We start from the raw sequence: 115,343 nt of genomic DNA on the forward strand, positions 1-115,343 counted from the left end.
GGCAGTTTCACTGCCGGTCGCGCCACAGTCGGCTTGTTAACACCAGAAGGACGCGCCGGAGAATTCTTCGGACTCTGGGGACTTGCTTGCAAAACCGCAGCCATAATTGGACCAATTAGCTATGGCTTAATGGCATATGCAACTGGCGGAAATCACCGCCTGGCAATTTTCTGCACTTGCATATTCTTCGGTGTTGCTTTAGCACTGGCCACAACCATCAATATGAAGCGCGGACAAGAAGCAGCCCGTCAGTCGTAACTTACTTTCGTCAGGGCACAACGCCTGCACCCGCTGAATTTCGTAGAGACGCATTACATACACACCAACCGTAGCAGGATCTCGTAGGGGCGCATTGCATGCGCCCGCCCACCAAAGGAGCACTAATGTCACTAGCCACTCAACTGTGCGATCCACTGAATCCCATGACGGATGAATTTATTCAAGATCCATATCCTTGGTACAAACGGCTTCGCGAAGAAGATCCTGTATTCTGGAGCGACAACAGCAACCAGTGGATACTGACCCGCTGGGACGACATTAACGCATGCATTCGCGACATCAAATTTGGCAAGAAGTTTCAACCAGCGCAACGTTTCTGGTTGACTCGCATGTTAAACCCTAAGTTTTTCCCGCTCTTGTCGGCATCAGCTCTCTTTATGCTGAGGCAAGATCCTCCAGATCACACACGATTGAGAGGGTTAGTCAATAAAGCGTTTACCCCGAAGATGATCGAGCAACTGCGTCCGCACATCGAGATCATCTCAAACAAACTCATTGACCAAATTGTGAAGGGCAGCGAAGTGGAGCTAATGTCTCAATTTTCATTCCCTCTTCCTGTTACCGTTATTTCCGAAATGTTGGGAGTACCTCCCGAAGATCTGCACAAGATCAAAAAGTGGTCCACTCCAATTACTTTTGCATTTGACTTAGGCGGCGGATTTGATCTTGGCAAATTGCTGGCTGCCAACAAAGCAATCGGCGAATTTATCAATTACCTCCGCCCGATTGCCGAAGATCGCCGCAAGAATCCAAAAGACGATTTGATTTCCGCGCTTGTTCAAGCTGAAGAAGAAGGCAATAAGCTTACACAAGATGAATTGCTGGCAAACTGTGTTCTATTGCTTCTTGCCGGACACGAGACAACTGTAAATCTAATTGGTAATGGCGTACACGCTTTTCTCACGCATCCTGATCAGCTGTCAATCCTCAAGGCAAATCCTGAGCTTATGCCTCAGGCAGTCGATGAAGTTCTCCGCTGGAATTCTTCAGTTCAACTAGTTCGTCGTATGGTGTTAGAAGACACGGAAATACGCGGCAAGAAGCTCAAGAAGAATGACTTGATGGTCATGTTCGTCGGGGCAGCTAATCGCGATCCAGAAATGTTTGCCGATCCGGACAAATTTGATATCACGCGCAAGGACAGCAAATACCTTTCCTTTGGCGCAGGAATTCACCACTGCCTCGGTTGGTCGCTGGCTAAGACTGAAGCAGAAATCGCTTTTGCCACGCTGTTTAAACGCCTACCGAATCTCCAAATAAAGCCCGGCAAAGAAGTACGCTTCCGCAGACACCCGGCATTACGCGGGCTGCAAGAGCTTTGGCTGACGTTCTAGCGCACCCAATCTACCTTACACGGGCAACAATTAACATAGCGAAGTTGAGCATGGGTATATTATGGATAGTGGAGCCCCAGCACGGTAGTAGATTATGTCGACTGAGTCTTATAACCGAATCCTACATCTTTTGCAGCAGCTACCGGAACCGCAACAAGCGCAACTCCTTAAGGTAATGGAGTGCCAAATCGCCAATTCTAAGCAGAAGGACGCTAGCATTTCATCCCTCCGCGGATTGGGAAAGGAAATCTGGCATGATTTCGATGCCCAGGATTACGTCAACAAGGAGCGTGACTCTTGGAGTGGATAAGCTCGCTCTCTGGAAAAACGATCGGAATAGACACTGCGCCATTCATCTATTACATAGAAGAAAATGCTACTTACTTTCCACTAATAGAACCACTGTTTCAAGCAATTGCAGATTCCAAGCTTGAGGCAGTCACTTCAGTCATAACACTGCTTGAAGTATTGGTGAAACCATTAAGAGAGCAAAGATTTGACTTGGCAGGACAATACCGACACATTTTGCTTAATTCGCGTGGCTTAACAATCGCAGAATCAAATACAACAATTGCTGATCGCGCCGCTCATATACGAGCAGAATACAACATTCGCACTCCCGATGCGATACAAATTGCTACAGCAATACTTAACAACGCATCCGTGTTTTTAACGAATGATTCGCAGCTTCCAAAGATTGAAGGTATTGAGATCGTAAAACTAGACGAATTGGTCTCTACTTCGAAGTAACCGGTTTTGTGGATACGCGATTCTGTAGTTTTTCTACAAACGCTTGTACTTCCTGCAAGCGGCCTTTAACACGTTGCTTCGTTGTGATATCAATGATAAAACGCGGGATGGGAACACCGGCATCAGTGTAAGAGGTTAACTCCACCATGGTGTGTTTGCCGTTGTCTGCAGGCGTTAGTATCCAACTACCTTCCATTGCTTTGAATTTGTCCGAGCGAACTAATTCAAAATCAATGCGCTTGTATGGATCTTCTGTTTGTTTGATGACAGCTACTGCATCGCCAATAATCGGTAACTTGACGTATTTCTCTTCGATAATCGCGACGTTACCCTTGCGCTCTAGCTGTTTGCTGTACGCCATGTCGTCGGAATCAGGCACATCTAAAATGGCATCCCAGACAACTTCCGGTGGTGCTTTGATAAGCATGCTGGCTCTTGCATGATGAGCCTTATGAGATTGTTTTGTCGCTGAAGCAATCTTTTGCGTTTCTCCTGCAAATGATGCGCTGCAAACGCCACTTGCGAGTGTTGCCGCCAAAGCTAAAGTCAAAACGAATTTATTCACAGTAACCTCCAAACTAACGAACTTCGCCCATTAGCTCACGCACCTTAGGCGTAAGCAGGGCGAGAATTCCTGTAGCAACCATAGCTGCCACAGCCATAGAACCAAACAAATAAACCATATGAGTAGGATCGGTATCGAAATAGCTGGCAATGATTCCTGAAACGAAATCTCCCAGTGCCGATGCTAAAAACCAAATCCCCATGAACATCCCAACGAATCGTAACGGTGCAAGTTTAGTTACAGTACTTAGACCAACAGGAGACAAACAAAGTTCCCCGATACACTCAACAAGATACACAGCTACAAGCCATAGCGGGCTCACCAAGCCGTGCGCTGTAAGCATTGCAGCAGGCACCATTAGCCCGATACCTAAAGCTAAAATGAGCAATCCCCAGGTGAACTTGGCGGGACTGGATGGCTCCTTATCGCCCAATTTAACCCAGAAGAGCGAGAACACCGGCGCCAGAATCATCACGAACACCGGATTCAATGACTGGAACCAGCTTGATGGGAATTCAAAACCAAATATTTCGTGACGAGTTAATTTGTCGGCAAATAACGTCAACGATGAACCAGCTTGTTCATAAATTGCCCAGAACAACACGGTGAAGAAAAACAATACGCCAATCGCTCCCAAACGTTTCCACTCACCAACGGTCATGATCTGTCGGGCTGCTGGAGCAGCCTGACCATTTTCACCCGCAGATTTCATACTAACAGTTGTTGCTGGTGGATTGCCAACCGTAGCTAGGCGCTTGCGCTGAGCAAGATATTGCATGAGTCCAAAGATCATGCCAACTCCGGCTGCAGCAAAGCCAAAGTGCCACGACGACTCTGGATGGAATCCCCAGGTAGTAATTGTTTTCTTGAAGCCTAAGTCTTGCGCTAAGTAACCGCAGACTAATGGAGCCATCGCTGCGCCAATGTTGATGCCCATATAGAAGATGGAAAATCCACCATCACGTCTGTGGTCACCAGGTGCATAAAGCGATCCCAACATTGCGCTGATGTTCGGCTTTAACAAACCAGTACCACTAACGATAAGTATCAAGCCCAAGAAAAATGTTTGAATTGATGGGAATGCCAAAGTGAAGTGACCGAGCGCAATAATAATGCCGCCGATCAACACTGCTTTTCTTGCGCCAATTAAACGATCGGCAAGAATGCCACCCGGCAAAGAAAGCATGTAGCAAGACATTTGGTAAAAGCCGTAAATCATCGCGGCTGTTTTAATATCAAATCCAAGTCCACCATCGGCAACTGCTGCCACCATATAAAGAACAAGAATGGCGCGCATGCCGTAGAAGCTGAAGCGCTCCCACAGCTCGGTGAAGAACAACGTGGTCAATCCGCGTGGATGTCCGAAGAGTCCACCGGTATCGAGCGTTTCATGTGTCATTGTGTTGTTGCTCGCTTGCGCCACCGTTGCCTGCACTTTCGTACCTCTCAGAATAAGTCACAGATAAACCATAAATTGTATAAGAAATACGTGTTGCCAACTAATGGAGAAGTTGCCAATATCTCTAATGTCAAGCAGTATCAAAGCGGAAATAGCTTGACCATTCGACTTGTCAATAACCAATACTAGAAAGAAATCATCTTCGATTATTGAGGTTTACCGATGACCAAGTCACTTACTGCCGCTCTTGCTCTGTCTCTTCTTCTTGGAACATTTGCCTACGCAGAAGGTGAAACGCCTGACCCAACAGCAGAAGAAGCAACGACACCTGTTCAACAAACAGATGACATACGCAAGGGTGTCAACCCAAGTGACGCGCCGGACATCAAAGTCGGGGTCAACGTCTATGTCGTTTCGCTCGAGAATTTAAAAGAAATCGGCATGGCCATTCAAGAAGTCCGTGAAGCAGCAAGCGATCTCTGCGAGGAAGTTAGCAGACGCGAAGTAACCCTCACATCGACTCCCAACGTAGTCGGCTACACAGTACTGAGCATGCCATCGGGATTTACCCAAGGCGCATATTTGCCACCACGCAAGAAGTGGGTCGATGCATACATGCAAGACATGAGCAGAATCGTTAAACTTATGAAAGACGAATGTGACGACGTGCTGGCAGGTAAGGCACCACTAGTAGTGCCGGCACCTCAACAGGAAGAAGTGAAAGCCATGTTTGCGCAATGGGTAGGACTGGTAAATGACACTTTCAACAAAGTGGCCGAGCTGGAAAAAACCACTAGTCAACCAATGCTAAACAACGCATCCATAGCCAATGCCGCTCTAGCTATCAACAAGGACATGAAAAACCTCGAAGCCTTGCGCAAGAAGGTCTATAAGATCTACCAAAAAGCCGGGCAACGAGCAGAAGAAACAGCAAGTCTAACCGGAGATCAAGTGAAGTAATGGAAAAAGCAACATTTGGAGCCGGCTGCTTCTGGGGAGTCGAAGAAACCTTTCGCCAAGTCACTGGTGTTAGTGAAACGGCTGTCGGCTACATGGGCGGCACTCTCAATAGTCCCACGTATGAAGATGTCTGCACCGACGAGACAGGTCATGCTGAAGTCGTGCAATTGACTTATGACCCCAGCAAAGTATCTTACGAACAACTGCTCAAGATATTTTGGGGATTGCATGATCCGACAACACTAAATAGACAAGGCCCTGATATTGGATCGCAGTACCGCTCCGGTGTGTACTTCCATACTAAAGAACAAGAACAGGCAGCACGAAATCTCAAATCAAAACTAGATACAAGCGGTCACTTCAAACGTCCAATCGTCACTGAAATTGAACCCGCCCAAACATTCTGGCGCGCTGAGGAATACCACCAGAAGTATTTCCAGCGCCGCGGATTACCCAGCTGCCACGTGCCGCAGCCTATAGAATAGGCACCAAAGCTCTTGGCTTGCGTGACATTGGTGTCATACACTATGTATGACACCAATAGGTATAGTCAATGCGGATCACGTTCAATTATCGTGACCTCAAGATTACTGAAGACGAATGTCTTCAAATACTCGATATCGCCAATGAATCCACAGAAGAATTTGATATGAAAACTGCAACGAGCAAGCAACCAAAACGACCAGCACACATAAATAAAGCAATGAAAGACCTTCGCTCCTATGCGAGATCGGAAATGTCTAAAACTGAAATTGTACAATTCAGAGTCGACAAGTCGGATTTTGAAACATTAGTTGAAGCCGCCTCAAAGCTGCAAATGCCAATGGGAGCAATGGTGAGACATTGGGTTTTGGAAAAACTAGGGTCCTCTGCTGGGAAACAAGCCAAAAAAGAGGATTACCTATTTGTAGCCGAACGAACTTCTGAGTTATGGCAATCCTCAAAGCCGAAACAAAGTACCGGTGAACTCGCTGGAGATCTTTTGCGAGAGTTAGCCTCGCTGAAGAAGCGAATAGACAAACTTGAATCGAAAGCGCAAGACAAATCAAAATAGAGAAGCAACGCCCTCAGTCGAGATTCAGTGGTTTTCACAGTAATTCTGGTATAGATAGCAAATTTAAGCTACGATTGTAAGTTGTGAACAAAGAAGACACGACTCCACTTTCGTGGGCGCACCCACTTGTCAGAGACTGGTTTGTCTCTAAATTTGGCACGGCGTCGGAGCCTCAGACTGAGGGGTGGCCGCATATTCTTGCCGGCAGACCGACGCTTATTTCGGCGCCTACCGGGTCGGGCAAGACATTGGCGGCGTTTTTGGCTTGTATCGATAGATTGGTCAGACGAGCGGTTGATGGGAAGCTCGAAGACCACACTTATGTAGTTTATGTTTCACCGCTTAAAGCTTTGAGCAATGACATTCATAAAAATCTCGAGCAGCCTCTGGCGGAAATTGTTGAGTTAGCCAAAGAGCGCGGTATTGAAATGCAGCCTATTCGGGTTGCTGTGCGCACGGGCGATACACAGGCGCATGAGCGAAGGGCTATGCTCAAGCGTCCGCCACATATTTTGGTTACGACGCCGGAGTCACTTTACATTCTCATTACGGCCGAGAAGAGTAGGGCGACTCTGAAACTTGTTGAGACTCTGATTGTTGATGAAATTCACGCAGTTGCCGATGATAAGCGTGGCGCTCATCTTTGCCTTTCGCTGGAGAGACTACAGGCACTAACTCTCAAGCCGCCTTTACGTATTGGTCTTTCTGCCACCCAAAAGCCGATTGAGCAAATTGCTCAGTATTTGGTCGGCAATGGACGGGCTCAGCCTGTAATTGTGAATGCCGGACACAAAAGAAAAATAGATTTGGCGATTGAAGTGCCGGGAGCACCTTTGGCTCCGGTGGCATCTGCCGAATTGTGGGAAGAGATTTATGATCGCATCGCGTCACTAGTCGAGAGCCATCAGTCGACTCTAGTATTTGTAAATACTCGCAAGTTAGCTGAGCGAATTGCCTTTCGTTTATCTGAAAGACTCGGCGAAGATGCAGTAGCCAGCCATCACGGAAGTTTGTCGCGCAAAATCAGATTGGTTGCCGAGCACAAGCTTAAAACAGGACAATTGAAGGTTCTTGTAGCCACTGCTTCGCTGGAACTTGGTATTGATGTCGGTGCTATTGATTTGGTCTGCCAAATAGGATCGCCTAGATCCATTGCAGTGGCTCTGCAAAGGATTGGTCGTTCAGGTCACTTTAAAGGAGCAACACCTAAAGGTCGTGTGTTTGCAACAACACGGGACCAATTGGTTGAATGTGCGGCGCTCTGCCGGGCCATTAGTCATGGCGATCTGGACAAGATTATTATTCCGGAAGCACCCTTGGATATTTTGGCGCAACAAATAGTGGCTTCTTGCGCAACTAACGACTGGCAAGAAGATGAGCTGTTTGAGATGGTCAGCCGTGCTTATCCATATCAGTCGTTAACTAGAGACCAGTTTGATGAGATTCTGGACATGCTCACAGAAGGCTTCTCCGGCAGGACAATTGCCAGAGGGTCTTACTTGTTGCGCGATCGCGTGAATAAAACAGTTCACGCCCGTCGCGGTAGTCGCATGTTAGCTATTACAAACGGTGGCGCAATTCCGGAGACCGGCTTATTTAACATGGTCGTCGAGCCGGAAGAAACAATTGTCGGCACGCTTGATGAAGACTTTGCCGTTGAAAGCAATCGCGGCGATGTTATTTTGCTTGGCACAACGTCGTGGCAAGTTATACGAGTAGAGCAACGTACAGGTCGCGTCTTAGTCAAAGATGCTCACGGCTCTCCTCCGTCGGTTCCATTCTGGCGAGGAGAAGCTCCCGCTCGCACGGAAGAATTATCAGATCACATTGGCAGACTACGTCAAGAAATAAGCGACAAACTTTCCGACGCCTCCCGTAGGGGCGCATTGCATGCGCCCGACAACAGCGATATTGTCGAATGGTTAATGAACGAATGCCACCTAGACAAATCCGGCGCCGAGCAACTGGTTGAATACATCGTCGAGGGACAAACAGTCCTGGGTCAAGTGCCGACGCAAAAGAGAATCATTGCTGAAAGATTCTTCGATGAAGGCGGCGGCATGCAGCTTGTTATTCACGCTCCTTTCGGTGGGCGAATAAATAAGGCCTGGGGACTAGCATTGCGCAAGCGCTTCTGCCGCAGTTTCAATTTCGAATTACAGGCAGCAGCTACAGATGACGGTCTGAATATTTCACTTTTGGAACAACATAGTTTTCCATTGGCTGATGTCTTTCGCTTTCTAAGCAAAGAAACTCTGGCCGAAGTACTTACACAAGCAGCCTTACAAACGCCGATTTTCAATACTCGTTTTCGTTGGGATGCAAATCGCGCACTATCCTTGCTACGCTATCAAGGTGGCAAGAAAGTACCGCCACAGATTCAACGCATGCGCGCTGAGGATTTGTTAGCCACAGTGTTTCCCCAAGCAGCTGCTTGCCAGGACAACATCGACGGCGACATTGTTGTACCGGAACATCCTCTTATCAATGAAGTGATGAAGGATGTATTGACTGAAGCAATGGACCTTGAAGGACTGACAAAACTAATTTCAGAAATTACCGCCGGCGAAATTGAATGTATTGCCATTGATACACCAACACCGTCTGCTTTTGCCGCCGAAATAGTCAATGCCAATCCATACGCATACTTAGATGATGCTCCACTGGAAGAAAGACGCGCCCGAGCGGTCGAAATGCGACGAGTCTTGCCGCAGTCCATTGTAGAAGAAGTCGGTCGATTAGATCCGGAAACCATCCAGCGCGTGCAGCAAGAAGCATGGCCGGATATTCGTGACGCGCATGAGCTTTATGACTTAACGCAGACACTTATCATCATGCCGGAGTTGGCGGAGATTGACGATCAACTGTCTACAGTTCCTGACAGACATATTGAAAGATGGTCCGATCTATTTGCAGAACTTCTAAACAGCAAGAGAGTCGGCAAAGCAAAAGTCGGCAGTCGAAATTATTGGGTGACGGCCGAAAATGTCGAGACCTTCAAGTCAATTTTCCCTGATGCGGAATTTGTCGTTTTACCTGCGCAAATCCCTCAAGAATCAGCAGGCGGGGGCGATGGTATTCGCGCAGCGATAAAAGGATGGATGTTCCACTTAGGTCCAACTAATGCGCAAGAGCTTTCAGCAATTACAGGTCTTGCGCCGGCAGATGTTGAACAAGCACTGCTCTTTATCGAGTCGCAAGGATTAGTTTTGCGCGGTCGCTTTACCAGTGCTAACACCGAAGAATGGTCCGAGCGTCGCTTGCTCTCACGCATTCACAATTTGACAGTCGGTACTTTACGCAAGCAGATCGAACCTGTAACTGCCGCACAATTCATGCAATGGCTTCTACGCTGGCAACATGTAACACCGGGCAGCCAGCTGACAGGTGAGCGCGGTACGCTTGAAGTGCTGAGCCAACTGCAAGGGTTTGAAATTCCAGCAAATGCTTGGGAGTCGTCAATTCTTACCAAGCGAATTAGGAAATACGATCCTGATGTAGTTGACCACTTGTGTCTAACAGGAGCAATTGGCTGGGGACGATTGTCACCCCACCCAGCTAGTTTGGAAGGTATTGTTTTGCCTGATGAGAGTTCCGGTATTAAGCGTGTTGTTCCAACAAGCATTGCACCTGTGACATTTTTTGTTCGTCACGAGTCTGACTGGATGGCATCCAAGCATATCAAAGGCGATGAAGTGAAGTTTCTCTCGCAAGCGGCAGCCGATGTCTTTGAATTTTTGAAATTACATGGAGCGTCTTTCTTCAGCGATATAAGTCGTGGAGTCGGTCGACTAAAGGCTGAGGTGGAAACAGCGCTTTGGGAATTGGTTACGGCAGGCTTAGTGACAGCTGATGGTTTCGATAATTTACGGGCGTTAATTGATCCAAAGAGACGTGCCGGCGAAGGACGCGGGCGTTACTCTCGTCCACGCCACAGCACCGGACGCTGGTCACTTCTATATTCAGCGCACAGCCCGGCACGAACTGAAATTGCCAATGATCGCAATGAAATTGTTGAAGCAACCTGTTGGATGCTGCTTCGACGCTATGGTGTTGTCTTCCGAGATCTTCTTGCGCGCGAAAATGTAGTTCCAAAATGGCGCGAGCTATTAATGGCCTTCAGGCGTTTGGAAGACAGGGGAGAAGTGAGAGCGGGAAGATTCATAAGTGGATTTTTGGGCGAGCAGTTTGGCCTGCCAATAGCTGTTGAATCACTTAGAGCACTGCGCAAGCAACCGCCTAATGGTGAAACGGTAACAATTTCAGCGGCCGATCCTCTCAATCTGGTGGGCATCTTGGTGCCAGGTCAAAAAATTGCCAGTCACTTTAGCCAAATGATCACATATAAAGATGGCGTTCCAGTCGAACCACAGGTAAAATTTACTGGTTATCAGCATTAATGCACCGTTGTCATGAAGCGATAATCCTGTCAGTGATATTTACTTTAGGTTGGGAGAAGCCGTTATGAGAAGAGTTCTAGCATCTGTCCTGTGTGGTCTGGCAGCATCCAGTCTTGCACCGGTACTTGCTGAAGGCACGCTAGACAGCTCGCCTAACCCAATTTTCCTGGCAATGCCGGCACCGGCATCGATGCCGACAATCATTGACTCGACTCAACCGGCTCCAGCTGAAGCAACTCCAGTTGCAGACACTCCTGTTGAAACCAAAAAGAAGAAGGAAAAGTCGAGTGTCAAAGTCCATTCAGTAAAACAACCAAAAGTAAAAGCGATTGCCCAAAACACCACGGGCGGCGATGCATCAACATCTACACCGGCACCGCAACCAACTGGCTCCTTTCCAAAGACAGGCATAGCCGGTCAATTTGAAAAAATCGGCAATTTCGGTAAATCATTACCAAAACGCCTGCCACCAACATTGATTTGCGCAGTAGGCGGCACACCAGTTGCTTTCGTTAAGCACACGATAATGGCCACCAAAGATGGCGTGAAGGACATTGTCGGCGAAAGCAAGTTTCCTTTGTTTGTAGCTCCGGCAGTTTGCGTATCTTTCCCCTATGGACTATGCGCCGGCGTCCTGTCCGGACCAGTAGTAGGACTAGCTAACGGCTGGAAGTACAGTGACGACAAACCATTCAGCAAAGAGTCGTTTAGTCTCGGAAGTGACAAGTAACTTCACAATCGTTACGGTATCATTCGGCAAACCATAGATATCCAGTCACTATCGATTGGATTGTTATTTCGATAATTGGATATTTGTATTGCACAGTCAGTGCTCTACAAGTCCACATATTCGCTTGATCAGAGCCCGACTCAACCTTAAATTTTTCCAGGGACAACTATCAACTCAATTTTCATAATTAGCAGACTTATTAAACCTAGAAAGACATTTTGATGAGTCCACAATTAACAGCAGTTCGCGGAATAGAAGAAAGAGAAGTTGTCGCACCTTCGGTAGTCGACGAGTTCAACATGGCCAATTCGCGTTTGTCCCGTTCGCTTGAAATACGCGCTTCGTTTTACCAAACCTTTCTCTCCTACATTCAACAATTCACTCGTCCTGAGTTGAATGTAGAAGTTTCCCGCGCCTTCAAAGCAGAACTGGCATCATTATTTGAAAGTTTCGCCAAAGTTCTGCGCAATGAAGTATCTTCCAATTTGCAAGAGGATTCAGAACAAGATGATTTGCGCAAGCAATTGGTAGACGCAAAAGATCAAATCATTTCTCTTTTGACAGAACGCGCTTCCGATCAAGCACGAATAACCCAACTGGAAACAGAATTGAAATTCTTGCCGGACTTGCAAGCACAAGCAGATAGAGCAATGAAATTGGCAGATTCTGCAAGCAAGGTTCAAGACTCACTTCAAGATTTGCGTTTGCAACTGAATGACGCTCACCTATCCCGCATGCGTCACAAATTGCATCGCAAGCCACGTTCATGGTGGGGCAAGATTACTTCTCAATTTGCGCAGCACGCAGACTAAACAAAGTTGACATAAGGTAAGAAAGGGCCTCTGCAGATGCGGTAGGGGTCCACATCTGCAATGGTCCGTTCTGGCGTTCGGGCAGTAATTTGGTTATTGGCAAGAAGGTGCAACACGCATCGGCAGGAAAGACTCACCAATACCACAGGTGGTGCGCGTTTCAACTTCATCTATATTCCACGTTAAATCCACCAACCTCAAATGTCAAGAAAACGCAACTCATCTTGCCATTAGAAGTTTCCCACCAGCTCTTGCCTTACTGGAGCTAGGCATTTACAGATCAAGAAAAACATACCGCATAAGGGGCAGAATTATTGGCAAATATGGCTCAAATTAGGCTTCCGAAGGAACAATAGATAGGGTGGAAAGTTGTTGTTTTTGCGTACCTAATTTTAGATAAGCAGCAGTCCCTGGGCGTTAACAGCAGGTCTTGCGACTATGGGGCAACGGCGCAGTACTCTCTTTATTGCTCATTGCCGTTCACACCGCCGGCAGCTGAATCGGTAGCTGCAGTACCATCTAGTACGCAATAACTACTGCATTTCTATGTTCATGGACTGCTCGGTTGAACCTAGATGAAACATGGCTTTATCATATCCAGCCGGTCCAAATTTCCCATGAGCGTTATTGGAAAAACCATACTGCACTTTCGGGATACCAAATATGCCGGTTTCAAACTTGCCGCTATTGTCCTCATTATGAAACAACTTAATTGCATAATCACCGTACGGCAAATTAGTGAAAGCACATTCGGCAGCATTGTTCTTAATCGGCAAAATCTCCTTGCGAAAAGCCGTCTCACCGGTAAATTTATCATTCGTATACGATGCATCAGAGTTGAACAGTGCAACACGTACAGAACCGTTGCTGTTTTTCAAACCACTGACGTGAATAATAAGAGTACCCTGGTCGGCTGCGTGCACAAAGCACCCGGCACTAAAAATCATTGCGCTAACAAGAGATAACCATATTCGCTTTTTAAGCATTTACTTACTCCATTAATTTCGAAAGAATTGACCATGGAAACCAAAAGGTACTAACAAAGGCAACTCCATACGTGCCATCTCATCCATTGAAGCAGCATCCAAAACAATCAAGAAAGATTTTTTTCGTGCGGCGTCCAATACCACGGACAAGACAACCCCATCATCCTCATTGACTGCATCCGGTCGCGCTACAAACACCGGTTCGCCGGGATAACACTCATCTTGCCGCCAATCTTTCAGCTCATTTGTTTTCACATTGAACTTTACCAGTCTATTTAAAAACTTCCCATCATCCTGACCGGGCGCATAGACGTAGTTATATGCCTTGCCATTCACCCGTTCATAGTAAATGCGCGGTAATTCCAGTCCGGCTTCGCAGATATTTTCAGAAGACATCTTTTTTGACGCTAATGACAAACGCAACCTGCGCAACTTCGGTAGTGGCAAACTACAGTCCTCATTTCTCAGGTTGGCCAAATAAGTACTCTGCACAATCTGAGCATCCGGATATGCAAGCAAGTCAATGACGACGTCGCCATTTTCTTCAAATGCATTGACATGATGGAAACAGAAAAATGCATCTGTTTCAGCAAAGGCAACAAGCTCTCCGTGCTCCTTGCTGTAAACACTCACGCGAGTTGCATTGTTACCCTTCCATGAATAACTCTCAACATATGTCTTGTTTCCCAGGATTACGTCCAAAGGATTTACAACGAATGGGCACTCAACCAAAATAATGTAATTAGCACTGACGGCAAAGCTGTGAAAATAGCACGGCGCTTTAGTTTTGATGACAGCGATTTCTTTTCTAGCAGTTGTTCCATGACCTACTTTATAAATGACATATGCACTTGTCGGACCAAGTTTAATCAATAAATTGTATAGTTCGCGTCGTTCAAAATCGTAATGCGGGTGAGCTGTAGTGACTTGACCGGCGAGCTTGTCGTCGTAGGTAAACTTGCCGATTGTAGTCAGGTCACGACAATCAAATTCCACGGTATTGACTGTTTCAGTCAAGCCCAAATAATGCTCATTGAGATTAACCAAATTGACGTTGGCATTATCGGTGAGCATGGGATTGAAGGGATTGGCAAGTTTTTCAATGAAGGAGCGACTGGGGTTGGTACCAAATTCAGCTAGTCCAATACGGTTATCTGCAGTTGCTATCCTATAGGCATCCGTCTCCAAAAATTTGCATGTAAGTTTTGCCTCACCAGCGGCAAAAGAGAATTTGTGCAGTTTTGCCAGCCCGTCAAACCAATGACGATATTGCTGCAATCCCGCCTCAAATTTGGCAGGACCATTCCGGACAAGATGACCTTCCAGCCAATCGGGTACTTTGCCCTTAACAGGCAAACTCAGGTCGATACATTCGTGCAACTGGCTCTCAAAACCAGGGGCAAATGCCGATACGGTAGATGCAGATGAGTTTGGCGGGCTCAAGATATGTCCTTTGCGGCCCCTCGTAAGGGTTAGCCTATGGGCGTTTAGGGCTTTTTAAGATTTGGAAGAATTTGTTAAATTATAGCCTAAATGGGGCACTTATTAGATGGAACTGGCATCACAGACGCTCAAAGCACGCCGCAATCAACGGCTTGCCCACGACAGGTAAGACCTGCCGTTTATGCCCCAATTTCAGGAGGCGCGAAGCATGGAAGCATTCGACGCACGCCAGTTTCAAAAATGGCTCCACAACACGACAGACCGCAACCTAAAGGATGCGATTTACTATGTCTTAGCTGCCAACAAGAAGCTTACCGAAAACGACCCGGACCGCGACGAAAGACTTATCGACAAGAAGTTATTGGAATCGAATGAATTGGGATTAGATGATCCCCAAATGCAAATTATCCACAAGGTGATTGCAACTAATGACACAACACCACCAGGAATTCTAGATTTCCTCGGCAGTGTTGCCGACGAATCAGTTCGCCTACGTGTGGCGGAAAACAAGAACAGTCCGGCAGACACATTAAACAAGCTCGCTCAAGATGAATGTGTAGAAGTTCGCGTAGCTGTCGCCGAGAATTGTAGTACAACCGCCGAAATCATGAGCATATTGAGCAACGACGAATGCGCCGATGTCCGCTACGCTGTTGCTGAAAATCCGGAAACCCCTCAAGAGATACTAATAAACCTTGAAGAGGATGACAATCCATATGTAGCCCATCGCGCACAACAGACAATACAAAAGACAGAACCAATTAGAAATCCGGCTCGATTAATGAAAGTCTCTACTGTTTTAATTGTGGACGATGATCACTTCATAAGAGCCCTACTTAAAGAACAAATCTGTTCAGATCCGACATTCACTGTCATAGGTGAAGCAAGTAATGGTCTTGATGGATTGGATCAGGTTTTGCATTTGAAACCGGACATTGTTCTCATGGATATTGGACTGCCGATGCTCAATGGTGTAGCCAGCACGCAACACATTAAGGCGGAAATACCCAAAGTTAAAGTACTAATGGTTACGAGTCGCGATGACGATGCCGATATCATCGGCGCGATAGAGGCCGGAGCTGACGGCTATCTTCTAAAGTCCGGCTCTTCAGACAATTTATTGACCGCCCTTCACCAGCTGGCTTCCAACAACAGTTGGATCGATCCTGGAGTAGCAAGTACAGTCTTACGCCAGTGCATTCGTCAGCCGAATGTTAAATCGGCACCATTGCAGCTCCCAGCAACAGCCCCACAGCCAGTGAATGCAGCAATTACAGTTGTCTTTGATATGGCATCGAAAGCAACCAAAGAAGGCAAATGGGACGTTGCTCGCACACTTTGCCAGGCAGCTTTGCAAATTGCGGAAGCCGCTAAGGATGTGGCGCCTCAAGAAATATCACAGCTACTCTCGAAATTAGCCGACACCTGTTACACTCACGAGGATTACAAAGCATCGGAATCGTTGTATCTAAAAGCACTGGAAGTACGCCAGACGCAACTAGATGAAACTGATCCAAAGCTAGACAATTACGTAACATTCCTAGCGAAACTGTACGAATCTGCAGGCAACAATCAACAAGCAGAGCTTTATTACTCCTGGTCACTGAGAATTCGTGAACAATCAGGAGATCAGGGATTAATAACGGAAGCACAGGAACGACTAGAGAATGTGATGACACCACACAAAGAAGGCTAGGGAAAAACAATGCCGGAGTTCCTCAAGCACATATTCAGTCATGATTTCATGCCCCATGGATACTGTCTGCAATGGAATTCAGGACTCGTGCCGATATTGATCACAGCAAACATAGCCATTGCTGTTGCTTACTATGCAATTCCAGCAGCGTTATTTTTCTTTGTGCGCAACAGGAGAGACCTGGCGTTTTCCTGGATATTTGCTTTATTTGGAGCATTTATTCTTGCTTGCGGCACAACGCACTTAGTCTTTGTTTTAAATATCTTCAAGGGCTATTATTGGTTAGAAGCTCTCGTCGATAGCTTTACGGCAGTTATTTCCATAATTACAGCCATAGTACTCTGGCCGTTGATACCGAAAGCCTTGTCATTGCCAAGCCCAAAAGAGTTAAAGGAAACCAATGAAGAGTTGATACTTCTCAATACTCGCTATATGAATCTGAACGCCGAACTTTCGGAAGTCAACAAACAACTAACAAGCGCGCGCGACCAGGCAATTGAGTCTTCAAAATTAAAGAGCTGGTTTTTGGCCAATATAAGTCACGAATTACGCACACCGCTAAGTGCAGCACTGGGCATGAACGAGCTCTTGTTACATACGGGACTAACGACAGATCAAAAGTCCTTTGCCGAAAGCGTCCAGTCTTCAGGGCAGGCACTGTTGTCGCTTGTAAATGATTTATTGGATTTATCGAAGATCGAAGCTGGAAAAGTTACCATCGAATCGGTTCCTGTTGATATTGATGATTTATCACGCGAGTGCTTGGGACTCTTTGAAGTTCCAGCGAAAAACAAACGCCTCAAACTCAAATGCTACGTCGACCCGCGTGTGCCTCGTCGTCTCTTTGGAGATCCTGCACGTATCAAACAGGTGCTTGTAAATCTGGTCGGCAATGCCGTGAAATTCACAGACAAAGGTGAAGTCACATTGCAAGTCGTCATCCGCGCTGATCATTCAGACTATATGGATGTAGAATTCACAATCATCGATACAGGCATTGGTCTGTCGACTGAAGAACGTGATCAAATCTTCAAACCTTTTGCGCAAGTTGATCAGTCAACATCGCGCAGATATGGTGGAGCCGGATTGGGCTTGACGATAAGCAAACACTTAGTTGAACTTATGGGCGGCAGCATTGGTGTCAGCAGCAGCAAACAACGTGGATCTTCTTTCTGGTTTACCGTGCCTATGCACTTGGCTCCCGAGTCTGCCGTCATGGGCGGACCAGACGACAAAATGGCAGTCTTAGCCGGCAAACTCTTAGGCAATGTCCTTGTTGTAGAAGACGATTCGCTGTTGCAGCAGCTTACGGTAACGCAATTAAGTCATCTTGGTTTAAAGAGGCATGTCGTAGATGACGGACTGGAAGCACTTGCCGAAATTAAGCGCAATAAGTACGACCTTATCCTTATGGATTGCCACTTACCTTTAATGGATGGTTATGAGGCAACACAACGAATTCGCGAAATGGAAAAACAAACCGGAGAACACATAACGATTGTCGCTATGACTGCCGGAGCCATGCCTGGAGACTATGAACGCTGCCAACAATCCGGAATGGACGATTATCTAAGCAAGCCTTATACCCTAAAACAACTGAGAGAAAAGCTAGCAAAATACTTGCCGACTTCAGATGTAGAATCTGCCCGCGAATCCAAAGTTATGAGTGGTGAGTCGAAAGAACGCGCTGATGCGTCGGCTTCAGCAGGTGGTCTGGAGTCTAAGGAACTCCTTAACTTCTTGCGCATAAAACAAATCGCGCCGCCGGACAAAGTACCAATGCTCTTGTCACTATACATAAGTTCAGTGAAAACATCTTTACTAACGATAGAAAAATGTGTCGCTGAAAAAGACAGCAAAGAAATAGCCGCACAAGCTCACAAGATACTTGGTAGTTCAAGAACAATTGATGCCTATGAAATGGTTGAAATTACAACGCAACTCTATTCAGCAGCCAAAGCAGATGACTGGAATGAAATACCCCGTCTTGTGAACGCGCTGCAAAAAGCACTCGACTCTGTGTCCGTCGAAATTGAAAACGCGATGCGCTCTTGCTAGCGAGTCCTGTACCTAATTAAGGAATAGTGTTTGTCGCTACAGCGGCTGGTGCTACAGTCACCATATTTTCGCTGGCTACACCCATATGCGTACCCAATTCACCTTCCAAAAGCCTTTTCACATCAGACAGGAAGCGAGCGGCAGGTGCGCCATCAATAGCGCGGTGATCGAAGTTCAAAGACAACGTCATGATCGGTCGAACAATAACTTCACCATTGCGTACAACGGCACGTTCTTCAACTGAACCAACACCAAAGATAGATGTTGTAATGCATGGCGGAATAAGCGTCTTGATACCGTATTTGCCTAGACTGCTAACACCAAATGTTGCTCCCATGTACTTAAGACGAATACTCGGGAAATGCATGCCGGTCCAAAGTATCATCCGTCTAAGCCAAAGCGGAAATTTAGAGAAGCGATTTTGCACTTCCAAGTCCGCCACTTCCTCCATAGATTTTGATCCGAATGCTTTCAGCTCATCACCAATCTGCTCTAACGATTTGGTGTGCGGATCGCGAATCGTACCAAGAAATACTCCCGGCACTCCATCAACGTATCTTTCAACAGTAAATCCGGCGACAATTTCATTTAGGGTCATTGTTGAGCCCCAGGGCAACATAACTGTGCGGCTGAATGGGTGCTCGAGTTGAGCAAGACCAATTGCCTTAAGCACAATTGCCGTCATTGTAATTTTGCAACCGCGCTTTTCATATTCTTTGCGCAAATTCTCTGCCCAGGTCATATCCACATCAAGAAATAACGTAGCAGCCGGCACAGCACCGCTGGCAATATGGATAACATCCAATATGCCCCCGCGCGCGCGCGGCATGCCGGAGATGTGATAACGTCCAGAACTGGAAACTTTATTGTTCATTTGACCTCAGCCGCAAAAAAAACCTGTAACCGCCAAAAACATACAATGACAACTTATACTACCATTTTGAGTCCGTCGTCGCTCGCATCCCCTTCTCATATCTTACAGCCCACTAATAAACATGAGTGTAAACCAGAACGAATTGTTCCCGAATATTCCCCCACTGCTTATTAAGGGAATTGAAGAATTTAATAGCCAGAGCTATTTTGACTGTCACGAGACCCTGGAAACCCTTTGGGGCACTCAAAATGGGGCAGAAAAGCTCTTAAGTCAGGCAATTATCCAGTTTGCCGTTGCCTACTACCACTGGCGGCGCTTAAATTTTCAAGGAGCTGAGAGCCTATTTAAGCGTGGACTATCGAAAATTGAGCAAGCAAAAATCGACCAGACGGCATCTTCTGCTTACCCGATTGATATTCAAGACCTAGTAGATCAAATAGTAAGCGATATGCCAATAGTGATTGCGGGGAAAACACTAACCAAATTCCCGGTGATAAGATTTCTGTAGGCGTCACCTACATGAGTCATAAATGAGTAAAGAACAACCACTAATACTAGTGGTCGATAGCGAATCCGAAAGTCTCGATCATCTAACTGCGCTGCTAAAGCAATCCGGCTACAACACGATTACTGCGCCTGATGCGATTAAGGGTCTGGCATCATGCCGCCTTAGAGCCCCCGCAATAATATTGCTTGCCCTGAATATGCCGCTAATGAACGGTAGAGAAATGCTCAATCGTCTAAAGGCTGATCTACGCACGGAAGATATTCCGGTAATTTTCCTTCTTACAGAAGATGACACGCAAAGCCCTCACAGCTTATGGGTGATGGAAGACTACGAATTTCTAATCAAACCAGCTTCAGAAGCCGAACTTCTCGTGCGCGTGAAGGCAAATTTGAGAACCCGGCGCTTGAAAGAAGAACTACGACGCAAGGACAGTCAACTTAAAGAGTTGACACTTGTAGATTCAGTGACCATGCTCAAGAATGCGCGGTATTTCCAGGAAATGGTCAAATCGCAGATAGTGCAGTCGCAGCGCTACAAATTGCCGCTTACGCTAATTCTTTTGCAAGTTGATCAACAAAAGGACATTCAACGCACCAGAGGTCAAAACGGCACGGACTCCATGGCATCGCAAATTGCCGCACTCTTGTTGCGTCACAAACGCGAGTCCGACATTGCCGTACGTTTAAGCACCAATGAATTTGCGCTTCTCTTACCAAACACCGACAAAGCAGGGGCAGACGGACTGGCCGAACGTATTTTGCAAACTATAGACAAAAGCACATTTACTATAGGCAGCGACTCATACGAATTGAGCATCAGCGCCGGAGTGTCAATTCTTTCCGAAGATGACGACGCAGACGGCAAACAGATTCTTAATCGCGCCCGCACAAACATGGAAATAGCCGGCGAACGCGGCAATAGCTTTATCTCCTCGTAGGGCGCATACTCTCGCGTCGACGAAATCACCCTCGTCCTTGTAGGGGCGCATTGCATGCGCCCGCCGTGTTACCGAGCCCCGCGAAAAATCTCACGCGTTCAAAGCTAATCCGGAATCTTATCGTCCGTCTGCACATTCACCACATTAACACCGCGCCCTTCAAGAAAATCAATTAAGTCATGGCCTTGATTTTCCATCGGCCACAAAGGCACTTCCATATCGGCGTAAGGCGCATGCAGAATGACACTTGCCGAATCAGTAAATGGATAGTACTCGGCATATTTCACATCATCTAAAAGGACCATTTGTTGCGAGCGTTTATGATGCAGCGAATCTTCCACAGAAAGAACTGCTTCCGTGTCTGTTATTTCCAGTTCAAAATTACGAAAACTATCAAAATAAATCTTGCGCGACATCAGATACAACAGACAAGAAAAGGCAGCAGTCGATCCTCCTATCAATACGCTATATAACGGGCTATAAGGAAAAACCCAATAAGCCACAGAAGCCCATAGAGCAACGAAAACCCAGCTTAAGCCCAACATGGCAACCATCGGCCACAATCCAGCCCTCCTAGCGTAGGGTCGTGAGATAAGAGTAATCTTACTAGTCACTGGATAAGCCATTTTGTAAACCCCGGCTCTATCTCCATTCTAGTACCAGCGAGGCAAAATTGGCTATTTGCTAAGGACCGTTAAAACTAGCTCTAATGCAAAGCCAGTCGTCAATCCATTATTATTTGCCCGGTAGATTTGCCTAATGTGAAGAGGCCAATGCTCAATGTCCAGCGTTAATGATGGTTTCCAAAACCCAAATTCCGTAGGCTCCGGCAATTTACCGGCTGAAGCGTTACTGGAAGACGATCTGAGCACTTCAATTACGTTTACAGAGGCGCACAATGACCTGGCTCTGGAACTAGAAGCCGGACTTTTAGAAATTTCGCGCATCGAAAGCGATAACCCGGATCTCGCCAACATCGAATTTTCACCATCCGATGAAAGTCAGGCAAGAACAGCTATTGGGCGGGCCGCAGCAAAACTGACGAGCGAAGATCTACAACTGATCAATAACAATCGCGGTTTACTTGCTCTTCTCAAGAAAAAACGAATCAAAGTCAACGATGTCCTTGAGGCATTGCGCTATGAAGACGAATTAGTCAAACTGCAAGTAGAGCTAGTGCGTTTTCAAAGATGGGTGCAAGAGTCAGGCAGACGTGTAGCAATTCTATTTGAAGGCCGCGATGCAGCCGGTAAAGGTGGAACAATCAGGCGCTTTACCGAACACTTAAACCCACGTTCAATTCGCGTAGTAGCTCTTCCAAAACCAACCCTTGAAGAACAAGGACAGTGGTATTTCCAGAGATACTCAAAACAATTGCCGAACAGAGGCGAAATTGTATTTTTCGACCGCAGTTGGTACAACCGTGCGGTAGTTGAACCTGTAAACGGCTTCTGTACCGAAGGCGAGTACAAGCGTTTCATGCAGCAAGTCCCGGAATACGAGCACATGCTCTATGAAGATGGCATAACGATTATCAAATTCTGGTTCTCTATTTCCAAAGAAGAACAATTAAAGCGCATGGTCTCCCGTCAAACAAATCCATTGAAGCAATGGAAACTGAGCCCGGTTGACCAATCAGCTCAGGAAAAGTGGGATGTCTACACTCACTACAAAGAAGAGATGTTCAGCAAAACTCACACTTCATTTAGTCCATGGATTATCGTCAAAGCCAATAGCAAACGCCTGGCAAGACTGGAAAGCATCCGCTACGTACTCGATCATTTCCCTTATCCCGGCAAAGGCGACACGAATACACCAATTCATCCCGATCCAAACATCATCGGGCGCTTCCATAGAAATATCATCAAGATCGACTAAGTGTCAGCTACCAGCTACTAGCTAAAAGCGATATCGTAAAATTCATGCCATTCCAAAGCCCGTGAGTGATCATCGACGGTACAAGACTGCCTGTCTTTTCAAAAACAATCGCAAGCACTAGTCCAAGTGCAAACAAAGGACCAAGCCCGCCTGGGTCCAGATGCAAAATTGCAAACAAGAAGGCCGAAAACACAGCTGCCCCGACAACACCTATTTTCGAGCGCACGCTCTGGTAGACCAACCCACGGAATAAGGGTTCTTCACACACTGGAGCCAGAACAGACAAAGACAAATAGAAAAGCGCAATTGCCGGCAAGTTGTTGGAGCGCGCCACTTGAAAGAGAATTGATAAGACCGGATTTTGAGATCCATGCGCTCCGAAAAACTTTGTAGAAATTGCAAAGGCTATAAGTACAATCGGCACAGCCGCCATCCAGGCAATAAATCCAAAAAATACGGATGCAGCTATTCCTTTGTCCGTCTTTATCTTCAAGCCGGACAGCAGTGGAATTTTCTTGCGGCGGAAGGCAAACCAATAGATGTAGAACCAAACCGGACCATTGGAAACCAAATATGTAACTGCCAAAAACGCCGACATCATAGTTGCGGGCACACCGGACATTTTGATATCAAGGCTGGCCATTACTGAGCTGACGATCACTTCGTTGGCCATCCAAGCAATCATAACCGTGACAACTGAGCGTACATCACCTATTCCGGCAACCGGCAAAAGTTTTTGCTCGCCTGGACCTTTGGCTGCAATCAAACACATCTGAATAAACAAAATCCCCAAGCCACCAAGAATGATCAGAGGCAGTCCGATTATTATTAGGGCCATTTTGTTGATCCAATCAACAGCTTTCTGCTCAGACAATTGCACGTATTTGTTGTAATTCTCACTGTCGCCTGTGACTTTGTATAAACGCAAAAGCGCGGTATCTCTGTACCAACTTAATGGCATGAGTTTTTCAATTGTCGCTTCATAACTAGGCTCGTACGTTTTAGTTACCGTTTCAAAATAAATCTTGTGGATGATTCCGGCAAATTCAGAAACACGCGGGTCTTCGTTTTTCTGCAAATTAGTAAGCAGCTTTTCAATTTCCGGCTTGTTCTTTTTCAAATCAGCTTCAGCTAACACAAGAGCCAGACGAATCTGCAAATAGGGGCTATTTGGATTTTCCTTTAGCGATGAACGCAAAGTACTCTCGGCTTGAGAAATGAAGTCATCGGTAAAGCTTGTCGGATTATCTCCCATGACAGGTTTCAGTCTACCGAATACTTCAGGCAGATTTGCCTTGATGAAGTCAAAAGCCATATAGCTTCGCAGCATCAAGTTCGCTCCTTCACCAGCAACTACTAATGAAGTGGTATTCACCCTATCACGACGTTCGATAGTTGTATAAGCAGCCTGGGCAATAAAAAGAGTTATGCCGATGAGGACAATTTTCTGCTGCAGGGGTTGCGAATCATCCCGATGGTAATAAACCAGCGCCGTTAACAAGACGACCCCAATTAGGGGCATCACAAGTGGCATCAAATTTTCCAAATTCACCAGAGACCTGTCTTTCGTGCGCTGGTCTAGAACTCGCCCATTTCCCCAAAGCCGGTGAACTCACCGTAGTCACCAAAGCCTTGCAGGTGTCCAAAGGCAGCATTTGTATTGTGCAAGAAGTCGCGGTCGTTATCAGGGAAATAACCTGGATCTGCCTTGGTAGCCTGATCAGGATAATAGCCCCAAGGGAATCCCCGTGCCAACTTCCTCTGGCGCAAAAAGCCGGGTAATTTTACATATCCCAGTCCCAAGACAATGGACAAGGCAAAGATAATCTCTGCTATCCAGATATTGCCCCATTGCATAATTACAGCATCCTAATTAATGACGCTTGGAAAGCTCCAGGCACCCATATATTAGGGCTGCCCGAGAGGCAAGTCAAGAACAGGGGTATGGGAAAACTACTCAGCGTCGGTTAAAAGAGCGACTTTCTGGGCTCCAACGTTGCTCACGGACATACGTGGACCTTGGGTGCGCCTGAAGTTTTCAATATAGCGGCGCATGGCTTCGCGAATCAAATCCGAACGGGTACGGTGTTCAACACCAGCAACAAAATCAATTTGCTCGAGTAATCCTTGGGGAAGAGCTACTAATACTTTTTTCGGCATTGGACACCTTGTTTAAAAAGAAAGGAGGCAAACTTTGAAAACGCCCGTAGTCAATAGACGCGTTCTTTCGCCTTTGCTTTACGGTCATCACGAGGAGTACAATCTACACTCTTCCGGAAACTTTTTAAAGGGCTGAAAAGCCCATAACTGGCTAAACACAAAAAACTCAGATAAAAGGTTTTTTCAAAACAGACTATCGATTTTTTGCACTTACCCTATTGCATTCAGCTTCTCATCAGCATTTCGGAAGATTCAAACAAGGCCATTTTCAATGAGCAATATTCAAGAAGAAAAGACAAAACAAGAAGCGTTAGATGACATTTGCCGACTGACGTCCAATGTAAAAGCAGGTGGATGCGCAGCAAAAATGAGTGCATCTCAACTAGCTGAAATAGTCTTTGGCATTCCAAAACTTGACTGCCCGCAATTGCTTACCGGCATAGACAATTTCGAAGATGCATCCGTCTACAAAATCTCAGATGATCTCGCAATAATTCAGAGTGTCGATTTCTTTCCACCGGTTGTTGATGATCCATATTTGTTCGGCCAAATTGCAGCAGTAAATGCCTTATCCGACATTTACGCGATGGGCGGTAAGCCAATCATGGCTCTTAACATTTTTAGTTTTCCCTCTTGCGATCTACCACTTTCCGCGGCCAAAGAAATTCTTCGCGGCGGAGCAAAAGCAATTAGCGATGCCGGAGCAGTATTGGCCGGCGGACATTCTATACAAGGAAAAGAAGTCTTATATGGATTGTCGGTAACAGGTCTTGTTCACCCCGACAAAATTTTGACTAATAACAAAGCTTTGGCCGGTGATCAAATTATTCTTTGCAAACCAATTGGAACAGGTGTTGCACTTTTAGCTCATAAAGGCGGCCTACTATCTGAACAAGTGCAATCAATCCTTTTCCAAAATCTCACATACTTGAACAATCAAGTTTTAAAGCTTGCACTAAAGTACAACATACATGCAGCCACAGATGTCACAGGATTTGGTTTGGTGGGACACCTGCATGAAATGGCTTTAGCAAGCAGACTAAAGACACAAGTCATTTGCAAAGCTGTTCCTCTATTACCGCAAGTTAAAGACTTTGCCGATCAGGGATTTATTCCGGCAGCGGCTTATGCCAATCGACTGTCTTATGAAAAATACGTGCGGGGTCTTACAGATGATGCAATTGTCGATCTTCTTTTTGATCCGCAAACTGCCGGTGGTTTGATGTTCTCTTGCGATAAAGTTGAGACCGGCAAACTACTATCAGATCTAAAGAATGCCAAGATTGAGGCAGCTGTAATTGGTGAATTTGTCGCCGGTGAAACCAGTGAAAATGGAATCGTGGAGTTAGTTATTTAATATGCAACGCGTTGATCTAAGAAATCTCAGCTGTCCTGAACCTGTGCTTCGCACAAAAAAACTTTTCGACGATCCCAATGTCGAAGCAGCTGAAGTGCTTGTCGATGATGAGGTTTCCGTAAGAAATCTTGAACGACTTTCCAAATACTTGAAAGCATCGGTAAGCTCCAAGAAAACCGACAAAGGATTTCAAGTCACACTTAAAAGAACCCTTGATCCCAAAGTCATTCTGAGCGCGAGCGAAGAATCTCCAGTAAAGGATGGAAATCACGGAGCCAAAAGCACAACTGTTGTTTTTCTTTCAAAAGATACTTTTGGAGAAGGTGATGAGGAATTCAGCCGAACACTTTTAAATTTGTTCTTGCAAACTTTATTTGAAACTGGACAAAGGCCGCAAGCAATTTTGATGGCTAACTCCGGAGTTAAGTTAATGGCGAAAAGTTCTGCCGTTTTGAGAGTCCTTCAAGACTTTCAGAAAGAAGGTGTTGAAGTTGCAGCTTGTGGACTGTGCGTAGATTATTACGGACTAAAGGAAGACATACCAGTGCCGCAAATAACAAACATGTTTGCTATTTGCGAGTATTTAACTTCTGCCGAAAAGGTTCTCAGTCCCTGAGATCAAGATCGTTTTTAAATATTTTGTAGAACACGAATGCGGCGATGCATGTGCCAAGAATAATTAGAACAACCACCGAGTCGCACAGAAAGTGCAACAAGTTAGCCATTGGTTCGCTTAGACGTACCATCTTTAACTAACCACCTTGTTAGCAGGCAGTGCCAAAAGAGCCAGCACTTCGTCCAACACAGGCAGACCATCTATTGCGCCAAGTCGCTCGCAAGCACGCGCACCTACGGCATTGGCAAAGGCGCCAATTCTTTGCCAGTCACTAAGAGTTAACTCCGCCAATTTCTCCGGATTGCTCTTTTGCCCCAAACGCTGATCAATGGCATACATGAGACCGGCCATAAACGCATCACCGGCGCCAACCTCATCAACTGAATAGACTTCATAGCCGGGACAAACAGCTATTCCTTTATCGCTAACCAAAATGCAGCCATTACCGGCAAGAGTGGCAGCCAAGACAGTCGGTCTATAACGTTCAAACAAAACTTGCGCCATTTCTTTTGGAGACTTTAGAGACTCGGCATCCGACCAGAACATAAGTTCCTGCAAATTTACTTTGACGATATGCGCACGAGTAAGACAAGCTGCTGCTAATGCTTTTGCCTTTTCATCTTCGCCTGTGGGAAATCCGGCGTCAAAGGAAATTACCAAACCCATTTGAGCTGCAAGACTCATTGCCTTTTCAATGGCCGAGCGTCTCGGTTCAGCAGTCATTGAAATTCCTGTTGCGTGCAGAAAGCGAGCACCGGCAAGAGCTTCCGGTTTAACATCTTTGGGTTTTAAATCCGAAGCAGCATTGGGATCGGGCCAGTTGTAGAAACTATGACTGCCATGTGTGTCGGTGAACACGTAACATTGGGCAGTTGGATGTTTGTCATCGGCAATGAGAAAATCCAGCAAGACTCCTTCTTTGATGAGGGTTCTTCTTAGAAAATCGCCATGAAAATCAATGCCTATCTTGCCGATAAGCCTGGATGCTCCACCAAGTCTGCTAAATGCAATAGCAACATTGGCAGCATTGCCGCCTAAATGACGACTAAACTGCGTTGCATCCAAACGAGTCTTGCCGGCTTTAACGGACAACCAATCAACGACAATTTCCCCGATGGCTGCAACCGACATTTAGACTTCCTGGTTAGCGCAACATCAAAGCTTGCTTGCCGGCTTCCTCAAGTACCTTTGGATAGAGGTCAAAAGCTGGACGAATAATCGGAAGCAGCGCTAATGCTTTAGGTGTTGGTCCTTTAGAAGTAATCTTGCCGGTGAGAATTGCTACAGGCACGCTTATGCGACCCATCCAAAACTCGTGAGCAACATCACCCTTCATGGACATTTCAATAGTTGGCTTTATGTCACATGGTCCGATGATTATTTTCATGTCCTGACCATCGGAGCAGTCAATTGTCACTGTTCCATCCGGTTCCCGAAAACGAAATTGAGCACTCAATTTAGACTCAATCAGCGGCTTGGCAATTTGCGGGTTAGCCTTAACCCTATGCCACATGTCCGACATCACACTATGTATTTCTTCTGAAGTTGCGAAAACCGGCATCAGTACGCCCTCTCGTATATACGAATAATATCTTCTAGAGAGGCCTCCTTCGGGTTAAACATTATTGCAGGATCTGTCGAAGCAAGCAAAGCAATTTCTTCATAATCTCCGTTAACCGGTGCCGGAACACCCAAGTTCTGCAAGCGATCCGGCAATCCCAAGTCGGAGATTATATTTCTCACGGATGAAATCAAAGCATCTGCCGCTTCAGCATCGCGACTTGAATCTGAGAATCCAAGATATCGTGAAGCATGAGCAAATCTGGAAACAGAGACATCCAAGTTGAATTCCATACCGTGCGGCAGGAAAACTGCATTGGTCATGCCGTGATGAGTTCCGTACTTGGCTCCTGTTGAATGAGCCAGCGCATGAACAATACCGACACCGCTATTAGTAAAAGCTAAGCCGGCCATGGTGCTTGCCACAAGTGTTTGCCCGCGGGCTTCCAAATCCTTACCATCGGCTGTAGCAAGAGGAAGAAACTCGAACAGCAACTTCATGGACTCTAAAGCCAATGCATCAACAAAAGCCGACGGCGCAATTGGAGCTACAAGAGCTTCAATATCGTGCGTCAGCGCATCAAGTCCTGTGGCTGCCGTCAAACGCGGTGGCAATGAGAGCAAAAGAGTCGGATCCAAAATAGCCCTATCAGGAGCTAAAAATGGGCTGCCGAATAAAAGCTTTCTACCTTCATTGCGGTCCATAACCATGGCTACCAAAGAAACTTCCGAGCCTGTGCCTGCGGTTGTCGGAATGGCAATCAAAGGCAAAAGTTTTGTCGGCAGATTATTCAAGCCTTGATAATCAATCAGGTGACCTTCATAGTTGTCGCCCTGATAGGTCAAACAAATATTTGTTGCCTTAGCAGTGTCCATAACAGAACCACCACCAATGGCAATCAATGAATCACAGTCATTTTTCACGCCCAGTTCAACAGCGCTCATGACTGAGTCAACATCGGAGTCTTGGGGGACCGAACTGAAAATTGCCGGATTTTCAAAACCACCTTCAGCAAGCGATTGCAAAATTGGCTCAACAACACCAGCTTTCAGCAAATTGCCGTCGGTGATAATGAGCACTTTGGTTGCTCCCAGCTCTTTTAAAACATCAGCAACGCTTGAAGCAGCGCCTTCGCCGAAAGAAATTCTTGTACCTGAACAAAATTCGAATGCTTGCATTATGAAATCAACCATACTGAGGTGACAACCAGTATATTTACTTTCTCAGATTATTGCGCTACTCCACAAGGACGGAGTGTAATACGGTGACAAATTCTTTATATGGAGTAGCCAAGCACAAAGCATCTTCCCAAAAGCTAACTTGTTTTGGCACAAGCAAATCACCTATTGACATCACCAATTGTACTTCACATATATTTTCTTGCCCCCTCTTGAAATATCGAGTAACATGGACCCATTGTTGACATCTGCAGTGCGGCAGAACCCACATCGTCAAAGGGTTCATACGCATCCGAGCCACTTTCCGAGGAAAACTGGATGAACTCCAACCTAGTTCAACGAAAGCTTTTCGTCGCTCTTTCATCGGTCGTACTTCTTGCACAACCAGCCCTGGCTGCAACTCCTGTTGCGCAGCCGCCGGCAAAGCCTTTGCCGACAGGCACAATGCTCATGCCGATGCAGCCGAAGTTGGACACATACGAACCAGATGCACCTTCGCAATCTCCAGCGTCGAAAAATTCCGGAACAGGAAGCGCGCAACAACAACTCATCGAATCGGAAAACAACACTCAACCTTCAACTGTAGCTGAACACGATCCTAGCGAACTTAAGCCGGCGCCGGAAAATGTCTCGGCAGAATCAGGTTTTGAAGATGACGACAGCGATTTAGGACTTCCTCTAGGAGCAAAACTGAAAGGAACAATTCAATTAATCGCCGACGATACTGAATTTGACCAGCAGACAAACACATTTTTGGGCACAGGCAATGCAATTGTGCTTATCGGCGGCGAAGATTCAAAACTTGAAGCCGACACAATCCTCTACGATCAAAACAACCAGACAATTGACGCGCGCGGAGCTGTGCGCATTTACAGAAATGGTCAATTGACCACAGGTTCAGCCTTTAAATTCAAAGTCAATTCCGACGAGTACCTGATAACCAATCCCGACACCGAAATTCAAGGCGCCGACATTATCGCGCGTAAATCCATCGGTAACAGCCGCAACGTAGCATTCTCCGATGGTACGATGCAAATGCCCACGCCATTTTCATTCCAGCGTAATGCTGTCTTCGGTCCGTTGGGCTTCTTGGAAGAGACTGCTGAAAAACACATGCACCCGGATGCTTATGTGCCGGAAAAACCAAGCTGGAAATTTAAAGCACGCCGCATGGTTTATGAGCGCTATAAAGAAGTCGGCAACCTAACAATTCTTGGCGGCAGAGTCTGCTTTGGTAAGTTCTCTATTCCTGTAGGCAAAATTATGACTACGGTAGGTGGAACCAACCAGCGTTTGCAAATGCCCATTACGCCTCAAATCGGCAACAACTTGCAAATGGGCGGCATTTCGTTTGGACCTAGCTTTAACTACGGCGTAGGCACAAATGGCGTATTCCGCGTGATACCAATGATGCAAATTGGCGGCAGGAACTCAACTAGCGGTTCATCGCAAACAGGTCAAATTGGCGCCGGTGCAAGAATTTCCTACGAAGGACAAAAACTAAGCACGCAAATTGCTTATGGTACCGTTTCCAACTTGGTTGTCGGTGACTTGCGTTACAACTTTACCCGTTCAACCAAATTCCAAATGGGCGTCAACAGATTCATCGAAGACGGTATTTTCGGTGCACGTCGTCCACGCTATATAGCTGAAGCAGTCAATTTAAGAGGTACAACAAAGGTCCCTTATCTCGCCTCAGTAACTTTCCGTACATCAGGTGGTTGGGCATCAGACGATCCAAACTTGCTCAACTTAACTCCTGAATACAAAAAATTGTTCAACATGCCATATACGGACAAAATAACCAAAGCGATGCGCTTTGAAGAACAAATAAATGCGTCAACATTGCCTCTATTTGCTTATGGTGACAACAAACTGGGAGCGAAGCTAGGACTTAGTGCCGGCGCCGCATTGCGTGGTTACTCCACAGGAGATGCAATGTTGATGGCGCAAGTCGGTCCTGTTCTCAACTTATATCTCAAACGCCTGCGTGTTAACACCGGTTATTTCCAATCAGGTGTTAAGGGTCAATCGCCATTTGTATTCGACCAATTCATCAACGGTTCTCAATCTACTTACGTTCAAGGTGACCTCAAAATTTGTAAGTTCCTGACAGTTGGAACGTCGCTTGGTTACAACCTCAATGCCAAGCTTTTGACTAACCGCAGTATTTCCGCTGCCATCGGACCGGAAGACATGAAGTTCATTTTCCTCTATGACACCATTAGAGGAATTAACCGTTATGGTTTCGACGTGCTGTTTGGACAGCCGATTCCATACAACAAACTTGTACTAAAGAACTCTCCTGATCAAGGACAATTGGGAAGCGGAATATGATTATGCTAACGAAGGACGGCGACGCAACGCAGATGGACAGCGGCACAACCAGGCCCAAAATGAACGCACTGGGCATTGATTTAGGTGGAACAAAATTAGCTGCAGCAGTTGTATGCGACGGACAGTTGGTAACAGAAGTAAAAAAGGTGCCGACACCAAAGGGCGCCGACAAAATTGTAGAAAGTTTACTAGGACTAATCGCTGATTTTCAAAAAGATCATTTAATAGCCGGTGTCGGCATTGCCACAGCTGGTGTCGTAAATGTCGAAACAGGTGAAGTAATTGGTTCGACAGGCAACTTGCCAGGCTGGACCGGAACACAATTGAAAAAACTCGTCGAACAAAAGACGATGCTTCCAACGCATGCTGAAAACGACGCTAATGCCGCAGCTTATGCAGAAGTGCACGCAGCCGGACTTGCAGACAAGAAATGCATCGTTACAATTACCCTGGGCACAGGCATCGGTGGTGGTCTTGTTATGAACGGCAAACTTTATCGCGGCCAACATTGGGCAGGCGGTGAAGTTGGACACCTGAAAATTTCAATGGACAACAAGCGCCTCTGCACATGCGGACGCTGGGATTGCTGGGAAGCATATGGTTCCGGCTCAGGATTCTTGCGCACGAGCAAAGAAATAATTGCCACCATCAAACCTGAGCAATCCGATTTAGCAGGCAAATTACCAAATCTTACTAACGAAATGGTCGGCGAAGCTGCCGACAAAGGCGACCCGGTCGCTCACAAAATAATCGATATCTGGCACGAACATGTAGCAACCGGCTTAGTAAGCCTTGCTCATGCACTTGATCCATATTGCTTCTTCATTACAGGCGGCATGGAAAAATTCGTCAAATTTGAAATGCTGCGCGAATTGTTCATCGACGGAAGTCTGCCGTTGATTGGACAAAACGTAAAGATCCTACCGGCAACTCTCGGCACCTCCGCCGGCATGATCGGTGCTGCCAGCCTTGTAATCGATAACATGGTTGCGCGCTAACAACTACTTAATTGGAACGTACTTCCATTCAACCTTGACGTTGATGCGTCCGGGACAAAAGATGCTAATCGCAGGTAATTTATTGCGCACCTCAGGCGTCACTTGTGAAGCATATTCAGGATGGGCTTTTAGAGCCTCATCTATCATCTTAAGATAATCAGCTACTTCAAACTCAAATGTTTGAGATGGCTCACCATACCCTTTCGCCAAAGTCACACTACGCGGTCTGTTCAACGGTTTTATCCAACTGTGATCACCGTTGTACATCGCTTGCGTGCTAACGCGCTCATCTCCAGATACAGAAGCAGTTAAGGAAAATTTCTCTCCAACTCTTATAACTTCGGGCGGTTCCTGAAAGACAAGCGTGGATGCAACTCTGGGATCGCCTTGAATGGACTGTGGACCCTCCCAAGTAATTGATGTCTTAGTTATATTAGCTGTCGGTGACTGGTCCCTATAGCAAGAGGGAATTTCCTGACTGACAAATGGTCCTGTTCTGTGAAAGACAAATTTAGATGGATTAACGGGAATCGACTGAGCCGGAGGTCGTCCAGTACATGTCGGCGGCTTGGGCACCATAGTGATCACACCGCGCGTGACGCAACCCTGCTCGTTTCTTACTATTGTGCATGGACCATTGAGATTATTTGGAGTTCGGCAAATTTGCTGTCTAGGCGACTCAGCTAAAACCGGGCATCTATTGCCATTAATGGTCACATTGGATGTCGAAGATCTACCGTCACATTTACCTGGAATGCGAACCGATCCGCCACACGTGCCTTTATTCGGAATTACCAGCGGCGGGCAGCGCGGCGGTGTCGGATTGCAGGGCACTTGGCTGCTGCAAATAGTTTGTCCACTATTACCGCGCAATATTATATCTATGTGCCGTCCGCCATTGGGAATGTGAAAGACACAAGGACCGAGCTTACCAGGAATAATTGGAATAGATGGCGGATTACTGCAAATTAGAGGTGGGCAAACCCTGGGCTTATCCGGTGTTTGCGGTGTTTTGACAACAGGCGGCCTCGGTTTTGCAGGCGGTTCCTTAGGGGGCTCTTCCTGTACCTCCTGAGTTTCGGCAATTTCAACCACGTAGCCCCTTAACGTGTCCTCGTTCTGAGCTTTCTCTTCTTTAGTTTCCCCTTTCGGCTCTAGAAGCACGGTACCGGATATGGTGTCAGTTGCAGAAAGATCATCCGGCAAATTGACTTCGACAGTGCCTGTCAAAGTATCAAACTCTACTGTTTCAAGCCCATCTTTCTTTTCGATTGACGAAGTGGCTTGCTGTCCATCTTGTCCATTGGACATATTAAATAAACCGGCAGCTGCAACAAACGACAAAGCCAAACCAACCGACACAAGTCTTTTCATGATCATCCGCCTATACCAACCCACAGTATGTTTTGCCCAGGAACAGCAAAAAACGATCACATTGTTGCTTTTTAAATCAAGGACGTAACTCTACTGGTTTAGAGTTAAAAGATAACCTGTCCTGACTTCACAACGTGTTTAACAGTTAATGTCTCGCGATCCCACAAAACAATGTCGGCAATTTTGCCTGGAGCAAGTTCACCAATTTCATCAAAACCCATTGCTCGCGCCGGATTGTAAGAAGCCATGGTAATCGCTTCGGCAAAACTTGCCACACCCCAGTCAACTACATTTTTTACAGCTTGATCAAGCGTAATGGAAGAACCGACAAGTCCCCCGCCTGCTGTGCCTATGTGGGCAGCGTCACTGACAAGTATTATCTTGTCCACTCCCTTCACGCGCATAAGCAATTTCACCACAGGTGGATCTACATGCAGTCCGTCAGCAATTACGCAACAAGTGACACTATCGTTGAGCATTGCCGCAACTACAGCACCAGGTCCGCGATGTTTGACAGCAGGCAAAGCATTGAATGTGTGTGTCATCAATTTCACACCCGCATCAAATGCCTTTTGTGCTTCTTCAAATGTGGCATTTGAATGTCCCAATGCGACGCGTACTCCTTTGCCAATCAAAGTCTTAATTGATTCGCCGTTATTTTCCAGCTCCGGAGCCAGGGTCATTAAGCTGACTTTGCTGCCATTGACCAGGTTATTTGCGGCCGAAGCTGTCAGAGGCAAAAGATGCTTTGGAGGATGCACTCCTGGTTTTTCCGGAGAGAGAAACGGCCCTTCCAGATGCAATCCCAACATTGAGGCTGCGTCGGCTTTTGCCTTGTCGACACCCAATCCATATTCTGATAATTGGCGCATGTTTTTCTTTAAGTGACCGACTTCGTCGGTTATTAAGGTCGGCAAATAGCTGGTAACGCCATGTTTAAGTAAATTACAGCCAAGCTTTCTAATGTCCTCATTAGAAGGGTCGGCCCATAGGTTGCAGTCAGGATCGCCGTTAACTTGAAGGTCAAATAGACCCGGGGTAATAATCATGCCGGAAGCGTCTAAAACCTGCCAGTCGCCCTCGCAATGCCCTCTCAGGGCACTAATTCTGTCGCCTTTAACAAAGAGGTTGGTTCGCTCATGGGCGAGCAAGGTTAAGACCTCTCCACCCTTAATTGCCAAATCTGCCATTAATTAACACTCGAATTGCTTATACTGCCGGTAGGCAGGGTCTCGATTGAGACGGGATATTGATGGGAATATTAAAGCTACAGATGGCTGAGAACAAGGCCTATTCGCCAATGGTTGAATCAAATCCTGCAATTAATCCTGTAACCGGCCATCAGTGGGACTCCTCTACACTGATGCAGAAACTTGTTCAGCTTCAAGAAGCTCTTCTGGCTGCCCAGGAGCGCAATATCACCTTGACCGCCCAGGCTCGCGAACTGGAAAGGGTAGCCCGGGACGCCGAGGATATCAAAGTCGAATTAGCCAATCAGGGACAGCTACTGGCTGATAAAAGCAGGGAAAACAAGCACCTGCACCAGGAATTGTCGAAAATGGCCGGACAACTCGAAACTAAAAACCATGAGATGGAAGAATTTAAGGCACTCCTCAACGATATCCAGCACCAGCTAAAAATTTGCCAGTCGGAACGTGATCAATTGGCAGTGATGCTTACCGATGCAGAAAACGCCAACAGAAAGAAGAGATCAAGCGCTCCCGAAGAAGACTATGGACAGTTTTCCAAGGAAAAAGGCTCGACATCTTCGCCGAGCTGGCTAAGACATCTCAAGGGCAAATAACTAATAACCGACTCCGCCTTTTTGCAGCTCCAGCAATCTAGCGCCTGGAGTCTTTAAGTCGTGCTCCTGATTGGCCATGCTCGATGGCTTGTGCCTGGTGTAGGAATTCATTAGTTCATCGGAAGAAATCCCGGCAGGGGCATCAGAAAACGGCTCTTTGGTCTTCTCCATAATTAGGTCCTTAACCATGCCTACGGCGCCGGCAACGCCTGAGAGATCAACTTCTGTAGTCTTGCCGCCGAATGCACCCTTTTTCACTGTTACCGTGTCACCCAGAAGACTTCCGCCCTCGCTCTTATCACCAAGGAGACTGTGGCTGCTCTTGTACTTATTTCCCAAGAGGTTGACTTCTTTGCTTCTGCCGCCAAACATTCCTTGTTTCTTTTCGTATTTATTGCCAAGGCGATCTTTAACAAGAACCTTCCGCTTGCCGAATAAACCTTTCTTGAAGGTAATTTCCTCGCCTGCTCCGTCTTTGATTGTCAAATTGCCCGGATCATACGCATAGGCGGAGACGGCAAATGCTGAAATTGAACAAAGAACTACAGCCAGCTTCAATTTACTCATAACAACTCCTGTCGTTGGATATGTAGGCGATGACGAACGAGATTATTCTTTGTTTCCGCGCTCGCCTGTCCTGTGTAGGGGCGCATTGCATGCGCCCATTTTATTGCATGCTAAGATCGCTTGTCTCACTAAGCCACTGTAGCATTAACGAAATCTTGGATACAAATTTGGAAACGATAACCAAAGACCTTTTGTCAGGCAACCGCAGAGCGCTGGCACGCGCCTTGAGTATTGTCGAGGACGGCGGACCGCAAGCAACAGAACTCGTGCGCAGTCTCTTTTCGCACGCCGGTCGCGCGCATCTTATTGGTATTACCGGTTCACCTGGCGTTGGAAAATCCACTCTGGTCGATGCATTGATTGCCGCCATTCGTCGCTCAGGACTTCGTGTAGGCGTCTTAGCAGTTGATCCAAGCTCACCTTTTACAGGTGGAGCAATTCTGGGCGATCGTATTCGCATGCAAGAACACACGATGGACAAAGATGTCTTCATCCGCTCGATGGCCAATAGAGGCCATGCCGGTGGAACAGCACTTGCAACATACGACGCAGTGCGCATGATGGAAGCATCGGGCTACGACGTAGTAATTATTGAAACAGTTGGTGTAGGTCAATCTGAACTCGCCATTGCAGAAACAGCAGACACGACAATTCTTGTTTTGATGCCGTCTTCAGGTGATGACATTCAAGCCATTAAGTCAGGCATTATGGAAATTGGCGATATTTTTGTCGTCAATAAAGCTGATTTGCCTGGGTCCGACAAAACCGCCAGCGAAATTATGGCGTCTCTCGAATTGAGTCACTTTAAAGACGACTGGCGTCCGCCTGTGGTTTCAGCTGTAGCAGAAACAGGTCAGGGAATAGACAAGGTCTGGGAAGCAGTACAAAAACACAAGCTCTTCCTGGAATCCAGTGGACAACTGATGGACAGGCGCAAGCATAAAGTGCAAACTGAGCTTACTGAGTTAGTCGCTGCAATTGCCCGCGAAAATCTCAAACAATCACTTAAAGACAGCCCACGCGTGAATGACCTATTAAGTACGGTCTTGAATCACAAGCTTGACCCGCATTCAGCAGCAAACAAACTAATTGAAGAATTGTTCGGCAAAAAATAGTTACTTTTGCGGATAGATGATTACCGCATCCCAAGCATCGAAGTTTTGTACGCCTGGGTAAATGGACTTCAATTCTGGCAATTTGGCCAATGACTTGGCTTTTGACATAGGCACTAATGTCGGCACTTTTACTTCATTGGTAATGTTATAGAGAGGATTGCTGTCACCCTCATTTTTCTCTTTTGGCAAGACTGAACTTACCTTGAAGCCTTGAGAGCGCAACAATTGGCTGGCTCTGTCATGATCTCTTTGATCGACAGAAACTTGAGCATGCATCGAGCCTGTCCAGTATACAACCTTATTTTTCGGATTTTCATCCAAAACATGCGCAATGTGAGCAGCCATAGCTCTGTCGCGACCCGTCCCAAAAATCGCATTATAAACTCCCACATTGATACTGTCTGCGTCATCGACGGCAACAAGCTTAAGTCCAGCATCGACTGCTGAGTTCATCAAATCTCGCATATTTTCCCGTTCCAACAATGCGCGGGATGGAAAATACTCATTAGTTCCTTTACTTTCCTCAAGCAAGGCAAAATCAACAACACCCGTTTCAGCAAAACGATCTAATACTTTTTGATGATTCGCCGGCAACTCAACAGCCAGGTGAGTAGCACCGGCGGATTTCAAATCATCCATGAGGTCTTTGCCGAGCGCCAAATGTTTTTGGTCGCCTCTGTGATCTTCACCGATTGCAAGCACTCGGTTTTGCTTCATTGCCGAAACTAGCCAGTCAGTTGGATTCGTCCCATACGCCTTTATTTCTGAGCGAACCTTTCGTTCATTACGCGCAAACACTTTGTCAACCTGCGCCAGTTTTGAATTCTCGTCTTCAAGATTTACCCATTGCGAAAGAATTTTGTGACCTTCGTCATTCGAAAGCTGACCATATCTGCGGTCTTCAAGATCACTAATTGACTGCTGCAACAACTTTTCAGCTTCGGAAAATTTGTCTTGTGACATAAGGGCGCCAGCTAACTTTTGGCGACTCTGATTTAACGCTTGCAGTTCGCATTCAGTGGGATTAGCTTTGTATCTAGCTGACTGCAATGTCAGATTTCTACGGTAAAGCTTTTCTGCTTGTCCGAACAGATGCGAGTCCGAAAATTTCTGTGCGCGGTCCGTGAGTTGGCGAGACTCCGGTCTATCCAACACACACTGCCCTAGATCTGCACAATTCATGCCGGGCAGATCAGAGCTTTTTGCTAACTCGAAAGGGGATTCGGACAAGGGATACCTGATTCGTGCAACGCCGACAACGAGAGTGTAAGCAAATTTGAGCCGCTCGCAAATGGTGAATCCCGCATTGGCTGGGCCGAAATCGTACAATCAGACCATTATTAACCCCAGTTAATCTAACTCATGTCCAGATTCCGCATACCCCGTGTAGACACTGAATACGCCTGGAAATCGTTAATTGGACGGCATTCCTGGGCACATTTAACGTAGCCACATTTACTATGAGGGATTGGGAAATGGGTAGTGACAATGTAAATAAGACGGCACCTGCAGAAAAACACGATGGACCAAGTAAGTCTCACACGGAGACAAATGCGGATGCTTGGGGTGCAAAATCTGGTAGCAGTGACATAAAGATCGCGGCAAATCCGAGCCAAGCTAAACCTGAAGAACACGGCTTTTTAAGCGTCGACTTTAAGGGAATGGGAGATGCCTTCAACCAAGCCATGCATAACACGCAAGAAATGATTTCCAATATAGGCAAACCGTCTCCTGAGCAAGTAGCTGCCGAAAAAGCTGACAAAGCTGCAGATGAGACAGCTAACAAAATCTACGATCGACTTTTCAACAAACAACTTTCGTATGACAGTACAGTCGGAGACATCAACAAAGAATTGAAGGCGATGGATCCGGCAACTCGCAATGCCGTTCTTGAACACTTGAAGAAGAAGGAAGGCATGATGTCACCAATCCATGTTGATAAAAAAGATGGTGACTATGTCGTAACTTGGGGCGGTGGAATGGGAGCCAGCGGCGAACACGTGTACCCCTAGAGAAAAACAAGCCAACATACGTATTTAAATTAAGAGTACCGGGAATATTGTTGACGTAGTCAATTGATTAGGCGTCAGCAGTGGGATTCTTTGAGCAAATAGGTTCATTAATTAGCTACGAGTGGGTGGTCTGGTTCCCTCTAAAGCTGTTCCTGGCTTTCTTTTTGGGCGCTCTGCTCGGTGCGGAGCGGACAACAAGACAGCCTGTGGCCGGTGTGCGTACGCACATGATTTTATCTGCCAGCTCGTGTCTGATATCAGCTTGCGGCGCGGATTTGATTCATGGCGCTGCAATTGGTTCAGGTGACGCCACGCGTCTTGCCGGTCAAATTCTTGCCGGTATTGGTTTCATTGGAGCCGGCGTAATCATCAGTCGCGGTGTCGGTGTGATGACGACAGCTGCGACAATATTTTTTGCAGCTGGTCTGGGCATTGCATGCGGACTTGGATTTTTTGGTTTTGCCATTATCTCAACGCTCACAATCATCGTCGGTCTGCGAATTTCAGAACACATGTTTCCGCAGGAAGAATTACCCGGCAAAGACTTGAGAGTGTGCTGCCCCAATGACAAATTCGATACGGTAAAACTTCTATTTCCTGCTAATGTCCGTCTTAATTCCGTCGTAAAACATACAGATCGCCTTGAGATGAATTTACACTTCAGTGACCTTAGTTGGGCTGAATTGGACAAGTTGCTGAGATCTATCATCGACAATCCGGATGTGTTGTCGATTCAATTGCTTGGCGAAAAGAGTGGGCTTTAAGCTGCTTTCTTCGAGCGTCCGTGCCAGAACCAATAAGCAGGAAGTCCGGAAAGAATTAGAAGCAGACCCGCACCTGTATATTGCGGCGACAAACAAATTTGTCCGACCATAATTGATACTGCAAGAACTACGTAGAGTATCGGAAGTGCAGGATACAGAGGTGTCTTATACGGACGATTGCGCCCTCCGTCTTTCGCACGCAGCACAATTACCGCTGCAACCGTGAGCACATAGAATGCCAACGCGGCAAATACAACGTAATCGAGCAGATTACCGTAAGTGCCAGATGTGGTCAGAATAGCTGCCCAGATGCCTTGCAGCAATAGACCAAATACAGGCACATTGGATTTAGGACTTAGTTCGGCAACTTTCTTGAAGAACAGTCCATCGCGAGCCATTGCGTAATAAGCACGCGAGCCGGCAAGAATGAGTCCATTCAAACAACCGAATGTGGAGATCATAATGGCACCTGCCATAATCATCACGGCAGGCGATCCAAAAATCATGCTGGCAGCTGCGGTTCCTACACGGTCTTCTAATGCAAACTGAATGCCGCGACTTACGACATCAGTGCCATTTGGATCACCGTGCAAAGGCAACAAAAGCAAATAGACAACGTTTGTCAAAACATAAATTAGTGTGACAAGCAATGTTCCTAGCGCTAGAGACTTGGGCAAATTCTTTTCCGGGTCTTTTACTTCTTCACTGGCAAATGTGATGTTGTTCCACGCGTCACAGGAGAAAAGTGAACCGACCATCGCCACAGCCATCACGCCCAAGAAGTGAATGCCTGTTAGTTGATTACCTTTCAAATCAACTGCTTGCCAGAAATTAGCGAGATTAACTTCAAGTCCATGATAGTTATTGAATGCGAGCAAGCCTAAAGCAATAAGTCCGAACAATGCTCCAACTTTTGTGACTGTGAATACAGTCTGAATCATTTTGGCAGTATGAATACCGCGGCAATTGATAAATGTATGCAGAGCAATAACTAGAACACCTAGTGCTTGAGCGGTGGTGAATTTCCAATTAGCGACTTGCAGAATTACGTTTGTGTTCGAAAAATATGGAATGAACACACCGGTAAATTTGGCGAAGGCAACAGCTACTGCAGCAATTGTGCCGCATTGAATTACGGCAAATAGTGTCCATCCATATAAGAATGCAGCCAATGGTCCATAGGCTTGACGCAAAAACACATATTGTCCGCCGGCTTTAGGAAACATAGCAGCCAGCTCGCTGTAGCACAGTGCACCCATGATGGTTAGAACACCGGCAGCCAGCCAGCACATAAGAAGCCAGAAAGGCGAGCCCATTTGCCTGGCAATATCAGCCGACACAATGAAAATTCCTGAACCAATCATTGAACCAACAACAACAGCCGTGGAATCAACAAGACCCAATGCTCGCTTGAAGTGACCTTGACCGTCAGCTTCCGCCAGTAGGGCTTCCTCGCTTGTGAACTCCATTGCCATTTTCATAACGTCCTCGATGTATATACTTTCGATATGCCGCTTCGCGACATCCATATAAGTGTAGGCGAGTAGGTCACGTACAGGCGTTGCCATGAGTCATTATGGAAGTTATCTAAGCTTTGACTTTATCCCTGTGAAATGGCACTACGGCAAGGTTGTACCTATATCAAATAAAAAGTTTATGTCAACGTCATCGATTGTATGTAGACGTTATATTCTTTTTGCCTTGACGAAGTACTCGGCAGCAAATACGATCAACAAGGAATTTTTCAATGAATGGCGGTTGCAAGACCGCTGCAAAAATACTTGTCGTATATACAGCCGAGCAGGAACCCGAATGTCGAAAAGTGCAATTATTAGCCAACCGGATCAAGGTGTTTTAGTTGATATCAGCGGCTGCGTGGATATCGAAGAGGCCAGAGAGCATTTGGTTTCTTCGCTTGAAGTATCCAGCCAGTTGCCACCTGGTACAAAAATCGATCTCAAACTGGGCGCCATTCTTTTGAGCGAAGCAGATGTTGACCAAGTTGTTGGTCTAGCTCAACAAAATGGTGTCACTTTCAACCAAGTGTATGCCACCAACAATGAAACAAAAGCCGCTCTGCAATCACGCAAGCTCAATGTTGCTAAAAGAGTTGCCGCAAGTCTAAGCGCACTCATTGCTGATGCTGCCCTAATGGAAGCTGCCGAAGCAGAAAAAGCAGCAGCTGAGACAACTACTGAACCAGTTGCAGAAACAAAAGCCGCACCAGCTGAATCAAGTTACGCTGGTCCTGGTTGCGAGGAAACAGCTGCAACATCGACTGCTAAAGTTGAGGCTCCACAGATTCCACAAGTTCTCTACCTAAAGCAAAACTTGCGCTCCGGTCAGTCGGTTACACACAAAGGTCATTTAGTTATCTTTGGTGATGTAAATCCTGGCGCTGAAGTTGTTGCTGAAGGTGATATCACCGTATGGGGTGCATTGCGTGGTATTGCTCATGCCGGATCGAACGGCAATGACAAAGCGGAAATTCGCGCCTTGCGTTTGCACCCGATTCAATTGCGTATTGCCCATTCAATCGCCAGAAGTCCTGATAAACCAAAATCCGGCGCACTGGTTCCTGAAACAGCCAGAGTAGTGAATGGTCAAATCCGCATTCAAGCAAATATTCCTGAGTAACCACGTAAACAACCATCGATTGAGGTAACGGTAAACAATGAGCGGCAAAGTAATAGTAATCACCTCAGGTAAGGGCGGTGTCGGCAAGACTACTGCCTCTGCAAACATCGGTACAGCTCTTGCGCAAACAGGCGCATCGGTTGTGTTGGTGGACATGGATATCGGGTTGCGCAACCTCGATATTCTCATGGGCCTGGAAAATCGCGTCGTCTACAACCTCGTCGATGTAATCGAAGAGCGTTGCAAACTGCGCCAAGCTTTTGTCAAAGACAAGCGTATGCCGAATCTTTGCCTCTTGCCCGCTGCACAAACTCGCGATAAGTCTGCAGTCAATGCTGAACAAATGAAAGCTTTGACGACTGAACTTAAGAGCTTGTTTGATTTCGTTTTGATTGATTGTCCAGCTGGTATCGAAAGTGGTTTCCAAAACGCCATCGCCGGAGCCGAAGAAGCAATCATCATCACGACTCCTGAAATGTCGGCTGTCCGCGATGCTGACCGCGTAATAGGACTTCTCGAAGCACGCAAGGAAGAGATTAAAGAACATCGCCTCGTTATCAACCGCCTGCGTCCGTCAATGGTGAAGACCAACGACATGATGAGCGTAGATGACGTTCTAGAAATCCTCTCCGTCAAACTCCTCGGGGTTATTCCGGAAGACGAAGAAATTATCGTCTCCACCAACCGTGGCGAACCAGTTGCCGGAACTGAAAACCAGCGTGCCGGATTGGCTTACAGAAATATCGCTCGCCGCCTCAAGGGCGAAGACGTGCCTATCATGGACCTCCAGTCTCTTGATGAAAACTGGATGAACAAGATAGTCAAGTTCTTCACACCTGCGGCTCGCGCTTAATTGGGAGGAGCAAACAATGCAAGTTCTCAATTGGTTTTTCCGTAGTAAAAACGAACCAGCAACAGCCCGCACACGTGCAAAAGACCGCATGCGTCTCATGCTCATCCATGACCGCCTGGAGTTGCCCGCAGATCGCTTGGCATCCCTGGAAGAGGAACTTATTGCCGTAGTTGGCCGTTATTTTGAAGTTGACCGTCAAACTACCCGCTTCGATCTGCAACAATATGAGCGGAGGGCAGCATTAATTGCTAACTTCCCTCTAGTTAGATCCAAGAGCTAGGTAGCAGGTACAACTTGAACACGACTCAGCAGCAATACGATCCGTCCTTCATGTTGCGGAGTTTGTTCCGGCTCCTTTCCGAAATGGATTGGTGGCTACTATCTGTTACTGCGTTTCTGACGACTATCGGCTTAATGACGCTGGCTCATACCCAGTTAGCCATTAGCTTCTTTGATAAGCAAGTTGCCTTCGTCTGGGCCGGCTTGGTGTTTCTCATCATCTGCTGGCGAGTTCCATATTTTGTATGGACGCAGAAAGCTGTCGTACCTGTTTTGTACGGCATCAACTTAGGCCTTTTGCTCGCGGTTATGCTCAAGGGGCATACAGCACTAGGTGCACAGCGTTGGTTGGCGATTGGTCCTATTACCTTGCAGCCATCGGAGTTAGCAAAGCCTGTCGTTATCTTCACGTTGGCAGCTTGGTTGGGTCGCCGGCCAATTCGCGGCTTCTTCGATTGCTTCAAAGCACTCGCCTTGATCGTACCGCCGGCACTTCTCGTATTTAAGCAACCCGACTTAGGCACCTCGCTCACTTTCGGAGCCATCTATTTAGGAATGTGCTTCTGGGCAGGAGCTACTGCCACAGATATTTTGGTTCTGCTCAGTCCGCTGTTGAGTTTGATTTTCAATGCACTGAATGTTCAATGGTGGGTTGCCTATTTGGTTGTATTGGGAGCGATATTACTCTTCACCTGGAGACCCCGTAATTGGTCATGGCTCATTCGTATCGCCATGGTTCTCGTTGTCCTTGTAGCTAACGCCGGACTTGGAGAAGTACGACCACACCTATGGGGAATGTTGAAAGACTATCAACAGAAGCGACTAACCTCGTTCTTGAATCCATACGCAGATCCTCGCGGGTCCGGTTATCACATCCTGCAAAGTCTAATTGCAATAGGCTCCGGTGGAGTTGCCGGACAAGGCTTAGGCAAAGGAAATCAAAGCCAGGGTGCTTTCATTCCAGAGCGTCAAACTGACTTCATTTTCTCCGTAATAGGCGAGGAAATGGGCTTCAAAATTTCCGCATTGATCATTGCCGCATATGCCATCATCTGCTTGCGCGCGTTAAAAATCGCCTATCAATCACGAGAAGAACCAATTGGCAGTCTAATCGCGATTGGTATCATGTCGATGTTTCTATTCCACGTCTTCTTAAACATAGGTATGACGATGGGAATCATGCCTGTAGCCGGTGTGCCGCTGCCATTTCTCAGTTATGGGGGAACGGCTCTGCTAGTGGATTTGAGCGCGATAGGAATTCTTCAGTCAATTCGATTTTTAAATCCGCCACCACGACAAGATGTTTGGCGTTAACTGAAAAAAATCACTCTAATTCGTGACGGAAAATCACCTGAAAGAATTTGATGAAAAGATAAAGGTCCGCCGAGACACGACGGACCTTTATCAGATTTCTTGCGTTTACTTGTAGTTCTTATCTGTTATTCGGAATGAACGACTCAGAAGCTTTTGTTGCACTGTCACGCATGCGTACAAGAGTCTCCGCTTCGCTATTTTCAAAAGCGGCAATTTCAGAATTAGAAATTGATGCACCATTGAGCTTGCCACCCTGACCCAATTGCACCATGCGATCCATGATGGTGAATGTGTCTTCAATATAGCGAGCCAGAGCGCGTCCTTGCGGGACAACTTGCTCGACGGTTGCATCGAGGAAATAGTGAGACTCGACACCGGTAACACTGTTATCGCCTTCGTTGTTGCGCCACATCGATTGAAAACGAATTTTCAACGGTGCGCCCGGACGGCTGGATAATACTAAGTTACGTTCAAAACCTTGGCTATTGACGATGATTTCGCCCACGAGCTCATCAAAACTAGCTGGACCGCTAGGCAACATACCCTGCATGCGTCCTGGTGCTGTTCCTAGCTCTTGAGCAAGCAATTCAACTAATTGTGCAAATGATGCAACGCCTTGGAGGTCGATTGTCTTGCCTGAACCGGCAGCCGGTTTAGCAGAACTGTTTGCGGGGGTTTTGAAACCTTCGTTCGTCATGACTTTTTCACCTTAGTTAGATACGGGTCTGATCTAAATCCTTCCCATTTATTCCGAATAATGTCAGCACTGGATATAAGTTTCAAGAATTTCGGGACAGATTTAAACACGTGACAACTGCGTTGTAGCGCATTGCAACACGATTAGCACTTGCCAATGGAAGCTGAGAGCAAAGCATATATCATTTAACGCATGCCTTCCTGCACCTCTTCAAGACCAGCAGTCAACCAATCCACGCCTAAAAAAGGCTGGTTCAATACGCTTGGCGAATGGGCGGAAATGATCAAGATCGAACACACAGTGTTCGCTCTACCCTTTGCGCTTTCCGGCATGGTGCTCGCTAAGACGCAATTGCCTGGTTGGCAAGTGGTATTTTTCATCATACTAGCTTTTGCCGGCGCGCGCTCAGCGGCAATGACCCTTAATCGAATAATCGATTCCAGAATTGACCTGCGTAATCCCCGAACAACATCGCGTGCCATACCAGCTGGTCGCATAAGCGTTACTCAAGCATGTGTTCTGACTATCGCCTCATTTGCCGTAATGCTTTTTGCCGCCAGCAAATTGCCATCGATTTGCCTGCAACTTTCCCCTATAGCTATCTTTTGGCTGAGCTTTTACTCTTTCACCAAGCGCATTACCTGGGCATGCCATCTCGCTTTAGGTGTTGCCTTAGCAGGAGCTGCACTTGGTGGCTGGGTAGCCGCGGGCGGTCAACTGGACACTTTTGCGCCTTGGGTTCTCGCCACAGCGGTCGGTACTTGGGTTGCCGGCTTCGACATTATTTACGCTCTGCAGGACATTGAATTCGACAACAAGGAAAAGCTGCATAGCATCCCGGCAAGATTCGGGCTGTCCAAGGCACTGAATATCTCGTCAGGACTGCATGTGGTCACTGTCAGCGCCCTATCGCTTTTGGGCTGGGTATTGAGCCTCGGCGTCATATATTGGATTGGAGTAGTCATGGTTGCCATGATGCTTGCCTACGAACATCATCTGGTTAAGCCAAATGACTTATCCAAGGTAAATGCGGCATTTTTCAACATCAACGGCATCGTCAGTATTTTGACGTTTGCAATGATTCTTCTTGACAAGCTGTATTCTTGACGCATAAGACAGGGCGCATGCAATGCGCCCCTACAGATACATGGGTTGGGGTACATTGCATGCGCCCGATATCTGCTTGACAGCTAGATTAGTTTCTACAAAAGATCCCTAAGCTCGCGCCAAGTACACTTTACTGACAACACTTCTCGAGAGCTGAAATGACGTCGACGTCTTCTACGACACCATCTGTCGCCTTCAATGCGGAGCCAACTGTGTCCAATCTGGAATTGGGCAAGAAAGTGCTTACTATGGAGGCGCAAGCCATTTTGTCCATGGCAGATCGTTTGTCACCGGCATTTGAACAAGCAGTCGACCTCATCCTTAATTGCACAGGCAAAGTCGTTGTTACAGGAATAGGAAAATCAGGACACATCGGCAACAAGATTGCCGCAACTTTTGCCTCAACCGGTACACCGGCATTTTTTGTGCACCCGGCAGAATTGCGTCACGGGGACTTCGGCATGCTCGACGAGCGCGATTTGATAATTGCCTTGTCCGGCTCCGGCGAGACACAAGAAATTAAACTGATTCTCGAGCCAATCAAACGTCTTGGTTTGAAGATCGTTGCATTCACTGGCGGATTGAATTCCACTTTGGCGAAGTTTTCCGAATTGGTTATCGACGTGCAAGTAAGTCGCGAAGCTTGCCCGCTCAATCTAGCCCCCACATCATCGACCACAGCAACATTGGCTATGGGTGATGCTCTGGCAATGGCTGTGATGACCCGCAAAGGATTCGGCATAGACGATTTTGCTCGCTCGCATCCAGGAGGAGCACTTGGTCAACGCCTGTTACAAATCAAAGACATCATGCATACAGGTCGCTCGCTGCCGACACTGAAAGCAGAGACAAAATACGCAGAAATTCTCAAAGAGATGAACGAGAAGAATTACGACTTTGCTGTTGTTGTTGATGCGCACAACAAGTTAAGTGGTGTCATCACTCATGGCGACATGCGTCGTGCGCAGGTCAAATTCGGCAATGGCATTTTTGAGAAATCAGCTAAGGATGTAATGTTTGCCAATCCAAAAACAATTTCGGCAAACTCCTTAGCAGTTGAAGCTCTTAAGATGATGGACAAACATCACATAAGCGATTTGCCAATCGTTGATGAAAACGGCTGCCCATCAGGATTTATAAACCTAAAAGATCTAGTCCACTCAGGCATCATTTAATTCCAGATTTAAGAGGTGACCGATGAACTTTATTTCCGCTCTCATACTTGCAATGTTAGCGTCAGCAGTCATTTGTCTTTCCGGCTCTGCATGTCCGTGCAAGGACGTAAAAGAGCTTGCTGCCAAACCGATAAACACATCGGAAAATGTTTTGGACGGTCTGCGCTGGACACACACTCCTGAATACACCAAAGAATTCAATGAAGCAATTAAACAAGCTCGCGCTGCGTGTCTCAAGCACATAGGCAAACCCTACAGAGCAATAGTTGCTGACGTAGACGAAACGGTCTTGGATAATAGACCACACATGGAACAGAATCCTGTAATTGGCTGGAAGGGCTTTGAGCCGTGGGTGCAGCAAGCCAAAGCACCGACTCTTAGACCAACCGCAGAATTACTTGAGTGGGCTAGAAAAAACGGCTACGCCATATTTCTCGTAACCGGTCGCTATGAAAGCACCCGTAAAGCAACCATTGAAAATCTAGTCAAAGATGGCATTGCGTATGACGGACTCTTCATGCGCCAAGACGGCAATCATGTACCAGCTGAAGAATTCAAATCAGCCTACAGAAAAGCAATCGAAGACATGGGCTTCACCATTGTCTTGAATATCGGCGACCAAGTATCTGACTTGTTAGGCGGCTACTCCGAAGAGTGCATCAAGCTTCCCAACAAGATGTACTTCATCAACTAGCCAGTTACTTTTTAGGTTTAGTGACAGGTTTAGCTATTTTAGTAGCCTTAGCGCTTTTAGCTTGAGGCTTAGTTTTTGGCGGCGTCGCTTTATTGGCTTTAGCCGAAACTGTAGTCTTTTTTGCTTCGACTGGTTTCTTTTGACTTGCCGGCACAGGTGGCACAATTTGTTTTACCGGGGGCTTTTCGGTTTGAATTGGCGGTAGACTAGGATCTACAACAAGTACTTTTCTACTATTGAATCCATAGGCAAAACCAATAAAAAAGGCATTGACTGCTAACAGTGCAGAAATAAAACGACCCTTGCCGCTCATTGCCTATTCTCCAACAAAAGTCTTAGTGTCGGCAAAACTCTCGGACTCGGCCGCGTTGCGTGCATAGCTAAGCAATACATCTTTTGAAGAGAAATTTTCTTGTATGTACGGTCCCGAGACAATTTTCACACTTAACACGGCTTTGTCATCGCCGACGTGCTTGTTGTACTGCTCGCCCAATTCCTTGGCATCAAATACAACAGTATTAGTTCCCTTCTTCACTAGTCGAGTAATATCAACGTTCTTTCCGGGACCAAAAAAATTGTCTACAGCAGTGCCGTTCACTTTGACGGTTATGGAATAGCCGATGTACTCAACACCCGATGACGACAACCAATATTTCCGAGAGGTTTTTGGTTTTGCAGATGCCGGTTTAGTCGTCGGCTTCTCTTCTTCTATAGGCAACATTTTGCTGTCAGCCTCGACTGGAGCTTCTGCTTGTTGTTCCTCTACTGCCTCTTTTGTGCCGGGTGCTACTTTCTGAATGGGTGCCAATTGCTGATGCACACCCAAATAGTATCCACCAAACCCAGCTCCACCTACCATGAGCACCAATATCACAAGATCCGATAGTGCACCCAATACATTGATGCCTTCACGTTTTTGAACCATGATTTGGTAATTGCTCCTAGTTACGGTATCCTCGACAGAGATCAGTTTAGACTAATAAGCAAACAGGACATTAAATTCAGTGGTAAAGCGAGCCAAAACCAGCCTGGTTATATGCACTCTGCTTTTAATCACCAGCAGTTGTTTTAATACCCCGGCATACAGCCAAGTCAAGAGATACCAGATTGAGGCTGCCGTCTACAAACTCTGCCAGGAAGGTAAGACGGCTATTGATCAAAAGGATTTTGCAAAAGCGCGAGACATATTTTTAGAAGCAGCGAAAAGCGATCCCACATCCAATTCAAAGTATGTGCACACCTGCCTTAGTCAAAGTTATCTTCAGCTCAGAGAATTCAGCAAAGCAATAACTGAAGCGCAAATTGTACTCAAACTTGATCCGAACAACGCCTATGCTTTGTACATCATATCGAAAGCAAATTATGAAACAGGGAATTTCGACGAAGCAGCTCGCTACCTACAAAAAAGTAATAACACGGACAGAGCAAACAAAGACGCCGAAAAATCCAACCGTGCTGCATGTAATATCTCCGCATATGCCAACCTGCAAAAAGCAACTCAATGCATAAAATCAAATAACGATATCGAAGCAACAAAGCTATTACAAAGTGCAATTGATTGTGACCCGACACCTGTCTCACCTCATGCTCACGCCGGTCTTTCATTTGTTTATCGGCGCAGAGGCTATCTGCAAAGGGCCATTCAAGAAGGCAACAGGGCTCTCGCATTAAATCCACAAGACAAAGCAACGGTTTACAACATCGCTATGGCTTATAGAGACCAGGGACACTTTGACGATGCGATAGCTTGGATGAATCGATATCTAACTATGGAGACGGATCAGACACAGCGACAAAACGCTCTTGCCTGCCTTAAAAGTTTCCAGCTCGACAAAGCAAATCTGCAAAACCCGGACAACAAATTACCGGACTATTTGGATGAGTCATTAGCCCAAGGGCACACTAGTAAGTGGAATCAAGATAGGCTGCCGCTGAAACTTTTTATTTCGTCGGGGGCAGGAACACTTGGGTACATGAACTCCTATAGAAATGTAATGCTTCTAGCCTTTGATGCCTGGTGCGAAGCCTCCCACAATAAATTGGCATACGTAGTTACTAATGATCAGTCCAAGGCCGACATTATTGTTCAATGGACTGCAACTCCATTTAGGAGAAGCACTGATCACCCCAACACCAGAAAATGCGGCGAGACTCTTTTCAGATTCAATGACCTTGGCGACATTCAAGAAGCCACCATTACCATATTGACGGTCAACCCTTTTAACGGAGCGCCACTCAATTCTGATGGCGAATGCGCGTCAATTTGCATTCACGAAGTGGGTCACGCTTTGGGGTTGGGCCATTCACCAAAAATCGCAGATATTATGTACTTCTGCACTTCCACTCTCCAAAATGGTTTAAGCCCTAGAGACAAGGCAACACTGTCTAAACTGTACTTGGCGTACCCACCAATTGCCTTTGCACCCAAAGCGGCCACTTTACCCAACAAGATTGAATATCTGCCTGTTCCGGAATTTATGCCGCCACTGCCACCTGACACGTCAAAGCTGGAGCCGCCTTTATTTGTGCCCCCGCCGGCAAGACAAACAGAACCGCAACCACCATTCTTTACACCGCCGGCACTATCTAAACCAGCGTCAAATGAGTCGCTGTTTTTTGTCCCATCGAAGAAGTAATCTGGGCAATTGCCAATACGTAGTATTGACATTGTATTGACAACGTGCTAATATCTCAAATAGAAAGTAGTTATGGTGATCAGTTGTTTCGATATTTAGAAAGAAGCTTTTATGCCTAGAGGTCAATTTGACAGGAAGAAAATGAAACGTACCGGCGAGTTTAAAATGGACTCTGCCACTTCAAGCAAAGTCGAAAAGATGATTTCACAGGCTTCCGGAGAAGATGAAGAGACGAGAGTCAACTTTCGCTGGGGAAAAGAGCAACTTGCGCTGGTAAAACGTGCGGCAAATCTAATGGGCGTTCCCTACCAAACTTATCTAAAGCAAGTCGTTTACCGACAGTGCTTAATTGATTTAAAAAGCGCTTCCGACCTTACTTAAGCATCGGCGTCTTGCTAGCAGGCATTTCCGATTTGACTTCGAATTTTGTGATCATTTCCTGCGGCAGTATGAATGCGAGTATGAACATCGCGCCTACTGCTAAGTGAAGCAAGGCATCGTTTGTGCCTAATTCGAGAGTTTGCGGTATGACGACAAGCAAGTGTTCGTCGTAGCCGAACATGCCCATTGAATCAATACCAGGTGGTGCTGTAATTCCGGCGATGCCTAAGAATAGATAGACAATACCAAATGAAAGCGCGAAGAATTTAGCACTTCTGACGGATCCCCACAGTCCAAAGGACAAGGCAGCTGCCCCTGAGGCAAGGTGAATCAAATTATGCGCAACGCTCAAATGAGTACCCATGAAACCTGGGGCGAAAAAGCCTATTAATCCGATAACCGCGAAGGAGAGACCCAGCAATATGATTAGACCCTTGCTCATCATTTCATCCTCCAAATTTCCCAAAGAAACGGCTGGGACTAATGATGCGCGGGATTCAACTTTGCTCCCGATTTTGCATTATTTTTGACTCAATTGGTGTTTTCTTCTGCCAGCGAGTAGCTTGTGCTGCGTCCGCCGGCTGCATCTTTCACCAAAATACTTTGTCTTACTAAATCATTAATATCTCTGTTTGCCGTGTCTTGCGAGCACTTAGCCAACTTGGCCCACTTAGATGACGTCAACTTACCTTCAAATCCATCAAGCAGTTTGTTCAAGACAAGCTTTTGACGATCATTCAAATTAACTGACTGGGCGGACTCAAAGAATTTTGCTTTGCTTAATACAGTGCCCAATGTTGCATGAGCGCCATCAATGGCGCGATCGAGGCAAGCTAGAAACCACTCCAGCCAGGGAGTAATTTCCATTTTTCCCTTTTGCGTGCGTTCAAGCATGTCGTAATAAATATTTCGCTCCAAGCGAATTTGTGCCGACATGCTGTAAAAGCGTTCGGCAATATTTTCAGAGCGCGCCAGCATCATGTCGGCGATTGCTCTGGCAATTCGCCCATTGCCATCGTCGAGCGGGTGAATGGTGACAAACCAAAGATGAGCAACGCCCGCTTTCAAAACGAGATCAACTCCTTGATCCGTTTCAAACCATTTGAGAAAGGCATTCATTTCCTTTTTCAGTCGTTTAGCATCAGGCGCTTGGTAGTGCACTTTCTCGCGTCCAATGGCACCGGAGACAACTTGCATTGGTCCGGATTTATCGTCGCGCCAGTTTCCGACATTTATTTTGCTCCAACCGCTTTGACCGGTAGGGAATAAAAGGCTATGCCAATGAAACAAACGCTCCTCAGTCAATGGATTTTGAAAGTGCTGCGTGGCATCAAGCATCATTTCAACGACACCTTCAACATCTCTATCAGCAGGTTTTAGTCCGGCAATTTTGATTCCCATTCTTCTGGCTAAGGACGAACGCACTTGATCGGCATCAAGAATTTCGCCTTCAATCTCATTGGACTTAACGACTTCTTGAGTCAAGACTTTCAACACTGCCTGTCTGCGCAGGTCAAAGCCCAAGGCCTCCATGCGACCAATTAGACGTCCTTGCTTGTGGCGCACCGAAGCCAAGAGTTCGCTCAATTTGTCGTCTTGCCACGAAAAATGTGGCCAGTTGGCTAATTCATGGATGTACACTACTTCATTCTCCGCGCTTTATGCGGAGATTATAGCTGTTATTCTCCGCACGAACAAGGCTATTCACCGCAAATATTGCGGAGATTAAGACCGATAATCTCCGCATGCCAATAGGGTAAGAAATAAGAGATAGCCTTGGCGGAGAAATTCATGTCTGACACAATCATTGCCGGTGTCGATTTCAGCAGTTCCAAAACAACGCAGCACGAAACTTGGCTGGTCGTCGGTAAATTGGGATCACTTGGTCTGGAAATTTTGGAAACCAAAAAATTAGGGGCACATGCCTTAGGACAAGAGCTCGCTCAGCACAAAGCACTTTCCATGATAGGCATCGACTGTCCATTTTCATTGCCGGCGGATTTTTTGCAATTCCTCGCCACAAAGAAAATGAAGAAGGACTATCAAAACTGGCAAAACATTGTCGAAGAACTGATTTTCATCACCTACGAAGAATTCATTGAATTAGTAAAAGAATACGGCAAAGAACCAAAGCGCGTCACAGACGGCACCACAGCGCTCAGTCCTTTGCACAAGAAAAATCCATCAATGACGGATGTCACCTACTACGGCATGCGTCTTCTAGCGTCACTTGCCCCAATGAGATTCTTTGTTGTGCCGTTTCAAGATCCAATTCCGCTGGGCTGCGCGGTACTGGAAGTAAACACTAGCGATACGCTTCGTTATTTTGGTTTGCCAAATACCGGTTATGCGAGCAAAGAAAAGGACGGCGAAGAGAAGATAAAAGAACTCCGCCACAAAATTCTGCATTCTTTGATTGAACTCAAAGAAAAGAAAGGCATCACATACAAAGATGTCCCTCGACTGACAGTACCAAAAGCTCTGGAGCACAACTTCGTCAATTCCGAGCACGCTTTAGACGCGCTCATTTCTTGTTACGCGATTGCGCTCTACACAGGGCACAAAGACATGTTTGATGATCCGTACTCGACAGATCAAATAGAAGTCTTGCTTGAAGGCTGGACATTCCGCCCGAAAATCCCGGTTAAGAAATAACTCTTAGCGTCTTCTGCCGCCCATAGATAGGCGTCTCATCGACGATTTTTTTGGAGGCTTAACAGCTGGGCTACCATCGGGCAGACACAACTGGCGGCCTGTTATTTTTTCGATATCGCGCACGAGATAGCGTTGTTCAATGCTTACAAAAGAAAGAGCAACGCCTGTACGACCGGCACGTCCTGTTCTACCGATGCGATGCACATAGTCAGCAGCACTATCCGGCAGGTCGTAATTCACGACATGGCTGATGCTTGGAATATCTAATCCACGAGCAGCAACGTCTGTAGCTACTAGCACATTGAAAGCGCCAGCGCGATAGCGGGAAAGAGTCTTCTCTCGCTGAGACTGCGATATGTCACCGTGAATTTCTTCAGCTTGCACATTTGACTGGCGGAGCCTATCTCTAATGCGACCAGCCTTACGGCGCGTGCGTGTAAACACAAGTACCGACTTCATGTCTTCTTCGTTGAGCAGCTTAAGTAATAAAGCTTCCTTGCCTGATTCATCAACGTGATAAACACATTGCTCAATCTCTTTTGCTTCGACTTGTTGCGGATTAACACGAACAGTCACAGGGTTCTTCAAATATTCAGAGGCTAGCTGTTCTACACGCTTATCAATAGTAGCGGAAAACATAAGAGTTTGACGCTCTTTGCTCAGCTTAGCAACAATGCGTCTTACTTGAGGCATGAAGCCCATGTCCAACATACGGTCGGCTTCATCGAGAACAAGATATTTGATCATGGATAGATCAACGGTCTTTCTCTCAATGTGATCAAATAGTCGTCCTGGTGTTGCAACGATTACATCCACACCACGGCGCAATAAACGAATCTGTCTGTCATAACCTGTGCCACCATACACAGACAAGACACGGACATTTTTCTGTTGTCCGAATCTCTGAAACTCTTTTTCAATTTGCACAGCCAATTCGCGAGTTGGTGCTAACACCAACGCTTGAGGCTTGTTGCCTTGCGGTTTCAGTTTTTCAATAATAGGCAAAGCAAATGCGGCAGTTTTGCCGGAACCTGTCTGGGCAGACGCCATTAGATCTTTGCGATCTAATACGGCGGGAATAGCTTTTTCTTGTATTTCAGTCGGCTGCTCAAAGCCAATTTTTTGCAACAAACTAGCAGTCGGCTTGGCCAAGCCAAGCTGTTCAAAATTAATCAATTTTTCGTCCTTTATGAAGGGCTCTTTAATCTCAGTCTCAAACAAGCGACCTGAGACTGATTTCTCCTGCTTCTTGATGGACTCTAAAGAATTCAACCAATTATCCCATGCTTGAGCCCGGTTGTCAAAAAAGCCAAAACAGTCACCAGGCTTGAATTTCACTCAAAATCCCTACCAGCGCACAGGAATTGGCTCGTAATTCGGCCACTGAGGCAGCTTGCCGCTGCGCGGGCGAAAGAAGACTTCTAAGGTAAATGACCCTGGCTCAAAAATGACACTTTGAATAGTGTATGAGTTGTACAAATCGCCATCATACAAAGAGCCTGGATAATTTCCGTGATGCTCAGACATCACTTGTTTCATTCCCGTCGAGGTTATTGCCGGACCCGCCATCTTCAGTTGTTGTTGCATAGCCAACCAGCGCGGCGTGTTGATGTCACAACGTACAGGCTGTTTGCCCTGCTTCTGAGCACTTTTGACGCGATCCCAATCACTGGGATCCAAGTGATTGTCATCATTTTCTGCCAGGCAAAAACAATTGACTGTTCCTATTGCATCAGGAATTTGCCAGACTGCATTTGGGCGCATCGGAGAAGATGGAGTTCTCAATTCACGGCGTCTGGTTTCCTTGTAGCCGCTAATGTTATTTTCCAACACGGCTGCACGCACAGGATCGGCCAAGAAAATCACGTGGTTGAACGGATATTCTTTCTTCTCATCGCTCATAAAATCCGCGACTTGTTCAATTGTTGTTGCCTGCTCAAGCGCCTGGCGTAAATCCATGGCATACGAACGCTTTTTGCCGGCAGAGTATTTACGACCTGTCGGCGAATCCAGAATCGCTCCATAGACACCAGAGGCGTTGAAGGCAGTCACTGCTCCCATAAAACCAAGACAGGCAATATTCACAATTGATTGGCGGCCTTTGCGTATAGTGGTTACCGACTGTATTTGAGTTAGTTGATTGCCCTTTCCATCCGGCCAATCGAGATTACGACCACAAATTGTCTTACCAAAAGGTGTGCTGTTTCCGAAAGCAGCAGCAGCACTGCATTGATTCATGCGTGCTATATCAGCCATAAAGTTCAAAGTAAAAAGCTCGTCAGCTGAAAGCTTGCCGTCACCTTGCTTGTTGTCGTCACCACCGGAAAGCTTTGATGCAATACCTTCTATCTCTTCACGATATTGCGGCTCCAGTTGCTTGCGTATCTTCTTAACGCGACTAAGCATGACCTTATAAATTAGCCAACTGCCTTGAGTGCTTTCATTTATGTAAGAGTCAAAAATGGATTCAAATTGTGGGCAAGCAACTCGCAATGCTTCACCGTACTCTTCACCAATCTGACGCGGCGTCGCACCATGCTCATAATCTATCCACACATCGTAGTGCGTACCCGTGTCATAAATTCTCACATTGTTGCCCGCCCAGGCGGCATCGAATAAGCCGCTAATAAAGATCAGCAGTGTCACTGTCCAAATGAAATTAAAGACACGCCCAGACATACTCACATTTTACCCCTCAATGTGGGGACGCACTTTGCCATTCATTGCAGGAACGTATTTACCCTCAATGTGGGGACCCACTTTGCCATTCATTGCAGGAACGCATTTACCCTTATTGTACGGGCGCATTGCATGCGCCCTAAAACCCCCACAAACGTAAAGGCCCGAATAGCCTTGGAGGCAATCCGGACCACTACGCGGTTGGCGGTTGGAAAACTTTGTAAATTAATGCGGCATATACATGAAGTAATAGCCACAGGCTCCGGCAAATACCATGAGAACGAAGAGCACACTTACAGCCGCGCCGGTTTTCTTAGCTGTAATTTGTTTGTTGGAAGCCTGAGTTATAGTTGCGCGCAGCATTTTTACTTTCTCTTGCTTTTGTTCAGAACCTTGTCTGGTCTTATTTACACGCTGGAAAAGTGCAGTGCCGCGGCAGCTGTCACAAAATGCTGTTCCTTCTAATACTGTGCCACCACACTTATAGCAAAGTTGTGTCGGCAACAGGGTAGGCGACTCTTGGGCATACTGCCCCATTTCTTCAAAAGTCTGTTGAGTCATAAATCCGTCTCCAGTAGATCCCCTGTGCTTTCGCCCTGAATGGATGGAGTGCAAGTCAAAGCCAACGACTTAGATAGTCGCTCGAAATAAATATGCAAGTGAGTTCCCGTAGTAAATGCCTCTTCCATCAGGCAGGAAGAGAATACGACGCGATTTAATGCTTGTCAAGCAGTTTTAATCTAGCGTTCTTTTGGCGGCGCAGACGGCGCAAACGTCCAGCGCATGGTCGCTTGGGGGTGGTGGGGTCCTGTCAGCAATAATTCAATGACCATCGGATAGGTACTTGGGTCCGGGTATTTGGCCGCGTCTTGTGGATTTTGACGCCTGTAGTCATCCATTATCTTGTCCAAGTCGACGACCTCATATGCCAAAGTCCCCGAACTGTGCCGCTCATCGAACATCCCCTCCGTCGGACTGTGCAATAGCTTGAACCAGGGACAATTTGGAGCGTAGAAGTTCGCAGAGCCCCAGAACAACTCACTGCCTGTGAGATTGCAATTGATGGTTATCCTATCTCCAGGTGAAACATATTCAGGCAATGGCGTGAAAGTAAATGTGCTATTGCGCAGCGGACTGCCTGGCTTGTCTCTTACACTATGTCCGAACCACATTACATTGTCTGGGCGAATTTCCATAGTGTTTTCTTTGTACGAACCACCGCCTTGTACGGTTGGTCCTGTGCAGCGGAAATATTTTTTAGCAGGAGCTGCCGCTGGTTGAGGAGCCGGCTTTGGTTTCGATGGTAATGTTCTCGCCACTTGAGTCTTTGCCGGCGCCAACATGCACACAGCTGTCGTCGTGCGCCCTCCTTCGGTCACTGAAATCGTGCACTTGCCCGGACAGTCTTTCGGCATCTTGCAAATTTGTTTACGCGGCGATTCAGCAAGCGTGTCACACCTCTTCCCATTGCAAGTCACCTTAGAAGTAAGACTGCGTCCGTCACATGGACCGACAATTTTTAAAGGAGCGCCACAAGTACCAGCAGGCGGAATGACGCACTTGGTCGGTTTCGGTGGAGGCGTTGGGCTACATGAAAGCGGCTTACGCGCTACAACGTGCCCATTCTTATCTTTGATACAGACGTTTATCTTCTTATGGCTTTTCGGGATGTAACAGCTAAAAGCATTACGGCGATGGGGGACCGTGCTTATTTCCGGCGGAGCCATTGCAATTGTCGGCTCGGCGCATTTTGGTTTTGATGGTTCAGAGATTTTTGGAGTCTCTTTGTGTTCTTCTTTTGACTCTTCCGGCTCTTGCACTTCCTGAGTCTCTTCGATTTCCACCACATATCCCTGCAAGTTGTCTTCGTTTTCGTGGAGCTCCTCTTTGGTTTCACCTTTAGGTTCGGCAATAACAGAGCCAGAAATGGTATCAGTCGCGGACATATCATCCGGCAAGTCGACAGTCACTGTGCCCGACAGTGTATCGAACTCCACACTTTCCAAACCATCAGCTGCTTTTACAGTAGCGGATGCTTGCTCAGGAGCAGTATCTTGCGCTGTCGTGAACGTACTGCATGTCATCGTGACGACCAATGACAGACCCAATGCTAAAGCAACAGACTTTTTAGCCCTGTTCATAGCTTGCCTTACCTTTTTGCCAATGCCAGCCTAAGACCCAGACACCTCATGCCCTTGGGTTGGAAAGGCAAAACAAGGACAAGCTAATTGTGTCGATTAATTTCAATGCCTTTTGCCGGACTCGGTAGCCAACCTTCCGGCTGCACCCATATGGTAGTAGTCGCAGCGGCTGTATCAACCTGCTTCTGTCCGTTTTGCCCAGGATAGGCGCGTTCTATTTGCATTACAAATGCGTTGGCATTTTCCCGCTTGTATTTAACGTCATCGAATAATACTTCCTGGTTATTATTCAGAAGCTCATCGCCAGTCACTGATTTTTCTTCCACGACACTGGCTGTTTTCAAATCACCAACAGTTGTATCAGCCCAGAGTTTAACGTTATACGTTGCCTTGCGATCCAATCTGCCACCAATTAAAACTTTGAAACGCAATTTGTCTATGTCAGCCGGATTAATAACACTACCCATCACGTACTTATCGTTTGCAATTGTCACTGCTTGGAGATTTTTGTAATCAGTTGAAGTAAAAGTCCGCCTCTGTGCCAGACACTCCATTACTTCTTCTTGGTCTTCTTTATGCACCAACAATCCCATGCCGGCCGGACGACCGCCCATGTCTCCGTAATGCTGGTCACGCTCAAATACGAAGCCCAATTTGATTCCCGTATCTATATAACCAAAAGCAGGGTCCAGCTTGAGACTACCTGGGCTCATATGCTCAACCGGCCCCCTTGTCAGACCTTGTCCCTGAATAACACCCTGAAAGGTGTAAATTTCTCCATAGTTCTTTGCCCATTCATATTGGTTGGGATAGCAGTTCATAAAGTAATGATTGGGGTTAACTCCTTTCGGAAAACCATTTACCGGCTGAGAGCGCGTGTCAGGATGGGCTAGTCCCGCTCTTTTAAATGCCTTCAGACGGCGAAGTTCTTCAATTAGTGCAAGACCATCAGTTACTTTGTAGTGAAAGACCTGCTGTTCACCATCAGGCGATGTTGGGCGCGCAGAGTCATGACCCATAAATCTGGTTACAGGATATTCGTGCTGATTGCCATCTAAATCGGCTATAAATAAAGTTGGGGTGTTGAGCAACACTACATGGTTGGTTTTGGAAATAGTGCCTAATTCCTGGCCATAGAGCGCTATAAACTTACCGTTGCTCTCGCGTGTAACGCGTGCGGTATCTTCTCTAAGTTGCTTGAAAGCCTGAGGATCATCAACAATATTCGGCTTTCCTTTCTCGTCTTCATAACGCGGATCGTCGGGTGGCACTCCATTGCGACTTTCTTTGTGATTGTGGGGTGTATAGGACCCAAGCCTAACGCCGCCATCTATTGCGGTCTTAGCTAAACTATCAACCGTACCCATACCGTCATCACGATCATAATGACCGTGAATTGAACAGCCTGGACTACCGAAGACGATGTATTCCTGGTCGCCCGCCTTGATTGAAGTTATTGGAGCATCAACGAAGTCGCCGTCTAGGCTACTGCGCTTGAAGTACTCTGGAAACTTTCGATGAATTGCATGATTACGACGCTTCTGGGTCCTAGTCCCGCTTGGAGCGCGCCAAGCATCGCCACTTAAGTCAACCTGAGTTACGGCTTCCTGACAGTCAGCCGGCGATTCATTTTCCAGATTATCGATGTGACGCATAGCTACCCACGATAGGTACACAGATCGTAGGCACATTAAGGCTTTTGGGCACTGGGGAATCCACTAATGAACACCAAAAAAGCACAGTTGCGGGCTGTGCTTCTTGGTTTGGGTCACACACGGAGGACGTCTTTATTACTTTATCGGCCCCCAGTGGGGACAAGTAGACGCTTAGCCCTGAGGAATTTCTAGGGATTTCCCTGGTGTCTTACAAGGTTAAATGTGCAAAGTTGTCCAAAACGGCGCCTACCGTGGATAAATATCATTAATGGATATGACCCGAGAGAAATTGGAAGAGTGTCTGGGACTTGCGCGTTCGGCCGGCGAGCGTCGGCTGGCCGTTCAGGCACTGGTTCATCTTTCGGATTTGGACCAAGCTGAAGGGCACATGAGACAGGCAATCGAGCATCTCTTAAGCGCATTGTCGGATTCGTTAGATACATCCGATAAGCAAGCTGTGGAATTTTGTTTCGGTAAGTTAGGATTGGTCTATTTGGCAGACGGGCAATATGAGAAGGCCGCACAATGTTTCCGGAATGCGCTGGATAACGGAATGGAAAGCCCAAATAAAATAGCTTGGACCGGCAGTCTTGGGCAGAGTCTTGCGGAGCTTGGTCAATATGACGAGGCGCTGGCCTGCTTCGTTGAAGTATTAGAAGGAGCGAAGCAAGAAGGTGACATAGTCTCGCAGTCTATTTGTTTGGGCAGCACCGGCAATTTACATTACGAACAGAATCATTTGAGCGAGGCTGACAAAAATTACCAGCAGGCATTGGCTATGTCGGTGGAAGCTGGTGATGAAAGGCTGCAAGCGATTTGGCAAGGCAATATCGCTTCGACGAAAGCTAAGCTCGGAGATCCAGACGCGGCAATCGACGCTTGCAAGCAAGCTCTAAATTTTGCTCAAACTAGTGGCGACAAGACTCTGGAAGCGGCACATCTAGACACGATAGGTGATTGTTACATGATCAAAGGCGAAGCTGATACTGCTTCGCAATTCTACAAGCAAGCTCTGGAGTTGAGCCAAAGCATAGGCTGGAGTCCATTTGAAAGAGTCTATTTGGGCAATCTGGCTAGGGCACAATTTAGACTGGGCAATAACAATGCCGCCTTTGATCTATTCTCGCAAGCTATCGATCAATTCGATGCGCAGCGAAGCAGTCTACGATCAGATTTTTTGAAAACAAGTTTCTCCACTCGCGGTCATGATTTGTATAAAGACATGATTGAATTGTGTCTGAAAGACGGCAAACGAGTCGAAGCATTAGAATACATCAGCCGCTCAAAATCACGGGCAATGCTGGATCTTTTAGGCAATTCCCCAATAGATATTTCAGATTTATCCAATACCATTGATGAAAGCCTTGCCAAATTGATTGCTGAAGAAAAAGATTTGCGTGAGCAAATTCGTCATCTTGAAAGAGTATTCGGCGACGGCACCGGCAATGAATCGCGCGGAGGCGGCAGCTCCGGCCCAGATATGAATAAGCTCTATACGCAATGGCGCCAGACTATTGAGCAGTTAAAGAGTCGTCATCCCAACTATGCCAATATGGTCTCGGTCGATGCGCTTTCCTTTTCTGAAATGCAAACACTATGGCAAGGAAATCTTCTTGCCAGCGACGTTGCGATAATTGAATATTTCGTCACGGAAAAATATCTGCTGGCAATGGCCATCTGGAAGAATGCTTCTGAACCAACCTATTCCATATTAAGAGATCCCAACGAACTACAATCGCTCAATAAGGACTTGAAGACATTTCTCGAGATGGTCTCGACCGAAGGTTGGCAGGTACCGGACACGTTATCGAAACGTCTTTATGAAAAGCTTCTTGCACCTCTTGCTAAAGACATCCCAGAAAATATCAGTTCTTTGATTATTATCCCTCACGAGTCGCTTTATCATGTACCGTTTGCAGCACTGCATGATGGCTGCGGTTATCTGGTGGAGAAATGGACAATTAGCCATTTGCCGAGTACCAGTCTCATTCCAATTTTGAAAAATAGAACAATCGACAAGGACAATTTGCGGTATTTGCTCTCAACCGTTAGTGACTATTCCGCCACACGCAATTCGGTACTTGTTCCTTATTCGGACTTGCGATCGGCGGCTGGATTCAATGACCTCACTCATGCAAAGCAAGAAGCTAAGAATGTTCTTTCCATTACGAAAGAGGAACAAACAACTGTTATTTCCGACAAAGAAGTCGGCAAGCTATTACCAAGGCTTTTCAATCAACATGAAGTTGTGCACTTTGCCGGTCACGCTGTTTTTCATCCCGACCAACCGTTAGCCTCAGGGCTTGTTATGTCTGACGGGCATGTCTTAACAGCAGCGTCCATATTAAACAGCGGAGCTTTGAGAACCAAAAACGGGAAGCTCATGGTCTTGTCTGCTTGTCAGACCGGACTGAATCAAGTCACTTCCGGAGGTGAAATTATTGGCTTAACGAGAGCGTTAATGTACGCAGGCATGCCAAATCTAATTTTGAGCCTCTGGGAAGTAGCCGATGAGTCAACCGCTAAGTTAATGCAGGGCTTCTATCAAGCTTGGCAGGGAGGCGTAGTCTCTGTTGCCAAAGCCCTGCAAGAAGCACAAATAAAAGGGCTCAAAGAAGGTCTTGCGCCACATGCCTGGGCCCCATTTATTCACATTGGCATTGAATAAAGTAATAAAGAGGTTATAGTGAATTAGAGCCTGCCGCCTGGAGGACTAACATGACCCGCTCGCGTTTAATATTGCCTGTTTTACTAGCTTTGCTCGCTGCACCGTCCATGGTGTCAGCTCAGACAACTTTTGAAGGTGGACAGCCCCAAAGAGATCCGTTGGCTGTCTACAAAGAAGTGGGCATCAACGCCGAACAAGAAGCGAAGATCAGGCAACTAAGCAAAGAGTTCGAAGACGCTTCCCGCGTGCGCGATGAGCGCGTCAAAAACCTGATGGGTGAGGTATTTGAACTTTCGTTGCAGCCGGCTCCAGACGAAGCGACAGTGCTCGCCAAGCAAGATGAAATGAACAAAGTGCAAGCAGAGAAAGCCACCGAACGCGTCAAATTGCTTTTGGCAATTCGCAATGTACTTACAGCAGAACAAAAGCAACGATTAGTAACAATAATAGAAGAGCGAACCCGCACTCCTTCTGCGCTTAATCAGAGTGCTGGTCAGATACAGAAATAATTCTGTTCAGGCTCTAGAGTCCAATACTTCTTAAAATGCGTACTGCCGTATCAACTCCATCCCGACGATATCGGTACGGATACGGGTCAAGTACGTAACCAGGATATGGGCTAGCATACGGGCTAACGTAATACGGATTGTAAGGGTATGGATAGGCGGCGCCGTAATATGGATTACCGTATCTATAGCCGAAGCTACGGCCATGGCGGTAATAATGGCGCCAGTCATCAGCTAACGCAGGCAAGCCGGCAACAATGGTCATACCTATTGTTACAGCTACAAACGCGAGCTTTGATTTGAAACCAGTCATTACATTTTCCTCCTTCACTACCTCTGATATATAAGAAGCGCAAGAAGGCATGAATGTTTCAGCCTAAATGCCTGAAACAAGCTTATTTCGTTAAGATATCATTGATTCTTAATATGCATTATCGAAATACGGGAATGGACTGTTCAATAAATTCAACCGATAGGATGATACTTGCCGATTGTCTGTATGAAATGATTGAACTGGCAACTTTAGTGCTTTAGGCTATTTACATGCAAAAATCAATGCAACTAAATAAGAGCAACTGCCGGAAACAACAACAAGATTGCGCAGGAGTTGCAATTATCAGTATAGGCAATGTGCTTCGACAGGACGACGGTATAGGCTTCGCCGTTCTAGATAGGCTTTGCGAAGAAATTACTTACCCATTTTGCCGTTTTGATTTAGATTGCTACAGCAACCACCTCATTGACTGCCTGAAAGGTCATAACCTGGCAATTATTGTTGATTCGACACTCAATCAAGGGAACCCCGGCAATGTCACACTCATCGACTTGAATGCGGCAATCAAACATAGACAGACATTAAGGCTTAATTCCTGCCACACATTGTCACTACTTGACGAATTGCAACTAGCACAATGGCAAAGCCAATTGCCGGAAAAACTTTATTTCTTTGGAGTTGAAGCAAATAATACAGACTGGACCGAGGGCTTGACGCCGGTATTACAGAAGAAACTACCCTTAATTACCCAACAGCTAAAAGAGGCTCTAGATATTTTGAGCACAAGTAACAGCCATGCATGAAACCGCAATAGCCAAAGCCATATTGGATCGTATTACTGATCGTCTAGGTAACTTGCGTAGCACCTCAAATGCAACATCAGTTCAGGTTCGTGTTGGCGAATTTCGCAACGTCGATCCTGAAAGCCTATCTTTTGCTTTTGACAGTCTCAAAAAAGAATATCCAACCTGTATAGCATGTACTCTAAATCTAGAATTAATTGAGACAAGGGCTCTTTGCAAGGATGGTCGTCACGAGTACAAAGCATCTGCTGACAATGCCTATCGCTGTCCTAATTGCGGCAGCGCGATAGGCACGTTGGTATCCGGGGAAGAATTACACATAACAAAAATTGTCGTTTCTCAAAACAAGTAATAGAATTTTCTAGGAGATATATGCACGGACCAACCGAATTACACATACTGGAAAGACTCTTGGAAGACAACGAACAGTTGGCTTCTCATAATCAAGAGCACTTCGACGAATTGGGTTTATTGGCTGTCAACTTGATGAGCGCTCCCGGTGCGGGCAAAACTTCACTGATCAAATCCACGGCCAAGCTGATGCCGATTGACTGCCCCATAGCGGTCATTGAAGGAGATATGGTCGGCGAGCTGGATGTAGAACGTTTGCGTGAAGACAATATACCCGCCTATCAGATTTCGACTGGAAGAGCCTGCCATTTAGATGCCCAAATGGTAGCGCAACTTTTGCATACGACTAAATTGCCTGATTGCAAGATTTTATTTTTAGAAAACGTCGGCAATCTAGTTTGTCCAGCTGAATTTCCATTAGGAGAACACTTGCGAATCGTGCTTCTCTCAATAACTGAAGGCGATGACAAACCAATTAAGTATCCGGTTATTTTCCACAACTGCGATGCGGTCATTTTCACCAAGTCTGATTTATTGCCATTTTGTAAGTTCTCACTTGAAAAAGCCAAGGAAGCAATAAGTAATCTCAATCCGGCAGTTGAATTTTTCGTTGTATCAACTATTTCCGGCGACGGTTTGTTACAGTGGCGTGACTGGATAGTTGAAAAAGCAAGCAAGAAGATGTCTCACCTACAAATTGGGCTTTAATCATGTGCATCACCATGCCCGCTAAAATTGTCTCAATCATCGGTCAAATAGCAACGGTCGAACAAAAGGGCATGGAACGAGAAGTATTATTGGCAGTACCCCAAGCATCTGTAGGCGACTTTGCTTTGGTTTATGGTAATGCTGTAATTGCCTTAATTAGTGAAGCAGAAGCAAGTGAGTCAACTGCGCTGATTACCCGATTAGAGGAGGCGGCCCGCCGGGCTTGATTTTTTGATGGAACGATTTTATTGTTTTTCCAAAGACAAATTCCTTGATTTTTTCAAGGCTCTTGAATCATTCGGTACTGTGCAAGCACCGGTTAGGGTGACAGATCAATCCTTCGCATTTCGTGCAGTCAAAGAGCCCAAAGAAATCGCTTTTGAGGCACTTAGAACAATCCTGCCACCTAAAAAATTCTTTTATCCTGGACGCGAAACTCTGGTCAGCTGGCAAGGCAATGAAGTTAAGGATCATCAACCGGAAATTCAAAAGCAAGTTTTATTCGGTGTTCATCCCTGTGATCTTGCCGGACTTGGCATTATGGACACCATTTTTTCGGCTGAACCCCAAGACAATCATTACTTGTTGAGACGCGAGGCAACAATTGTTGTCGGACTGTCTTGCATGCCGGATAAACACTGCTTCTGCAAGTCCATGGGTACTGATACACCTGACAGCTCGGCGTATGACATATTTTTGACGGACATTGGCGAAGAATACTTTATTGAAATTAAAACGCCTAGAGCCTATGCATTGTTTGAAAATGATCAATTGCTTCTTAAACCTATTACAGAAGAGCATCGGGAAAAATACAAAGACTTCTGGCTAAAACGTTCAGAAGCTTTTCAGATCGGATTTGCTTCCGATAATTTACGTGCCACCATGGACATGGAATGGGACAATCCCGTCTGGGAAGAGTTAGGTAATCGCTGTTTGAGTTGCGGCAATTGTGTACCTGTTTGTCCGACTTGCTATTGCTTCGACGTTATTGACGTCGCCAGTCTTCACGAAGACGGCGGTGAGCGTATTCGCGAATGGGATGCGTGCCAATTTACTGGTTTTGCCAAGGTTGCAGGGGATTTCAATTTCCGTCCGGGTCCTGTTGATCGCTTAAAATTCTGGTATCGTCACAAACTGCACGGATTTGAAGATCCGCATGGCATGCCGACTTGTGTTGGTTGCGGTCGCTGTACAGTATCCTGCCCTTCAGGTATCGACGATATCGTCGGCACTGTTTTGCGCTTGCAGGCAAAAGTGGAAGAAGAGCCAAAGAAGGGACCAGCAAATGATAAGTAGCCCTTTTTTACCGACAAAAGCAACTATCCGCTCGATGATCCCACTAGCTCCGGATAATTACTTGTTTCAACTGCAATTGTCTGATGCTTCGATGCGTAACTGCCGTCCGGGACAGTTCATTGAACTTTGGGTGCCTGGAGTTGGTGAGTGTCCAATTTCAGTATGTTCAGGAAGTGTAGACGGCATGATGGAGCTGTGCATCCGTCAAGTAGGCCGTGTCACTACTGCTCTTTTTCAAAAGCAGGAAGGAGACTGGATTGGACTGCGGGGTCCATACGGGGAAGGGTTTCCCTTAGATGAATATAAAGGCAAAGATCTAGTCTTAATTGCCGGCGGACTGGGAGTGGCCCCTATACGGTCGCTTTGGCAATATATTTTGGACAATCGAGACGACTTTGGAAAACTAATAATTATTTACGGCATGCGTCATTCAATTGATCTGCTCTTTCGAGCGGAGTTTAAGATTCTTATGCGCAGACGAGATATCGAAGTTTATATAGCTGCAGAAGAAATTGAAGGACCGGCTCTGCCGCCAGTCTCCCTGCAATTAGGGCGCGTGACGGACATGCTCCGATTGGCACCCATTGACGACAACTTTCAAGCAGCAATATGCGGGCCACCGGTCATGTATAAATATGTAATTAAAGAGTTGGAAGAAAAAGGACTGACACATCAAAGCATTTGGTTGTCACTTGAAAGACACATGAAATGCGGTGTTGGTAAGTGCGGACATTGCTTTGTCGGTGGTCAGTTTACGTGCCGAAAAGGTCCTGTTTTCAGACTCAGTGATTTGGAATTTCTACCGGAAGTAATTGAATGTTCGTAAAATGAGACACGAAAAGACACCATTGCCGATGATTGCCGTACACAGTTTGACAGGCTGTGCCGGCGAACTATTAGTCATACTGGAAAATCTCGACAAACTTTTGCCATATGTCCAGGTTGTAAGTTTTCCTTTCGCGCAAAGCAAAAACGAAATGCGTCCAGTAGACATCGCCTTTGTGGAAGGCTCAGTGAGTCAGACGCACGATCTGGAAAAGTTGCAACAAATTCGAAACAACTGCCGCTGGTTGGTGGCAGTAGGCAATTGCGCAGTTTGGGGATGCGTGCAAGCCGGTTGTGCCAAGACTTCTCCACAAGAAATGCTAAAAGCAGCTTATGGACAAGATATAAATTTTGATGCTTTACCGGCGACAGCAATTGACAAGTATGTTCCCGTAGATGTAAAACTATCCGGTTGTCCAATAAATGCCACTCAATTCTTATCGGTTACGGCCAGCCTATTAAAAGATCACCTACCGTACATCACTAAAAAACCGGTTTGCCTTGAGTGCAAGTTGCGCGAAAACGGCTGTGTGTTAATAGAGAAGGATTTGCCCTGTCTGGGTCCTGTTACAGCCGGCGGCTGTGGCGCGCTGTGTCCAACATTTGGAGCTGCCTGCTATGGTTGCTGGGGCCCTTCAGAAGATCCGCAGATGGAGGCAATGTCCGTCATTTTAGAAGAAAAAGGCTATGCAATGGATGAGGTACTGGGAAGACTTAGCGCCTTTGGTGCGCCTAAAGAATTATTTTCACGTAGCTCCAATTTTCAAAATAGGAAGTCAGAATGACTGATGAAGAGAAGATAATTGAAATTCCGGAAATTTGCCGAGTGGAAGGACATTCGGCGGTAAAGGTAAATATTCAAGACAATCAGGTAATAGATGTCGCCCTGGATGTTTTTGAAGGTACTCGTTTTTTTGAACAACTTGTAGTTAACCATCATTATGAGGAGATTCCTCATATAACATCGCGAGTTTGTGCCATTTGCTCAACAGGGCATGTTGTCGCAGCAGCATTTGCTATCGAGAACATTCTCAATATTCAAGTGTCTGAACAGACGCATTTGTTGAGAGAACTAATGCACTTAGGCATGATAATCGAATCCCATGCTACGCATATTTATGCTCTAGCCTTGCCTGATTTCATTGGTGCTGTGGATTTGCTTGATTTCGCCGGCAACCACGTAAAAGAATTTACCGCCTGGACGCAGCTGCGAAAACTAGGAGCAGCTATTCAAACAACAATTGGCGGCAGACCATTCCATCCAATAAATTTACATGTGGGCGGATTGTCCTCCATTCCAACTGCAGAGGCTCTGTCGCAGTTGCTTATTGAACTCAAACAAAATGAAGCTAATGCTTTCAATACTTGTGAATTACTCAGCGGATTTATCCCCAAGACAAAAGCATCAGCAACACCCAATTACCTTGCCTTGCTACCTGAGGCAAGTGGTTATGGATTTTTTGGCAGTACGATAATCTCATCTGCCGGCTGGCAAGACTCTATTCAAAATTACCAAGAATACCTCACTGAAGTTAGTGTTCCTTATAGTCACGCCAAACGCTCAACAAGCAAAGGACAACCCATAATGGTCGGAGCCATGTCACGGCTGCATCATTTCAGCAAGCGTTTGACACCTGCAGCAAAACAATTTTACGAATCTTCTCCATTATCAAAAGGTGATACTAATACTATTTGGAATAACCTTGCCCAGGCAATTGAAATTGTCGAAGCGATTGAGCGCTCTAAAAACATCATTGAAAAGTTATTGACTGAGCCAAGCGAATTAGGTCGCGACTGTCATATCAGACGTACTGAGGGCAAAGCCGGAAAAGCAGTCGGCGCCGTCGAATGTCCACGCGGCACTTTATACCACTATTATGAAATCGACGAAGCCGGTAAAATTCAAAAGGCGGATATGATTACCCCGTCTGCTCAAAATAGCCACCGCATTGAAGCGGATATACGCGAAGTAGTTAATTCTTCTATTTCAGGCGATGAGGCAAATATCCAGTCTAATCTTGAAACGCTGGTTCGAGCTTACGATCCATGTAACACCTGCGCCACCCACATGGTGAGTGTCCATTACAAACAAGTATAATTACTTTCTTTGTCCTTCTAAAGCTTATCAACCAAAAGGATGAGTCGCCAAATCATTCCTAGGGACAATGTATTTTTGCCTCTTCAAAGCCACAATAGAAATATAGCAATTCTAAGGTTTTCTGTTTTCCGTATGCCGCATGTCAACGAGCCTCCCAAAGGGCTCGTTGATTTAATTTGTGGGCGCTGTAGCCTTGTCTTGTCTCTCTGCTTTGCCAGAAGTGTTTGAGACAGGATAGCGCAGAACGACTATCGAACAAGGGGCATGTGACAATACCTCCATGGAGACGCTGCCTAAAATGAACTTATTTAAGCCTTGCTTGCCATGCGAGCCTACAACAATTAGATCAGCACTCCATGCCTTAGCACTTTCAACAATTTTTTCTTTGGCATAACCTTCAACGATTTCGCCTGCCACATCGAATTCAGGGAATCTTTGCTTCAAGCGCTTCGTCATACCAGAAACAAGCTCTTCGGCATCTTTCCTATACTGATCACTTGGCCAAGCGTAAACTGCTTCTTCAGCCTCGATGGCGTGCAAGAGCTTAACCTCTGTACCGGCAGGGTAGCTGTGCTTTGAAAAGTATTCCTCAATGCTTGCAGCCAACATCTTATCTTCTAAGCCAATCAAGATTCTTGCCATGTTCATATCTCCTTTGGACTATTTCGAGCTGAACCAATTACTAGCTAATGCCGCTGCTCTTTCTAAAGTGCCCGGCTCTTCAAATAAATGGGTAGCTCCAGGAACAATTGCTAATTCCTTTTCGCAGCTGAGCTTAGTGAAAGCCTGCTTATTGAGCTTAATTACTTCTTCGTCCAATCCACCCACTATCAACAACGTAGGCGCATTTACCAGAGACAGTGCATTACCAGCTAAATCAGGGCGTCCGCCTCTTGATACGACCGCGTAGACAACGTCTGACAGATAAGCAGCAGCCAAAAGAGCAGCCGCAGCACCGGTGCTTGCGCCAAAATAACCTATCTTCAAATGAGACAGAGAAGCTTCATGCAGAAGCCAATTAGTAGTTTCCACCATTCGTAAGCCGAGCAAATCAATGTCAAATCGCAAATGTCTGGTGTGCAAGTCAATACGTTCCTCCTCAGGGGTGAGAAGATCAAAAAGAAAAGTGCCGATGCCTGCCTCATTTAAGATGGAACTGACATATTGATTGCGTGGACTATGCCTGCTTGAGCCGCTGCCGTGTGCGAAGACAACTAATTTATCGGCTCCTTTAGGCAAATATAGGTCTCCATTCAGACAAGTGCCGGCGGCGCATACCATTAATGGCGTCTTTAGTCCTTCCAAATCTTTGACGGTTTTGTACATGCTGGTCACCTTCCGCCGTTTCCTTTAGATATTTCCACCTATAAGTCCATAATCGCATTTCTTGACAGTGTGAGCCTCCGTCCTTCGGCTGATTATTGGTTACTATACTTGCGATACAATTGCTTTGATGATGGTTGCCGGAAAGAAAAAAATGAAAGTATTAATTGCAGTAGATGACGCCATATTTGCAGATGAAATTGCAAATTTCGTAATTTGTCAGGGCTGGCCTGCCAAGACTGAATTTCGTATTTTGCATGTAATTGACTGGCCACTGGAATCAGAAATGCATTCATCACAAATGATGGATGACTTCCTCGAGAACCGCTATCAGATGGGCAGGCAAATCAGCCAGAAGGTTTTAGAAACTATCGAAAAGAGCCTCAAGGACGTAATAGTAGAACAGGAAATCCTAAATGGTCATGCGGCCGAACGCATCCTAAACGTAGCGCGAGGCTGGGGAGCCGATCAAATAATTGTGGGTTCACACGGGCGATCCGGGCTGGGATTGTTCCTGTTAGGAAGTGTGTCTAATGCAATAGTTAGCAATGCAAAATGCACGGTCACCGTTGTTCGCAAGACGGACAACAACTAGACAAACACTTACTTTCTTACTTTAGATGAGTGTTCATGACTCGATTTGCAAGACTTAGTTCCAGCCCCTGTTTTGGCTCGCACAATTTCCACGGAGCAAGGTGCATGCGCTGCAATTGTTCGAGAAACACTACCCAGTAGGAAGTGAGGACAAATATTACGTCCATGTGCTCCAACTAAAATTTGATCCGCCGACCAATCTATTGCAGCCTCGATAATTTCTACTTTTGGATCACCTTCTCTAACTTCAAAATGGGCTTTTGCAGTCGGAATATGCTCTTCAAGCCGATCCCTGATTTGTGCGCATAGTTCGGTCATATGCTCATGTCGGCGAGCACGCAAATTTATTAGCTGTTCTTTTAAAACATCGTCTTCATCCCCGATATACAGGGATTCTATAACGGTCAATACCTTGAACTGCGTATCGGGAAGCCAGTGACGTCTAACTACTGTATCAACTACATGCTTCGAATAAGGTGAATCATCAATTGCCACTATAACTTTCATATCAACATTTCCTCGCGCGTTTTTGCAACTTTTACTTTCTTGGCTTTTATTTTCGGCAAGCGCACAACTGTAACAGTGCACAATGCATTTTGTAGAATTGATGTGGACACGCTGCCCAAAATAAATTGGCTTACGCCACGGCGACCATGAGAGCCGACAAAGATCATGTCGGCAGGCCATTCTTTGGCTAATTTCAATATTTCTTCCTTGGGATGCCCTTCCAAAACAACCTCCTCAATATGGGTCGTTTTGAGGGCTGTACGCATTCTTAAGGCAGTATGCCTAACAAGGGCTTTTGCTTGACGCCTAATCAGTTTAACATCAGACTCCAAAAGAGGAAGAAAAGTTATCTCACGACTGTCATCAAGCAATATCGGTTCTAGAACATTTACGACCTTGAATTCGGTACGTGGCGGCCATTGATGATTTATCACGTAGTCGGCAATGGCAGCGCCAAAAGCTTCGTCATCGACAGCAATCAAAACTTTCATCGGTTCCTCAACTTTCCTGTATGTTTACGCAATAAGCATGACACAGGCTCGCCGCACCAACCTCGGCCGAAATGCTGAGTCGCGTATCCCTACTGAATTAATTAAACCAATCCGCGTCGCATTGCTTGGACCGCTGCCTGGGTGCGATCGTCGACTGCCAGTTTATTTAAAATATTGCGCACATGGGTCTTTGCCGTGGGCAACGAAATTATCAGCCGATCGGCAATGTCTTGGTTAGATAGACCTTCGACAATAAGGTTCAATACTTCTAGCTCCCTTGGCGAAAGCGGCTCGGGCAAAGAGGGCCCTGGCGCTGGACGAGGTTCTACTGCAGTAGAGGGCGCTTCATTCTTAGTAAATTCCCATTGGCTCTCCTGCGTCTTCGCACGAGAGGTCTGCTGCTTGAGCACTTTGGCTGCAATAGCGGCATCCAGCCAAATGTCTCCGGCAAAAACACTTCGAATAGCTGCATATAGGCGATCCGGTTCTACATCCTTCAGGCAATAACCACCGGCACCGGCGGCAAGTGAAGCAGCGATATCTTGCTCGTTATCATGAGAAGTGAGCATTATTATCTTGGCAGCGGAATTACTTTCCAAGATTGTTTTCGAGGCTTGAATGCCATCCATGATTGGCATACCGACATCCATGAGCACGACATCCGGCTTAGCTGATTGGTAGGCCGCGACCGCTTCTTCTCCGTTAGCCGCTTCGGCTACGACCGTCAAATCCTCTGTACGCCCCAGTACTGTCTTAATTCCAATTCGAGTGAGCTGATGATCCTCAACCAACAGAATTTTGATTTTTTGCGCACATTCTTTGTCAGCCACGAGTGTCCCTAATCCTGTCGGTTATTACACAATTTTGTTTATTATAGATATGCTTTGGTACAAATGACAAATACCATGCACTATGCACTTAACCACCTGCAAGTCCGGAAACAACAATGACTGAAACACCTAATGACGACTGCAACAATACTCTGTCCAAAGAAGAAATAGATCTGCGAAAACGCTGGCTTGAGTTTAGTTCCCAAGACGAAGAAATGCTCGCGGAATTGGACCAATTTGTCTCAGGACACATCAAAGAACTTATTGACGACATGTACCGGCACTTTCTTTCTTTTTCAGAAACCGCAAGTTTTTTTCCGGACAAAGAAATATTGAACCGAGCAAAATCAGCTCAATACAGCTATTTTGAAAGACTGACAAAAGGAAATTACGACGAGGATTACGTCAAGGACCGCTTCCGAGTAGGCACGACTCACTATCGTATTGACTTGGATCCGAAGTGGTATTTGGGAGCCTACAACCGCATCATGCAGGGGCTGTCAAATGTCGTGTTTGAGCATCTGTCCGATAATCCGAACAAAATCCGATTATTGCTTTCGGCTTTTAGAAAAATCGTTTTTTTTGATATGGGCATTGCCATTGAAACGTATATTCAGGCTAAAGAAACAGCAATACGAGCGCACATGAGCACCTTGAACGACTTACATACTGAAAAGAAGGTGACAAAAAGTATTTTGGAGAATGCCCCAATCGGTATTGTGCGATTAGCAGAGGATTTAATATGCCTGGAGTCAAATCAAAAATTTCTTGAAATGTCCGGCATCAAGGATGGAAAAAATATTGTAGGACAACATTTGTCTCAGTTTGCCCCTAGTCTTCCCCGCAACATTTTTGAGCAGGTTCTTTCGACAGGACAAGCTTTTGAGACAATGGCAGATCCGCTCAACTTCAATTCAACAACACAGTCACTGCCAATTCACTTTGACTGGGCTGTTTGGCCGGTCAAGGATAATTCCGGCAAAACAATAGGGCTTGTCGCAAAATTCACCAACGCCAGTGATCGCATGATGCTACAACAACAACGCGAAGATTTTGTTGCTACATTGACGCACGATTTGAAAACGCCAATCCTGGCAGCCAATCGTGCGGTAAAACTGTTGATGGATGGAGACTTCGGACCGGTGTCTGATGAGCAATCGCATATATTGCAGACGATTCACGACAGCAACTCCTCTCTGTACAAACTAGTTTTAACATTACTCGATGTATACCGTTACGATTCGGGCGCTAAGGAATTGAATATCGCACCGGCAGACTTGTCGTATACGATAAATCATTTAGCCGCAGAGCTGAGACCACTTGCACAAGCTCAGTCGATTGAACTGACAGTCGTCTTGCCGGAAAGCTCTAAGCCAGTGCGCTGCGATGAGGAAGAAATTCGAAGAGTCGTTCAAAACCTACTCGATAATGCACTCAAATACACTTCATCGGGCGGAGCAATTACTATTTTCATGGAGCAGTCAGAAGAAGAAACTCTCATTGGGGTAAATGACACCGGTAAAGGTATTTCTCTAGAAGATCAACCTAAACTATTCCAACGATTCTGGCAAGCTGCCGGCAGTGGACGCTACTATGCAAGTACGGGACTTGGACTTTACCTATGTCGCAAAATTGTTGAAAGACACAATGGACGAATTTGGTGCCAAAGCGTTCCCGGTGAAGGCTCAATGTTCCAATTCACGATAAAGCATAGTTTGGCATAGCACCACAGTCCTAACTCATTTTAAGCACTGCAGCGCCTTCTAGACGTCCATTTCTCAGATCATCTAGGGCAACATTCGCGTCTTCCAAGGAATAAATCTTGGTTGTTGTTTCAATTGGAATTTTCGGTGCCAAGTCTATGAACTCTTGCGCATCGCGATGCGTTAAATTCGCCACAGAGCGCAAAACTCTCTCGCCCCATAAAATCTCATAAGGAAACTGCGGAATATCACTCATATGAATCCCGGCCGTCACTACCGTACCACCTTTTCTGACCGCCTTAAGTGCGGAGACAACGAGACTGCCGACTGGGGCAAAAATAATGGCTGCATCTAACTCGTGGGCAGGTGGCTCGGATGATGAGCCGGCCCAATGAGCACCCATTCTCATGGCAAAAGCCTGTCCAGCGAGATCATCTGGTCGGGTAAAGACAAAGACGCGTCTGTTTTGATACTTGGCTATTTGTATGACAATGTGTGCGGAAGCGCCAAAGCCATAGAGTCCTAAATTTTCTCCTTCACCTGCCATCTTCAGAGATCGCCAGCCTATAAGGCCCGCACATAACCATGGTGCAATTTGCACGTCATCTAATTCATCCGGCAGTAGAATGACAGAACTTGTATCAGCCACCGTAAACTCTGCATAGCCTCCATCGATTTGATAACCGGTAAAACGTGCATCGTCACACAAATTCTCTTGTCCACTGACACAGAACCGACAGTACCCACAAGTTTTACCCAACCAAGGGACTCCCACCCTTTTTCCAATTGCCGATTTTTCCACGCCGCTGCCGACTTCCGTTATTACACCGACAATTTCGTGTCCTGGGATAATCGGTAGTTTTGGATTTTTCAGATCACCATCAACTACATGAAGATCGGTACGGCAAACAGCACAAGCCTTAACGGCAATTTGCACCTGCCCGGCTGCTGGTTGTGGAACAGGCAAATTCTTAAGCACCAGCCCTTTGCCTAGTTCGTCCATTACCATTGCACGCATATATTGCTCCTCCCCAATAACTTTGACTATTTTGCTTCAAAGTCGTTCATCGCGCATCAATCGAAAGGAAAGTTTCCTTTATTAATCAGTCCTGAGGCTGATTTACCTCGTTCCTCCGGACGTTATTGCTTATTCGACAAAAAGCAATGATTAATAATGTGACACAACGCAACTTTTCGGAATAGGCTTAGGATTTGTCGCAAGCGTCATTTATTAACATACAACTAACACATCTGCTAAACATACATCAAACAAAATCGCTTTGACAAAATAAGATGGCAATGAAAACAGTAACCCAAGTCTCAATTAATCTTCAAACTGGGCTAATTCTACGTCGAGGGAAAGATGCTCTTTTGCTTGATTGGAAATCCAGTTGTAATTACCTCAATCTAGTTGTCGAACGTCATATCTGCTCAGGCATTTACAAAAACACTGCTTCATGCTGGTTAAAGGCAATTGAAACGCACACAGAAGTCAATTGCACAGACGCTGATGTTGTCTTACACATGTCGCCACAAGACTTGGCCATTACTTTTACTAGAACATTCCTAATGCCAAATACTGTATGGCTTTCTTCAATCGCCCAAGAGAAGCTCAAAATAGCCCTGCAAGACTTTCTTATTCATTAGTTTGCATTGAGTACCTCATGTTATAGAGTAAGTGTACGTACAATCAGACAGCAGTTTATATGACTCATTCACAGCGACCAAAACATAACTTCCTAGTAATGTCTTTACTCAAGACAATTTGGCCTATAGCCATGCAGCTTAGGTTTGGACCAATTGAAATTAAGGTCATTGACAATGGATTGTCCGAGCTTCAGAACTTAAAGGACAAGCGAGTCATTTTGTGTCCTAATCATCCTTCCGCTGTGGATGCCGACATAATTTTTGCTTTGTCCGAAATCCTCAATGAGGAATTTAATTATTTAGCGGCTCATGTTCTCTTCTACGGGCATCGTGGCCTAAATGCTTTGTTGCTAGAGCAGATGGGCTGTTATCCGATAGTGCGTGGCAGCGCAGATTTCGATGCTTTTCGGACAACACTGGCTATACTGAAAGAAGGAAAAAACAAACTTGTCATTTTTCCGGAAGGTGAAGTATCACACGACAGCCATAACGTGATGACCCTTGAACCGGGAGCCGTACAGATTGCCATGTCGGCTCTGGCGGAAATGAAAAAACACAATAGAGAAGCGCCATCGATACTCTTGTTGCCACTAGCAATAAAATATTTCTATCGCACGGACATCACCAAGGCTTTGAATCAAGCCCTGCGAACAATCGAGACAAAACTGTCGCTGAGAATAAATTCGTCCAATACACTACCGCAAAGAATCACCCTGATGACAGAGTCTGTACTGCTTAGACTGGAAGCACAATATGCGTGCCCGTCCGGTCGCAATGATTCGCTAGCACATCGAATTATTAATGTGCGTACTACTATCTTAGAATATCTGGCAGCCAAACTTAATTTGAAACTACCAGAAACAGAAACGCACTTACACTGGGTACACTTGCTTCAGAAAACTCTTACACAGTTACGTGATGGGCATTTGAAACTTTCACAGCCTTTAGCGGTAAGCAAACATGAGTTTATTAGAACAGCAAATAAGGACATTGCCCATGTCCTTAATTTTGTCAGCCTCGATCGCACATTGCCCGACGAGAATTCGGCACCTGAGGATCTAGCGGAAATTGTCAATTTATTGGAGCTGGAGGTCTTTGGTCGCGCTTACAATAAAGGACCCAGATCGGTCATTATCAAAGTCGGAAAACCGCTAGACCTGCTCGAATATTTTCAAAGCTATAGAGAAAACAAACAAAAAACAGTAGACGAGTGCGACAAAGAATTAGCCGCTCGCCTGACTAACCTGCTTGAACAAATAGAAAATCAACATCGTCCGCAACTCTTGTAATACGATGCAAGAACCAGCAGAAGTCCCAGTTCACATATCCCGCATAATTCGGCGCTTGACTGATTGCACCACCAACAGGTATGTCGCGGTAGCAATTACCAAAAACACCAAATACTCCAACGGCAATGCGGTGAAACCCAGAGGTCTAGCCACTGCTGTGAACGGCAGAAGTAAGCCTACGGCAACGACAAGCAGTGTTGTTATACTTAAAGGTTTACTTGGGCGGCTTCGAAACGGATTACCTGCGGTTCTTATCACAAAGAGCACCAGAGTCTGAGTTGCAAGAGACTCGACAAACCAGCCAGTATGGAACAATTCCTGGTTCGCATGAAAGAACTTCAGCAGAACAAAAAATGTAATGAAGTCAAAGACTGAACTAATAGGACCGATACGAATCATGAAATTTTTAATACTCCCAATATTCCAACGATGTGGCTTTCGAATGTAAGTTTGATCCACGTTATCCGATGGAATGGTCACTTGCGCTAAGTCATACAGAAAATTGTTCAGAATAATTTGGATAGGCAGCATTGGCAGAAAGGGTAAAAACAGTGAGGCTGCTGCCATACTGAACATGTTGCCAAAATTAGAACTTGTCCCCATCAGCAAATATTTGATGACGTTGCCCCAAGCTTTTCTACCTTCAACGACACCTTGATGGAGAATACGCAAATCGCGTTGCAAAAGAATAATCTCGGCGGCATCCTTAGCCACATCGACGGCATTAGCCACGGATATACCTACATCGGCTGCATGCAATGATGGAGAGTCATTTATCCCGTCACCCAGAAAACCAACAACATGACCACGTCGTTTCAAGGCAAGGATCAGCTGATGCTTCTGGGCAGGAGTTACCCGTACAAATACATTGTATTTTTCCGCTATGTGCTCCAAAGCCGGAGGCGTGAGACGATCTAGTTCCTCACCATGTATCAGGCGCTCAACGTTCAGACCAACTTTAGAGCACACATGCTTGGTAACGTGCTCGTTGTCCCCTGTAAGTATCTTAACCTTGATACCATCTTTGTGCAGTGAGGTAATAGTCTTAGCTACTTCCGGTAAAGGTGGATCAAGGAAAGCAAGGAAGCCCAACAGTACAAGGTCTCGCTCATCATGACGATTCCAGCTTTTTTGTTGTTCCGAGACAACTTTATAAGCGACAGCAAGCACACGATAGCCCTGTCGACTCAACTTGGTCCAGGTGGCATTGCACTGTGCAAGCATGTCCTCATCGAGCGCTTGGCGTTCATTAGTGACTTCGCACTGGGTGCAGCACGACAAGATCGTTTCTGGCGCACCCTTAGCGATAAGAATGCACTCTTTATCAATTCCGACAACCACCGATAATCGTTTGCGTTCGAAGTCAAAAGGGATTTCGTCCAACTTTCTCGATTGCAAGGTATCACTTTTCACATCTTTTAGAATGGCTGTGTCCAGAGGATTTTTCGTGCCGGTTTGGTAGAAGCTGTTAAGTTGGGACAAGCGCAGTGTGCGCTCAGATCTATTTCCCATAAAATCGCAGTATACTTCGAGCACCATTTGACCACTGGTCAGGGTGCCGGTTTTATCGCTACAGAGTACATCCATGCTACCGAAATTTTGAATTGCCGGTAAATGCTTAACAATGACCTTTTGCTTTGCCATACGGACTGCGCCTTGACCCAGGCTCACCGTCATAATCATCGGCAGAAATTCCGGCGTTAGTCCAACTGCCAATGCCAATGCAAAAAGAAGTGACTGAATTAAGTCTCGCCCTAGCATAATGTTAGACATCAGTACAAATAAGACCAAGACAAACACCGTCTTGCTGATCAAAATTCCGAAACGACGAGCACCTCGTTCAAATTCACTTTCTGGAGCCTTGGCAGTTAGAAGATTAGCAATTGTGCCAAAGGCCGTTTTGGTTCCGGTCGCTATTGCTACCGCCATTGCGGTTCCGCTTACAATTGAACTACCAAGGAAAATTGAGTCATTAACTTGCTTTTCGACAGGAAAGGACTCTCCGGTGAGGGCAGCCTCATTTACATGAAGGTCATGAACCTCAATCAAACGCGCATCCGCCGGGATTAAATCGCCCGCCGATAATTGAATGAAATCTCCTGGAACAATCATGCGAGGCGGCACATCTACCCATTGCCCGTCTCTCAATACGGTGGCTTTCGGCGCGATCTGTGACTTTAACGATTCTTCTGCTTTTTGTGCCCGATAACTTTGAATGAAGTTCAGTGCAACGCTCAACAAAACCATAGTCGCAATGATTAGACTATTGAAGCTCTCACCGACAAATGCCGAAACGGCGCTTGCGATTAACAAAATGATTACCAACGGATCGGTAAAATATGAGCAAATTTGCAACAAGGTGGACAGGCGATGAACTAAGACGAATTCATTGGGTCCATAGATACGAAGCCGCTCCTGAGCTTCGTTACTACTTAATCCTGATTCCTCAAGTTTATTCATCGGATAAGACTAATCAATAGTCTCTTCTACCCGATCTTCGCCGGCGACCCATTTAGCTGTACGTTCTAAAGGTTCAACAGCTTGGGTTTCCTGGAAATGGATGATGGCATCAAATTGATCCGACAGCCTGGTTAGAAAATAATGACTTTGACGTTCGGTCTGTGGCATGTAAATGACACCAATTGCCCTTTCCAGATGAGGTTGTTTGAATGCTGCGCGCAAATTTGACTGCTTCAAGTTCAATATGAAGGACGGCAAATCGACACTATGGAAAAGCTCCTCGATGCTGCCCGGTAGCCCTGGTCGTACAATCTTGCGTTCGGCTTCACCGCCCCATTGGCAGGCAGCCGTAACGGTACCTGTGTAGCAACTAAATCCGATTGAAAACGTGCTATCCCCAAAGTTTTGTCTCACGAGCTGCCCAAGGTTCAATTCACCCCGTTGCGACATCTCGGTAGCACGGGCATCTCCCAAATGTGAATTGTGGGCCCAAACAACCACCTTCATATCTTTGTTGTGTTGGCGCAAATTGTTACCCAGAGCAACCAACGTCTCCATCATGTGCTCATCGCGCAAGTTCCAAGTGCTTATCCTACCGCGAAACATTTCACGGTAATAATTTTGTGCTTTGGAGACCAGCCTGGCATTTTGCTCAACGAAAAAATACTCGTCCATTGCCGGACAGCCATCCTTTTGCATATAGTCGATTGCTCGGTGCTGCAAGTCAATCAACTCAGCAATAACCTTTTCCTCGCAGGCTTTAGTCAATCCCAGGGAGGAAGCGTAACCATAGGCTTGTTCATCGGAATCAAAGATGGATAGGCAATGATAACGATCACGCGCCCGTTTGGCAGCTTCAGGATCAACTGTCTGCAAATAATCGACTACCGCAGCAGCCGAACGGTACAAGCTATACAAGTCCAAACCGTAGAACCCTATCTTATTGTCATGTTTGGCAATAGACTGATTGAAGTGTTTGAGCCATTCGACAAACGACAACACATCAGCATTGCGCCACAACCAAGTGGGAAAACGTTGAAATCCGGACAAGGCTTCGGTGGCGGTTTTCGCCTGGCCAAGATCTTTTACAAAACGATTAACCATCCAGGCATCAGGCCAATCAGCTTCGACCGCGACGGCATTGAAGCCGCGCTCCTCAATAAGTCTCTTTGTCAAATCTATGCGTGTTTTGTAAAATTCGTGCGTGCCATGAGAGGCTTCACCAATAAGTACAAAGGAGCGATCGCCAATTAGTTCCATTAAGGAGTCAAAATTCTGCTTTTCCCCCGTGAATGGAACAGCCTTTTCTCTAATTAAATGACTCAAGTGCTTATCCGGAGCAAAATGCCCGCGCATTGTCTGAACCATAAACACCTCCAGAATTAGCGTTTAGCCAAATGATTGTTTGATTTAAATTGAGCACTTTCTTTCAGTGCCATGACCACTTCATCATTAGTGGTTTGCGTAAAATTGGCATAGTGCAAACCCACCGCCTGAAATTCACGCGGTACACTGACGGCAATAACAGTACAGCACATAGATAATTCACTATAGCTTTCCTGACTGATCACCGGAGTTGCTAAAATCACCTTTTGGGCGCCACGCGTACGAGCTGTTTGAACAGCAGCCAATGCCGTCATACCGGTAGCAATACCGTCATCGACTAAAATAACCGTCTTTCCTTCAAAAGTTGCCGGTTTACGCTCAGCAAGGGCATAAAACTCGCTTTCGATTAGTCTTGTTTTACTTAGCAACTGTCGCCTTTGTTCTTCTATGTAAACATTCCATTGCTCAGTCCGCGGTACTGATGGATTTAAAACCACAATTCCATCCGACGAAACGGCACCAATGGCACACTCCGGCTGGTTAGGATATGGAAGCTTTTTAGAAACCATCACTTCCACGGGTGTGCCGAAAAGACGAGCAATTTCTACGGCCACCGGCACACCACCTCTGGGTAGACCAACGATCACTAAATTATCGCTATCAAGTAAACCCTGTGTTTCAAGAAAGTGTTGGAGTTTAACCGCCAATTGCTGCCCTGCCTGCTTTCGATCTATAAATATCATATCTTTTTGCCCTCATAGCTGAATCCATCCACCATTGTGGAAGCTCTCAAATTGGTTCGGTCGGCATCACAAACAGGACAACGCCAGTTTTCCGGCAAATCAGCTACATGAGTTTTGGCTGGAATATTAAGCTGTGCATCGCCAAATAGCTCGTTGTACCCGTATGCCCGACAACAATCGCAAAGGAAGGAATCATATTCAACCAATCTTTGATTATTCATATATCACTCCCATTAAACGAGTACACTCCTATACCCATTTTGTAAGATTTGCACTGTCTTTGCATGACCAGACAGGATGATTGAACCTCATTCTTACGAATGAGGCCATTCCAAAGCAACAAATTCCATCAAAACATTAAATCAGGGAACCGTTCAACCAGCTTAGCTGAGAAGCTTCCTTTTTCAATGCCTCACGATGCTCTGGATGAGCGATAGCTATTAATGCTTTAGCTCTATCGCGAAGGTTTTTGCCATGAAGTTCTGCAACACCAAATTCCGTGACTATGTAATGGACATCTGCCCGTGAAGTAACGACACCGCTTCCCTTGGTTAAATACATAGTAATCCTAGATACAGATCCATTTTTAGCTGTCGATGGTAAAGCAATAATAGCCTTACCTCCTTTGGAGCGAGCCGCACCGCGAACAAAATCTACTTGCCCGCCAAATCCGGAGTATAGATTCGTACCAATGGAATCGGCACTTACTTGTCCAGTCAAATCAACCTGAAGCGCCGAATTGATCGAGGTCATTTTACTGTTCTTAGCAATGATGAATGGATCATTTATATAATCGCTAGTTTGAAATTCCACGGACGGATTATTATCCAGGTAATCGTACAGACGCTTGGTTCCCATAGCGAACGATACCGCTGTTTTTCCAGGCAAAACCGTTTTGGCATCATTTGTAATTACACCTGCATCCAATAGATCAAGTATGCCATCAGATACCATTTCACTGTGCACGCCGAGATTTTTCTTGCCATGCAAGTACTTAAGAACAGCATTGGGAATAGCTCCTATTCCCAGCTGCAAGGTGGCTTCATCATCGACTAGAGAAGCCACAAATTTGCCTATGCTTTCTTCTACCTCAGTAGTTGGTTCAACAGAAAGTTCAGGCAATGGTCGGTCAACTTCCACAATGTGGTCAATTCGACTTATGTGCAAAAATGATCTGCCCAGAGTTCTGGGCATTTGTTTGTTGACTTCTGCAATCACTACTTTGGCGCTCTTGCGAGCAGCGATCGTGCAATCAACAGACACGCCATAGCTCACATAGCCATGGCTATCCGGCGGCGAAACTTGCAAAAGGCAAACATCTACCGGGAGCGCTTTTGTGAGAAAGAGCGCCGGAATTTCAGAGAGAAATACAGGCGTATAGTCGGCTATGCCTGCATTTACTGCTCCTCTAACATTAGGACCAATGAAAAGCGCATGTACCTTAAAGGACTTGGCATATTTGGGCAATGAGTAATCTGCTTGACCAAGAGTGAGCAAATGATAAATTTCCACATTACTTAGCTCGTCCGCCCGTGCCACCATTGCATTAATGAGTCCTAACGGAGCAGCAGCATTCGAGTGAATATAAACGCTATTGCCTGAACTAACCTTTTTTACGGCGTCTTCCAAGCTGGTCAGCCTGCTCTTATATAGGTCTTGCCAATCTGTCTTAGCTGCGTTTACTTCAATTGCCATTTTTCCGTCCTTAAAAATTTCGCGCCATAACAAGAAATTCAAGACAAAAGTTTACTGGAAGTGAACAATAAATGTCCTTAGGCAAACCCTACAATTGCCGGTAAATGACAACAGTCACTCAAACAAATCAAGACATACGCAAGCGCATCTCAGTCTCAGGCATTGTCCAGGGTGTAGGCTTTCGTCCTTTTGTTTACAATCTTGCTTGCCAACATGAACTCAAAGGCTTTGTACGAAATGTTGGTGGACTTGTCGACATCGAAGTCCAGGGATCGGCTGCCAAGATTGACCTGTTTTTGCGTAAGCTAAGCCGACTAAATCCGCCCATGTCGGTTATTGAAGATATCCAAGCGGTGAATATTCCGGTGCTTGATTGTGCGCCGGAGTTCGAAATCAACAAATCCGGTCTAGAAAAAACCACTCAGAAAGCTATCTCACCGGACATGGCTACCTGTGATGATTGCCTGGAGGAACTATTTGACTCAACCAACAGGCGCTATCAGTATCCTTTTATCAATTGCACCAATTGCGGCCCGCGCTTTACGATAATCGAACGCTTACCCTATGATCGTCCCCACACAACAATGTCCCATTTTGAGATGTGTGAATCATGCCTTCGGGAATACGAAGATCCAAAAGACAGACGATTTCATGCTCAACCGAATGCTTGTGCAAAGTGCGGACCTAGGCTTATCTTTCAACAGACAGGACAAGTGGGCACAGAAGTTTACGCCGGAGAAGCGCTTACTCACGCTTGCCGGCTTTTATCCAATTCAGGAATTCTGGCTGTCAAAGGACTAGGTGGTTTTCATATCCTTTGCGATGCACACGATAATGACGCAGTTAAGATATTACGCCAACGCAAACGACGTTCAGAAAAGCCCTTTGCCGTAATGATGGCTGATGTTGAAATGGTCCAAAAACATTGCCATCTAAACAGCAGTGAATTAAAACTTCTGACCAGTCCTGAAAGACCGATTGTTCTTTTACTGAAATTAAAAGATTCGTCGCTGACAAATCTGAATCCCGGCAATGCTTATCTCGGCGTCATGCTTCCTTATACGCCAGTTCATCACTTGCTCATACAATCGCTCAAACGTCCTCTTGTTTGCACAAGCGGCAATATTTCAGACGAGCCAATTGCAATTGATAATAATGACGCTCTTGAAACATTGTCCTCTATTGTCGATGGTTTCCTGTTACACAATCGCAGCATTCTTTCTCGATATGACGATTCAGTTGCCGCTGTCGTAGAAGGCAAGACGGCACTTGTCCGGCGCTCAAGAGGATTTGCACCAAAGGCAATTACACTGCCTTTTAAAACTGAAAAACAAATATTGGCAGTTGGTGCGCATTTAAAAAACACATTTTGTCTCTACAAAGATTCCCGTGCATACTTGAGCCAGCATATCGGGGATTTAGAAAATCTCGAAACGCTGGAACACATGCAAACTGCTCTTGCGCGCATGAAGGACCTCTTCGAGTTTACGCCGGAAATCATTGCATCAGATATGCATCCTGATTATCTCTCGACTAACTATGCAGCCGAGCTTCATCAAGCACTGGAGATTCCACTCATACAAGTTCAGCATCACCATGCACATATAGTAAGCTGCATGGTGGAAAATAATTTGGTTGATCCGGTAATTGGAGTTGCCTTCGATGGTCTGGGTTATGGCACCGACAGCACCTTCTGGGGTGGTGAATTTCTCATTTGCAGCCTCAGCGATTTTAAGCGCGCCGCTCATCTTCAACCAAAACAAATGCCCGGAGGCAATCTAGCCATTCGCCATCCTTGGAGGATGGCTTTGTCCTACCTCAATACCCAATCAGAGACTGCAAGCACATTTCTAAATATCTGCCGGCAAAAGCATGGAGAACAAGCAGTTCATTTTGCACAGAGTCAAATTAAAAAGAATATAAATTCGCCCTTAACATCCAGCATGGGCAGACTATTTGATGCAGCATCTGCCGTACTCAACATTCGGCATAACGCAAGCTTTGAAGGACAAGCAGCTATTGAGCTGGAAAAATACGGGCAGGACTTTCTTTCAAGTGGGACTTCTTTACAAAATATAGTTCCGTATCGCTACTTATTAATAACCGATAGTTCTCCATACTTGATTGACACAGATGAGCTACTGCCGCAGCTAATTACCGATCAACTCTCCGGTGCAAGTACGTCCGAAATCTCCTATCGGTTTCACCTTACAGTAGCCAAACTCATAGGCGATACCTGCTCAGCTATAAGAAACACATCTGATATTAATCAGATCTGTTTATCCGGAGGTGTATTCCAAAATAGGTTACTCATAGATCTTTCCAACAAAATCTTGCAGGGTTTGGATTTTGAAATCTTTAGACACGGACAAGTGCCGGCTAATGACGGTGGACTAAGCTTGGGACAGGCGGTTGTGGCCGCCTCACAAATCAATTCAATTTGCATGGAGATAAGCTAATGTGTCTGGCTATACCAGGATTAATTGAAAGCATTTATGTGCAAGACAATATAAATATGGCTAAAGTAAATTTCGGAGGCGTCAAGCGCGCCACGTGTCTTGCTTATGTTCCTCACGCCAAAGCAGGCGATTATGTTCTGGTGCATGTTGGCTTTGCCCTGAGCGTAATTAACGAGCAAGAAGCGCAAAGCACCCTTAAGGTGCTCAAGGACATCGGTGAACTGGACGAAATATGAAATACCTCGATGAATATAGAGATTCAACCCTGGCTGAACAGCTATCGCAACGAATTCATAAAGCTACCAAACATAATTGGACAATTATGGAAGTATGCGGCGGACAAACACATTCGATTTTGCAATATGGTTTAGAAGATTTGCTACCGGAAACAATTGAGCTACTACATGGACCAGGTTGCCCTGTCTGCGTTACTCCCCTTGAATTAATTGACAAAGCAGTGGCGATTGCATCCAGACAAGATGTAATTTTCTGTTCGTTTGGAGACATGCTGCGAGTTCCCGGGTCGCAAAATGACCTACTAGGTGTGAAAGCGCAAGGATTTGATGTTCGCATTGTCTATTCACCACTAGATTGTCTAGCAATTGCCAAAAACAATCCTGACAAACAAGTTGTTTTCTTCGCCGTTGGATTCGAGACAACCGCCCCCGCCAATGCCATGTCCGTCCGTCAAGCCAAAACACTCGGGCTTGGCAATTTCTCTATTTTGACTTCACATGTAACTGTGCCACCAGTAATTACTTCCATATTGCAGTCAGTCGACAACCGCGTGCAGGCATTTTTAGGACCTGGACATGTCTGCTCGGTAATGGGCTGGAAACAGTACGAGGCAATTAGTAATCACTACAAAATCCCCATTGTAATAACAGGATTTGAGCCAACGGATCTCTTAGAAGGAATTCTTCGCTGCGTACTGCAATTGGAAGCTGGAGAATACAAAGTCGAGAATCAATATGCGCGTGCAGTCGAGAAGGAGGGAAACAAAGTTGCGCGCACGGTCGTCGAAGAAGTGTTTGATGTAAGCGATCGAATGTGGCGCGGACTGGGCTCAATCCCTAAAAGTGGCTATAAATTAAGTTATGACTATGCCGATTTTGATGCAGAACGTATTTTTCAGCTAGAGACAATTTCCGCCGAAGAGCCTGCCATCTGTATTAGCGGGCAAATCTTGCGTGGCTTAAAAAAACCGCATGAGTGCCCGGCATTTGCCAACATGTGCACTCCGGAAACACCGCTTGGCGCAACTATGGTTTCAAGCGAGGGAACTTGTGCCGCTTACTATAAATATGGTCGCATCGGTCAGACCAAATAAGGAGTTAATTCAATGACCACAGCTACTCAACCTAACATAGCTTCAGCAATTAGGCGCAAGGCCGAGGAAAGCACTAAAGTAATTACTGGTTTTTTTGAAGCCAATCAAAACAAAATTGCCGAATTGGCTCATTTAATGGCAGAGCGCTTTGAAAAAGGCGGCCGACTTTTTGTAATGGGTAATGGTGGCAGTTCATGTGATGCCGAGCATCTCATGGTGGAATTCATGCATCCCATTTTTGAAAAACGCAAGCCTCTTCCTTGTCTTTCTCTCAATCAGGGTCATAGTTTAATTACCGCCATCGCCAACGATGAAGACTTTTCCCGCATTTTTTCTCATCAGTTAATTCAATTGGCTAAACCGGAAGATATGGTGCTGGTAATTACAACAAGCGGTATGTCTTCCAACTTAGTTGCCGGTCTAAAAACCGCCAAATCTTGTGGCTTAATGACTATTGCTTTTTCCGGTAAGGATGGAGGCAGAGTAAGCCAATTGGCCGATCACGTACTTACCGTGCCAAGTTTTAGCATTCACCGCATCCAGGAAAGTCATACCGTTTTATTGCATGTGTTGTGGGATGCCATTCATTTAACAATGGGAGAACAAGACATTGTCTGAGTCTGTAAGTACCTCTATTAATTGCCGACTGCCACTGGATAGTTCCGGCACTATCCGCCTCGGACACGGCTCAGGCGGTAAGATGAGCGCCTCCTTGACCAGTAGTTTATTCCTGCCTATTTTGGGTAATCCAATACTAGATGAGCTCGAAGACGCCGCCATCGTTGAAGGCGGCTCTCGAATAGCGGTCACTACCGATGCATACGTTGTAAACCCTATCTTTTTTCCTGGTGGTGATATTGGTTCACTTGCTGTACATGGGACCGTCAATGATCTCTGCATGCGCGGAGCTAAACCACTGTACTTGTCCGCATCATTCATATTAGAAGAAGGTCTGCCGCTTAATATCCTGGAGAAAGTAATACGGTCTTTTCACGAAGCAACGGAGAAATCCGGCATTATGCTAATCGCCGCCGACACAAAAGTCGTCAACCGTGGGGCTGCCGATCAGATATTCATCACCACAACCGGAATAGGAATAGTCGGCGACAAAGTTCCTTCGGCGAATGCTGCTTGTGCCGGCGATGTAATAATTATCAGCGGCGACTTAGCCCAACATGGTATGGCAGTTATGTGTGCACGTGGTGGTCTCGAGTTAGAAACTGAGCTTTTAAGTGATAGCGCTCCGCTCAATAATTTAGTTCAAAAAGTACTTGAAGCTTCCGATAAGGTGCACTGTTTACGTGATCTGACACGCGGCGGATTAGCAAGCGCCGTCAACGAGCTTGCTCAGTCGTCAGGCGTGGGCATTGTGCTTGACGAAAAGCATATTCCCATCCATCCACAAGCAAAAGCAGCCTGCGAACTTTTAGGACTAGATCCCTTATATGTAGCTTGCGAAGGTAGGTTTCTTGCAATAGTAGCTTTTGAGGATGCCGAAACAATCTTGCAAGTAATGCGCAAAGATCCGCTGGGAAACAATGCTCACATTGCTGGAGTTGTTGTTGAAGACCACAAGGGTGTGGTGGTTCTCAAGTCAGCTGTTGGCGGCAAACGGATACTGGATAAATTATCCGGCGAGCAATTACCTCGCATCTGCTAAAAGTTCATTTCTAATTAGCTGCTATCGTGTCCGGGCTAATCATTTCCGCAAGCGCCAAAATCTCATATTTGGCGAAATTATAGACAGGAGCCATGGCTAATAATCTGTCTAGCTCCTCATTACTCTCGACGCTATAAATCCAAGCACCACCATGGCGGCCGACAACATGCCATCTTTTCTCAAGCTTGCCGTCCGCTATGAGTTTTTCTGCATATGCCGGCATGCGCAACACAGCATTCACCGCCTCTGTACCCAAGCATGCCGTTTCGAGCGACCAAAGCACAAGAAACTTAGACATCCAGCCCCCTTAATGTGAAGATGCCAGACATTGTACTTCAAGTCATTCTCATCGTGAACTTCTTTCGTGCGCTTTTGCGCGAGGAATGCACTTAATTACAATCATGGAAGCCAAACAGGAAAGCAATGAAGCCGAAAGCACAATCAACCAATCATAAAAATTCAGTCTTGTCGTTCCTAAAACTTTCTCGAGCGGTCGGATGTAAATCGCAGCAATCATCAAGGCATATGAAATCAACATATTTAGTACAAGAGCAGGTCTTACATGTTTCCATATACTATCCTTAGTGAAAGATCGTCCGGACCATGCCCATAACCAAGCTTGAAAGAGCAAGGCACAGGACAAAGTGGCAAAACCAAGAGTTGTAATCTTTTCCAGGTGAAAGGCAGAGTGAGCGTGTATCACAATTGCCAAAAGCACCCCTGTGGCAACCAGTAAAGCTCTAGTCCATATCTGTATATACTCATCCTTCCCAAGCACAGATGAAGCAGATTGTCTTGGTTTATGCTTCATAATTGACTTGTGGGAAGGCAAAAGAGCCACTCCCAAGGCTGGGAAAACATGCACGATTAAATTCAACCACAATAATTGTAGGGGTAAAAGAGGCAAACCGGTATTGAATAATACTGCACCGGTAACAGTCATTACGGCAGCCAAAGACGCAGTAAGCAAATAGGCAATGGCGTTTTGGATATTGGCATAAATAACTCGTCCTTGCTCAATTGCCTTTACGATTGAGCTGAAGTTGTCGTCGGTGATTACAATTTCGGCAGCCTCACGAGCAAGGTCCGAACCAACTTTGCCCATAGCCACCCCAATATCCGATTGCCTCAAAGCAGGCGCATCATTGACTCCATCACCGGTCATTGCCACCACAAGTCCGTCATTTTGCAAAGCGCGAACCACCGACAATTTCACTTCCGGACTTACACGCGCTAAAATCGCTTTTCCTTTTAGGGCAGAAGTCAGCTCTTTTTCCTCAAACTTACTTATTTCCTTGCCGGTTAATATGGGATCTTCATCACCATCCTCGACAATGCCTAAATCCTTACCAATAGCCAGGGCCGTTTGCGGTTGATCGCCTGTGAGCATCAGTACCTTAATACCAGCGGCTTTGCAAAGAGCAATAGACTCCTTAACGCCGAACTTTGGTCTATCTTGCATGCCAACTAAACCGAGGAAGGTCGAATTTGATTCTACTGAAGCAAGATCAGTAGAATCAATGTTAGACAAGTCTTTTCTGGCAACGGCAAGAACTCTCAATCCCTTTTCAGCCATCTTTAGATTAGCCATCATAAGCTCATTCCGCAATGCGTCGTCGATTTTGCAGAGTACACCATCACGATAAAGTGAGTCGCAAATTTTCAACACCGATTCAGGTGAACCCTTGGTCAAAGACATTAGTTGACCAGCCGGGCTGCGATTTATTGTCGTCATGCGCTTGCGGGTTAGGTCAAACGATAGCTCGTCAATTCGCGGATATAGTGATAAAAGTTGGGCATGAATCAGTCCTGCTTTGGCAGCAGCTACCAGCAAAGCGCCTTCAGTTGGATCACCATGGATATGCCATTCATCCTTACCCTCATGGTTTTCCAAAAAAGCGTCATTACAGAGAGCAGCCGCAAACAACAAATTACTTAGAGTGTCCTCTGACTCAATATCTACTTCAATACCGTTGCAATGAATTTTTCCTATCGGTTCATAACCTTTACCGGACAAATGAAATTGCCTGCCATCGGCAAAAATTTCCGTAACTTGCATACGATTTTCAGTAAGCGTACCTGTCTTGTCGCTACAAATAACTTGGCAGCACCCAAGCGCTTCAACGGCTGCTAATTGCCTTACCAAAACTGCCTTCTTCACCATACGCTGAGTACCTATAGCTAACGCCAGAGTGGCAACGACGGGCAGGCCTTCAGGAATAGCAGCTACGGCAAGGGCAATACTTGTTTGCACCATCATTAAAACCGGCTCCTGATGCCACAGTCCAACCAGAGTCAAAACAACACAGAGAACTAACATCATCCAACACAGTTGCTTGCCCAATCCTTCAAGTTCAAGCTCCAGCGGAGTTTGCCTTGACGGTACTTCCGTCAGCAGCTTGCCCAACTTACCTAAGCGTGAATTAAGCGCCGTAGCAATAACAATTGCCAACGCCTGACCATCCAGGACAAGAGTGCCTTGGTACACGATGTCATCGATTTCTTCGTTATTGTGCGATATGCACTTAAATACAGGAACACTTTCCCCTGTAAGTGTCGCTTCATCAACATTGATACCACAAGTCTGAACCAGCCTTACATCAGCCGGTACACGTACGCCAGCTTCAAGTTGGACGATATCTCCGGGAACAAGCTCACGTGTTGGGATATCGATCTCTTGGCCATGGCGCCTGGTTCGTATAGTTGGAGACGAGAGTTTGGTCAGTGCCTTAAGCGAAATCTGCGCTCGCAGTTCTGTGAAAAAGCCAACAAAGGCGTTAATGGCTACAGCACCTAAAATTGCCAGAGACTGCAAATATTCGGCAAAAAAGTATGAAATTAAAGCCGCGACAATTAATAGGATGACAACACTTGAGCGAAACTGCCGAGCCAGCAAAATGAACCACTCGTCTCTCACCGGCTTGACCGGAATTTCATTGAATCCCCAACTGGCTCGCCTTTCCAGCACCTCGGACTCTGTTAACCCGATGTCTAAACGGGTTTCCACAGGAGACTCAAAAGCCATAACTTTGCTGCCTCCAAAAGATTCGCCGTTCAACAAGTAATTAACTGGACGTTTCATGCATATAAGTATCTTTCATTCGACTCAATCTTCAATCAATCATCCGGCGTCATCCTTTCGGATGATTATTCAATTATGAATCTTAAGATGGATATCCGGACATTAGACAACTGCCAAAATGGACACACAAGGAGATTTACCCAATGAAACTCAAATACCCCAATGGCAGGTTGCTTATCTTCAACTTACTACATCAAGAAGACCTTCGATGCAATGAAGCGCTTGTTAAGGGTGCATATGCCTTAGGACTAATTACTAAATCAGACTCGTCACCAAATGGTAATGCAAAATCCGTCGACTGCGGTTCACCGGCTATCCTAAAAAACATAATTAGAACCTACTTTGATCAACGGCAGCCAAATATGACTGAAGAAGAAAAGGCAAAATCTGTCGAGCACGTGTTAGCGCAAGTCAACAAGGACATTAGTGATTTCAAAACTGAAATCGGCATCACTCACCCCAACACAGCTCCAAGCAAAATGGAATGCGGCAATTTAGCACCGGCAACATTCGACTTTTTACTGCAGCACTTGCAGTATTTTGCCTAGAACTAAATTTACGGAACAAAAGCAGTAAATTGCACTGTTGCAAAGCTTTCGCTAAAATCCACTTTGGAAATTGAGCCTGTCGGAATACTCAATCTCCAGAAATTTTCCGCAGGAATACCTAGCGAATAACAAAGAACGCCCCTGATTACTCCGGCATGGGTGATAACGGTTACGGATTTCCCTTGGTGGTTGCTTATAATTTCGCGAACTTGCTCTTTTACACGCTGGCAGAGACCTGCTATGGACTCACCCCCAGGCGGAGCTATGTGAATCGGGTCTTTTGACCAGCGTGCATAAGCAGCCGGCTCATTTTTCTTAATGTCCCAGTAGCTTTTGCCATCCCAACTACCGACATTCCATTCATTCAAGTCTTCAACAATGACAGGAGACGTCTTGAGTTTAGCGCCGACAATTTCTGCCGTTGTCAAAACACGCTTGGATGGGCTGCTAAGCAAAACATCGACCTTCTGCGTGGACAGCCATGCTGATAAAGCAGATGCTTGCCTCTCGCCACGCTCGGTCAAAGGCGCATCAGGATCCGTGTATAAGAGCCCTTCTTCGGTTGGTATTGTATGTCCGTGGCGCGCCAAAAGGACAGATGTAACTACTTCTTCCGGGTGCAGTGGTTCCTTTTCTTCAGCCAAGGGAATTCTCCAATTAATTTGAACGTGCCAAAAATTCTTGAGGCAATGGCTTTGTTAATCCATAAACACTACGAACTGCAATTAGTTTCTTCACCTGCTCTGCTGATAGCGGTTTCACACCACCAAGCAAATGAGCAACCATCATTGTCTCTGCATAATGCTCGAGTGTCTCTAATTTGTAAAACGCATCCCAAATATCTGCGCCAAGACAAAGAGCACCATGGTGATCCATCATCATCACATCATATTCTTTGACAAACATCTCAATACTTTGCGAGACTTCATTAGTTGACGGTGTCGCATATGGTGCCGTAGGGATACTGCCGACAGTACAAATCACCTCAGGCAATACAGGCGCATCAAGCGACATTCCAGCGACCGTAAAACCGACCGCGCAAGTAGGGTGAGCATGTACCACTGCCTTTATATCCGGGCGCATTTTATAAGCCGTTAGGTGCATCCTAAGCTCGGTTGAGGGGTTGCCATTGAGTGAATTCGGCAACAATTCCCCATTAATATTGGTTAACACTAAATCGGCTTCCAACACTCTCCCTTTGCATGCGCCTTTAGGGGTTGTTAGAACCACATTTTCAGACAGTCGAATGCTGAAATTGCCCTCTGTGCCGCAAATGTAGCGGCGCTGGTAGGACAGATGACAGACCTTAATTAGTGCTTTTCGAGCTTCTTTTTCGTCCACAAAGTGGTCCTCATGCCATTATCAGGACAATAATTTTACCGTTAAGTAATGAATTACTCTTGAAAAACTAGTATATCTATTGATTACTCCGAGAAACCAGCTTTCCCGGGCGTCTCTTTAGGTGTCTCCTATGCGCTGTCCAGAGTGTAGTTTAAGAAATTCCGTAGCCGCCAGATCTTGTACTTCTTGCGGTCATCGCTTCAAGAAAAAGCCTGTAGGCAAAGAGCTCAAAATAGCCATTGCCGGCGTTGTCGGACTGGGCATCATTTGGGCAGCAGGCGCAGCCATTGTGCCGCAATTCACCGACCCGCAACAAAACCTAACCCGCATCTCGAAGCGCATGATGGCCGGACCTGGAAACGCCAACGAGGCAAAATCGATGCGCAAAGAATTCGAGCAAGCTATTTCTGCTTACTTGGAAAAGATAGGCGGCTCATCGAGCAAAGAATTGACCAACAAGCTGCAAAAGCTTTTACCGTCAGAAGCCTTCGAAGTGCACATTGTTGAACTTCCGCGCGGACTGAAAGTCGTCGAAGTCGACACAATGCTTGAAGCAAGCTCCTTTCTCGTGATGAAGGGCGACAGACAAACAAAAGTATTTCCGTTGAACGGCTTGGAAGTTTTCGACGATGCAAGACTGCTGAACGAAACGGCCGGACCATTGCTTGTGCTTCTTGGGCATAGCGGCGGGCAAGAAGCCCATCAGCCACAAGTGCGTGCTTATGCTCTGATGCCTGACACCATTGCTGATGTGACTGAAAAGTTTATTCCAAAGGTAGTGGGTGAAGGTACGGCTCGTTTTGCAAAGAACGGACGCGATATTCAGCTTGATCTTTGTGTTTTATCCATGGGCAAAGTGGATAACGTAATTAGCAAAGACACCAAAATAGAAACAACCACAGCACATCAAAATCTCCTGTGGAAAGATGCACATTATGTATCCGCTATTGATTTTGCATCATCACCGTTGCTGCCTTTATACGCAGTGACAGAGTGCTTGCGCAATCCGGAATTGACGCCGGCATATAAATCATTCTTAGGCGGCAAGGGACAAGAACTTGTAGCCAATTACAAATCACCAAATGCCGGCAACTTCTTAATTAAGAAGGGTGCACTTGGTCCTGGGAAAATTGCATATACATTATCCGGACCAACAGGCGCATTCAAAATAAATGTTGCACGCGACAGCAAAAACAACTGGACAATTGCATCCTACGCAAGCGACAAAATAGCTAGTGCTGCAGCCGACAACGAAGAAGAAACCATTGCTGATGATGTTGATGAAAAACCAATTCAGCCGGTAGCACCAGCTCCTATTATTGTGACAAAGAAAGCCCAACCTGCTCCGGTTATCGTCACAAAGAAAGCTCAGCCGGCTCCAGTTGTTGTAACAAAGAAAACAACACCGACTCCAGTCGTTGCCAAAAAGCCTGAGCCGAAACCGGTAATTGAAACTAGGCGCGACAGAAAGCGTGACCTCAATAGCATCAAGCCTATTGCGTCACTAAAGCCAGAGCCAAAAGTAGTTGCCGCTCCAGTTGAAATACCTATGGCAAGCGAATCTGCGTACATATCCAGCTCGATATCCGCCTCAACCGTCAACATACGCACAGCTCCGGGCACTGACGCCAAGCCAGTAGCCGAAGTAGGGAAAGGCACCCAGATAGAGATAGTCGGCAAAGCCGGCGGCTGGTATAAAGTGCGTCATAACGGCAAGGTAGGCTACGTCTACGGTGGACTAGTCGACTATCAAAAGCCGGAAGCGTACACAACGGCCACAATCACCAAAGGCACAACTGTGGTCGACCATAAGAAGAAACCAACTGTTAAGCCACAAGCCGGCGACAGAGTAATCGTCTTAGGCGGCATGAAAAATGACAAATATAGAGTGCAATTCCCCAATGGAAAAACCGGCTATATCAACAAGGACGCGGTAAACGTCAATATTGATACTCCGCAGTTTGTTCCGTAACAATTCGCACTTGATAACTACATGATATATTTAAGAGGTCGTACAATTACAAACTTATCGGGACGTGGCGCAGCTTGGTAGCGCGGTTGCTTTGGGAGCAATAGGTCGCAGGTTCAAATCCTGTCGTCCCGAAATTTAGTACTAGTGCGGCTTTCGAGCTTCTGACAATATCCAAAATTACGGCCTGTCTTTTCGCTTTGTACGCACTATGTACTCATTTGCGTATGTGCTTTGCGAAAGATACTCGCATGACAATCTATACTCTCTCCAGTAGTTGCGCCCCCAGAATATGACCAATCCAAAGAAGAAAAAGATTGTTGTTATTGGTGCAATCGGCTTAAGCAGAGTGACAGACAGTTATAGCCTGCGATCATTTTCATGGGACAGCCTTCATTCGGTCAACAATCTTTCCGACTATGACTTCGTTATTATCAATTTGCTGCCACCACGTCCGAGTCTCTACAGTCACGATTGGACAAAATTCTTCGAGAAATTGACATTTCGTACTTTCCTAAACGTCGCAAGTCATGATGGACTGTTCATAATAATCGGCGATCCACGCCTTACTGTCCCGGTCCAACCACAACAAGGCGGAATAGTTGACATTCCATTTCTGAATTGGACCGGATTGACTTTTACCTGGGGGAAAGATGGTGGAGACACTGTCTATCCAACCAAAGAACTTGCACAGTCACAATTTGCGCCTTATATTGCCAAACTCAAACAATGGGACTATTTCATCGACAAAATCACTATCAATAGAAACGTGTTGACCGCTGCGCTAGGCAAAGAATATCACCACGCAATCGACGTTAAGTTTGACGAAACGTCACTGGCTAACACACGATTTCACAAATCTTTGGCACTCTATTATTTCTTTCATTTCAGTGCCAGAATTTCCGAATCCGAATTCACCGATGGAATGTCAACTTGGAAGCGGCTCGCAGAAGCACAAACAGTGGGCCCAGTTATTTTGCTTCCGGACCTGGGAATTGGCAGCGACGAAACAATTCATTTGGTGCTCAACGATGTTTTGAACTTGCGTCTTTCAAATCCTGAGCCTGCATGGCTGCAGGACTATGTCGCTCCTGGGCAAGACGTCATCGACTCAACAATCAGAGACATTGACGCCCAGATTAACAGCCTTCAAGTTCAGCACACCACAAAAATTCAAGAAAGAGTCCAATCTCGCAGGTGCTTACGTCTTCTGTTCGATGTCGGAACTAACCTAGAAGAAATCGTAAAAGAAGTTCTGAATGACCTAGGCGCCATAGTTCATGAGCCGACTGAGAAAAACAAGGAAGACGGCTGGATTACCGTAGAAATAGACGGCAACATTCTCGAGGGCGTACTTGAAGTCAAAAGTACTGAAAGGCCTAACTTTGACGAAAGTGGACTTAGGCAATTGATGGACTGGAAAAACAGAGGCAAGTTGAAGCAGAAATTATACAAGGGCATATTCATAGGCAGTAATTCAGTCAAACTTCATCCATCAGAGCGCTCGGAGGGTTTTGGACACTCGCTGATAGAAACCGCAAAAATAGACGACCTAGTAACAATTAAGTGCGATGACCTCTATTGTATTTACCAATTACAGAAGCTTGCTCTGCTCGACCAAAAACTTTTCTGGAAGCAATTGTTTGAGACCAAAGGCGTCTTTAATGCATCACAGTTTCGCAAGCAACTGGAAGAAAATGCTTCTTTAGCCGAGGCAGCAGAAAAAGTATGACCAAAGAGTATCAGCTATTCACCAAATTCAAAGAAGGCGGATTGAACTTTTTAAAACAGCTCAAAGACGAGGAAACCGCCGAATCTGAAATTCTCGACTTTAAGCGCGCCGAAACTGATTCTGGACCTCTCACCAGAAAGGATCTGCAAAACCTATCAATCAACCTGAGTGGATTTGCCAATGCCGAAGGTGGTTTGATTGTTTGGGGCATCGATTGCAGAAGCCATGCTAACGACGACCCAGACACCGTCAAGGAGCTGCGCCCTATTAAAGACGTGAGTCTCTTCTACCAGCAACTAAAAACAAAATCCGCAGAAGTTCTTTCCCCTGGTATCAACGGAATAGAACATTGGCTTATTGACTCAGACCAACCGGACGAAGGCTTTGTAGTAACTTACGTACCAAGGTGGGATGGCTACCCTCAAATGGCTACAGCAAAAGACGTACACCGATATTACTTTCGCGTCGGACCAAAAACTAACATCATGCCACCATACGTGCTTGCTGATCGTTTCGGTAGACGACCACAGCCAAAGCTGCAAGCAACATGGTTCGTTAGTGGAGTAGATGCAGTAAATGGAATTTATATACAAGCAGCGTCCATCGTTCTTGGCATTAGGAATGTGGGGGTCGGCACCGCAAACCATCCAGCGATATCGGTCAACAATTCTGCAAATGACGTGCCGCTAGATCTTCACAGCTATGGTGCGTATGGACTCGAAAAGAGAACGCACTTACGAGTGTCACCCAATGGACGTGACCCAGCGTTAACTTTCTTTGGCGGACTTATGAACATTGTCATTTATCCTGGCATGACATTGGATTTCACAACTTTTACGTGGGCAGTTGGCGACGATAATTTCCCGGATATCAAAATTCCCATCTCCTATTACTGCGATTCATTCCATGGAAGCGAAGAACTCCTAATCTGTGGTTCGGAAATTATGGAGGGTCTCAAGTGCCTAAATAGTCGTCTCAGACTGCGATAAGCCTAAATTGTTTGGGTGTTTATAACAAACACTGTTCTCAATAAACACACTTAAAAAAAAGGACATGCATCTTATGATTGAATTTAACCTCGACTTGATCAACCAAATGCAATTTCCTGAATTGAGATTTGCACCGGGACTCCAGTTGAGTAAGCAAGAGTCTAAGCGAAGACTTGAAGTCCAGATTGCAGCGGGTAACAACTCGCGCGAATTATGTTCAGCGTCCGTAAGACGATTATCAATTCGCACCAATTTACTAATGTATGCCAAACTACAAATTGCTTTGTCTGGTTGAAGTGGGAGATTATTACCGAATTGTTGAAACGGACTATGACTAATGTAATACCCGATACTTAAGTATAAGCATAGTTGAAAACCTTTCGTTACAACGGTGAAAGAAATGACAGACGCACTCTAACAAGGGAAAGAAGAATTAGGTCCAAATGACAAATAAGGAAAAACAAACTGCGATAGCCGCCACATGGTCGATCGAAGATATTCGGGAAGCTCTTGTGATACCGAAGGCAGAGAAAACAAAAAAGACTAGGATGCGAAGGTCGGAAATTCAATAGTTCGGTTATTCAGGGCATTTAATGGAGAAACGAGCGAAGACCTGGAAGCAACTGTAATTGAAGCCGACGAATAACATGTTCCGGCAGCGTAGAACTGACACAATTGGAGTTTCTTATATGGATCGAAACGTACAGTCGGCAGTAATTGGTATGGCTACGGCCAGGTACCGAACTAGATTTGAGTGGAACATCAAGATTAATAACGTTGATCAGATTACAGAGGGTGACATTGTTTCATTCACAACCGAATTTGAAGCGAATAAGTTTAAAGAAGTTAGCGAGTTGTTTGAAATCCAAAAGACTTTGGGCGAATCAATCTTTATTGGAGTGAAGCAGGGAGCAAAATCGCTCACCATCGGCGGAGTAATTTCTGAAATCAGGAAAGATGGCTCAGACCTAAAAATTACTCTTTGTGTTACACAACCCCAGAAAAAACCGACCTTGCGAGACTTGTCTTTGTAACTGCTTGGATAAATCGGGGAGTCAAAATGAACAGTCAATTTATGAGAAGCTTACCTGAACCAGTGCCACCGTTAGATGCTGACGTTGCGGTAGAAGTAATGGGTTGGAGTCTTCAGGTTGGTAAAGGAGGAGGTCCATATGATGCTATAGAGGCATGGGCAAAGGGTAATCGTGTGTTGGTTCTTTTTGACGGTGCCAGCATGCGCTGGTCACCGACCGGCGATCCCAGTTCAGCATTTATGGTTCTCTTGAATATTGCTCAACGGAATTGGGACGTCAGCATTAACTTCAATCGAGAAACATGCATGTGGTCAGTAACAATTCGAGATGATGAAGGCTCAGTTTCTGATGAGCAAAGCACCTCTCCAGAAGATTTGCTGTCAATGATAGCTCGTGTTTCATTAGCTGCTGTCAGAAAGAATGAGGGACGGACTGGACCTCCTGCATGAAAGCACGATTCAGAGCACGAAGAGAAAAGCCACAGTCATTTAACGAAAGATGAGTTTCTTTCTTCGTTTACGGGTAACAGCATCCTTTACGGTTAACCGCTGTCTGCTCAATGGTCCTATGCCTATTTTTTGCCCCAGCGATAGTGCTCGATTCCAAGCCTTCTGCGATATTGCCAGCTGTGGATGTGCCTTAGGATTACCATTCTTGGCACTGATGATGATACCGTCCTTGTTGAGAATCAGATCAGCCTCAATAGCTGCTGCTACAGTGCGGCAATATTCAGCCAGGATAGGCTTCCTTTCATCAGTGAGAAGCCCGAGCCTGTGTAATTCTGGTGCGCAGATATGCCATTGATTCAGCGCTTCGCCATTCAAATCAAATGGTGGTTCCAACAGTCCACCGGACAGTGCTTTTAATTGATTTCTATTTTTTGCCATATTGTATGTCTCCGGAAATTGATTGATTAGGAAAAGAACTCCGCATCATCATCAGAATCCTCCTCGGAGTCTGTTGAACCCGCGTCTACTCTAGTTCTACTTGAGGGCGTTAAACCGAATTCCTTGGCTATGGACTGAATTTCCTTAGACGCGTCGGCGGCAATTTTTACATAGGGATTTGCATAAAAGCTCCCTGTTGGTCTCATTAGCACAGCACCTTCCTTGGCAAGCTTTTTCTGGGCATCTAGCCAAGTTGCCCAGGCACCGCAGTAAAGCTCTAGCTGGCTCTGATCGATCTGAGTCGCAACGCCAAGCCTTTGAAGCTCCGGAACAATTCTAGCCCATTCTTTTTTGCCTTCGGTTGGCATCCAAGAAGGACAACTTAGATCCCCCGTTGCTGGTTTTGGTTCGTTTGGTAGCCGGCGCTTTCCTGGATTGCCGGCACGCTCTTTTAGAGCTCTTGATTTTGGAATTGGACCGGGTCTTGCCATTGTGATTTCCTTTTGATTATTAGTGGTACTAAAAATGGTGCTCGATTTTAATTGTTTAATTCGCGGTCGTGCGCGCTGACCCAACCGCGCGGTCTTTTGACTAAAAGCTGTAGAGATTAGACCCCCCTATGGGGGGGGGTCCTTCTACGCTCGTACAAATCGTTCTAAACGGACGAACAAGTGGCTCAATCAAGGTGAAATCTCGCTTCCAGTTTCGCGGAACATTGCGATGCCTTGCTCTTATTTCCTTGGTGAATGGACCAATAAGGTGAAGACAGTACTGTTTTCTCAGATGTGGAGATTCAGCGAATTCGCAATCTGCTTGCCTGAAATTGCGACCACCAAGCGTATAAGCAAAGGATGTGCCTTCACTGTGATAATGAATCAACTCACAGTAATGACACCAGATAGCCAATTTCCCGCTTTCGGTTCTATATGCGGGAAGAATCAAATGGTTCTCATTAAGCCCCAATGGCTCACAATCTTCGCATCTATGTTTAGATCTAGTTTTGGCTGTCATCAGTTTATCTCCTTAGGGACTGGTCGATATTGAGGGCGACCCTGCAAAATCGTCAAATGTTTCTTTCGTTGGCTCTAGCCAATCCAGACTTCGTATATATGTTTGGCTCATTTGCGCTCGCTGTTCATCGGTCCAAGCAAGAGACCGAAAGTCGTCAAGAAGACTGAGGATTTCGTCCTTGCTTTCTGCCGCCTGGATGCGCGCCAGCCAGTGACCTAGGGTGTCGGTTGGCAATGAGACTTCCGCCAGATGTTTGGCATTCTTCTCTTGTTCTATTTGATTGGCTGCTTGGTCGTAACACTTCAGAAAGTCCATTTCTATTTGCTCCCCTGCGGAATTAGAGGATTTAGCGGAATTGATGACAGGGCTTGGCTTATAGTCTTTACACCTCTGCGAATTTGTGCGGATTTACAAACAGAATTAGTAAGAATCGCTTCTAAATCCGCACAAATCCGCAAGTATCCAATTGCCATAAGCCTCATGGCGCTTACTATTCCTCCAATTCCGCTAAATCCGCACCTATAGAAGTAAAACCAGGGGTAATAGACCACCAAGTAATTGCCTTGCCTTTACCTCGACCCCCACCTTCTTTGCGCTGAGTAATCCTGCCAACCGCTTGGAGATCCGTCAGAATCGCATTTAAGCGATCAGCCGGCAGGTGACCATTGAATAGCTCATTCAGTTGCGTTTGTGACTTGTCGCCTTCAGCTAGCGCCAAAAGGATTTTGTTTGAGTCTGGGTCGGCTTCGGTATCGCCGAATATATAGCGAGCCGAATTATGGCAGTACTGCCAGACAGCCAAAGCTGCCTCAAGGTGTTCTGGCAAGATGGTACTGCTCCGATCCAGGAGTGCATAGATCAGTGCCAATCTAAGAACTTGAGCTTCAGCTCTGGCAGTGACAACGCCAAGAATGCCTGACTCATCCTGAGAAATCATTGGATAAAGGGCTTTCCAAATCTCAATGGTGTTTGAGGCTAGCGATACTATCCCAATATCTGATGCGGTTTTGATTGCTTTAGCCAACTCGCTAGACAACTCATCTACTAAATCACCATCCATTGCTTTAGGAAAAGGCACCATCTTCTGTCGTCTCGCGCACACCCAGAGAAATCTATTGGCTAACCCATTCCAAACATCCGATGTCTGAAGCAATACTTTCAATTCGTGTCTAGTAATGTGTCCGATTATGCAGACGTGAGCACCAGTCGCTTTGATACGGTTTGATTTAGTTAAGGGTGCCATGTCACCGTGATCCCACGATGTTCTCAGAATAGAAGAAAGAGTATTCCCATCGCGCTGTATGGCTTTAAGTGCTCCACCTAATTCACCCTCATAAACAACCAGTCGCTTATCGTTTACGCCTTCGTCTTCGAGTTCACCGCTCTTGTTTCTCTTGTCACCGGGATCTCTGACGGCATACACCACACCCTCCCCGGAAGAAAGAGGACCGTGAGACACCTGCAATGGTGGTAATGCATGAATAGTTTCCGCTCTCTCAAAAATTCTCCGAATGGGGTCTGCTGAAGTCCCTTTGCGAGCACGACTTGATGCACCAACTAGGGCTGACATCAGCCTTGGTGGATGATTAGTTTCACCAACACGAATTCTTGCTTGGGATCCGAATGCAGCGCCAGAGTGAGTTAGTGCTGTCAGTAAAATCGCCGCCGGATCTGCCTCACTATTTTCTGTTGCGGCTCTAACTATATTTCCAGCCAGTCCATATAACGCTTTGTCTGACAGGATGGGCCATGTGGATGGCGCAGCGGACTCAAGTTTTTCCGGTGTGCCGCTCGTGGATTCGATGGTGAATTCTGGCGTCTCATTGATAATGTTCTTGAGGCTATTCATTAGCTCGCCACCTCGTTGCTCATTACGTAGTCAAACCAATCAGTACCAGCTCTAGGTGGCAAGAGCAGTTTGACCTTCTTGTGAGCGTACAGCAGACGAGTTGCGAGCTTTTGAGCCGCTGCGAGTCCAACGTTGTTCATGTCATGGTCGGCAAATATCATTACTTGCTTCACGGTTTCCGGTACCTCTAAGGAAGCCATGCCACCGGCGGAAACTGTGGACCACACAGGTAGACCAGTAGTTATATGACAGGCAAGAGCGGTCTCAATACCTTCTGCTATTCCAAGGCTCTCAGAGGCCTCTTGCAGGCGGATCGCTCCACCTCTAGTGGCTCCTTCGTAGATTGGCTTCATGAGCTTCTTAGGCTTTGCTACAGGTGCTTTCTGTCCGTCCAGGGTTAGATATGTGCGGTGCAAACAAACTGGCTGATTATCGGATGACATAACCAAGGCCAACATTGACGGAAATGTGCCGAGACAATTATCTCCGTCAAAATAGTCCAGCTCAGGATGATAACGTAAACAAGCTGGTATATCATCCAGCTTTAGTTCCCTAGTCTTGGTCAGATACTTATGAATCGGATCTCCTGATGCAACCGATCTGGCTTCTGACCAGAATCTATTCAATATCCGAAGTTGCTCTCCGTTTGCTTGTCTATTGGATGTACCGACATTTACTGCTCTGGAAATCGGCATAGCTGGTAAGCAAGGCTTTCCAGAGAGTCCGAGATAGTCTGCGACAAGGTTTAAGGAGTAAGTAATTTCAATGCCCCGATAGAGCGCAAGCAACTTGAATCCATCGCCGGCACCACAGTGACTACAAAAAAATGTACCGTCGTCGTTCTTGTTATCGAATCTAAATCTATCTTTGCCACCACAGCAAGGACATGGTCCATGTTTACGTCTCAGCAGGTGTGACGGCATACCAAGCGATGTGAGTATCTGCAGCCAGTGCCCGTTCGCCACCTGTTTGACTTCTTTGAAGTCCAGTCGTTTATAATTTGTACGTGCTATTTGATTCGCCCCGCTTGCTTGAGAGGGGCTTTCATTTGTATTCATGATTGAGAAACTCCTTATCCTAGCTTGTCTATTTCGGCTAGGAGCTTGTCCATAATGTCGAAGTTGTGCGCGATGGCACGGGCAGACCCCTGAATTGTTTTTCTGAGAGATACCAGACTCTCTTGGTCGCCTTTTACTTGTAAGTGCTGTGTTGAAAGAATTACCCCCTCAAGTTGTCGCTCTTGTTCTTGAAGGGCGCACCAAATTGTATGAGCGGCATAACCGAAAAGATGTTGTCCAAACTTCTGTGGTTCAATTTCTTTAGGCATGGTTTAACCCTCCTGCCCAGAATCGCTGGTGCTAGTGCGCTTATGACTTTCCATCCAGTGATGAACTTCTATCAGGTCATATCGAACGGCGGCGCGCAGACCCTCGCCTTTGATGAAAGGAATTCCACCGCCTACAACTCGGTCGCGCTGAATCTTCGCCCGCGACCAGCCGGTAATTCTCGACAGCTCTTGTTCGTCGATGTACCGGGTTTCCATTTTGTGCATACTTGCGTTTTGCATTTGCTACCCCCAAAGGTTTGTTTGTCTTGGGAGATATTACGCAGCAATAGATATATTCGTAACCCCCGCATAAAAAACCAATTTCGTTGAATTATGCGTAGGGTATTGTTTATTAGCTGTCCAATCGCCGAACTTGGGAGGCAATGGTGTGCGGTGGGTCAGGTATGTTCAAGAATTCCAGGCATTTTCCAATGACTTGGACACAAACCGACTCCGGGTCACCGGACACTCGAATACCATGTTGTGGAAGCATGCGCATGACATCCAGAAACAGTTTATTACGTGCGTGGTCCGCCGGACGTCCCCGTCTGGACGGACTCATTTCTTTAGCGGCAAGATCAAGCATTTTTTTAATGGCTAGGGAGTCGGTACGCAGTCGATTAAGAATCTCAGTGAATTCTCTACTGGAAGTATCAAATTCAAGAGTGATTGAATTTGATACTTCCGCCGCCGTGTCTTCGTACTTCTCGGCTATAGCTAATTCACATATAAACTCGACAGCATCTTGAGTCATCAATGCGTCAAGATGCGGCTCCAATCCAGTGAATCTTTCCAGGACCGAAGTAATTGATTTCTTTAACTTCCTAGGGTCTTGTTCATTGCTCAATTCGGACACAAACCAAATGTAGGTTCCGATAGCGAGTTCAATTTGTTTTACAAGCGCATCAGGATGCTCGGGATTTGAGACATTAAGGAGCATTGGTGTTTCATTGTGGGAGATAACGTAGCTTTCGCTATCATTGCAGTCTACCCCAGAGGGGGAATATTTTGTCCGTAGCCATTCTTTAAGCTTGAGTAAATCGGCTTCCAGATCCCGCTTATTATCTGGATCTATTAACGTCTGCCATTGAGAACGGTCCATGAGCCAGTCTGTGTGTTGCGATTGCATGCTTTGATGCGCCTCCTTCGTGACGCTCCTTCAAATTGATTGCCAAGCCAGATGAAGAAGGTGTTCACTTTTCGGGAGCTACCCTAGGCTGGCGAACCCATATTGTAAGTTGACCCGTGCGTGGTTGAGTGGCATCTGGCTAAGAATCCCCAAAACGCAAGCTGCATAAGGGGAGCGCTAAGTGCGCACGACGCTAAGAATGGATTGTCAAAGGTTGTGGTAAGATGAAATTGGGGCTGCCAGTAAGGTGGCTATTTTAGTTTCGAGGATTTGCAGTGCTTAAGTTACTCAGTCTGGTACCAATACAGAGAGATGAGCGCGAGGGGATTGCGCGGCATCAATGGGCGTTAGCTGCCGCACAACGGCTCATGTTTTGTACTCGCTGGAAGATGCTATTAACGGACATAATTCGTCAATGAAATTTGGGCAATTGAGTTTTGCGCTCATCGAACTGCCTACCCACTTAGGGAACGGGGATTTTTCCGACCCGATTCGCAACTTTCGCAGGTTTAGCAGCTCGCTTTATGATTTCTTGTGAGGTACTCATGCTTAAAATAGGACCAAGTCTAACAATCCTGAACGATCAGAATAAACCACCTCGACCAATGCGGAAATGGTTATGGGTTTTCAAATTACGCGGGTCCTTTAGCAGTGTATTGCAGGGCATTCTAAGTAACAGATTTCTGCGGTAGCAAATTCAATTACTTGATCCTGGGCTTGGCAAAGCTTCTACGTGTTACGTCGCATGAATAATTCCGGTTCGACGCCCAACCGACCGGCGAGTCGCTGGGCGTTTTTCTTGCTCAACAAGTGCTTGCCGGATAACAACTCAGAGACCGTGCTTTTTGAGCCTAGGATTTTCACCAAATCATTCCGCGTCAGTCCTTGTTCCCTCATCAGCCATTGAAGTGCTTCATGTGGTGGCTTATGGGCAAGTGTTGCTCGCTGTTTCTGTTCATAAACTCCAATCAATGTGGCAAGAACCTCAAAGTAATCTCGTTCATCAGGTTCTGTGATGTTTCTGCGAAGAGATTGACGATGTACGTGCTTGGCTGTCTCGTACTCGCTTTCGGATTGTATTAGGCGTAAGGGTAGCTTTGAAAACCAGCCGAGATATCTTGAATAGTCTTTGAAGCGCCTCATAGTGGTGACAAGCGCTTCTAGCTCATCTGGTGTCACACTTTTCTTGGAAAGCAAGCTCATGCTTTCCTCCGGCAAATCGTTGAACCATTGCTGTTGTACTAACTGTCTAGCTTCTAGCTCAGCATCTTTGCCAGCAATCGCGTATACCTTCATCGTTGTCACCAACGACTTGTGATTCATAGCCCCTTGAATAATTGTCGCGCTGACATTCAAGTCAGCCATTGCTGCGGCAAGCGAGCGTCTTAAATCATGTGGACGAGCATACGGTATCTCCGCGGCAGCAATAAGGCTGCGCCATGATTTATACAACCAACCCATGTGACCCTCACCCTGTGCGGACGGAAAGACCCATGGCGTGTCATTCTTGCGCGAATTGATAATATTCAATTCATTAGGACCTAAGGGGATTAATTGCGGCGTGCCATTTTTTGTTTTGGGAATAATCCACCATCGAGCTTCAAGATTCAGATGTTCCCAGCGCATGGATAATAGACTGTTTCTGCGGACACCGGTAAACAGTGAGAGCATCACATAGTCGTGGAGATCTTTGTTTTCTCGCTTTTGCAAGAGTCGATTTAGCGTTTGAACTTCTGATGCGCTTAGTCGTCTAGTTCTGACATTCTCTGGAAATTGTTCTACCAGAGCAAATGGATTGGGTTCAGAGCACAGTTGCCATTTTATGCCTTTATTCCAGGCCGCTTTAAGCGTCTGTAAAACCCTGTTGGATTGAATAGGTGACCGTTCACCGATTCGCTGATGCAGCGCTTCGGCAACGGTAATATCAATCTCGGATAGCTTTCTGGCGAACATGTAACTAACATGCTTATTTAAGGTTTGCTCAGTAGCTGTTGCGGTAACGCGGCGCTTATACATGTGTCTATGCAAATAGGCATCGATCAAGTCTTTTAGAGTTAGATCGTTCATGTCCCCGTTACTGTCCTTAGTGCTTAGATTTATTTGAGAAACCTAAGCGGTTAGGTTATTAGTATTATTAGCTAATAATAGGTCTGACACTGGTTTCTGAAACATCAATACCCATTCTTGCTTTCAAATAATCGGTTGCCATTCACTTGAAGGAATGATTCGCATAAGATTGCAACTGGTTCGCAACTCAGAAAGCTCCGCCTGTTTAAAAATCGCAGAATTCGCAGCTCTTTCAATTAGCAACGACCACAATCGGCTCGCTATCCTTCAACTCTTCCTTCTTGATAAATTTGTCCAAAAAGTAAGCGGAAATTTTCTGCATAGGCATTCGTAATCTTTCAACGTCGGTAACTATATACCCGAGAGTAACGTCGGAACTATTGCGATGATTTGCCAATTTCTTAACTGCATAATGCGGTATATCCAGCTTTTCCGCAGTTGTCAGAAAAGTGCGACGCAAGTCGTGAACCATAAACTTAACACCCGAATTCTTGATAATCCTTTCCACAGCTCGCTTGCATTCGACCATATGAGTGTTGCTTTCTTCACCAGGAAAAACATACGGGTTATCTATTCTGATTACCTTTGCACGCTCACCCAGCAAGGCTATTAGATAGTCAGATAAGGGAAGCCGATGCTCATCATGATTCTTTGCCTCTTCAGATGGAATTGTTAGGGTCTTGTTTTTGAAATCAACATTGCACCATTTGAGCTTTGAAGCTTCACCACGCCTCAAACCAGTAAATAGGCACAGGAGAAAGAAATCACGCATCACGTCGTTCTCCAGAGACATTACAGCCTGATACCAATCAGGAAGCTGATGGTCGTGAATTACCGATTGTCTACGTGGAATGCGATTCCATGCCTTTATCTGAGATAAACGGCGAACTGGATTGTCCTGCAAGATGGAATGTCCGTCGCTATCCTCATATGTAGCCAGAGCATAGTTGAACAGACAACGCAGTACACGCATGACTTGATGCGCCTGAGCTTCTCCCTTACCACGTGGACCATTGGCATTGGAGAGCTGCTTGTGCCGGCGTTCCACCATATCCTTGGTAATCTCAACAATAGGCTTGTTTTGCCATTCGGTGAGACACCTGTTCACCGCGCCATCGTATAGCCTGATGGTCGTCGGTCTAAGATTTTTGGATTGCTTGTAGGACTCTAAGACCTCTGCAAGGGTAATCGACTTTGCTTTCTGCTCGGCCTTGCGAGTGTTTGGATTGATTCCCTTTTCCATCAATCTAAGCAAGTCCTTCGCTTCATCCTCTGCTTGCTTAGGTGTCCAGTTACCATGTTTGCCAATCTTGACCCGACAAACCTTGCCTTTGACGCGTCCTTGAGCAAAGTAGGTCTTGCTACCGGCAGTAACCCGCAAGCCAAACCCCTTGAGTTCTTCATCGAAGTATAGTTTCGCTCCGGTCGCTGGGTGTTCCACTTTATCGACGAATGTTTTGTTAAGTCTTGGCATTTAGTAATTCTCTTTTTGAGGTTGAGTACACACATTTTGTACTCACTATGTACGCAGATTATTTCACAACCACTAAAAAGGAATCGTTAATTTTCACGCTAAAAGCCAAGCCCCATAAGGCTTCTGAGCAATATTTCAAAAACATTCAAAACCTGTATAAATCATTCGCTACTGATTTGGGAGCAATAGGTCGCAGGTTCAAATCCTGTCGTCCCGATATCTTTTCTAAAACTCGATTTTCTTACCAATAGCGGTTTCAAGATCAGCCCAGGAGTTTTGGTAGGCTACTACCGTGTCGAAGTAATTGGAGAAAGTATTTTGGAATTGTTGTTGCGCAACAAGGGCATTGCCCAAGTCAGAGTTGCCATTTTCGTAACTGTCCTGAGCTTTGCGGACAACGTTTAACGCTAGTGGTATCAATACTTTTTGAAAGTGCGCAAGATTGGATCGCGCAGCAGACAACGCAGCATAAGCTCCACGCACATCGACTTCTACTCGTTGCGCCATCGCAGCTGCTTGTACTTCAGCTTGCTTGTGCGTCGCCTTGGCAGCAGCTATTTCACCTTGGTGACGATACAAGATAGGGATATCAACGTTTACGTTTAAATAAGCGCCCGCTTGCTGTGGCATTTGCTTGTAGGTGCTGAAGACCAAGCCTGAACCTATCAAGACATCAGGAATTGCTTGCGCTTTGGCTAATGTAATGCCCTTGCGAGCGGCAATAACCTGTTGTCTGGCAGCTCTCAAATCAGGTCTTTCTGCAAAGGCCATCTCCAATAGTTTGTCTACTGGTAATAGTGGCTCATCAGGTGGTGGCACTAATTCCGTGCGTTGTGTTGAGAGTTTAAATAATCCGTTATCTTCTACGTCGAGATCCCGATTTGGATCAAAGCCAAGTAAATAATCCAGCTCGATTGAAGCTTGCCGGAGACGGCTTATTGCTGAATGACGCAGGGTTTCAAATTGATCTACCGCTAGTTTCGATTGGAGGAGTTCGACTTCTTCGCTTTTGCCGGCTTTGTATCTTTTTTCAGCAATGCCCGCCAGTCGATCAACTAATTTTCTTTGATTCTCGACCAAATCAATATTGGCTTCAGCGGCTGCAAGTTCGGCATAGCCTTTTCTCACTGCAGAGCGCACGTCGTATCGCAAATCGGCCAATTGATATTCCGCCAAAACATAATTTGCTCTGGCGTATGCCAAGCGTTTGTGACGCTTGAAGCCCATTTCAAATAATTGGTTAGCACCTACTGCTTGCGTATTTCCGGATATATCGCCGGTATAAGGAGTTCCAAATCCGTACTGCAAAGCAAATTGAGGGTTAGGGCGCGCGCCGGCAATTTTTACTTGTGCTTGTGCAAGGTCGATATTTTTTAGCGCTGACACTACGCTGGGGTTTTGGTTGTAGGAAGTCTCAAAAGCTTTGGATAGACTCAACGAAAAGCGGTCGACGGGATGATTTGGTCTATCAGAAGGCCCAGGCTGCAATGCTTTCATGGTCCAGTCCCACGTCTCAGGCGTGACTAAATCGTGCGCCGTCTGAGCAATTGTGGGGAAGGGAAAAGATGTGCCCAATACGCAGGCAGCAAAGACTAGTATTGGTACCTTAGAAAGCGTCATAACCTGCTTGGCTGCTGCGCAAATGTGCTCAACGCTAAGAAAATATCAGATTGACAACAGACAATGTCTGATATCCACCTGTTAAATATACTCTTTAATCTCTCGGAATTTCTCCAGAATTTGACTCCAAGGGATTTGCGACAGGATAAGCGGTACAGCCGGCAAAATACAGGCAACGGCAAAAACAACAACTATTTGCCTGCCGAAAACAAATGGTCTCATGTTCGACACTGCTTGATAGGCAATTGCGGAGTGTTCTAATTCGCAGGAAGTATCTAAATCTTCAATATCAAATTCTTGAATATCAGGTCCTATCCAGTGTTTGCCAAAGCCATAGCTGGCGTTATGCGAAAGCTTACCGTAGGCAAAAAGAGCGTCTCTTTTCGCTTTGACCAGACGTGGGGTAAAAGCAAGCAAGGGACCCAAGAACATCGCCAACATGAAAATCACCCAGAAAGCCAATATATCCCAATGCTCAATTAGCCTCGTTGGATGAATGCGCAGCAATCTTTCAACAGCTCCTGTTAGTCCGCAAGACATAGCAAAAGCTAAGAGCGTAAAAGCTGTTTGTCCTGCACCGACAAATCCCAGTCCACCGGCTCCATCAGCGTGTGTCGGGTGAACAGTTAGCGGGAAAGTAGACAATTTCAAAAGGAAATAAACCCATAGTCCATATTGGTAAAGTGCTTCCAGCCATAAAAAGCGAAAGACTGGCTGGCTAAAGTAGTTTTGAAAATTACCGGCCATGGAAAATGCTTTTGATCCATCAACTAATTCAGCTGTTTGCCAGGTAGAAGTATGCGCGTGAATGGCCACATCAGCGCTAAGAATGTTTGTCACAAAAGCCAGGAACAACAATATTATCTGCACTAATGGCAGCGTCTGTAGTTTGACGATGTTATCGACCAATCGCCAGTAGTTGTCGATGCTTTCAGGTGGAATAATGTGACAGACCATGAATTGTCGAATCATGCGCTTCATCCAGGGGCGCACTAACGGTTCAGAAATTAGAATGACCGGCCCAGCTATCAGATAACGACATATAGAGCTGTAGTCGAAAAGAAAAGGCACATGAACCTTTCCTGGAAGTGCTGTGCCTTCAATAATGGACAGCACCAGCAATGGCAGCCAGGTAAGCAGAATGAAAAAGAGCGCACCTGACCCTGAGATATGCAATCTCGAGGGCGCCAACCTCAAAAATGAAAGAAGCCGATAAAGCAAACCAGATGGGTGTTCTGGTACTTCAATCACCGCCATTTGATTGTCCATATTTTCAGGATACTAGTATTTGGCTATTCCACGCGCCGATATTTAATTCCAGTGCAGTTTTTTATAAAGTTCCGGATGGGATTTAAGCGTCTTTTTGAGAGTGTCTACTGGTACTACATATGTCGATTTTGCTTCTTCCTCGCCGTTGAGTCCCTTATCGAAATTTACCGCGAATGTGACACCTATGACCTCGCCTTTTTTATTTACTACCGGCGACCCTGAGCTGCCTCTTTCGGCATGAGAGCTAATGCGGACTATTTCTTGCGACTTGGGCATGGCATCCACAGGAGATTTTTCACCAAATACGTCTTTGACGGAGCCAACTTCATAGATATTGCCCACGGAAACAAACACATTTTGGCTGCCTAATGGATGACCAAAAATTGCTGTGCCTTCGCCATACTTGAGCTTGCCGCTTCTCCCCATCTTCAAATGGCTAAGGTCTTTTTTGCCCTCTATTTGCACAAGCGCCAAGTCGGCTTCCGGGAAATGTGCAACTGGAGTAGCGTTTACCTTTTCACCGGTAATCAGCTCTGCAGTGAAACTACTACAGTCTTTAACAACATGCTCACAGGTTAGTACCAAACCGTCTGGAGAAACCAACGCCCCACTTCCCACGCCTTTCACCTTTTTAGATAGCCCTTTATCGGTTAACTCTAAGACTTCAGAAAACAACCGTACACTTGCAGCAGCGCCTGCGTCATAGAATGCAACTGCTGGGTCATTGGCATCAATTGTAGTAAGGCGAGCTTTTTCATTGGGCAGCATGATAGGAATGAGCCGAGTGTTGCTCTCAGGAATTACCTCAATCCGGCTCTCTTTGCCTAATTCACTCATTGCTAACCCAAGTTAAAACAGGGCCTCAATCCTAAGGATTGAGAGCCCCGTCTTCAATGGGGTAACTACGTATGTTTCTACGTATAGCCCTAGGTCGAGAAGTGGAAGAGTTTGGCGCAGCCTCCTTCTTCGATGTAGAACACGGCGGCTCTATAGGTGGAGAACAGCAGGTCGACGATTTCA

At 46.1% G+C, this 115,343-nt stretch carries 115 protein-coding genes and 1 tRNA gene (2 of these 116 cut by a window edge); 59 read left to right on the top strand and 57 right to left on the bottom strand.

The features are described from left to right. The 3 genes from K2Y22_09855 to K2Y22_09865 all read left to right on the top strand — a co-directional run. On the top strand, positions 1-258 hold the end of the coding sequence (locus tag K2Y22_09855) for an MFS transporter (GenBank protein MBX9878747.1). It extends 1,071 nt beyond the left edge of the window; 258 of the gene's 1,329 nt are visible here — the last part of the coding sequence; its start codon lies off the left edge, out of view; the stop codon is at positions 256-258. A 125-nt stretch (positions 259-383) separates the two neighbouring features. Next, on the top strand, positions 384-1,613 hold the full coding sequence (locus tag K2Y22_09860; GenBank protein MBX9878748.1) for a cytochrome P450: 1,230 nt from the start codon (positions 384-386) through the stop codon (positions 1,611-1,613). Positions 1,614-1,910: 297 nt separating this feature from the next. Further along, a complete protein-coding gene (locus K2Y22_09865; GenBank protein ID MBX9878749.1) occupies positions 1,911-2,363 on the top strand; it encodes a PIN domain-containing protein in 453 nt (150 codons plus the stop codon). Here K2Y22_09865 and K2Y22_09870 read toward each other — a convergent pair. Together K2Y22_09870 and K2Y22_09875 are read right to left on the bottom strand one after the other, a co-directional pair. Beyond that, positions 2,350-2,928: an SRPBCC family protein gene (locus K2Y22_09870; GenBank protein ID MBX9878750.1), complete on the bottom strand. Its 579-nt coding sequence runs from the start codon at positions 2,926-2,928 to the stop codon at positions 2,350-2,352. The genes K2Y22_09865 and K2Y22_09870 overlap by 14 nt on opposite strands. A 13-nt stretch (positions 2,929-2,941) precedes the next feature. Continuing rightward, positions 2,942-4,327 carry a peptide MFS transporter gene (locus K2Y22_09875; GenBank protein MBX9878751.1) on the bottom strand — a complete coding sequence of 462 codons (1,386 nt, stop codon included), beginning with the start codon at positions 4,325-4,327 and terminating at the stop codon, positions 2,942-2,944. Positions 4,328-4,549: 222 nt separating this feature from the next. On the opposite strand from K2Y22_09875, the gene K2Y22_09880 reads away from it, so the two are divergent. From K2Y22_09880 to K2Y22_09905, 6 genes are all read left to right on the top strand, one after another. After that, positions 4,550-5,287, top strand: coding sequence for a hypothetical protein (locus tag K2Y22_09880; protein ID MBX9878752.1), 738 nt, complete (start codon positions 4,550-4,552; stop codon positions 5,285-5,287). Next, positions 5,287-5,772, top strand: a complete 486-nt coding sequence (gene msrA / locus K2Y22_09885) for a peptide-methionine (S)-S-oxide reductase MsrA (GenBank protein MBX9878753.1) — start codon at positions 5,287-5,289, stop codon at positions 5,770-5,772. Before K2Y22_09880 ends, msrA begins: the two co-directional genes overlap by 1 nt. Positions 5,773-5,840: 68 nt before the next feature. Beyond that, complete coding sequence (locus K2Y22_09890; protein MBX9878754.1) at positions 5,841-6,341, top strand: hypothetical protein; 501 nt, start codon at positions 5,841-5,843, stop codon at positions 6,339-6,341. Positions 6,342-6,424: 83 nt separating this feature from the next. Next, a complete protein-coding gene (locus K2Y22_09895) occupies positions 6,425-10,741 on the top strand; it encodes a DEAD/DEAH box helicase (protein MBX9878755.1) in 4,317 nt (1,438 codons plus the stop codon). A 64-nt stretch (positions 10,742-10,805) separates the two neighbouring features. Beyond that, positions 10,806-11,471 carry a hypothetical protein gene (locus K2Y22_09900; GenBank protein MBX9878756.1) on the top strand — a complete coding sequence of 222 codons (666 nt, stop codon included), beginning with the start codon at positions 10,806-10,808 and terminating at the stop codon, positions 11,469-11,471. A gap of 221 nt (positions 11,472-11,692) precedes the next feature. Then, positions 11,693-12,283, top strand: coding sequence for a hypothetical protein (locus K2Y22_09905; GenBank protein ID MBX9878757.1), 591 nt, complete (start codon positions 11,693-11,695; stop codon positions 12,281-12,283). A 533-nt stretch (positions 12,284-12,816) separates the two neighbouring features. On the opposite strand, the gene K2Y22_09910 is transcribed toward K2Y22_09905, so the two are convergent. Beyond that, positions 12,817-13,269 (bottom strand): DUF2141 domain-containing protein, encoded by a 453-nt coding sequence (locus tag K2Y22_09910; protein ID MBX9878758.1) that lies wholly within the window; start codon positions 13,267-13,269, stop codon positions 12,817-12,819. Positions 13,270-13,281: 12 nt separating this feature from the next. Next, positions 13,282-14,712: a carotenoid oxygenase family protein gene (locus tag K2Y22_09915; protein ID MBX9878759.1), complete on the bottom strand. Its 1,431-nt coding sequence runs from the start codon at positions 14,710-14,712 to the stop codon at positions 13,282-13,284. A 208-nt stretch (positions 14,713-14,920) separates the two neighbouring features. On the opposite strand from K2Y22_09915, the gene K2Y22_09920 reads away from it, so the two are divergent. Beyond that, positions 14,921-16,408, top strand: a complete 1,488-nt coding sequence (locus K2Y22_09920) for a response regulator (GenBank protein ID MBX9878760.1) — start codon at positions 14,921-14,923, stop codon at positions 16,406-16,408. Positions 16,409-16,417: 9 nt separating this feature from the next. Beyond that, positions 16,418-18,466, top strand: coding sequence for a response regulator (locus K2Y22_09925; GenBank protein ID MBX9878761.1), 2,049 nt, complete (start codon positions 16,418-16,420; stop codon positions 18,464-18,466). A gap of 16 nt (positions 18,467-18,482) precedes the next feature. Here K2Y22_09925 and K2Y22_09930 read toward each other — a convergent pair whose 3' ends face one another. Continuing rightward, positions 18,483-19,340, bottom strand: coding sequence for a 2-oxo acid dehydrogenase subunit E2 (locus tag K2Y22_09930; protein ID MBX9878762.1), 858 nt, complete (start codon positions 19,338-19,340; stop codon positions 18,483-18,485). Positions 19,341-19,461: 121 nt separating this feature from the next. On the opposite strand from K2Y22_09930, the gene K2Y22_09935 reads away from it, so the two are divergent. Further along, on the top strand, positions 19,462-19,848 hold the full coding sequence (locus K2Y22_09935) for a DUF309 domain-containing protein (GenBank protein ID MBX9878763.1): 387 nt from the start codon (positions 19,462-19,464) through the stop codon (positions 19,846-19,848). 22 nt (positions 19,849-19,870) lie between these two features. Then, the gene (locus tag K2Y22_09940; GenBank protein ID MBX9878764.1) at positions 19,871-20,785 is read left to right on the top strand and encodes a diguanylate cyclase; all 915 of its coding nucleotides are present in this window, start codon (positions 19,871-19,873) and stop codon (positions 20,783-20,785) included. A 104-nt stretch (positions 20,786-20,889) separates the two neighbouring features. Here K2Y22_09940 and K2Y22_09945 read toward each other — a convergent pair whose 3' ends face one another. Beyond that, entirely contained in the window at positions 20,890-21,339 is a 450-nt protein-coding gene (locus tag K2Y22_09945) for a hypothetical protein (GenBank protein MBX9878765.1), read from the bottom strand. Between the two features lie 226 nt (positions 21,340-21,565). Here K2Y22_09945 and ppk2 point away from each other — a divergent pair, with 226 nt between their 5' ends. Continuing rightward, positions 21,566-22,663 carry a polyphosphate kinase 2 gene (gene ppk2 / locus K2Y22_09950; protein MBX9878766.1) on the top strand — a complete coding sequence of 366 codons (1,098 nt, stop codon included), beginning with the start codon at positions 21,566-21,568 and terminating at the stop codon, positions 22,661-22,663. A gap of 7 nt (positions 22,664-22,670) precedes the next feature. On the opposite strand, the gene K2Y22_09955 is transcribed toward ppk2, so the two are convergent. The 3 genes from K2Y22_09955 to K2Y22_09965 form a co-directional block, all read right to left on the bottom strand. Further along, positions 22,671-24,197, bottom strand: a complete 1,527-nt coding sequence (locus K2Y22_09955; protein MBX9878767.1) for a CPBP family intramembrane metalloprotease — start codon at positions 24,195-24,197, stop codon at positions 22,671-22,673. 44 nt (positions 24,198-24,241) lie between these two features. Next, positions 24,242-24,520 carry a hypothetical protein gene (locus K2Y22_09960; protein ID MBX9878768.1) on the bottom strand — a complete coding sequence of 93 codons (279 nt, stop codon included), beginning with the start codon at positions 24,518-24,520 and terminating at the stop codon, positions 24,242-24,244. Positions 24,521-24,616: 96 nt separating this feature from the next. Then, positions 24,617-24,823, bottom strand: a complete 207-nt coding sequence (locus tag K2Y22_09965) for a ribbon-helix-helix domain-containing protein (protein ID MBX9878769.1) — start codon at positions 24,821-24,823, stop codon at positions 24,617-24,619. 271 nt (positions 24,824-25,094) lie between these two features. On the opposite strand from K2Y22_09965, the gene selD reads away from it, so the two are divergent. Both selD and yedF read left to right on the top strand, forming a co-directional pair. Then, positions 25,095-26,180: a selenide, water dikinase SelD gene (selD, locus tag K2Y22_09970; GenBank protein MBX9878770.1), complete on the top strand. Its 1,086-nt coding sequence runs from the start codon at positions 25,095-25,097 to the stop codon at positions 26,178-26,180. Position 26,181: 1 nt separating this feature from the next. Continuing rightward, a complete protein-coding gene (gene yedF, locus K2Y22_09975) occupies positions 26,182-26,796 on the top strand; it encodes a sulfurtransferase-like selenium metabolism protein YedF (GenBank protein ID MBX9878771.1) in 615 nt (204 codons plus the stop codon). Positions 26,797-26,928: 132 nt separating this feature from the next. On the opposite strand, the gene K2Y22_09980 is transcribed toward yedF, so the two are convergent. The 3 genes from K2Y22_09980 to K2Y22_09990 are packed head-to-tail and all read right to left on the bottom strand — an operon-like array spanning position 26,929 to position 29,535. Beyond that, positions 26,929-27,927 carry a carbohydrate kinase gene (locus K2Y22_09980; protein ID MBX9878772.1) on the bottom strand — a complete coding sequence of 333 codons (999 nt, stop codon included), beginning with the start codon at positions 27,925-27,927 and terminating at the stop codon, positions 26,929-26,931. A 13-nt stretch (positions 27,928-27,940) separates the two neighbouring features. Further along, complete coding sequence (locus K2Y22_09985; GenBank protein ID MBX9878773.1) at positions 27,941-28,357, bottom strand: hypothetical protein; 417 nt, start codon at positions 28,355-28,357, stop codon at positions 27,941-27,943. Then, positions 28,357-29,535 carry an iron-containing alcohol dehydrogenase gene (locus tag K2Y22_09990; protein ID MBX9878774.1) on the bottom strand — a complete coding sequence of 393 codons (1,179 nt, stop codon included), beginning with the start codon at positions 29,533-29,535 and terminating at the stop codon, positions 28,357-28,359. The genes K2Y22_09985 and K2Y22_09990 overlap by 1 nt, the downstream gene beginning before the upstream one ends. A 318-nt stretch (positions 29,536-29,853) precedes the next feature. Here K2Y22_09990 and K2Y22_09995 point away from each other — a divergent pair, with 318 nt between their 5' ends. Beyond that, on the top strand, positions 29,854-31,872 hold the full coding sequence (locus K2Y22_09995; protein ID MBX9878775.1) for a hypothetical protein: 2,019 nt from the start codon (positions 29,854-29,856) through the stop codon (positions 31,870-31,872). After that, entirely contained in the window at positions 31,869-32,870 is a 1,002-nt protein-coding gene (locus K2Y22_10000; GenBank protein MBX9878776.1) for an ROK family protein, read from the top strand. The genes K2Y22_09995 and K2Y22_10000 overlap by 4 nt, the downstream gene beginning before the upstream one ends. A 3-nt stretch (positions 32,871-32,873) precedes the next feature. Here K2Y22_10000 and K2Y22_10005 read toward each other — a convergent pair whose 3' ends face one another. Beyond that, entirely contained in the window at positions 32,874-34,244 is a 1,371-nt protein-coding gene (locus K2Y22_10005; protein ID MBX9878777.1) for a hypothetical protein, read from the bottom strand. A 104-nt stretch (positions 34,245-34,348) separates the two neighbouring features. After that, positions 34,349-35,434 carry an amidohydrolase family protein gene (locus K2Y22_10010; protein MBX9878778.1) on the bottom strand — a complete coding sequence of 362 codons (1,086 nt, stop codon included), beginning with the start codon at positions 35,432-35,434 and terminating at the stop codon, positions 34,349-34,351. Positions 35,435-35,517: 83 nt separating this feature from the next. On the opposite strand from K2Y22_10010, the gene K2Y22_10015 reads away from it, so the two are divergent. After that, positions 35,518-36,048 carry a hypothetical protein gene (locus K2Y22_10015; GenBank protein MBX9878779.1) on the top strand — a complete coding sequence of 177 codons (531 nt, stop codon included), beginning with the start codon at positions 35,518-35,520 and terminating at the stop codon, positions 36,046-36,048. On the opposite strand, the gene K2Y22_10020 is transcribed toward K2Y22_10015, so the two are convergent. Next, the gene (locus K2Y22_10020; protein ID MBX9878780.1) at positions 36,049-36,615 is read right to left on the bottom strand and encodes a hypothetical protein; all 567 of its coding nucleotides are present in this window, start codon (positions 36,613-36,615) and stop codon (positions 36,049-36,051) included. Between the two features lie 167 nt (positions 36,616-36,782). Here K2Y22_10020 and meaB point away from each other — a divergent pair, with 167 nt between their 5' ends. Further along, complete coding sequence (gene meaB / locus K2Y22_10025; GenBank protein MBX9878781.1) at positions 36,783-37,730, top strand: methylmalonyl Co-A mutase-associated GTPase MeaB; 948 nt, start codon at positions 36,783-36,785, stop codon at positions 37,728-37,730. Here the strand turns inward: meaB and K2Y22_10030 are convergent, their stop codons facing one another. Next, positions 37,731-38,693, bottom strand: a complete 963-nt coding sequence (locus K2Y22_10030; protein MBX9878782.1) for a hypothetical protein — start codon at positions 38,691-38,693, stop codon at positions 37,731-37,733. It abuts the gene before it with no gap. Positions 38,694-39,205: 512 nt separating this feature from the next. Here K2Y22_10030 and K2Y22_10035 point away from each other — a divergent pair. Further along, on the top strand, positions 39,206-39,742 hold the full coding sequence (locus K2Y22_10035) for a hypothetical protein (protein ID MBX9878783.1): 537 nt from the start codon (positions 39,206-39,208) through the stop codon (positions 39,740-39,742). A gap of 80 nt (positions 39,743-39,822) precedes the next feature. Then, complete coding sequence (locus K2Y22_10040) at positions 39,823-40,506, top strand: MgtC/SapB family protein (GenBank protein MBX9878784.1); 684 nt, start codon at positions 39,823-39,825, stop codon at positions 40,504-40,506. Here K2Y22_10040 and K2Y22_10045 read toward each other — a convergent pair. Then, positions 40,503-41,981 carry an amino acid permease gene (locus tag K2Y22_10045; protein ID MBX9878785.1) on the bottom strand — a complete coding sequence of 493 codons (1,479 nt, stop codon included), beginning with the start codon at positions 41,979-41,981 and terminating at the stop codon, positions 40,503-40,505. The two genes, K2Y22_10040 and K2Y22_10045, sit on opposite strands and share 4 nt — an antisense overlap. Positions 41,982-42,318: 337 nt before the next feature. On the opposite strand from K2Y22_10045, the gene minC reads away from it, so the two are divergent. From minC to rodA, 4 genes are read left to right on the top strand one after another with little or no spacing between them, the layout of a single operon-like run. Then, entirely contained in the window at positions 42,319-43,143 is an 825-nt protein-coding gene (gene minC / locus K2Y22_10050; protein ID MBX9878786.1) for a septum site-determining protein MinC, read from the top strand. Between the two features lie 37 nt (positions 43,144-43,180). Then, positions 43,181-43,996, top strand: coding sequence for a septum site-determining protein MinD (gene minD / locus K2Y22_10055; GenBank protein ID MBX9878787.1), 816 nt, complete (start codon positions 43,181-43,183; stop codon positions 43,994-43,996). A 16-nt stretch (positions 43,997-44,012) separates the two neighbouring features. Then, positions 44,013-44,276: a cell division topological specificity factor MinE gene (gene minE / locus K2Y22_10060; protein MBX9878788.1), complete on the top strand. Its 264-nt coding sequence runs from the start codon at positions 44,013-44,015 to the stop codon at positions 44,274-44,276. A 14-nt stretch (positions 44,277-44,290) separates the two neighbouring features. Then, entirely contained in the window at positions 44,291-45,589 is a 1,299-nt protein-coding gene (gene rodA / locus K2Y22_10065; protein MBX9878789.1) for a rod shape-determining protein RodA, read from the top strand. Between the two features lie 118 nt (positions 45,590-45,707). Here rodA and K2Y22_10070 read toward each other — a convergent pair whose 3' ends face one another. Next, a complete protein-coding gene (locus tag K2Y22_10070; protein MBX9878790.1) occupies positions 45,708-46,286 on the bottom strand; it encodes a hypothetical protein in 579 nt (192 codons plus the stop codon). A 279-nt stretch (positions 46,287-46,565) separates the two neighbouring features. Between K2Y22_10070 and ubiA the strand changes: the two genes are divergently transcribed. The 3 genes from ubiA to K2Y22_10085 all read left to right on the top strand — a co-directional run bounded on the left by ubiA (position 46,566) and on the right by K2Y22_10085 (position 49,262). Beyond that, positions 46,566-47,393: a putative 4-hydroxybenzoate polyprenyltransferase gene (gene ubiA, locus K2Y22_10075; protein ID MBX9878791.1), complete on the top strand. Its 828-nt coding sequence runs from the start codon at positions 46,566-46,568 to the stop codon at positions 47,391-47,393. A gap of 158 nt (positions 47,394-47,551) precedes the next feature. Continuing rightward, positions 47,552-48,568: a KpsF/GutQ family sugar-phosphate isomerase gene (locus tag K2Y22_10080; GenBank protein MBX9878792.1), complete on the top strand. Its 1,017-nt coding sequence runs from the start codon at positions 47,552-47,554 to the stop codon at positions 48,566-48,568. A 22-nt stretch (positions 48,569-48,590) separates the two neighbouring features. Beyond that, positions 48,591-49,262, top strand: a complete 672-nt coding sequence (locus K2Y22_10085; GenBank protein MBX9878793.1) for an HAD family acid phosphatase — start codon at positions 48,591-48,593, stop codon at positions 49,260-49,262. Positions 49,263-49,266: 4 nt separating this feature from the next. Here K2Y22_10085 and K2Y22_10090 read toward each other — a convergent pair whose 3' ends face one another. Then, positions 49,267-49,575, bottom strand: coding sequence for a hypothetical protein (locus tag K2Y22_10090; protein MBX9878794.1), 309 nt, complete (start codon positions 49,573-49,575; stop codon positions 49,267-49,269). 3 nt (positions 49,576-49,578) lie between these two features. Beyond that, positions 49,579-50,187 (bottom strand): hypothetical protein, encoded by a 609-nt coding sequence (locus K2Y22_10095; GenBank protein ID MBX9878795.1) that lies wholly within the window; start codon positions 50,185-50,187, stop codon positions 49,579-49,581. A gap of 79 nt (positions 50,188-50,266) precedes the next feature. Here K2Y22_10095 and K2Y22_10100 point away from each other — a divergent pair, with 79 nt between their 5' ends. Together K2Y22_10100 and K2Y22_10105 are read left to right on the top strand one after the other, a co-directional pair. Beyond that, positions 50,267-51,898 (top strand): tetratricopeptide repeat protein, encoded by a 1,632-nt coding sequence (locus K2Y22_10100; protein ID MBX9878796.1) that lies wholly within the window; start codon positions 50,267-50,269, stop codon positions 51,896-51,898. A 141-nt stretch (positions 51,899-52,039) separates the two neighbouring features. After that, positions 52,040-52,279: a hypothetical protein gene (locus K2Y22_10105; GenBank protein MBX9878797.1), complete on the top strand. Its 240-nt coding sequence runs from the start codon at positions 52,040-52,042 to the stop codon at positions 52,277-52,279. Here the strand turns inward: K2Y22_10105 and K2Y22_10110 are convergent. After that, complete coding sequence (locus K2Y22_10110) at positions 52,272-52,724, bottom strand: DUF4383 domain-containing protein (protein ID MBX9878798.1); 453 nt, start codon at positions 52,722-52,724, stop codon at positions 52,272-52,274. The two genes, K2Y22_10105 and K2Y22_10110, sit on opposite strands and share 8 nt — an antisense overlap. Before the next feature lie 86 nt (positions 52,725-52,810). Then, positions 52,811-53,920, bottom strand: coding sequence for a Fic family protein (locus K2Y22_10115; GenBank protein MBX9878799.1), 1,110 nt, complete (start codon positions 53,918-53,920; stop codon positions 52,811-52,813). Between the two features lie 150 nt (positions 53,921-54,070). Between K2Y22_10115 and K2Y22_10120 the strand changes: the two genes are divergently transcribed. Further along, positions 54,071-54,934, top strand: coding sequence for a DUF429 domain-containing protein (locus K2Y22_10120; protein MBX9878800.1), 864 nt, complete (start codon positions 54,071-54,073; stop codon positions 54,932-54,934). 3 nt (positions 54,935-54,937) lie between these two features. Here K2Y22_10120 and K2Y22_10125 read toward each other — a convergent pair whose 3' ends face one another. The 5 genes from K2Y22_10125 to K2Y22_10145 form a co-directional block, all read right to left on the bottom strand. Continuing rightward, complete coding sequence (locus K2Y22_10125; protein ID MBX9878801.1) at positions 54,938-56,272, bottom strand: DEAD/DEAH box helicase; 1,335 nt, start codon at positions 56,270-56,272, stop codon at positions 54,938-54,940. Between the two features lie 9 nt (positions 56,273-56,281). After that, on the bottom strand, positions 56,282-57,613 hold the full coding sequence (locus tag K2Y22_10130; GenBank protein ID MBX9878802.1) for a hypothetical protein: 1,332 nt from the start codon (positions 57,611-57,613) through the stop codon (positions 56,282-56,284). Between the two features lie 225 nt (positions 57,614-57,838). Continuing rightward, on the bottom strand, positions 57,839-58,174 hold the full coding sequence (locus K2Y22_10135; protein ID MBX9878803.1) for a hypothetical protein: 336 nt from the start codon (positions 58,172-58,174) through the stop codon (positions 57,839-57,841). A 179-nt stretch (positions 58,175-58,353) separates the two neighbouring features. Continuing rightward, positions 58,354-59,754, bottom strand: coding sequence for a hypothetical protein (locus K2Y22_10140; protein MBX9878804.1), 1,401 nt, complete (start codon positions 59,752-59,754; stop codon positions 58,354-58,356). A gap of 83 nt (positions 59,755-59,837) precedes the next feature. Further along, positions 59,838-61,409: a hypothetical protein gene (locus K2Y22_10145; protein MBX9878805.1), complete on the bottom strand. Its 1,572-nt coding sequence runs from the start codon at positions 61,407-61,409 to the stop codon at positions 59,838-59,840. A 268-nt stretch (positions 61,410-61,677) separates the two neighbouring features. Between K2Y22_10145 and K2Y22_10150 the strand changes: the two genes are divergently transcribed. Continuing rightward, positions 61,678-64,077: a tetratricopeptide repeat protein gene (locus K2Y22_10150; protein ID MBX9878806.1), complete on the top strand. Its 2,400-nt coding sequence runs from the start codon at positions 61,678-61,680 to the stop codon at positions 64,075-64,077. 50 nt (positions 64,078-64,127) lie between these two features. After that, positions 64,128-64,586, top strand: a complete 459-nt coding sequence (locus K2Y22_10155) for a Spy/CpxP family protein refolding chaperone (protein MBX9878807.1) — start codon at positions 64,128-64,130, stop codon at positions 64,584-64,586. Between the two features lie 13 nt (positions 64,587-64,599). Here K2Y22_10155 and K2Y22_10160 read toward each other — a convergent pair whose 3' ends face one another. Continuing rightward, positions 64,600-64,896, bottom strand: a complete 297-nt coding sequence (locus K2Y22_10160) for a hypothetical protein (GenBank protein ID MBX9878808.1) — start codon at positions 64,894-64,896, stop codon at positions 64,600-64,602. A gap of 230 nt (positions 64,897-65,126) precedes the next feature. On the opposite strand from K2Y22_10160, the gene K2Y22_10165 reads away from it, so the two are divergent. Genes K2Y22_10165 through K2Y22_10200 form a run of 8 tightly spaced genes read left to right on the top strand, consistent with a single transcriptional unit; the run spans position 65,127 to position 70,938 of the window. Next, positions 65,127-65,660, top strand: a complete 534-nt coding sequence (locus K2Y22_10165) for a hydrogenase maturation protease (protein MBX9878809.1) — start codon at positions 65,127-65,129, stop codon at positions 65,658-65,660. Next, positions 65,653-66,012 (top strand): hydrogenase maturation nickel metallochaperone HypA, encoded by a 360-nt coding sequence (locus K2Y22_10170; GenBank protein ID MBX9878810.1) that lies wholly within the window; start codon positions 65,653-65,655, stop codon positions 66,010-66,012. The genes K2Y22_10165 and K2Y22_10170 overlap by 8 nt, the downstream gene beginning before the upstream one ends. A gap of 20 nt (positions 66,013-66,032) precedes the next feature. Next, on the top strand, positions 66,033-66,719 hold the full coding sequence (gene hypB, locus K2Y22_10175; GenBank protein ID MBX9878811.1) for a hydrogenase nickel incorporation protein HypB: 687 nt from the start codon (positions 66,033-66,035) through the stop codon (positions 66,717-66,719). Positions 66,720-66,733: 14 nt separating this feature from the next. Continuing rightward, positions 66,734-66,946, top strand: coding sequence for a HypC/HybG/HupF family hydrogenase formation chaperone (locus K2Y22_10180; GenBank protein MBX9878812.1), 213 nt, complete (start codon positions 66,734-66,736; stop codon positions 66,944-66,946). A gap of 7 nt (positions 66,947-66,953) precedes the next feature. Then, a complete protein-coding gene (locus K2Y22_10185; protein MBX9878813.1) occupies positions 66,954-68,015 on the top strand; it encodes a 4Fe-4S dicluster domain-containing protein in 1,062 nt (353 codons plus the stop codon). Beyond that, positions 68,005-68,841: an FAD/NAD(P)-binding protein gene (locus K2Y22_10190; GenBank protein ID MBX9878814.1), complete on the top strand. Its 837-nt coding sequence runs from the start codon at positions 68,005-68,007 to the stop codon at positions 68,839-68,841. Before K2Y22_10185 ends, K2Y22_10190 begins: the two co-directional genes overlap by 11 nt. A 1-nt stretch (position 68,842) precedes the next feature. After that, entirely contained in the window at positions 68,843-69,625 is a 783-nt protein-coding gene (locus tag K2Y22_10195; protein MBX9878815.1) for a hypothetical protein, read from the top strand. Then, positions 69,622-70,938 (top strand): Ni/Fe hydrogenase subunit alpha, encoded by a 1,317-nt coding sequence (locus K2Y22_10200; protein MBX9878816.1) that lies wholly within the window; start codon positions 69,622-69,624, stop codon positions 70,936-70,938. The genes K2Y22_10195 and K2Y22_10200 overlap by 4 nt, the downstream gene beginning before the upstream one ends. Before the next feature lie 171 nt (positions 70,939-71,109). Here K2Y22_10200 and K2Y22_10205 read toward each other — a convergent pair whose 3' ends face one another. After that, positions 71,110-71,580, bottom strand: a complete 471-nt coding sequence (locus K2Y22_10205; protein ID MBX9878817.1) for a universal stress protein — start codon at positions 71,578-71,580, stop codon at positions 71,110-71,112. Positions 71,581-71,598: 18 nt separating this feature from the next. Next, positions 71,599-72,264, bottom strand: a complete 666-nt coding sequence (locus tag K2Y22_10210; GenBank protein ID MBX9878818.1) for a dienelactone hydrolase family protein — start codon at positions 72,262-72,264, stop codon at positions 71,599-71,601. Between the two features lie 151 nt (positions 72,265-72,415). Here K2Y22_10210 and K2Y22_10215 point away from each other — a divergent pair, with 151 nt between their 5' ends. Next, on the top strand, positions 72,416-72,856 hold the full coding sequence (locus tag K2Y22_10215; GenBank protein ID MBX9878819.1) for a universal stress protein: 441 nt from the start codon (positions 72,416-72,418) through the stop codon (positions 72,854-72,856). Positions 72,857-72,864: 8 nt separating this feature from the next. On the opposite strand, the gene K2Y22_10220 is transcribed toward K2Y22_10215, so the two are convergent. The 3 genes from K2Y22_10220 to K2Y22_10230 all read right to left on the bottom strand — a co-directional run bounded on the left by K2Y22_10220 (position 72,865) and on the right by K2Y22_10230 (position 74,683). Further along, positions 72,865-73,362, bottom strand: coding sequence for a universal stress protein (locus K2Y22_10220; GenBank protein MBX9878820.1), 498 nt, complete (start codon positions 73,360-73,362; stop codon positions 72,865-72,867). Continuing rightward, positions 73,359-73,853, bottom strand: coding sequence for a universal stress protein (locus tag K2Y22_10225; GenBank protein MBX9878821.1), 495 nt, complete (start codon positions 73,851-73,853; stop codon positions 73,359-73,361). The genes K2Y22_10220 and K2Y22_10225 overlap by 4 nt, the downstream gene beginning before the upstream one ends. A 101-nt stretch (positions 73,854-73,954) precedes the next feature. Beyond that, positions 73,955-74,683, bottom strand: a complete 729-nt coding sequence (locus K2Y22_10230) for a response regulator transcription factor (protein MBX9878822.1) — start codon at positions 74,681-74,683, stop codon at positions 73,955-73,957. Positions 74,684-74,799: 116 nt separating this feature from the next. On the opposite strand from K2Y22_10230, the gene K2Y22_10235 reads away from it, so the two are divergent. Further along, entirely contained in the window at positions 74,800-76,407 is a 1,608-nt protein-coding gene (locus K2Y22_10235; protein ID MBX9878823.1) for a PAS domain-containing protein, read from the top strand. A gap of 10 nt (positions 76,408-76,417) precedes the next feature. Here K2Y22_10235 and K2Y22_10240 read toward each other — a convergent pair whose 3' ends face one another. Further along, a complete protein-coding gene (locus tag K2Y22_10240) occupies positions 76,418-77,404 on the bottom strand; it encodes a zinc-dependent alcohol dehydrogenase family protein (protein ID MBX9878824.1) in 987 nt (328 codons plus the stop codon). Positions 77,405-77,685: 281 nt separating this feature from the next. Here K2Y22_10240 and K2Y22_10245 point away from each other — a divergent pair, with 281 nt between their 5' ends. Further along, positions 77,686-78,033: a hypothetical protein gene (locus K2Y22_10245; protein MBX9878825.1), complete on the top strand. Its 348-nt coding sequence runs from the start codon at positions 77,686-77,688 to the stop codon at positions 78,031-78,033. Between the two features lie 131 nt (positions 78,034-78,164). After that, positions 78,165-79,322, top strand: a complete 1,158-nt coding sequence (locus K2Y22_10250) for a 1-acyl-sn-glycerol-3-phosphate acyltransferase (GenBank protein ID MBX9878826.1) — start codon at positions 78,165-78,167, stop codon at positions 79,320-79,322. A 30-nt stretch (positions 79,323-79,352) separates the two neighbouring features. On the opposite strand, the gene mgtA is transcribed toward K2Y22_10250, so the two are convergent. The 5 genes from mgtA to K2Y22_10275 form a co-directional block, all read right to left on the bottom strand. After that, on the bottom strand, positions 79,353-81,782 hold the full coding sequence (gene mgtA, locus K2Y22_10255; GenBank protein MBX9878827.1) for a magnesium-translocating P-type ATPase: 2,430 nt from the start codon (positions 81,780-81,782) through the stop codon (positions 79,353-79,355). 9 nt (positions 81,783-81,791) lie between these two features. Continuing rightward, positions 81,792-83,150 carry an erythromycin esterase family protein gene (locus tag K2Y22_10260; GenBank protein MBX9878828.1) on the bottom strand — a complete coding sequence of 453 codons (1,359 nt, stop codon included), beginning with the start codon at positions 83,148-83,150 and terminating at the stop codon, positions 81,792-81,794. Positions 83,151-83,164: 14 nt separating this feature from the next. Next, entirely contained in the window at positions 83,165-83,851 is a 687-nt protein-coding gene (locus tag K2Y22_10265) for a hypothetical protein (protein MBX9878829.1), read from the bottom strand. Next, complete coding sequence (locus K2Y22_10270) at positions 83,848-84,072, bottom strand: rubredoxin (GenBank protein MBX9878830.1); 225 nt, start codon at positions 84,070-84,072, stop codon at positions 83,848-83,850. Before K2Y22_10270 ends, K2Y22_10265 begins: the two co-directional genes overlap by 4 nt. Before the next feature lie 136 nt (positions 84,073-84,208). Then, positions 84,209-85,546 carry a hypothetical protein gene (locus K2Y22_10275; GenBank protein ID MBX9878831.1) on the bottom strand — a complete coding sequence of 446 codons (1,338 nt, stop codon included), beginning with the start codon at positions 85,544-85,546 and terminating at the stop codon, positions 84,209-84,211. A 104-nt stretch (positions 85,547-85,650) separates the two neighbouring features. On the opposite strand from K2Y22_10275, the gene hypF reads away from it, so the two are divergent. The 5 genes from hypF (at position 85,651) to hypE (ending at position 90,995) form a co-directional block, all read left to right on the top strand. Next, positions 85,651-88,005: a carbamoyltransferase HypF gene (gene hypF, locus K2Y22_10280; GenBank protein ID MBX9878832.1), complete on the top strand. Its 2,355-nt coding sequence runs from the start codon at positions 85,651-85,653 to the stop codon at positions 88,003-88,005. After that, positions 88,005-88,241, top strand: coding sequence for a HypC/HybG/HupF family hydrogenase formation chaperone (locus K2Y22_10285; protein MBX9878833.1), 237 nt, complete (start codon positions 88,005-88,007; stop codon positions 88,239-88,241). The genes hypF and K2Y22_10285 overlap by 1 nt, the downstream gene beginning before the upstream one ends. Continuing rightward, positions 88,238-89,335 carry a hydrogenase formation protein HypD gene (hypD, locus tag K2Y22_10290; protein MBX9878834.1) on the top strand — a complete coding sequence of 366 codons (1,098 nt, stop codon included), beginning with the start codon at positions 88,238-88,240 and terminating at the stop codon, positions 89,333-89,335. The genes K2Y22_10285 and hypD overlap by 4 nt, the downstream gene beginning before the upstream one ends. 12 nt (positions 89,336-89,347) lie before the next feature. Beyond that, entirely contained in the window at positions 89,348-89,953 is a 606-nt protein-coding gene (locus tag K2Y22_10295) for an SIS domain-containing protein (protein MBX9878835.1), read from the top strand. An 82-nt stretch (positions 89,954-90,035) separates the two neighbouring features. Further along, positions 90,036-90,995: a hydrogenase expression/formation protein HypE gene (hypE, locus tag K2Y22_10300; protein ID MBX9878836.1), complete on the top strand. Its 960-nt coding sequence runs from the start codon at positions 90,036-90,038 to the stop codon at positions 90,993-90,995. A gap of 10 nt (positions 90,996-91,005) precedes the next feature. Here hypE and K2Y22_10305 read toward each other — a convergent pair whose 3' ends face one another. Further along, a complete protein-coding gene (locus tag K2Y22_10305) occupies positions 91,006-91,293 on the bottom strand; it encodes a muconolactone Delta-isomerase family protein (protein MBX9878837.1) in 288 nt (95 codons plus the stop codon). 48 nt (positions 91,294-91,341) lie between these two features. After that, positions 91,342-94,077: a cation-translocating P-type ATPase gene (locus tag K2Y22_10310; protein MBX9878838.1), complete on the bottom strand. Its 2,736-nt coding sequence runs from the start codon at positions 94,075-94,077 to the stop codon at positions 91,342-91,344. 143 nt (positions 94,078-94,220) lie between these two features. Between K2Y22_10310 and K2Y22_10315 the strand changes: the two genes are divergently transcribed. Beyond that, the gene (locus K2Y22_10315) at positions 94,221-94,625 is read left to right on the top strand and encodes a hypothetical protein (GenBank protein ID MBX9878839.1); all 405 of its coding nucleotides are present in this window, start codon (positions 94,221-94,223) and stop codon (positions 94,623-94,625) included. An 8-nt stretch (positions 94,626-94,633) separates the two neighbouring features. On the opposite strand, the gene K2Y22_10320 is transcribed toward K2Y22_10315, so the two are convergent. Both K2Y22_10320 and K2Y22_10325 read right to left on the bottom strand, forming a co-directional pair. Further along, positions 94,634-95,269, bottom strand: coding sequence for a histidine phosphatase family protein (locus K2Y22_10320; GenBank protein ID MBX9878840.1), 636 nt, complete (start codon positions 95,267-95,269; stop codon positions 94,634-94,636). Between the two features lie 13 nt (positions 95,270-95,282). Further along, on the bottom strand, positions 95,283-95,966 hold the full coding sequence (locus tag K2Y22_10325; GenBank protein MBX9878841.1) for a class II aldolase/adducin family protein: 684 nt from the start codon (positions 95,964-95,966) through the stop codon (positions 95,283-95,285). Between the two features lie 130 nt (positions 95,967-96,096). Here K2Y22_10325 and K2Y22_10330 point away from each other — a divergent pair, with 130 nt between their 5' ends. The 7 genes from K2Y22_10330 (at position 96,097) to K2Y22_10360 (ending at position 102,139) form a co-directional block, all read left to right on the top strand. After that, positions 96,097-97,938 (top strand): SH3 domain-containing protein, encoded by a 1,842-nt coding sequence (locus K2Y22_10330; protein MBX9878842.1) that lies wholly within the window; start codon positions 96,097-96,099, stop codon positions 97,936-97,938. 58 nt (positions 97,939-97,996) lie between these two features. Next, positions 97,997-98,070: transfer RNA gene (locus K2Y22_10335), tRNA-Pro, on the top strand. A 157-nt stretch (positions 98,071-98,227) separates the two neighbouring features. Continuing rightward, positions 98,228-99,667, top strand: a complete 1,440-nt coding sequence (locus K2Y22_10340) for a hypothetical protein (protein MBX9878843.1) — start codon at positions 98,228-98,230, stop codon at positions 99,665-99,667. Continuing rightward, positions 99,664-100,656 carry an ATP-binding protein gene (locus K2Y22_10345; protein ID MBX9878844.1) on the top strand — a complete coding sequence of 331 codons (993 nt, stop codon included), beginning with the start codon at positions 99,664-99,666 and terminating at the stop codon, positions 100,654-100,656. Before K2Y22_10340 ends, K2Y22_10345 begins: the two co-directional genes overlap by 4 nt. A gap of 73 nt (positions 100,657-100,729) precedes the next feature. After that, positions 100,730-100,951 (top strand): hypothetical protein, encoded by a 222-nt coding sequence (locus K2Y22_10350; GenBank protein ID MBX9878845.1) that lies wholly within the window; start codon positions 100,730-100,732, stop codon positions 100,949-100,951. A 394-nt stretch (positions 100,952-101,345) separates the two neighbouring features. Then, positions 101,346-101,690 carry a hypothetical protein gene (locus tag K2Y22_10355; protein ID MBX9878846.1) on the top strand — a complete coding sequence of 115 codons (345 nt, stop codon included), beginning with the start codon at positions 101,346-101,348 and terminating at the stop codon, positions 101,688-101,690. 26 nt (positions 101,691-101,716) lie between these two features. Further along, entirely contained in the window at positions 101,717-102,139 is a 423-nt protein-coding gene (locus tag K2Y22_10360; protein MBX9878847.1) for a hypothetical protein, read from the top strand. Between the two features lie 39 nt (positions 102,140-102,178). On the opposite strand, the gene K2Y22_10365 is transcribed toward K2Y22_10360, so the two are convergent. The 14 genes from K2Y22_10365 to K2Y22_10430 all read right to left on the bottom strand — a co-directional run. Continuing rightward, positions 102,179-102,577, bottom strand: a complete 399-nt coding sequence (locus K2Y22_10365; GenBank protein MBX9878848.1) for a phage terminase small subunit P27 family — start codon at positions 102,575-102,577, stop codon at positions 102,179-102,181. Positions 102,578-102,603: 26 nt separating this feature from the next. After that, positions 102,604-103,068, bottom strand: a complete 465-nt coding sequence (locus K2Y22_10370; protein ID MBX9878849.1) for a phage terminase small subunit P27 family — start codon at positions 103,066-103,068, stop codon at positions 102,604-102,606. A 532-nt stretch (positions 103,069-103,600) separates the two neighbouring features. After that, on the bottom strand, positions 103,601-103,903 hold the full coding sequence (locus tag K2Y22_10375; GenBank protein ID MBX9878850.1) for a hypothetical protein: 303 nt from the start codon (positions 103,901-103,903) through the stop codon (positions 103,601-103,603). Between the two features lie 175 nt (positions 103,904-104,078). Further along, on the bottom strand, positions 104,079-105,437 hold the full coding sequence (locus tag K2Y22_10380; GenBank protein MBX9878851.1) for a DUF3987 domain-containing protein: 1,359 nt from the start codon (positions 105,435-105,437) through the stop codon (positions 104,079-104,081). Beyond that, entirely contained in the window at positions 105,437-106,495 is a 1,059-nt protein-coding gene (locus K2Y22_10385; protein ID MBX9878852.1) for a toprim domain-containing protein, read from the bottom strand. Before K2Y22_10385 ends, K2Y22_10380 begins: the two co-directional genes overlap by 1 nt. A gap of 14 nt (positions 106,496-106,509) precedes the next feature. After that, positions 106,510-106,764 (bottom strand): hypothetical protein, encoded by a 255-nt coding sequence (locus K2Y22_10390; protein ID MBX9878853.1) that lies wholly within the window; start codon positions 106,762-106,764, stop codon positions 106,510-106,512. 3 nt (positions 106,765-106,767) lie between these two features. Then, entirely contained in the window at positions 106,768-107,004 is a 237-nt protein-coding gene (locus K2Y22_10395; GenBank protein MBX9878854.1) for a hypothetical protein, read from the bottom strand. A 112-nt stretch (positions 107,005-107,116) separates the two neighbouring features. Beyond that, positions 107,117-107,893 (bottom strand): hypothetical protein, encoded by a 777-nt coding sequence (locus tag K2Y22_10400; GenBank protein ID MBX9878855.1) that lies wholly within the window; start codon positions 107,891-107,893, stop codon positions 107,117-107,119. 729 nt (positions 107,894-108,622) lie between these two features. Beyond that, entirely contained in the window at positions 108,623-109,960 is a 1,338-nt protein-coding gene (locus K2Y22_10405; GenBank protein MBX9878856.1) for a tyrosine-type recombinase/integrase, read from the bottom strand. Positions 109,961-110,192: 232 nt separating this feature from the next. Next, entirely contained in the window at positions 110,193-111,434 is a 1,242-nt protein-coding gene (locus K2Y22_10410; protein ID MBX9878857.1) for an integrase family protein, read from the bottom strand. 225 nt (positions 111,435-111,659) lie between these two features. Continuing rightward, positions 111,660-113,054: a TolC family protein gene (locus K2Y22_10415; GenBank protein ID MBX9878858.1), complete on the bottom strand. Its 1,395-nt coding sequence runs from the start codon at positions 113,052-113,054 to the stop codon at positions 111,660-111,662. Positions 113,055-113,135: 81 nt separating this feature from the next. Continuing rightward, complete coding sequence (locus K2Y22_10420; GenBank protein MBX9878859.1) at positions 113,136-114,311, bottom strand: hypothetical protein; 1,176 nt, start codon at positions 114,309-114,311, stop codon at positions 113,136-113,138. Positions 114,312-114,365: 54 nt separating this feature from the next. Then, positions 114,366-115,160 (bottom strand): serine protease, encoded by a 795-nt coding sequence (locus K2Y22_10425; GenBank protein ID MBX9878860.1) that lies wholly within the window; start codon positions 115,158-115,160, stop codon positions 114,366-114,368. Between the two features lie 89 nt (positions 115,161-115,249). Next, a protein-coding gene (locus K2Y22_10430; protein ID MBX9878861.1) for a hypothetical protein crosses the window boundary here: on the bottom strand, positions 115,250-115,343 show its 3' portion. Its footprint extends 3,077 nt past the window's final position; 94 of the gene's 3,171 nt are visible here — the last part of the coding sequence; the start codon falls outside the window, past its right edge; the stop codon is at positions 115,250-115,252.

The sequence above is a fragment of the Candidatus Obscuribacterales bacterium genome, from assembly GCA_019744775.1.
Taxonomy (GTDB): Bacteria; Cyanobacteriota; Vampirovibrionia; order Obscuribacterales; family Obscuribacteraceae; genus SBAT01.

What these genes read in the sequence shown, in the direction of transcription:
- K2Y22_09860 (MBX9878748.1), top strand. Translation starts at nt 384, where the DNA reads ATGTCACTAGCCACTCAACTGTGCGATCCACTGAATCCCATGACGGAT.
- K2Y22_09875 (MBX9878751.1), bottom strand. Translation starts at nt 4,327, where the DNA reads ATGACACATGAAACGCTCGATACCGGTGGACTCTTCGGACATCCACGC.
- K2Y22_09880 (MBX9878752.1), top strand. Translation starts at nt 4,550, where the DNA reads ATGACCAAGTCACTTACTGCCGCTCTTGCTCTGTCTCTTCTTCTTGGA.
- msrA (MBX9878753.1), top strand. Translation starts at nt 5,287, where the DNA reads ATGGAAAAAGCAACATTTGGAGCCGGCTGCTTCTGGGGAGTCGAAGAA.
- K2Y22_09890 (MBX9878754.1), top strand. Translation starts at nt 5,841, where the DNA reads ATGCGGATCACGTTCAATTATCGTGACCTCAAGATTACTGAAGACGAA.
- K2Y22_09900 (MBX9878756.1), top strand. Translation starts at nt 10,806, where the DNA reads ATGAGAAGAGTTCTAGCATCTGTCCTGTGTGGTCTGGCAGCATCCAGT.
- K2Y22_09905 (MBX9878757.1), top strand. Translation starts at nt 11,693, where the DNA reads ATGAGTCCACAATTAACAGCAGTTCGCGGAATAGAAGAAAGAGAAGTT.
- K2Y22_09910 (MBX9878758.1), bottom strand. Translation starts at nt 13,269, where the DNA reads ATGCTTAAAAAGCGAATATGGTTATCTCTTGTTAGCGCAATGATTTTT.
- K2Y22_09920 (MBX9878760.1), top strand. Translation starts at nt 14,921, where the DNA reads ATGGAAGCATTCGACGCACGCCAGTTTCAAAAATGGCTCCACAACACG.
- K2Y22_09925 (MBX9878761.1), top strand. Translation starts at nt 16,418, where the DNA reads ATGCCGGAGTTCCTCAAGCACATATTCAGTCATGATTTCATGCCCCAT.
- K2Y22_09930 (MBX9878762.1), bottom strand. Translation starts at nt 19,340, where the DNA reads ATGAACAATAAAGTTTCCAGTTCTGGACGTTATCACATCTCCGGCATG.
- K2Y22_09935 (MBX9878763.1), top strand. Translation starts at nt 19,462, where the DNA reads ATGAGTGTAAACCAGAACGAATTGTTCCCGAATATTCCCCCACTGCTT.
- K2Y22_09940 (MBX9878764.1), top strand. Translation starts at nt 19,871, where the DNA reads ATGAGTAAAGAACAACCACTAATACTAGTGGTCGATAGCGAATCCGAA.
- K2Y22_09945 (MBX9878765.1), bottom strand. Translation starts at nt 21,339, where the DNA reads ATGGTTGCCATGTTGGGCTTAAGCTGGGTTTTCGTTGCTCTATGGGCT.
- ppk2 (MBX9878766.1), top strand. Translation starts at nt 21,566, where the DNA reads ATGTCCAGCGTTAATGATGGTTTCCAAAACCCAAATTCCGTAGGCTCC.
- K2Y22_09955 (MBX9878767.1), bottom strand. Translation starts at nt 24,197, where the DNA reads ATGCCACTTGTGATGCCCCTAATTGGGGTCGTCTTGTTAACGGCGCTG.
- K2Y22_09960 (MBX9878768.1), bottom strand. Translation starts at nt 24,520, where the DNA reads ATGCAATGGGGCAATATCTGGATAGCAGAGATTATCTTTGCCTTGTCC.
- K2Y22_09965 (MBX9878769.1), bottom strand. Translation starts at nt 24,823, where the DNA reads ATGCCGAAAAAAGTATTAGTAGCTCTTCCCCAAGGATTACTCGAGCAA.
- selD (MBX9878770.1), top strand. Translation starts at nt 25,095, where the DNA reads ATGAGCAATATTCAAGAAGAAAAGACAAAACAAGAAGCGTTAGATGAC.
- yedF (MBX9878771.1), top strand. Translation starts at nt 26,182, where the DNA reads ATGCAACGCGTTGATCTAAGAAATCTCAGCTGTCCTGAACCTGTGCTT.
- K2Y22_09980 (MBX9878772.1), bottom strand. Translation starts at nt 27,927, where the DNA reads ATGTCGGTTGCAGCCATCGGGGAAATTGTCGTTGATTGGTTGTCCGTT.
- K2Y22_09985 (MBX9878773.1), bottom strand. Translation starts at nt 28,357, where the DNA reads ATGCCGGTTTTCGCAACTTCAGAAGAAATACATAGTGTGATGTCGGAC.
- K2Y22_09990 (MBX9878774.1), bottom strand. Translation starts at nt 29,535, where the DNA reads ATGCAAGCATTCGAATTTTGTTCAGGTACAAGAATTTCTTTCGGCGAA.
- K2Y22_09995 (MBX9878775.1), top strand. Translation starts at nt 29,854, where the DNA reads ATGAACTCCAACCTAGTTCAACGAAAGCTTTTCGTCGCTCTTTCATCG.
- K2Y22_10000 (MBX9878776.1), top strand. Translation starts at nt 31,869, where the DNA reads ATGATTATGCTAACGAAGGACGGCGACGCAACGCAGATGGACAGCGGC.
- K2Y22_10005 (MBX9878777.1), bottom strand. Translation starts at nt 34,244, where the DNA reads ATGAAAAGACTTGTGTCGGTTGGTTTGGCTTTGTCGTTTGTTGCAGCT.
- K2Y22_10010 (MBX9878778.1), bottom strand. Translation starts at nt 35,434, where the DNA reads ATGGCAGATTTGGCAATTAAGGGTGGAGAGGTCTTAACCTTGCTCGCC.
- K2Y22_10015 (MBX9878779.1), top strand. Translation starts at nt 35,518, where the DNA reads ATGGCTGAGAACAAGGCCTATTCGCCAATGGTTGAATCAAATCCTGCA.
- K2Y22_10020 (MBX9878780.1), bottom strand. Translation starts at nt 36,615, where the DNA reads ATGAGTAAATTGAAGCTGGCTGTAGTTCTTTGTTCAATTTCAGCATTT.
- K2Y22_10030 (MBX9878782.1), bottom strand. Translation starts at nt 38,693, where the DNA reads ATGTCACAAGACAAATTTTCCGAAGCTGAAAAGTTGTTGCAGCAGTCA.
- K2Y22_10035 (MBX9878783.1), top strand. Translation starts at nt 39,206, where the DNA reads ATGGGTAGTGACAATGTAAATAAGACGGCACCTGCAGAAAAACACGAT.
- K2Y22_10045 (MBX9878785.1), bottom strand. Translation starts at nt 41,981, where the DNA reads ATGGCAATGGAGTTCACAAGCGAGGAAGCCCTACTGGCGGAAGCTGAC.
- minC (MBX9878786.1), top strand. Translation starts at nt 42,319, where the DNA reads ATGTCGAAAAGTGCAATTATTAGCCAACCGGATCAAGGTGTTTTAGTT.
- minD (MBX9878787.1), top strand. Translation starts at nt 43,181, where the DNA reads ATGAGCGGCAAAGTAATAGTAATCACCTCAGGTAAGGGCGGTGTCGGC.
- minE (MBX9878788.1), top strand. Translation starts at nt 44,013, where the DNA reads ATGCAAGTTCTCAATTGGTTTTTCCGTAGTAAAAACGAACCAGCAACA.
- K2Y22_10070 (MBX9878790.1), bottom strand. Translation starts at nt 46,286, where the DNA reads ATGACGAACGAAGGTTTCAAAACCCCCGCAAACAGTTCTGCTAAACCG.
- ubiA (MBX9878791.1), top strand. Translation starts at nt 46,566, where the DNA reads ATGATCAAGATCGAACACACAGTGTTCGCTCTACCCTTTGCGCTTTCC.
- K2Y22_10080 (MBX9878792.1), top strand. Translation starts at nt 47,552, where the DNA reads ATGACGTCGACGTCTTCTACGACACCATCTGTCGCCTTCAATGCGGAG.
- K2Y22_10085 (MBX9878793.1), top strand. Translation starts at nt 48,591, where the DNA reads ATGAACTTTATTTCCGCTCTCATACTTGCAATGTTAGCGTCAGCAGTC.
- K2Y22_10090 (MBX9878794.1), bottom strand. Translation starts at nt 49,575, where the DNA reads ATGAGCGGCAAGGGTCGTTTTATTTCTGCACTGTTAGCAGTCAATGCC.
- K2Y22_10095 (MBX9878795.1), bottom strand. Translation starts at nt 50,187, where the DNA reads ATGGTTCAAAAACGTGAAGGCATCAATGTATTGGGTGCACTATCGGAT.
- K2Y22_10105 (MBX9878797.1), top strand. Translation starts at nt 52,040, where the DNA reads ATGAAACGTACCGGCGAGTTTAAAATGGACTCTGCCACTTCAAGCAAA.
- K2Y22_10110 (MBX9878798.1), bottom strand. Translation starts at nt 52,724, where the DNA reads ATGATGAGCAAGGGTCTAATCATATTGCTGGGTCTCTCCTTCGCGGTT.
- K2Y22_10120 (MBX9878800.1), top strand. Translation starts at nt 54,071, where the DNA reads ATGTCTGACACAATCATTGCCGGTGTCGATTTCAGCAGTTCCAAAACA.
- K2Y22_10130 (MBX9878802.1), bottom strand. Translation starts at nt 57,613, where the DNA reads ATGTCTGGGCGTGTCTTTAATTTCATTTGGACAGTGACACTGCTGATC.
- K2Y22_10135 (MBX9878803.1), bottom strand. Translation starts at nt 58,174, where the DNA reads ATGACTCAACAGACTTTTGAAGAAATGGGGCAGTATGCCCAAGAGTCG.
- K2Y22_10140 (MBX9878804.1), bottom strand. Translation starts at nt 59,754, where the DNA reads ATGAACAGGGCTAAAAAGTCTGTTGCTTTAGCATTGGGTCTGTCATTG.
- K2Y22_10145 (MBX9878805.1), bottom strand. Translation starts at nt 61,409, where the DNA reads ATGCGTCACATCGATAATCTGGAAAATGAATCGCCGGCTGACTGTCAG.
- K2Y22_10150 (MBX9878806.1), top strand. Translation starts at nt 61,678, where the DNA reads ATGGATATGACCCGAGAGAAATTGGAAGAGTGTCTGGGACTTGCGCGT.
- K2Y22_10155 (MBX9878807.1), top strand. Translation starts at nt 64,128, where the DNA reads ATGACCCGCTCGCGTTTAATATTGCCTGTTTTACTAGCTTTGCTCGCT.
- K2Y22_10160 (MBX9878808.1), bottom strand. Translation starts at nt 64,896, where the DNA reads ATGACTGGTTTCAAATCAAAGCTCGCGTTTGTAGCTGTAACAATAGGT.
- K2Y22_10165 (MBX9878809.1), top strand. Translation starts at nt 65,127, where the DNA reads ATGCAAAAATCAATGCAACTAAATAAGAGCAACTGCCGGAAACAACAA.
- K2Y22_10170 (MBX9878810.1), top strand. Translation starts at nt 65,653, where the DNA reads ATGCATGAAACCGCAATAGCCAAAGCCATATTGGATCGTATTACTGAT.
- hypB (MBX9878811.1), top strand. Translation starts at nt 66,033, where the DNA reads ATGCACGGACCAACCGAATTACACATACTGGAAAGACTCTTGGAAGAC.
- K2Y22_10180 (MBX9878812.1), top strand. Translation starts at nt 66,734, where the DNA reads ATGCCCGCTAAAATTGTCTCAATCATCGGTCAAATAGCAACGGTCGAA.
- K2Y22_10185 (MBX9878813.1), top strand. Translation starts at nt 66,954, where the DNA reads ATGGAACGATTTTATTGTTTTTCCAAAGACAAATTCCTTGATTTTTTC.
- K2Y22_10190 (MBX9878814.1), top strand. Translation starts at nt 68,005, where the DNA reads ATGATAAGTAGCCCTTTTTTACCGACAAAAGCAACTATCCGCTCGATG.
- K2Y22_10195 (MBX9878815.1), top strand. Translation starts at nt 68,843, where the DNA reads ATGAGACACGAAAAGACACCATTGCCGATGATTGCCGTACACAGTTTG.
- K2Y22_10200 (MBX9878816.1), top strand. Translation starts at nt 69,622, where the DNA reads ATGACTGATGAAGAGAAGATAATTGAAATTCCGGAAATTTGCCGAGTG.
- K2Y22_10205 (MBX9878817.1), bottom strand. Translation starts at nt 71,580, where the DNA reads ATGGCAAGAATCTTGATTGGCTTAGAAGATAAGATGTTGGCTGCAAGC.
- K2Y22_10210 (MBX9878818.1), bottom strand. Translation starts at nt 72,264, where the DNA reads ATGTACAAAACCGTCAAAGATTTGGAAGGACTAAAGACGCCATTAATG.
- K2Y22_10215 (MBX9878819.1), top strand. Translation starts at nt 72,416, where the DNA reads ATGAAAGTATTAATTGCAGTAGATGACGCCATATTTGCAGATGAAATT.
- K2Y22_10220 (MBX9878820.1), bottom strand. Translation starts at nt 73,362, where the DNA reads ATGAAAGTTATAGTGGCAATTGATGATTCACCTTATTCGAAGCATGTA.
- K2Y22_10225 (MBX9878821.1), bottom strand. Translation starts at nt 73,853, where the DNA reads ATGAAAGTTTTGATTGCTGTCGATGACGAAGCTTTTGGCGCTGCCATT.
- K2Y22_10235 (MBX9878823.1), top strand. Translation starts at nt 74,800, where the DNA reads ATGACTGAAACACCTAATGACGACTGCAACAATACTCTGTCCAAAGAA.
- K2Y22_10240 (MBX9878824.1), bottom strand. Translation starts at nt 77,404, where the DNA reads ATGCGTGCAATGGTAATGGACGAACTAGGCAAAGGGCTGGTGCTTAAG.
- K2Y22_10245 (MBX9878825.1), top strand. Translation starts at nt 77,686, where the DNA reads ATGAAAACAGTAACCCAAGTCTCAATTAATCTTCAAACTGGGCTAATT.
- K2Y22_10250 (MBX9878826.1), top strand. Translation starts at nt 78,165, where the DNA reads ATGCAGCTTAGGTTTGGACCAATTGAAATTAAGGTCATTGACAATGGA.
- mgtA (MBX9878827.1), bottom strand. Translation starts at nt 81,782, where the DNA reads ATGAATAAACTTGAGGAATCAGGATTAAGTAGTAACGAAGCTCAGGAG.
- K2Y22_10260 (MBX9878828.1), bottom strand. Translation starts at nt 83,150, where the DNA reads ATGGTTCAGACAATGCGCGGGCATTTTGCTCCGGATAAGCACTTGAGT.
- K2Y22_10265 (MBX9878829.1), bottom strand. Translation starts at nt 83,851, where the DNA reads ATGATATTTATAGATCGAAAGCAGGCAGGGCAGCAATTGGCGGTTAAA.
- K2Y22_10270 (MBX9878830.1), bottom strand. Translation starts at nt 84,072, where the DNA reads ATGAATAATCAAAGATTGGTTGAATATGATTCCTTCCTTTGCGATTGT.
- K2Y22_10275 (MBX9878831.1), bottom strand. Translation starts at nt 85,546, where the DNA reads ATGGCAATTGAAGTAAACGCAGCTAAGACAGATTGGCAAGACCTATAT.
- hypF (MBX9878832.1), top strand. Translation starts at nt 85,651, where the DNA reads ATGACAACAGTCACTCAAACAAATCAAGACATACGCAAGCGCATCTCA.
- K2Y22_10285 (MBX9878833.1), top strand. Translation starts at nt 88,005, where the DNA reads ATGTGTCTGGCTATACCAGGATTAATTGAAAGCATTTATGTGCAAGAC.
- hypD (MBX9878834.1), top strand. Translation starts at nt 88,238, where the DNA reads ATGAAATACCTCGATGAATATAGAGATTCAACCCTGGCTGAACAGCTA.
- K2Y22_10295 (MBX9878835.1), top strand. Translation starts at nt 89,348, where the DNA reads ATGACCACAGCTACTCAACCTAACATAGCTTCAGCAATTAGGCGCAAG.
- hypE (MBX9878836.1), top strand. Translation starts at nt 90,036, where the DNA reads ATGAGCGCCTCCTTGACCAGTAGTTTATTCCTGCCTATTTTGGGTAAT.
- K2Y22_10305 (MBX9878837.1), bottom strand. Translation starts at nt 91,293, where the DNA reads ATGTCTAAGTTTCTTGTGCTTTGGTCGCTCGAAACGGCATGCTTGGGT.
- K2Y22_10310 (MBX9878838.1), bottom strand. Translation starts at nt 94,077, where the DNA reads ATGAAACGTCCAGTTAATTACTTGTTGAACGGCGAATCTTTTGGAGGC.
- K2Y22_10315 (MBX9878839.1), top strand. Translation starts at nt 94,221, where the DNA reads ATGAAACTCAAATACCCCAATGGCAGGTTGCTTATCTTCAACTTACTA.
- K2Y22_10330 (MBX9878842.1), top strand. Translation starts at nt 96,097, where the DNA reads ATGCGCTGTCCAGAGTGTAGTTTAAGAAATTCCGTAGCCGCCAGATCT.
- K2Y22_10340 (MBX9878843.1), top strand. Translation starts at nt 98,228, where the DNA reads ATGACCAATCCAAAGAAGAAAAAGATTGTTGTTATTGGTGCAATCGGC.
- K2Y22_10345 (MBX9878844.1), top strand. Translation starts at nt 99,664, where the DNA reads ATGACCAAAGAGTATCAGCTATTCACCAAATTCAAAGAAGGCGGATTG.
- K2Y22_10350 (MBX9878845.1), top strand. Translation starts at nt 100,730, where the DNA reads ATGATTGAATTTAACCTCGACTTGATCAACCAAATGCAATTTCCTGAA.
- K2Y22_10355 (MBX9878846.1), top strand. Translation starts at nt 101,346, where the DNA reads ATGGATCGAAACGTACAGTCGGCAGTAATTGGTATGGCTACGGCCAGG.
- K2Y22_10360 (MBX9878847.1), top strand. Translation starts at nt 101,717, where the DNA reads ATGAACAGTCAATTTATGAGAAGCTTACCTGAACCAGTGCCACCGTTA.
- K2Y22_10365 (MBX9878848.1), bottom strand. Translation starts at nt 102,577, where the DNA reads ATGGCAAAAAATAGAAATCAATTAAAAGCACTGTCCGGTGGACTGTTG.
- K2Y22_10370 (MBX9878849.1), bottom strand. Translation starts at nt 103,068, where the DNA reads ATGGCAAGACCCGGTCCAATTCCAAAATCAAGAGCTCTAAAAGAGCGT.
- K2Y22_10375 (MBX9878850.1), bottom strand. Translation starts at nt 103,903, where the DNA reads ATGGACTTTCTGAAGTGTTACGACCAAGCAGCCAATCAAATAGAACAA.
- K2Y22_10380 (MBX9878851.1), bottom strand. Translation starts at nt 105,437, where the DNA reads ATGAATAGCCTCAAGAACATTATCAATGAGACGCCAGAATTCACCATC.
- K2Y22_10385 (MBX9878852.1), bottom strand. Translation starts at nt 106,495, where the DNA reads ATGAATACAAATGAAAGCCCCTCTCAAGCAAGCGGGGCGAATCAAATA.
- K2Y22_10390 (MBX9878853.1), bottom strand. Translation starts at nt 106,764, where the DNA reads ATGCCTAAAGAAATTGAACCACAGAAGTTTGGACAACATCTTTTCGGT.
- K2Y22_10395 (MBX9878854.1), bottom strand. Translation starts at nt 107,004, where the DNA reads ATGCAAAACGCAAGTATGCACAAAATGGAAACCCGGTACATCGACGAA.
- K2Y22_10400 (MBX9878855.1), bottom strand. Translation starts at nt 107,893, where the DNA reads ATGCAATCGCAACACACAGACTGGCTCATGGACCGTTCTCAATGGCAG.
- K2Y22_10405 (MBX9878856.1), bottom strand. Translation starts at nt 109,960, where the DNA reads ATGAACGATCTAACTCTAAAAGACTTGATCGATGCCTATTTGCATAGA.
- K2Y22_10410 (MBX9878857.1), bottom strand. Translation starts at nt 111,434, where the DNA reads ATGCCAAGACTTAACAAAACATTCGTCGATAAAGTGGAACACCCAGCG.
- K2Y22_10415 (MBX9878858.1), bottom strand. Translation starts at nt 113,054, where the DNA reads ATGACGCTTTCTAAGGTACCAATACTAGTCTTTGCTGCCTGCGTATTG.
- K2Y22_10420 (MBX9878859.1), bottom strand. Translation starts at nt 114,311, where the DNA reads ATGGCGGTGATTGAAGTACCAGAACACCCATCTGGTTTGCTTTATCGG.
- K2Y22_10425 (MBX9878860.1), bottom strand. Translation starts at nt 115,160, where the DNA reads ATGAGTGAATTAGGCAAAGAGAGCCGGATTGAGGTAATTCCTGAGAGC.